105 protein-coding genes, 4 tRNA genes and 3 pseudogenes (1 of these 112 only partly in view) are annotated in these 113,712 nt (G+C 57.7%); 73 read left to right on the forward strand and 39 right to left on the reverse strand.

Annotated elements, in window-relative coordinates:
- Positions 1-68 precede the first annotated feature (68 nt).
- Positions 69-145, reverse strand: a tRNA-Met gene (locus tag ACZ6J2_RS14810).
- 206 nt (positions 146-351) lie between these two features.
- On the opposite strand from ACZ6J2_RS14810, the gene mltA reads away from it, so the two are divergent.
- A complete protein-coding gene (gene mltA, locus ACZ6J2_RS14815) occupies positions 352-1,449 on the forward strand; it encodes a murein transglycosylase A (RefSeq protein ID WP_023309035.1) in 1,098 nt (365 codons plus the stop codon).
- A gap of 75 nt (positions 1,450-1,524) precedes the next feature.
- Entirely contained in the window at positions 1,525-2,325 is an 801-nt protein-coding gene (tcdA, locus tag ACZ6J2_RS14820) for a tRNA cyclic N6-threonylcarbamoyladenosine(37) synthase TcdA (RefSeq protein ID WP_471726053.1), read from the forward strand.
- On the opposite strand, the gene csdE is transcribed toward tcdA, so the two are convergent.
- Complete coding sequence (csdE, locus tag ACZ6J2_RS14825) at positions 2,322-2,768, reverse strand: cysteine desulfurase sulfur acceptor subunit CsdE (RefSeq protein ID WP_023333259.1); 447 nt, start codon at positions 2,766-2,768, stop codon at positions 2,322-2,324. The two genes, tcdA and csdE, sit on opposite strands and share 4 nt — an antisense overlap.
- Positions 2,768-3,973, reverse strand: a complete 1,206-nt coding sequence (gene csdA / locus ACZ6J2_RS14830; protein WP_335245877.1) for a cysteine desulfurase CsdA — start codon at positions 3,971-3,973, stop codon at positions 2,768-2,770. Before csdA ends, csdE begins: the two co-directional genes overlap by 1 nt.
- A gap of 192 nt (positions 3,974-4,165) precedes the next feature.
- Here csdA and ACZ6J2_RS14835 point away from each other — a divergent pair, with 192 nt between their 5' ends.
- The 4 genes from ACZ6J2_RS14835 to rlmM all read left to right on the forward strand — a co-directional run bounded on the left by ACZ6J2_RS14835 (position 4,166) and on the right by rlmM (position 7,188).
- A complete protein-coding gene (locus tag ACZ6J2_RS14835) occupies positions 4,166-4,393 on the forward strand; it encodes a YgdI/YgdR family lipoprotein (protein ID WP_008499648.1) in 228 nt (75 codons plus the stop codon).
- Positions 4,394-4,742: 349 nt separating this feature from the next.
- Positions 4,743-5,660 (forward strand): glycine cleavage system transcriptional regulator GcvA, encoded by a 918-nt coding sequence (gene gcvA, locus ACZ6J2_RS14840; protein ID WP_023309032.1) that lies wholly within the window; start codon positions 4,743-4,745, stop codon positions 5,658-5,660.
- 39 nt (positions 5,661-5,699) lie between these two features.
- Entirely contained in the window at positions 5,700-6,095 is a 396-nt protein-coding gene (locus tag ACZ6J2_RS14845) for a DUF423 domain-containing protein (protein WP_023309031.1), read from the forward strand.
- The gene (gene rlmM / locus ACZ6J2_RS14850) at positions 6,088-7,188 is read left to right on the forward strand and encodes a 23S rRNA (cytidine(2498)-2'-O)-methyltransferase RlmM (RefSeq protein ID WP_023309030.1); all 1,101 of its coding nucleotides are present in this window, start codon (positions 6,088-6,090) and stop codon (positions 7,186-7,188) included. The genes ACZ6J2_RS14845 and rlmM overlap by 8 nt, the downstream gene beginning before the upstream one ends.
- 52 nt (positions 7,189-7,240) lie before the next feature.
- Here rlmM and xni read toward each other — a convergent pair whose 3' ends face one another.
- The 5 genes from xni to queF form a co-directional block, all read right to left on the reverse strand.
- Positions 7,241-7,996 carry a flap endonuclease Xni gene (xni, locus tag ACZ6J2_RS14855; RefSeq protein ID WP_047650242.1) on the reverse strand — a complete coding sequence of 252 codons (756 nt, stop codon included), beginning with the start codon at positions 7,994-7,996 and terminating at the stop codon, positions 7,241-7,243.
- A gap of 112 nt (positions 7,997-8,108) precedes the next feature.
- Positions 8,109-9,476, reverse strand: a complete 1,368-nt coding sequence (sdaB, locus tag ACZ6J2_RS14860; RefSeq protein ID WP_045355758.1) for an L-serine ammonia-lyase II — start codon at positions 9,474-9,476, stop codon at positions 8,109-8,111.
- A gap of 65 nt (positions 9,477-9,541) precedes the next feature.
- Positions 9,542-10,837, reverse strand: a complete 1,296-nt coding sequence (locus ACZ6J2_RS14865; RefSeq protein ID WP_024909280.1) for an HAAAP family serine/threonine permease — start codon at positions 10,835-10,837, stop codon at positions 9,542-9,544.
- Positions 10,838-11,351: 514 nt separating this feature from the next.
- The gene (ppnN, locus tag ACZ6J2_RS14870) at positions 11,352-12,716 is read right to left on the reverse strand and encodes a nucleotide 5'-monophosphate nucleosidase PpnN (protein WP_023309027.1); all 1,365 of its coding nucleotides are present in this window, start codon (positions 12,714-12,716) and stop codon (positions 11,352-11,354) included.
- 116 nt (positions 12,717-12,832) lie between these two features.
- Positions 12,833-13,675 (reverse strand): NADPH-dependent 7-cyano-7-deazaguanine reductase QueF, encoded by an 843-nt coding sequence (gene queF, locus ACZ6J2_RS14875; protein ID WP_039263341.1) that lies wholly within the window; start codon positions 13,673-13,675, stop codon positions 12,833-12,835.
- A 69-nt stretch (positions 13,676-13,744) separates the two neighbouring features.
- Here queF and syd point away from each other — a divergent pair, with 69 nt between their 5' ends.
- The 8 genes from syd (at position 13,745) to ACZ6J2_RS14915 (ending at position 22,098) form a co-directional block, all read left to right on the forward strand.
- Positions 13,745-14,290 carry a SecY-interacting protein gene (syd, locus tag ACZ6J2_RS14880; protein WP_325760584.1) on the forward strand — a complete coding sequence of 182 codons (546 nt, stop codon included), beginning with the start codon at positions 13,745-13,747 and terminating at the stop codon, positions 14,288-14,290.
- Positions 14,291-14,920: 630 nt separating this feature from the next.
- Positions 14,921-15,250, forward strand: a complete 330-nt coding sequence (locus ACZ6J2_RS14885; protein WP_471726054.1) for a YqcC family protein — start codon at positions 14,921-14,923, stop codon at positions 15,248-15,250.
- Positions 15,247-16,023 (forward strand): tRNA pseudouridine(65) synthase TruC, encoded by a 777-nt coding sequence (gene truC, locus ACZ6J2_RS14890; protein WP_471726055.1) that lies wholly within the window; start codon positions 15,247-15,249, stop codon positions 16,021-16,023. The genes ACZ6J2_RS14885 and truC overlap by 4 nt, the downstream gene beginning before the upstream one ends.
- Before the next feature lie 24 nt (positions 16,024-16,047).
- Positions 16,048-16,497, forward strand: coding sequence for a flavodoxin (locus tag ACZ6J2_RS14895; protein ID WP_471726056.1), 450 nt, complete (start codon positions 16,048-16,050; stop codon positions 16,495-16,497).
- Between the two features lie 335 nt (positions 16,498-16,832).
- Positions 16,833-18,188, forward strand: coding sequence for a galactarate/glucarate/glycerate transporter GudP (gene gudP, locus ACZ6J2_RS14900; protein WP_217071779.1), 1,356 nt, complete (start codon positions 16,833-16,835; stop codon positions 18,186-18,188).
- The gene (locus ACZ6J2_RS14905; RefSeq protein WP_471726165.1) at positions 18,188-19,528 is read left to right on the forward strand and encodes an enolase C-terminal domain-like protein; all 1,341 of its coding nucleotides are present in this window, start codon (positions 18,188-18,190) and stop codon (positions 19,526-19,528) included. Before gudP ends, ACZ6J2_RS14905 begins: the two co-directional genes overlap by 1 nt.
- A 15-nt stretch (positions 19,529-19,543) precedes the next feature.
- A complete protein-coding gene (gene gudD / locus ACZ6J2_RS14910) occupies positions 19,544-20,881 on the forward strand; it encodes a glucarate dehydratase (RefSeq protein ID WP_471726057.1) in 1,338 nt (445 codons plus the stop codon).
- A 77-nt stretch (positions 20,882-20,958) separates the two neighbouring features.
- Positions 20,959-22,098: a glycerate kinase gene (locus ACZ6J2_RS14915; RefSeq protein ID WP_471726059.1), complete on the forward strand. Its 1,140-nt coding sequence runs from the start codon at positions 20,959-20,961 to the stop codon at positions 22,096-22,098.
- Between the two features lie 95 nt (positions 22,099-22,193).
- Here ACZ6J2_RS14915 and barA read toward each other — a convergent pair.
- Positions 22,194-24,952: pseudogene (barA, locus tag ACZ6J2_RS14920) on the reverse strand (two-component sensor histidine kinase BarA).
- Positions 24,953-25,009: 57 nt separating this feature from the next.
- On the opposite strand from barA, the gene rlmD reads away from it, so the two are divergent.
- The 5 genes and pseudogenes from rlmD to eno all read left to right on the forward strand — a co-directional run bounded on the left by rlmD (position 25,010) and on the right by eno (position 32,691).
- The gene (rlmD, locus tag ACZ6J2_RS14925) at positions 25,010-26,308 is read left to right on the forward strand and encodes a 23S rRNA (uracil(1939)-C(5))-methyltransferase RlmD (protein WP_471726060.1); all 1,299 of its coding nucleotides are present in this window, start codon (positions 25,010-25,012) and stop codon (positions 26,306-26,308) included.
- A gap of 51 nt (positions 26,309-26,359) precedes the next feature.
- Positions 26,360-28,591 (forward strand): GTP diphosphokinase, encoded by a 2,232-nt coding sequence (relA, locus tag ACZ6J2_RS14930; protein WP_023309015.1) that lies wholly within the window; start codon positions 26,360-26,362, stop codon positions 28,589-28,591.
- A gap of 67 nt (positions 28,592-28,658) precedes the next feature.
- A complete protein-coding gene (gene mazG, locus ACZ6J2_RS14935) occupies positions 28,659-29,450 on the forward strand; it encodes a nucleoside triphosphate pyrophosphohydrolase (RefSeq protein WP_471726061.1) in 792 nt (263 codons plus the stop codon).
- 223 nt (positions 29,451-29,673) lie between these two features.
- On the forward strand, positions 29,674-31,311 hold the full coding sequence (gene pyrG / locus ACZ6J2_RS14940; protein WP_023309013.1) for a glutamine hydrolyzing CTP synthase: 1,638 nt from the start codon (positions 29,674-29,676) through the stop codon (positions 31,309-31,311).
- Positions 31,312-31,393: 82 nt separating this feature from the next.
- A pseudogene (eno, locus tag ACZ6J2_RS14945) lies at positions 31,394-32,691 on the forward strand (phosphopyruvate hydratase).
- Between the two features lie 52 nt (positions 32,692-32,743).
- Here eno and ACZ6J2_RS14950 read toward each other — a convergent pair.
- Together ACZ6J2_RS14950 and ACZ6J2_RS14955 are read right to left on the reverse strand one after the other, a co-directional pair.
- Positions 32,744-33,853 (reverse strand): SDR family oxidoreductase, encoded by a 1,110-nt coding sequence (locus ACZ6J2_RS14950; protein WP_471726062.1) that lies wholly within the window; start codon positions 33,851-33,853, stop codon positions 32,744-32,746.
- Positions 33,854-34,211: 358 nt separating this feature from the next.
- A complete protein-coding gene (locus ACZ6J2_RS14955; protein WP_471726063.1) occupies positions 34,212-35,036 on the reverse strand; it encodes a MurR/RpiR family transcriptional regulator in 825 nt (274 codons plus the stop codon).
- Between the two features lie 165 nt (positions 35,037-35,201).
- Here ACZ6J2_RS14955 and ACZ6J2_RS14960 point away from each other — a divergent pair, with 165 nt between their 5' ends.
- The 3 genes from ACZ6J2_RS14960 to queE are packed head-to-tail and all read left to right on the forward strand — an operon-like array spanning position 35,202 to position 38,194.
- Positions 35,202-36,761 (forward strand): PTS transporter subunit EIIC, encoded by a 1,560-nt coding sequence (locus ACZ6J2_RS14960; protein WP_471726064.1) that lies wholly within the window; start codon positions 35,202-35,204, stop codon positions 36,759-36,761.
- Entirely contained in the window at positions 36,761-37,468 is a 708-nt protein-coding gene (locus ACZ6J2_RS14965) for an N-acetylmannosamine-6-phosphate 2-epimerase (protein ID WP_471726065.1), read from the forward strand. The genes ACZ6J2_RS14960 and ACZ6J2_RS14965 overlap by 1 nt, the downstream gene beginning before the upstream one ends.
- A gap of 54 nt (positions 37,469-37,522) precedes the next feature.
- A complete protein-coding gene (gene queE / locus ACZ6J2_RS14970) occupies positions 37,523-38,194 on the forward strand; it encodes a 7-carboxy-7-deazaguanine synthase QueE (RefSeq protein WP_023333236.1) in 672 nt (223 codons plus the stop codon).
- A 28-nt stretch (positions 38,195-38,222) separates the two neighbouring features.
- Here queE and queD read toward each other — a convergent pair whose 3' ends face one another.
- Positions 38,223-38,585, reverse strand: coding sequence for a 6-carboxytetrahydropterin synthase QueD (gene queD / locus ACZ6J2_RS14975; protein WP_023309002.1), 363 nt, complete (start codon positions 38,583-38,585; stop codon positions 38,223-38,225).
- A 306-nt stretch (positions 38,586-38,891) separates the two neighbouring features.
- Here queD and cysJ point away from each other — a divergent pair, with 306 nt between their 5' ends.
- From cysJ to cysH, 3 genes are read left to right on the forward strand one after another with little or no spacing between them, the layout of a single operon-like run.
- Positions 38,892-40,697 carry an NADPH-dependent assimilatory sulfite reductase flavoprotein subunit gene (gene cysJ / locus ACZ6J2_RS14980; protein WP_471726066.1) on the forward strand — a complete coding sequence of 602 codons (1,806 nt, stop codon included), beginning with the start codon at positions 38,892-38,894 and terminating at the stop codon, positions 40,695-40,697.
- Positions 40,697-42,409: an assimilatory sulfite reductase (NADPH) hemoprotein subunit gene (gene cysI / locus ACZ6J2_RS14985; RefSeq protein ID WP_033146414.1), complete on the forward strand. Its 1,713-nt coding sequence runs from the start codon at positions 40,697-40,699 to the stop codon at positions 42,407-42,409. The genes cysJ and cysI overlap by 1 nt, the downstream gene beginning before the upstream one ends.
- 15 nt (positions 42,410-42,424) lie before the next feature.
- Positions 42,425-43,159: a phosphoadenosine phosphosulfate reductase gene (gene cysH, locus ACZ6J2_RS14990; protein ID WP_023308999.1), complete on the forward strand. Its 735-nt coding sequence runs from the start codon at positions 42,425-42,427 to the stop codon at positions 43,157-43,159.
- Positions 43,160-43,276: 117 nt separating this feature from the next.
- Here cysH and ACZ6J2_RS14995 read toward each other — a convergent pair whose 3' ends face one another.
- Positions 43,277-44,320 (reverse strand): aminopeptidase, encoded by a 1,044-nt coding sequence (locus tag ACZ6J2_RS14995; protein WP_167819053.1) that lies wholly within the window; start codon positions 44,318-44,320, stop codon positions 43,277-43,279.
- 237 nt (positions 44,321-44,557) lie between these two features.
- On the opposite strand from ACZ6J2_RS14995, the gene cysG reads away from it, so the two are divergent.
- The 13 genes from cysG (at position 44,558) to rpoS (ending at position 55,646) form a co-directional block, all read left to right on the forward strand.
- On the forward strand, positions 44,558-45,916 hold the full coding sequence (cysG, locus tag ACZ6J2_RS15000; RefSeq protein WP_059446891.1) for a siroheme synthase CysG: 1,359 nt from the start codon (positions 44,558-44,560) through the stop codon (positions 45,914-45,916).
- Positions 45,917-45,925: 9 nt separating this feature from the next.
- Positions 45,926-46,834 carry a sulfate adenylyltransferase subunit CysD gene (cysD, locus tag ACZ6J2_RS15005; RefSeq protein WP_010434549.1) on the forward strand — a complete coding sequence of 303 codons (909 nt, stop codon included), beginning with the start codon at positions 45,926-45,928 and terminating at the stop codon, positions 46,832-46,834.
- A gap of 9 nt (positions 46,835-46,843) precedes the next feature.
- On the forward strand, positions 46,844-48,268 hold the full coding sequence (gene cysN, locus ACZ6J2_RS15010; protein ID WP_023308996.1) for a sulfate adenylyltransferase subunit CysN: 1,425 nt from the start codon (positions 46,844-46,846) through the stop codon (positions 48,266-48,268).
- On the forward strand, positions 48,268-48,873 hold the full coding sequence (gene cysC, locus ACZ6J2_RS15015; RefSeq protein WP_032660281.1) for an adenylyl-sulfate kinase: 606 nt from the start codon (positions 48,268-48,270) through the stop codon (positions 48,871-48,873). The genes cysN and cysC overlap by 1 nt, the downstream gene beginning before the upstream one ends.
- Positions 48,874-48,931: 58 nt before the next feature.
- The gene (locus tag ACZ6J2_RS15020; protein ID WP_008499610.1) at positions 48,932-49,258 is read left to right on the forward strand and encodes a DUF3561 family protein; all 327 of its coding nucleotides are present in this window, start codon (positions 48,932-48,934) and stop codon (positions 49,256-49,258) included.
- Positions 49,259-49,424: 166 nt separating this feature from the next.
- The gene (ftsB, locus tag ACZ6J2_RS15025; protein WP_008499609.1) at positions 49,425-49,736 is read left to right on the forward strand and encodes a cell division protein FtsB; all 312 of its coding nucleotides are present in this window, start codon (positions 49,425-49,427) and stop codon (positions 49,734-49,736) included.
- Between the two features lie 19 nt (positions 49,737-49,755).
- On the forward strand, positions 49,756-50,466 hold the full coding sequence (ispD, locus tag ACZ6J2_RS15030) for a 2-C-methyl-D-erythritol 4-phosphate cytidylyltransferase (protein ID WP_039263357.1): 711 nt from the start codon (positions 49,756-49,758) through the stop codon (positions 50,464-50,466).
- Positions 50,466-50,945 (forward strand): 2-C-methyl-D-erythritol 2,4-cyclodiphosphate synthase, encoded by a 480-nt coding sequence (ispF, locus tag ACZ6J2_RS15035; protein ID WP_008499607.1) that lies wholly within the window; start codon positions 50,466-50,468, stop codon positions 50,943-50,945. Before ispD ends, ispF begins: the two co-directional genes overlap by 1 nt.
- Positions 50,942-51,991: a tRNA pseudouridine(13) synthase TruD gene (gene truD, locus ACZ6J2_RS15040; protein ID WP_471726067.1), complete on the forward strand. Its 1,050-nt coding sequence runs from the start codon at positions 50,942-50,944 to the stop codon at positions 51,989-51,991. The genes ispF and truD overlap by 4 nt, the downstream gene beginning before the upstream one ends.
- On the forward strand, positions 51,972-52,733 hold the full coding sequence (gene surE / locus ACZ6J2_RS15045; protein ID WP_023333225.1) for a 5'/3'-nucleotidase SurE: 762 nt from the start codon (positions 51,972-51,974) through the stop codon (positions 52,731-52,733). The genes truD and surE overlap by 20 nt, the downstream gene beginning before the upstream one ends.
- Positions 52,727-53,353, forward strand: coding sequence for a protein-L-isoaspartate(D-aspartate) O-methyltransferase (locus tag ACZ6J2_RS15050; protein ID WP_023333224.1), 627 nt, complete (start codon positions 52,727-52,729; stop codon positions 53,351-53,353). The genes surE and ACZ6J2_RS15050 overlap by 7 nt, the downstream gene beginning before the upstream one ends.
- Positions 53,354-53,469: 116 nt before the next feature.
- The gene (nlpD, locus tag ACZ6J2_RS15055; protein ID WP_126796371.1) at positions 53,470-54,594 is read left to right on the forward strand and encodes a murein hydrolase activator NlpD; all 1,125 of its coding nucleotides are present in this window, start codon (positions 53,470-53,472) and stop codon (positions 54,592-54,594) included.
- Between the two features lie 59 nt (positions 54,595-54,653).
- Positions 54,654-55,646: an RNA polymerase sigma factor RpoS gene (rpoS, locus tag ACZ6J2_RS15060; protein ID WP_008499600.1), complete on the forward strand. Its 993-nt coding sequence runs from the start codon at positions 54,654-54,656 to the stop codon at positions 55,644-55,646.
- A gap of 52 nt (positions 55,647-55,698) precedes the next feature.
- Here the strand turns inward: rpoS and ACZ6J2_RS15065 are convergent, their stop codons facing one another.
- Positions 55,699-56,076 carry a DUF4440 domain-containing protein gene (locus tag ACZ6J2_RS15065; RefSeq protein ID WP_047059979.1) on the reverse strand — a complete coding sequence of 126 codons (378 nt, stop codon included), beginning with the start codon at positions 56,074-56,076 and terminating at the stop codon, positions 55,699-55,701.
- Positions 56,073-57,275: an MFS transporter gene (locus ACZ6J2_RS15070; protein ID WP_471726068.1), complete on the reverse strand. Its 1,203-nt coding sequence runs from the start codon at positions 57,273-57,275 to the stop codon at positions 56,073-56,075. Before ACZ6J2_RS15070 ends, ACZ6J2_RS15065 begins: the two co-directional genes overlap by 4 nt.
- 108 nt (positions 57,276-57,383) lie before the next feature.
- Here ACZ6J2_RS15070 and ACZ6J2_RS15075 point away from each other — a divergent pair, with 108 nt between their 5' ends.
- Positions 57,384-58,271, forward strand: coding sequence for a LysR family transcriptional regulator (locus ACZ6J2_RS15075; protein WP_471726166.1), 888 nt, complete (start codon positions 57,384-57,386; stop codon positions 58,269-58,271).
- Here the strand turns inward: ACZ6J2_RS15075 and ACZ6J2_RS15080 are convergent.
- Positions 58,268-58,675 carry a MarR family winged helix-turn-helix transcriptional regulator gene (locus tag ACZ6J2_RS15080; RefSeq protein ID WP_126303043.1) on the reverse strand — a complete coding sequence of 136 codons (408 nt, stop codon included), beginning with the start codon at positions 58,673-58,675 and terminating at the stop codon, positions 58,268-58,270. The genes ACZ6J2_RS15075 and ACZ6J2_RS15080 overlap by 4 nt on opposite strands.
- Positions 58,676-58,847: 172 nt before the next feature.
- Between ACZ6J2_RS15080 and ACZ6J2_RS15085 the strand changes: the two genes are divergently transcribed.
- From ACZ6J2_RS15085 to ACZ6J2_RS15095, 3 genes are read left to right on the forward strand one after another with little or no spacing between them, the layout of a single operon-like run.
- Positions 58,848-59,450 carry a non-oxidative hydroxyarylic acid decarboxylases subunit B gene (locus ACZ6J2_RS15085; protein WP_023308983.1) on the forward strand — a complete coding sequence of 201 codons (603 nt, stop codon included), beginning with the start codon at positions 58,848-58,850 and terminating at the stop codon, positions 59,448-59,450.
- Positions 59,440-60,867, forward strand: coding sequence for a non-oxidative hydroxyarylic acid decarboxylases subunit C (locus ACZ6J2_RS15090; protein WP_023308982.1), 1,428 nt, complete (start codon positions 59,440-59,442; stop codon positions 60,865-60,867). Before ACZ6J2_RS15085 ends, ACZ6J2_RS15090 begins: the two co-directional genes overlap by 11 nt.
- Before the next feature lie 10 nt (positions 60,868-60,877).
- On the forward strand, positions 60,878-61,099 hold the full coding sequence (locus tag ACZ6J2_RS15095; protein ID WP_033146398.1) for a non-oxidative hydroxyarylic acid decarboxylases subunit D: 222 nt from the start codon (positions 60,878-60,880) through the stop codon (positions 61,097-61,099).
- 93 nt (positions 61,100-61,192) lie between these two features.
- On the opposite strand, the gene mutS is transcribed toward ACZ6J2_RS15095, so the two are convergent.
- Both mutS and ACZ6J2_RS15105 read right to left on the reverse strand, forming a co-directional pair.
- Positions 61,193-63,754, reverse strand: coding sequence for a DNA mismatch repair protein MutS (mutS, locus tag ACZ6J2_RS15100; RefSeq protein ID WP_471726070.1), 2,562 nt, complete (start codon positions 63,752-63,754; stop codon positions 61,193-61,195).
- Positions 63,755-63,867: 113 nt separating this feature from the next.
- The gene (locus ACZ6J2_RS15105) at positions 63,868-64,098 is read right to left on the reverse strand and encodes a SymE family type I addiction module toxin (RefSeq protein WP_023333217.1); all 231 of its coding nucleotides are present in this window, start codon (positions 64,096-64,098) and stop codon (positions 63,868-63,870) included.
- Between the two features lie 175 nt (positions 64,099-64,273).
- Between ACZ6J2_RS15105 and ACZ6J2_RS15110 the strand changes: the two genes are divergently transcribed.
- A complete protein-coding gene (locus tag ACZ6J2_RS15110; RefSeq protein ID WP_048979264.1) occupies positions 64,274-64,618 on the forward strand; it encodes a nitrous oxide-stimulated promoter family protein in 345 nt (114 codons plus the stop codon).
- A gap of 5 nt (positions 64,619-64,623) precedes the next feature.
- On the opposite strand, the gene ACZ6J2_RS15115 is transcribed toward ACZ6J2_RS15110, so the two are convergent.
- From ACZ6J2_RS15115 to hypA, 10 genes are all read right to left on the reverse strand, one after another.
- Complete coding sequence (locus tag ACZ6J2_RS15115; protein ID WP_471726071.1) at positions 64,624-65,844, reverse strand: MDR family MFS transporter; 1,221 nt, start codon at positions 65,842-65,844, stop codon at positions 64,624-64,626.
- Positions 65,845-65,860: 16 nt separating this feature from the next.
- Complete coding sequence (gene eitC / locus ACZ6J2_RS15120; RefSeq protein WP_471726072.1) at positions 65,861-66,622, reverse strand: siderophore ABC transporter ATP-binding protein EitC; 762 nt, start codon at positions 66,620-66,622, stop codon at positions 65,861-65,863.
- Positions 66,622-67,659: a FecCD family ABC transporter permease gene (locus ACZ6J2_RS15125; protein ID WP_471726073.1), complete on the reverse strand. Its 1,038-nt coding sequence runs from the start codon at positions 67,657-67,659 to the stop codon at positions 66,622-66,624. Before ACZ6J2_RS15125 ends, eitC begins: the two co-directional genes overlap by 1 nt.
- Positions 67,659-68,657: a siderophore ABC transporter substrate-binding protein EitA gene (eitA, locus tag ACZ6J2_RS15130; protein WP_471726074.1), complete on the reverse strand. Its 999-nt coding sequence runs from the start codon at positions 68,655-68,657 to the stop codon at positions 67,659-67,661. The genes ACZ6J2_RS15125 and eitA overlap by 1 nt, the downstream gene beginning before the upstream one ends.
- A gap of 153 nt (positions 68,658-68,810) precedes the next feature.
- Positions 68,811-70,883 (reverse strand): formate hydrogenlyase transcriptional activator FlhA, encoded by a 2,073-nt coding sequence (gene flhA / locus ACZ6J2_RS15135; RefSeq protein WP_471726075.1) that lies wholly within the window; start codon positions 70,881-70,883, stop codon positions 68,811-68,813.
- A gap of 56 nt (positions 70,884-70,939) precedes the next feature.
- Positions 70,940-71,950: a hydrogenase expression/formation protein HypE gene (gene hypE, locus ACZ6J2_RS15140; RefSeq protein WP_471726076.1), complete on the reverse strand. Its 1,011-nt coding sequence runs from the start codon at positions 71,948-71,950 to the stop codon at positions 70,940-70,942.
- Complete coding sequence (hypD, locus tag ACZ6J2_RS15145) at positions 71,947-73,068, reverse strand: hydrogenase formation protein HypD (RefSeq protein WP_471726077.1); 1,122 nt, start codon at positions 73,066-73,068, stop codon at positions 71,947-71,949. Before hypD ends, hypE begins: the two co-directional genes overlap by 4 nt.
- Positions 73,069-73,070: 2 nt before the next feature.
- On the reverse strand, positions 73,071-73,343 hold the full coding sequence (locus tag ACZ6J2_RS15150; protein WP_061097260.1) for a HypC/HybG/HupF family hydrogenase formation chaperone: 273 nt from the start codon (positions 73,341-73,343) through the stop codon (positions 73,071-73,073).
- The gene (hypB, locus tag ACZ6J2_RS15155) at positions 73,334-74,197 is read right to left on the reverse strand and encodes a hydrogenase nickel incorporation protein HypB (protein WP_471726079.1); all 864 of its coding nucleotides are present in this window, start codon (positions 74,195-74,197) and stop codon (positions 73,334-73,336) included. The genes ACZ6J2_RS15150 and hypB overlap by 10 nt, the downstream gene beginning before the upstream one ends.
- 3 nt (positions 74,198-74,200) lie before the next feature.
- Positions 74,201-74,551, reverse strand: a complete 351-nt coding sequence (gene hypA / locus ACZ6J2_RS15160; RefSeq protein ID WP_032660317.1) for a hydrogenase maturation nickel metallochaperone HypA — start codon at positions 74,549-74,551, stop codon at positions 74,201-74,203.
- A gap of 211 nt (positions 74,552-74,762) precedes the next feature.
- Between hypA and hycA the strand changes: the two genes are divergently transcribed.
- The 9 genes from hycA (at position 74,763) to hycI (ending at position 82,541) form a co-directional block, all read left to right on the forward strand.
- The gene (gene hycA, locus ACZ6J2_RS15165; protein WP_471726080.1) at positions 74,763-75,227 is read left to right on the forward strand and encodes a formate hydrogenlyase regulator HycA; all 465 of its coding nucleotides are present in this window, start codon (positions 74,763-74,765) and stop codon (positions 75,225-75,227) included.
- A 70-nt stretch (positions 75,228-75,297) separates the two neighbouring features.
- Entirely contained in the window at positions 75,298-75,906 is a 609-nt protein-coding gene (locus ACZ6J2_RS15170) for a 4Fe-4S dicluster domain-containing protein (RefSeq protein WP_023308971.1), read from the forward strand.
- Positions 75,903-77,717, forward strand: a complete 1,815-nt coding sequence (gene hycC, locus ACZ6J2_RS15175; RefSeq protein WP_471726081.1) for a formate hydrogenlyase subunit 3 — start codon at positions 75,903-75,905, stop codon at positions 77,715-77,717. Before ACZ6J2_RS15170 ends, hycC begins: the two co-directional genes overlap by 4 nt.
- A 1-nt stretch (position 77,718) precedes the next feature.
- On the forward strand, positions 77,719-78,642 hold the full coding sequence (locus ACZ6J2_RS15180) for a respiratory chain complex I subunit 1 family protein (protein ID WP_471726082.1): 924 nt from the start codon (positions 77,719-77,721) through the stop codon (positions 78,640-78,642).
- 15 nt (positions 78,643-78,657) lie between these two features.
- Positions 78,658-80,367 carry a hydrogenase large subunit gene (locus ACZ6J2_RS15185; protein ID WP_471726083.1) on the forward strand — a complete coding sequence of 570 codons (1,710 nt, stop codon included), beginning with the start codon at positions 78,658-78,660 and terminating at the stop codon, positions 80,365-80,367.
- 9 nt (positions 80,368-80,376) lie between these two features.
- Positions 80,377-80,919, forward strand: coding sequence for a formate hydrogenlyase complex iron-sulfur subunit (locus ACZ6J2_RS15190; RefSeq protein ID WP_471726084.1), 543 nt, complete (start codon positions 80,377-80,379; stop codon positions 80,917-80,919).
- Complete coding sequence (locus ACZ6J2_RS15195) at positions 80,919-81,686, forward strand: NADH-quinone oxidoreductase subunit B family protein (RefSeq protein WP_021241938.1); 768 nt, start codon at positions 80,919-80,921, stop codon at positions 81,684-81,686. The genes ACZ6J2_RS15190 and ACZ6J2_RS15195 overlap by 1 nt, the downstream gene beginning before the upstream one ends.
- A complete protein-coding gene (locus ACZ6J2_RS15200; protein ID WP_471726085.1) occupies positions 81,683-82,093 on the forward strand; it encodes a formate hydrogenlyase maturation HycH family protein in 411 nt (136 codons plus the stop codon). Before ACZ6J2_RS15195 ends, ACZ6J2_RS15200 begins: the two co-directional genes overlap by 4 nt.
- A complete protein-coding gene (hycI, locus tag ACZ6J2_RS15205; protein ID WP_471726086.1) occupies positions 82,086-82,541 on the forward strand; it encodes a hydrogenase maturation peptidase HycI in 456 nt (151 codons plus the stop codon). Before ACZ6J2_RS15200 ends, hycI begins: the two co-directional genes overlap by 8 nt.
- Before the next feature lie 58 nt (positions 82,542-82,599).
- Here hycI and ACZ6J2_RS15210 read toward each other — a convergent pair whose 3' ends face one another.
- Together ACZ6J2_RS15210 and ascF are read right to left on the reverse strand one after the other, a co-directional pair.
- Positions 82,600-84,024: a 6-phospho-beta-glucosidase gene (locus ACZ6J2_RS15210; RefSeq protein ID WP_471726087.1), complete on the reverse strand. Its 1,425-nt coding sequence runs from the start codon at positions 84,022-84,024 to the stop codon at positions 82,600-82,602.
- Between the two features lie 18 nt (positions 84,025-84,042).
- Entirely contained in the window at positions 84,043-85,494 is a 1,452-nt protein-coding gene (ascF, locus tag ACZ6J2_RS15215) for a PTS cellobiose/arbutin/salicin transporter subunit IIBC (protein ID WP_032660344.1), read from the reverse strand.
- A gap of 214 nt (positions 85,495-85,708) precedes the next feature.
- Between ascF and ACZ6J2_RS15220 the strand changes: the two genes are divergently transcribed.
- The 4 genes from ACZ6J2_RS15220 to ACZ6J2_RS15235 all read left to right on the forward strand — a co-directional run bounded on the left by ACZ6J2_RS15220 (position 85,709) and on the right by ACZ6J2_RS15235 (position 90,648).
- Positions 85,709-86,722, forward strand: a complete 1,014-nt coding sequence (locus ACZ6J2_RS15220; protein WP_471726088.1) for a LacI family DNA-binding transcriptional regulator — start codon at positions 85,709-85,711, stop codon at positions 86,720-86,722.
- Between the two features lie 134 nt (positions 86,723-86,856).
- The gene (hydN, locus tag ACZ6J2_RS15225; protein ID WP_008499565.1) at positions 86,857-87,402 is read left to right on the forward strand and encodes an electron transport protein HydN; all 546 of its coding nucleotides are present in this window, start codon (positions 86,857-86,859) and stop codon (positions 87,400-87,402) included.
- A gap of 5 nt (positions 87,403-87,407) precedes the next feature.
- The gene (hypF, locus tag ACZ6J2_RS15230) at positions 87,408-89,624 is read left to right on the forward strand and encodes a carbamoyltransferase HypF (RefSeq protein ID WP_471726090.1); all 2,217 of its coding nucleotides are present in this window, start codon (positions 87,408-87,410) and stop codon (positions 89,622-89,624) included.
- 1 nt (position 89,625) lies between these two features.
- Positions 89,626-90,648, forward strand: a complete 1,023-nt coding sequence (locus tag ACZ6J2_RS15235) for a HoxN/HupN/NixA family nickel/cobalt transporter (protein WP_029742064.1) — start codon at positions 89,626-89,628, stop codon at positions 90,646-90,648.
- Between the two features lie 450 nt (positions 90,649-91,098).
- Here the strand turns inward: ACZ6J2_RS15235 and norW are convergent, their stop codons facing one another.
- Together norW and norV are read right to left on the reverse strand one after the other, a co-directional pair.
- Positions 91,099-92,232, reverse strand: coding sequence for an NADH:flavorubredoxin reductase NorW (gene norW, locus ACZ6J2_RS15240; protein WP_471726091.1), 1,134 nt, complete (start codon positions 92,230-92,232; stop codon positions 91,099-91,101).
- Entirely contained in the window at positions 92,229-93,674 is a 1,446-nt protein-coding gene (norV, locus tag ACZ6J2_RS15245) for an anaerobic nitric oxide reductase flavorubredoxin (RefSeq protein ID WP_471726092.1), read from the reverse strand. Before norV ends, norW begins: the two co-directional genes overlap by 4 nt.
- Before the next feature lie 186 nt (positions 93,675-93,860).
- On the opposite strand from norV, the gene norR reads away from it, so the two are divergent.
- Positions 93,861-95,375 (forward strand): nitric oxide reductase transcriptional regulator NorR, encoded by a 1,515-nt coding sequence (gene norR / locus ACZ6J2_RS15250; RefSeq protein ID WP_471726093.1) that lies wholly within the window; start codon positions 93,861-93,863, stop codon positions 95,373-95,375.
- Here norR and gutQ read toward each other — a convergent pair.
- From gutQ to srlA, 7 genes are all read right to left on the reverse strand, one after another.
- Positions 95,372-96,337, reverse strand: coding sequence for an arabinose-5-phosphate isomerase GutQ (gene gutQ / locus ACZ6J2_RS15255; protein WP_058841091.1), 966 nt, complete (start codon positions 96,335-96,337; stop codon positions 95,372-95,374). The genes norR and gutQ overlap by 4 nt on opposite strands.
- Entirely contained in the window at positions 96,330-97,103 is a 774-nt protein-coding gene (gene srlR, locus ACZ6J2_RS15260; protein WP_032640855.1) for a glucitol operon DNA-binding transcriptional repressor SrlR, read from the reverse strand. Before srlR ends, gutQ begins: the two co-directional genes overlap by 8 nt.
- 63 nt (positions 97,104-97,166) lie before the next feature.
- Positions 97,167-97,526: a transcriptional regulator GutM gene (gutM, locus tag ACZ6J2_RS15265; protein WP_471726094.1), complete on the reverse strand. Its 360-nt coding sequence runs from the start codon at positions 97,524-97,526 to the stop codon at positions 97,167-97,169.
- Positions 97,527-97,594: 68 nt separating this feature from the next.
- Positions 97,595-98,374, reverse strand: coding sequence for a sorbitol-6-phosphate dehydrogenase (srlD, locus tag ACZ6J2_RS15270; protein ID WP_471726096.1), 780 nt, complete (start codon positions 98,372-98,374; stop codon positions 97,595-97,597).
- Between the two features lie 14 nt (positions 98,375-98,388).
- Entirely contained in the window at positions 98,389-98,751 is a 363-nt protein-coding gene (gene srlB, locus ACZ6J2_RS15275; RefSeq protein WP_024907705.1) for a PTS glucitol/sorbitol transporter subunit IIA, read from the reverse strand.
- Between the two features lie 12 nt (positions 98,752-98,763).
- Positions 98,764-99,723 carry a PTS glucitol/sorbitol transporter subunit IIB gene (srlE, locus tag ACZ6J2_RS15280; protein WP_029742072.1) on the reverse strand — a complete coding sequence of 320 codons (960 nt, stop codon included), beginning with the start codon at positions 99,721-99,723 and terminating at the stop codon, positions 98,764-98,766.
- The gene (srlA, locus tag ACZ6J2_RS15285) at positions 99,720-100,283 is read right to left on the reverse strand and encodes a PTS glucitol/sorbitol transporter subunit IIC (protein WP_023333189.1); all 564 of its coding nucleotides are present in this window, start codon (positions 100,281-100,283) and stop codon (positions 99,720-99,722) included. The genes srlE and srlA overlap by 4 nt, the downstream gene beginning before the upstream one ends.
- Positions 100,284-100,535: 252 nt before the next feature.
- Between srlA and mltB the strand changes: the two genes are divergently transcribed.
- From mltB to luxS, 16 genes and pseudogenes are all read left to right on the forward strand, one after another.
- Positions 100,536-101,636: a lytic murein transglycosylase B gene (gene mltB, locus ACZ6J2_RS15290; RefSeq protein WP_170864504.1), complete on the forward strand. Its 1,101-nt coding sequence runs from the start codon at positions 100,536-100,538 to the stop codon at positions 101,634-101,636.
- A 313-nt stretch (positions 101,637-101,949) separates the two neighbouring features.
- A complete protein-coding gene (locus ACZ6J2_RS15295; RefSeq protein ID WP_471726097.1) occupies positions 101,950-102,603 on the forward strand; it encodes a metal ABC transporter ATP-binding protein in 654 nt (217 codons plus the stop codon).
- Positions 102,600-103,460 (forward strand): metal ABC transporter permease, encoded by an 861-nt coding sequence (locus ACZ6J2_RS15300; RefSeq protein WP_471726098.1) that lies wholly within the window; start codon positions 102,600-102,602, stop codon positions 103,458-103,460. The genes ACZ6J2_RS15295 and ACZ6J2_RS15300 overlap by 4 nt, the downstream gene beginning before the upstream one ends.
- Positions 103,461-103,474: 14 nt before the next feature.
- Entirely contained in the window at positions 103,475-104,353 is an 879-nt protein-coding gene (locus ACZ6J2_RS15305; RefSeq protein ID WP_471726099.1) for a metal ABC transporter substrate-binding protein, read from the forward strand.
- Positions 104,354-104,482: 129 nt separating this feature from the next.
- Complete coding sequence (gene pncC / locus ACZ6J2_RS15310; RefSeq protein ID WP_023308944.1) at positions 104,483-104,980, forward strand: nicotinamide-nucleotide amidase; 498 nt, start codon at positions 104,483-104,485, stop codon at positions 104,978-104,980.
- An 89-nt stretch (positions 104,981-105,069) separates the two neighbouring features.
- Positions 105,070-106,128: a recombinase RecA gene (recA, locus tag ACZ6J2_RS15315; RefSeq protein WP_023308943.1), complete on the forward strand. Its 1,059-nt coding sequence runs from the start codon at positions 105,070-105,072 to the stop codon at positions 106,126-106,128.
- 68 nt (positions 106,129-106,196) lie between these two features.
- Entirely contained in the window at positions 106,197-106,697 is a 501-nt protein-coding gene (gene recX / locus ACZ6J2_RS15320; RefSeq protein ID WP_045404219.1) for a recombination regulator RecX, read from the forward strand.
- A 131-nt stretch (positions 106,698-106,828) separates the two neighbouring features.
- Entirely contained in the window at positions 106,829-109,456 is a 2,628-nt protein-coding gene (alaS, locus tag ACZ6J2_RS15325) for an alanine--tRNA ligase (protein WP_471726100.1), read from the forward strand.
- Between the two features lie 241 nt (positions 109,457-109,697).
- Positions 109,698-109,883, forward strand: a complete 186-nt coding sequence (gene csrA / locus ACZ6J2_RS15330) for a carbon storage regulator CsrA (RefSeq protein ID WP_000906486.1) — start codon at positions 109,698-109,700, stop codon at positions 109,881-109,883.
- A gap of 342 nt (positions 109,884-110,225) precedes the next feature.
- Positions 110,226-110,318: transfer RNA gene (locus ACZ6J2_RS15335), tRNA-Ser, on the forward strand.
- Between the two features lie 4 nt (positions 110,319-110,322).
- Positions 110,323-110,399, forward strand: a tRNA-Arg gene (locus tag ACZ6J2_RS15340).
- A gap of 64 nt (positions 110,400-110,463) precedes the next feature.
- A tRNA-Arg gene (locus ACZ6J2_RS15345) sits at positions 110,464-110,540 on the forward strand.
- Positions 110,541-110,665: 125 nt separating this feature from the next.
- Positions 110,666-111,232 carry a fructose-1-phosphate/6-phosphogluconate phosphatase gene (gene yqaB / locus ACZ6J2_RS15350; RefSeq protein ID WP_032648006.1) on the forward strand — a complete coding sequence of 189 codons (567 nt, stop codon included), beginning with the start codon at positions 110,666-110,668 and terminating at the stop codon, positions 111,230-111,232.
- A pseudogene (locus ACZ6J2_RS15355) lies at positions 111,229-111,656 on the forward strand (YqaA family protein). Before yqaB ends, ACZ6J2_RS15355 begins: the two are co-directional and overlap by 4 nt.
- Positions 111,657-111,739: 83 nt before the next feature.
- A complete protein-coding gene (gene gshA, locus ACZ6J2_RS15360) occupies positions 111,740-113,284 on the forward strand; it encodes a glutamate--cysteine ligase (protein ID WP_471726102.1) in 1,545 nt (514 codons plus the stop codon).
- 153 nt (positions 113,285-113,437) lie between these two features.
- On the forward strand, positions 113,438-113,712 hold the 5' portion of the coding sequence (gene luxS / locus ACZ6J2_RS15365; protein WP_008499539.1) for an S-ribosylhomocysteine lyase. It continues 241 nt past the right edge of the window; the window shows 275 of its 516 coding nt (coding positions 1-275); the start codon lies at positions 113,438-113,440; its stop codon lies beyond the right edge, outside the window.

Consider the following 113,712-nt stretch of genomic DNA (forward strand, 5'->3'; position numbering starts at 1 on the left):
GCTACCAGGCTGCTCCACCCCGCGTCCGTCTTTCTACAGTCGTAGAAGATACTTCATCAAATTTTAATTGGTTGCGGGGGCCGGATTTGAACCGACGACCTTCGGGTTATGAGCCCGACGAGCTACCAGGCTGCTCCACCCCGCGTCCGTGGATGCGCACTATACTCGGATAGGTTTGTGATGCAACCCCTTTTTCACATAAATCATGATTTTGTATGCAAATTGAACGACATGGCTCTGTTTGGACTATTTTTGCGCAAATTTGCCAAAGGGCATGCGATCGCATTTCATTAGCCCTGGCGGTTTGTTATCTTCATCACGCGGAAATGGGCAACTTAAAGACGAGATATAATGAAAGGACGTTGGGCGAAGTATCTGATGGCGGGCGCAATGGTAGCGATTCTTGCGGCCTGTTCTTCCAAACCGACCGATCGCGGTCAACAGTATAAAGACGGGAAGTTATCCCAGCCTTTCTCTTTAGTTAATCAGCCTGATGCCGTCGGCGCACCGATTAATGCCGGTGATTTCTCCGAGCAGGTCTACCAGATCCGCAACGCGTCGCCGCGTCTGTATGGCACCCAGAGTAGCGTGTATAACGCGGTCCAGGACTGGCTGAAAGCAGGCGGCGATACGCGCAACATGCGCCAGTTTGGTATCGACGCCTGGCAGATGGAAGGGGCCGATAACTACGGCAACGTCCAGTTTACCGGCTACTACACCCCGGTTATCCAGGCACGACACTCGCGTCAGGGCGAGTTCCAGTATCCTATCTACCGTATGCCGCCAAAACGCGGTCGTCTGCCGTCTCGCGCTGAGATCTACGCCGGTGCGCTGAGCGAAAACTACGTTCTGGCCTACAGCAACTCCCTGATGGATAACTTCATCATGGACGTTCAGGGCAGCGGCTACATTGATTTTGGCGACGGTTCGCCGCTTAACTTCTTCAGCTATTCCGGTAAAAACGGCCACGCCTATCGCAGTATCGGTAAGGTGCTGATCGACCGCGGTGAAGTGAAGAAAGAAGATATGTCGATGCAGGCGATCCGCGAGTGGGGCGAGAAACACAGCGAAGCCGAGGTGCGCGAGCTGCTGGAGCAGAACCCGTCGTTCGTCTTCTTCAAACCGCAAAACTTCGCGCCGGTGAAAGGGGCCAGCGCGGTTCCGCTGATTGGCCGCGCGTCGGTAGCATCGGATCGTTCGATTATTCCTGCAGGCACCACGCTGCTTGCTGAGGTCCCTCTGCTGGACAATAACGGCAAGTTCAACGGTCAGTATGAGCTGCGTCTGATGGTGGCGCTGGACGTCGGCGGGGCAATTAAAGGCCAGCACTTCGACATCTATCAGGGTATTGGCCCTGACGCAGGCCATCGCGCGGGCTGGTATAACCACTACGGACGCGTGTGGGTGCTGAAGGCGGCTCCGGGAGCTGGAAACGTATTCAGCGGCTGATTGTGGTATTCTGAGCACAATACGGATTACTGTTCAGGGTGAGGAAAACCTCACCCTTTTTACATCTGAGGTTTTATGTCTGTGGTAATCAGCGACGCCTGGCGCCAGCGTTTTGGCGGAACGGCACGTTTATATGGTGAAAAAGCCCTGCAGCTGTTTGCGGATGCGCACGTCTGCGTCGTGGGCATTGGTGGTGTGGGGTCGTGGGCGGCAGAAGCGCTGGCGAGAACCGGTATTGGCGCAATTACCCTGATTGACATGGATGACGTTTGCGTCACCAACACTAACCGTCAAATCCATGCGCTGCGTGATAGCGTCGGCCTGGCAAAATCCGAGGTGATGGCGGAACGTATTCGTCTCATCAACCCGGAGTGCCGCGTGACGGTGATCGACGACTTTGTGACGGCAGATAACGTCGCGGAGTACATGAGCAAAGGCTACAGCTATGTGATTGACGCCATCGACAGCGTGCGGCCAAAAGCGGCGCTGATCGCATACTGTCGTCGCTACAAGGTGCCGCTGGTCACGACGGGCGGTGCGGGCGGGCAAATCGATCCGACGCAGATCCAGGTGGCCGATCTGGCGAAAACGATCCAGGATCCGCTGGCGGCCAAGCTGCGCGAGCGCCTGAAGAGCGATTTTAACGTGGTGAAGAACAGCAAAGGCAAGCTCGGCGTCGACTGCGTGTTCTCGACGGAAGCGCTGGTCTACCCGCAGGCGGATGGTTCAGTCTGCGCGATGAAAAGCACGGCGGAAGGGCCAAAACGAATGGACTGCGCCTCAGGTTTTGGAGCGGCCACCATGGTGACCGCCTCCTTCGGCTTTGTGGCGGTGTCTCACGCCCTCAAGAAAATGATGGCGAAGGCGGAACGTTAGGCCTGAGCCTGACGCGCGGCATCCAGTACCGCGTCGCTCAGCGCGATCAACCCCTGACCGCGCGAGGCGCTGAGCTGCGCGCGCAGCCCAAGCTCATCAAATAACGCCAGCGGCGAATGCGCCAGCAATTCCGCCGCGCTTTTCCCTTCCACAGCGGTCAACAATACGGCCAGCAGGCCCCGTACAATGCGGCCTTCGCTGTCGCCGAAGAAGTGCAGCTTCTCGCCGGAGACGCTCACGCCCAGCCAGACGCGGTTTTCACAGCCTGCAATCTCTTTCGCCTGCGCTTTAAGATCGTCGGAAAGCGCAGGGAGCTGTTTACCCAGCAGGATCAGCTGACGATATTTATCTTCCCACTGCTGGAGCGGGGCGAAGGTCTGTTTTAAGGTCTCTTCTGTGATGACCGTGCCAAACGGATGTCCGGCTAAAGCAGCGCTAGTCATTAATCCACCAGTATTTCAAGGGCGCGGTCAACGGCGGCAACCAGCGCGTCGACATCGCTTTGGGTATTATACGGCGCAAACGAGGCGCGCAGCGTACCGTTAACGCCGAGCGCCGCCAGCAGCGGCTGGGCGCAGTGCTGTCCGGCACGCAGGGCAATGCCGTACCCGGCCAGTAGCGTCACCATGTCGCTATGGTGAACGCCCGCAAAATCAAAGGCGAGCAGGCTGGAGTCCTGCACGCGGAACGAGCGGAAGCCTGGGCGCTTTTTGAGTTCTTCCTCTGCCAGCGTCGCCAGCCCCCGGCTCCAGCTTTCAGCCTGGACAATGTCGGTTTCAGCCAGCCACTCCAGCGCCGCGCTTAAGCCAATCACCCCCGCCACGTTCGGCGTACCGGCTTCCAGACGATAGGGAACATCCTGAGTTTTGAAGCCATCGAACGACACTTCGGTAATCATTTTGCCGCCACCGAGCCACGGCGTCATTTTTGCCAGCAGTTCTGGCTTACCGTACAACGCTCCTATACCGGTTGGCCCGTAGAGCTTATGTCCCGAAAAGGCGTAAAAGTCGATATCAAGCGCCTGCACATCAGCGGGGAAGTGCACCACGCCCTGAGCGCCGTCGACCATCACCACCATACCGCTGGCATGGGCGATGCGAATGGCCTGAGCCAGATCCGGGCAGCCACCCGTGACGTTCGACATCTGTCCGAGCGCCAGAATGCGGCTGCGGGGCGTAATCAGCTCGGGAAGGCGGGCAACGTCGGGCAGAAGGTCTGCCCCCAGCGGGAGTTTCACCACGCGCGCACCCGTTTGCTCGGCCACCATTAGCCATGGCACCAGGTTGGCGTGATGTTCCGCTTCGCTGACGACGATCTCATCGCCCGGCTGAAGCAGCGGGCGCGCGTAGCACTGGGCCACCATATTGATGGCCTCGGTCGTGCCGCGCGTCCAGACGATGTTTTTCCCGCTTTCGGCATTGATCAGGTGCGCGACCTGATCGCGTGCGGCTTCGTAGCGCGCGGTTAATCGCTGCGCTTCGGCAAACTGGCTGCGATGCACGTTCCCGGCGCTCAGGCTGTAGAACTGCTGCGTGGCCTCAATCACCGCCTGTGGCTTAAGGGCGGTGGCGGCGCTATCCAGGTAAATACCGGCATCGGCCAGGGCCGGAAACTGTGCGCGGAACTGCGCAGGACTGAAAGCGTTCATGGGATTCCTCATTTCAATATAGCGATCGTCGCGCAATTTCAGCGGCAGGGCAAGGAGGTTGATATCTATCAGAATTGTCTGCTTATCCTTACGCCCTTAAAAAAGCAGGTTATGCTAAATAGTGTTAGGCGGATGTTTTAGCCTGTTATAAATCGAGGTTTGAATAGCATTAATTGCTAAAGGAGAATAATCATGAATAAGACAGCTGCAATCATTTCTGCCTGTGCGTTTACTTTTGCCCTGAGCGCCTGTTCCGGTAACAACTACGTGATGCACACCAACGATGGTCGTTCTATCGTTTCGGAAGGGAAACCGACTACCGATAATGATACCGGGATGATTTCGTACAAAGATGCTAACGGGAACAAGCAGCAGATCAACCGCACGGACGTTAAAGAGATGAAAGAGATCGAGCATTAACAGATCGCAGGCGAAAAAAAAGCACCGCAAATTGGCGGTGCTACATTAATCACTATGGACAGACAGGGTAAATGTACAGGAAGTGAAAAATTGGTAGCGTTGCTACCGTGGTCTGAATCGCAGACCAATTGCAAACACAACAACACAACATCACAACCGTAAGCCAAAAGCCCTTCAGAACACGCATTCCGAAAAAAGCTCTTCGTTCCGGCTCAGGAAGTGCCGCCACTATAGGTATTTGCTGGTAGTTCCTCAACGGACAAATTATAATGGCTCAGATAAAAAAAACTAATAGGTTAAACGTTGTTTCCTGTTTGTTAAAATCCGTTAACATCTAAGCCAGATAACCATGTCAAAGCGATTGCCACCCCTTAATGCATTACGTGTTTTTGATGCAGCAGCACGTCACCTGAGCTTCACCCGCGCAGCAGATGAGCTTTTTGTGACACAGGCCGCAGTAAGTCACCAAATCAAGTCTCTGGAGGATTTTCTGGGCCTTAAGCTGTTTCGTCGACGCAACCGTTCGTTGCTGTTGACCGAAGAGGGGCAGAGCTATTTTCAGGATATTAAAGAGATTTTTTCCCAGCTTACGGAAGCCACGCGTAAGCTGCAGGCTCGCAGTGCAAAAGGTGCCCTGACTGTCAGTTTATTGCCCAGTTTTGCCATTCATTGGCTGGTGCCCAGACTCTCAAGCTTTAACTCAGCTTATCCGGGGATCGACGTTCGAATCCAGGCGGTAGATCGCCAGGAGGACAAGCTGGCCGATGACGTGGATGTCGCCATTTTTTATGGTCGCGGTAACTGGCCGGGCTTGCGTGTTGAGAAATTATACGCAGAATATCTCCTGCCGGTCTGTTCTCCCCTGCTGTTAACAGGTGAAAAGGCGCTGAAGTCACCCGCTGACCTGGCTCAGCATACGCTTTTGCATGATGCCTCTCGCCGCGACTGGCAAACTTATACCCGTCAATTAGGTCTTACACATATAAACGTGCAGCAGGGACCCATCTTTAGCCACAGTGCGATGGTGTTACAGGCTGCCATTCACGGGCAGGGCGTGGCGTTGGCGAACAACGTTATGGCGCAGTCCGAAATTGAGGCAGGCCGCCTGGTTTGCCCTTTTAATGATGTACTGGTCAGCAAGAATGCGTTTTATCTGGTTTGTCATGACAGTCAGGCAGAACTGGGTAAAATAGCCGCCTTCCGGCAGTGGATACTGGCGAAAGCGGCAACCGAGCAAGAAAAATTCCGCTTCAGGTATGAGCAATAACGTTTGTGTGCCGGGCACGCATCAATTCAGGACTTAAACATGACCAGCCGATTCATGCTGATTTTTGCCGCGGTGAGTGGCTTTATTTTTGTTGCACTGGGCGCCTTTGGCGCACATGTATTAAGCAAGTCTTTGGGCGCAGTAGAGATGGGCTGGATCCAGACCGGCCTTGAATATCAGGCGTTCCACACGTTGGCGATTTTTGGGCTGGCGGTGGCGATGCAGCGTCGCATCAGTATCTGGTTTTACTGGAGCAGCGTGTTTATGGCGCTGGGTACCGTGTTGTTCAGCGGTAGCCTGTACTGCCTTGCGCTCTCACATCTGCGCCTGTGGGCGTTCGTTACACCTGTCGGCGGCTTCAGCTTCCTGGCGGGTTGGGTATTAATGTTTATCGGAGCTATCCGTCTGAAACGCAAGGGCGTTGTTCATGAATAAGGTTGTTTTATATTGTCGCCCGGGGTTTGAGAAAGAGTGCGCCGCGGAAATTACCGATAAAGCGGCGAAGCGCGAAGTCTTCGGCTTTGCCCGCGTAAAAGAGAACGCGGGCTATGTGGTATTTGAGTGCTATCAGCCTGAAGACGCCGACAAGCTGGCGCGCGAGCTGCCGTTCAGCTCGCTGATCTTCGCTCGCCAGATGTTTGTTGCGGGTGAGCTGCTGAAGGACCTTCCGCCGGAAGACCGCATCACGCCAATTGTCGGCATGCTGCAGGGCGTGGTGGAGAAGGGCGGCGATCTGCGCGTTGAAGTGGCGGATACCAACGAAAGTAAAGAGCTGATGAAGTTCTGCCGTAAGTTCACCGTGCCGCTGCGTGCGGCGCTGCGTGATGCGGGCGTGCTGACAAACTACGAAACGCCGAAGCGTCCGGTGGTGCATATCTTCTTTATCGCACCGGGCTGCTGCTATACAGGCTATTCGTACACCACCAACAACTCTCCCTTCTTTATGGGCATTCCGCGTTTGCGCTTCCCGTCCGATGCGCCAAGCCGTTCCACGCTCAAGCTGGAAGAGGCGTTCCACGTCTTTATCCCGGCGGATGAGTGGGATGAACGTCTGGCAAACGGCATGTACGCCGTCGACCTTGGCGCGTGCCCGGGCGGCTGGACCTATCAGCTGGTGAAACGCAATATGTGGGTATCGTCCGTTGATAACGGCCCAATGGCCCAAAGCCTGATGGACACCGGGCAGGTCACCTGGCTGCGTGAAGACGGTTTCCGCTATCGCCCGAACCGTAACAACATCTCGTGGATGGTGTGCGATATGGTTGAGAAGCCGGCAAAAGTGGCCGCGCTGATGGCCTCCTGGCTGGTGAATGGCTGGTGTCGTGAGACCATTTTCAACCTCAAGCTGCCGATGAAAAAGCGCTATGAGGAAGTGTCGCAGAATCTGGCCTACATTCAGGAGCAGATGGATGAACACGGAATTAACGTGGAGATCCAGGCGCGTCAGCTGTATCACGACCGTGAAGAGGTGACGGTGCATATTCGTCGCTGGTGGGCTGCGGTCGGCGGACGTCGCGACGAGCGATAGTCCGTGTTCTATTGCCCGGTGGCGCTACGCTTACCGGGCCTACAGAAAAGCGTTAACGCTCTAATCTCAACTGCTGTAAATTCCCATCCAGCTGTAAGTCCGTCTGTAGCGTTGCGATCTCCCGGCAGGTAAACGCCATCTCTTTATGCGCCTCCAGCTTCTTGCGCCACTTTTCCGGCACCTCATCCAGACGGGCGTAAATCCCTTCCAGACTCTGAAAATCGGTCAGCAGCTGCGCGGCGCTCTTCGGCCCAATACCGGCGACACCCGGAACTTTAGAACTGCTGATGCCTGCCAGCCCCCAGTAATCCGGCAGTTGCTCAGGCGAGACGCCGAACTCGCTGGCAATAAACGGCGCGTCCAGCCAGCGTTTTTGAAAATAGTCGCGAATGCGGATAGTCGGAGAGAGCAGCTGGCAGTAGCCTTTGTCAGTTGAAACGATAGTGGCCTGATGCCCGGCACTTGCCACCTTTACGGCCAGGGTGGCCGCGAGATCGTCGGCTTCATTTCCCTGTGCGCCCCAGCAGGGGACGCCCCGCTGTTCAAATGCAGCGCGCAGCATGGGCAACTCAGCGTGAAGATCGTCCGGCATCGGGGCGCGTCCGGCTTTGTAGTCAGGTAGACGCTGGTGTCGCCAGCCCGTGTTGCGGGCTTCGTCATCAAATACCGCGACCGCATGGGTGGGCTCACTGTGGCGGATAAGCTGTTCCAGCGCGTGCAGGCAGGTGTCTTTACAAGGCGTCCCCTGTACCGCATGGATACGGCGAATCAGGTTAAGAGCATCGACGATAAGTAAATGAACGGCCACAGATAATCTCCCTTCTATCTCATGGGTAAAGGGTAACACTGTCAGCAGCGTGAAACTATGAATGGTGGGGAAAACAGGAAGAAGCCTCGCAAAACGAGGCTTCCTGAGGGGCTTAATCGCAGGTCACGATCTTCATCGCCAGGCCGCCGCGAGAGGTTTCGCGGTATTTGGCGTTCATATCTTTACCGGTTTCGTACATGGTTTCGATAACCTTATCGAGACAGACGCGCGGCTCGCTGGTGCGGCGCAGCGCCATACGTGCCGCGTTCACCGCCTTCACGGAGGCAATCGCGTTACGTTCGATGCACGGTACCTGTACCTGTCCGGCAACCGGGTCACAGGTCAGTCCCAGGTTATGTTCCATGCCGATTTCCGCAGCAATGCACACCTGTGTCGGGCTTGCACCCAGCAGTTCGGCCAGGCCCGCCGCCGCCATGGAGCACGCCACGCCGACTTCACCCTGACAGCCCACTTCCGCACCGGAAATAGACGCGTTCATCTTATACAGCGAACCAATCGCACTGGCGACCAGCAGGTAGCGCGCCAGCGAGTTCGCGTTCACTTCACGAATAAACTTGTCGTAGTACGCCAGCACCGCCGGAACGATACCGCAGGCACCGTTAGTTGGCGCGGTGACCACGCGGCCCCCTGCGGCGTTCTCTTCGTTTACCGCCAGGGCGAACATGTTGATCCAGTCTACAACGGCCATCGGGTCCGTTGTCGTTTTGTCGGTGCTCACCAGCATACGGCGAAGTGCAGCAGCACGACGCGGTACGCGAAGCTTGCCCGGCAGAACGCCTTCGGTGGTGATCCCACGCTCGATACCGCCGCGCATCACTTCCCAGACGTTAGTGAAGTGCTGTTCGAGCTCTTCTTTACTGTGAAGTGCCAGCTCGTTTTTCATCATCAGGCCGGAGAGGGAAAGGCCCGTCTCCTGACAGTGACGCTGAAGATCCGCCGCCGTTTTGTACGGATACGGCACTTCGACAGAAGAGGTATTGGTTTGACCAAAGTGGTCTTCGTCGACGATAAAACCGCCGCCGATAGAGTAATACGTCTGGCTGTATACCGCTTTGTCGCCGGCCAGCGCGGTAATGCGCATGCCGTTTTCGTGCAGCGACAGGTTGTCCGCATGGAAATTCATGCAGTGGTCAACCGGGAATTCAACCTCATGCTCACCGTTCGCCAGCAGCAGGCGACCGTGGGTGTTCACATCCTGGATGAAGCCAGGGATCGCATCAATATCAACGGTATCCGGCAGGTTTCCCGCCAGGCCCATGATAATGGCGATATCGGTATGGTGGCCTTTCCCGGTCAGGGAAAGCGAGCCGTATACATCGACAACCACGCGGGTAACGTCATGCAAGATGCCGCGTGCAATCAAGTCATCCGTGAACTGCTTACCGGCTTTCATTGGTCCGACGGTGTGAGAGCTGGAAGGACCAATACCGATTTTGAAGATATCGAATACGCTAATCATGATGCGTCCATTGCTTTCAGTCAGAGAGGGAGGAGTGCGCCGTCCGAAGACGGCGCGGGTGATAATCAGAACATGGTGTACAGGGAGTAGAAGATCGCAGAGATTGCGATAAGACCCATGATAACTACAAACACGTTGCTCACATGACCGCTGTACTTGCGCATCGCAGGGACTTTCTGAATCGCGTACATCGGCATCAGGAACAGAATCATCGCGATGACCGGGCCGCCCAGGGTTTCAATCATGCCCAGGATGCTTGGGTTCAGCGTTGCTACCGCCCAGGTGGTGAGCAGCATGAACAGTGCAGTGATTTTGTTCAGCTTGTTGATCTCAATGCTCTTGCCTTTACCGCGCAGAGATTTAATCACCATACCGTTGAAGCCTTCACGCGCGCCGAGGTAGTGGCCCAGGAAGGATTTGGTGATGGCGATAATCGCGATGATAGGTGCCATCCACGCAATGACCGGTGCGTTAAAGTGGTTCGCCAGGTAAGACAGAATAGAGATGTTCTGCTCTTTCGCTGCCGCCAAATCCGCCGGGGAGAGGCTCAGTACGCAGCTGAAGACGAAGAACATAACGGTCAGTACCATCATGATGTGAGCGCGTGCCAGGATGCTGGAGCACTTCTTCTCTGCGCCATTACCGTACTCTTCACGTTTCGCCACAGCGAAAGAAGAGATGATTGGAGAGTGGTTGAAAGAGAACACCATTACCGGAATTGCCAGCCAGAGGGTCATCAGCAGGCCGTTACCGGTTGCCGATGCGCTGCTCAGGGACAGGGTTTCCAGCGCTGCACCGTTCCACTGTGGGATCAGGTAGCAAGCCAGTACCATCAGAGCAATAACGAACGGGAAGACCAGTACGCTCATTGCTTTCACAATCATCTGCTCACCGAAGCGAACGATGGTCATCATGCCCACGATCAGGATCAGAGACAGAATCGCACGCGGCGGCGGCGTCATGTGCAGCTGGTGCATCATGAAGCTTTCAACGGTGTTGGTGATCGCCACGCTGTAGACCAGCAGAATAGGGTAAATCGCGAAGAAGTAGAGCAGGGTAATCAGTTTACCTGCGCCAACGCCGAAATGCTCTTCAACAACTTCAGTGATGTCTTCGCCCGGGTTTTTACCGGACAGCACGAAGCGGGTCAGACCGCGGTGTGCGAAGAAGGTCATCGGGAAAGCAATGATAGCCATGATGATCAGCGGGATCAGACCGCCGACGCCTGCGTTGATAGGAAGGAACAGTACACCAGCGCCGATTGCTGTGCCGTAAAGGCCAAGCATCCACATGGTATCCGTTTTGCGCCAACCACTTCGGGATTCAATCGAAGCAACGGTGCTGGTTTGAGTGGTTTCCATCTGTATCTCCTGGAGGAAGCAAATTGTCAGGTTTTTAGTCAAATCCGATGAAAAAGTGCCTGACGGTAATATGAAATTCGTTCAGTGACGGTTTTTTAATAATTTTCGCCCGTAACTATTGGCGGGCGGAAAGATACATTCTAGTTATGAATCTATCAGTGATCCTGATCCCAAATGCAATAATCCACTTATGATGTGGGCATCTTTAGACCATTTATCTGTTAAAAAAACGTCAAAGAGAATTTACGGGCGCGAAGGCTACCACCAACGACATGTGAGCTGAAAGACTGGCCCGTGATATAGGTGTCTTTAGCTGTAAAGAAATGGGTTTTTAGTATTTTCTGGCAGGTAATTTGGATTAAGGCTGATAATTTACGGTTGAAAAAATAAGGTAATCGTTTGCGTTTGCGCATAGTTTGTAAAAGACATAAGTGATGCGTATGAATTACCTCGGTAATAAAAAAGCCGGGACGCGCAACAGGGCGACCCGGCTTTGATCAGATGCTGCTGAGCGTTATGTGCAGATTTCGTAGCAAGGAATATAGGCTGAGCCCGGAAGCTTCATGCGGTGCTGAGCGACAAAGCCCTGCAGCATGTCGTCCATGCGGCGCATCATCTCCGGGTCGCCGTGGATCTTGTACGGACCGTACTGTTCAATAGCGCGGATGCCCATCTCTTTCACGTTGCCCGCAACAATCCCGGAGAAGGCACGACGCAGATCGGCAGCCAGGACTTCCACCGGCTGGTCCGGATAGAGTTTCAGGTTCGCCATATTTTCGTGCGTTGGCTCGAACGGGATCTGCAGGTCCGGCGCGATGCGGATTGACCAGTTAAAGCTGTACGCATCGCCGGTATCGCGACGGTTTTCTTTTACCAGCGGCATCGCTTTTTTCATCTGGCGAGCCACCTCTGCGGCATCGTCAATGATGATGCGATAGTGACGACGCGCGGCTTCGCCCAGCGTATGCACGATAAACTCGTCCAGCACGCGGAAGTAGTCGGCGCTCTCCTTTGGACCGGTCAGGATCAGCGGCAGAACCTGATCTTTGTTGGCCGGGTTCATCAGAATACCCAGCAGATAGAGCAGCTCTTCCGCTGTCCCTACGCCGCCCGGGAAGATGATAATGCCGTGGGCGATACGGACAAACGCTTCAAGACGTTTCTCGATATCCGGCATGATAATCAGCTCGTTAACCAGCGGGTTAGGCGGCTCAGCGGCTATGATTGACGGCTCGGTCATGCCGATAAACCGCCCCTCTTTATAACGCTGCTGCGCGTGTCCCACTGCGGCACCTTTCATTGGCGCTTCCATCGCACCTGGGCCGCAGCCGGTACAAATATTCAGCTCGCGCAGGCCGAGCTGCGTTCCTACCCGACGGGCATAAAGGTATTCGGTTTCGTTAATGGAGTGACCGCCCCAGCAGACGACCATGTTCGGCGCTTCGCCAACGTGCAGGGCACGGGCGTTACGCAAAATGGAGAACACCAGGTTGGTGATATGGACCGAGCTTTCCAGGTCGAGATGCTGGAAACGGCCTGCGTTGTGGATCTGCCCGTTAACAAACAGGATGTCACGCAGCACGGCAAACAGGTTAGCCTGAAGTGAACGAATGATACGGCCGTCGACAAAGGCCTCTTCCGGCGGGTTGATGACTTCAAGCTTCACGCCACGCTCGCGGCGCAGCACGTTGATATCAAAGCTTTCGAAGCGGGACAGCAGTTCTTTACTGTTATCTGTCAGGCTTCCGGAGTTCAGTACGGCAAGTGAACAGTTACGAAACAGTTGATAAAGATCGCTGCTGGCCGTGCGCTTAAGCATGTCCACTTCCAGCTGCGACAACATATCCATTGAGCCAAGCGGGCTAATATGTGTAATCAAGTGAGCTCCTTACGGGACGATTATCGTCTTTCCCTGTTGATTACAATAGCCCTGGCGCGTGACGTTTCACAACCTAAAGCGCGGAAGATACCGCGCATATTGTGAAAATATTTATATTACTGACGCACCAGCCGTCCCGTTGCTGGCACGAAATCGGTATTGGTGCGCCACGGGTTGATGTCCAGACCGCCGCGGCGGGTGTAGCGCGCGTAAACGCTCAGTTTTTCTGGCTGGCAGAAACGCTGAATATCGCTAAAGATACGCTCCACGCACTGCTCGTGAAATTCGTTGTGATGGCGGAACGACACCAGGTAGCGCAGCAATTTCTCCCGGTCAATTTTCGGGCCGCGGTACTGGATCTGCACCGAGCCCCAGTCCGGCTGGTGGGTGATCAGGCAGTTGGATTTCAGCAGGTGGCTGACCAGCGTCTCTTCGACCACCTTTCCGCTCGCCGCGTTTTCGAGGTAATCGGCGCTGAATTCATAATTCTCCACCTCAATATCCTGATCGTCGATGCAGGTCCCGTTGAAGTGGGCGACTGGCTGCCCTTCCAGCTCGTGCAGGCGATACAGTGAAACGCTCACCTTTCCCTGCGCGCAGGCGCTTAAATCACGTTCCAGGGTGTGCTGAACGTCGTCCCAGCTGCTGAATTTTGTCTGGTTAAAGCTGTTGAGATAGAGCTTAAAGCTTTTGGACTCGACGAGATTAACGCTGGCGTAATCCAGCTCAACGTGGCCCACTGCCACCTGCGGCAGACCGCGCGCGTTGAGCCACGAGAGTTCGTACAGCGTCCAGATGTCACCGCCGACAAACGGCAAGGCATCCGCATGCAGGCCCAGAGGATCGCGGTTCAGGCTGCGCGGCACGCCCTGCAGCAGGCTTGCATCGTAGGTATCGCGGTAATCGGTCGATTTACCCAGCGTTAAGCCGGTTAACGCCTGATGATTTTCGTAAGACATGTTTCATAGCCACTTTACAGGTACACTTATGGCCTGAGTTTATCCTGTCTGACAAGAAGAGAGAAATCGGTGGACATCGAAACTGCAAATGCCCTCACTACCTTCACGGCCCGCTATTGCGACGCATGGCATGAAAAGGACCAGACTTGGCCGCAAAGTGCTGATTTGTATGGCGTACCTTCGCCGTGCATTATCTCTTCAGTCGACGATTACGTTATCTGGCAGCCAAAACCTTTCGACGGCGAGCAAAATGTAAATGCGGTTGAACGGGCAATGGACATTGTGGTACAACCAGCGGTTCACGCGTTTTATACCACGCAGTTCGCAGGGGATATGCCCGCACGCTTTGCTGATATCACGCTGACGCTGTTGCAGACCTGGAGCGAAGACGATCTGCAGCGTGTTCAGGAAAACCTGATTGGTCACCTGGTCACGCAAAAACGCCTGAAGCTTTCTCCGACGCTCTTTATTGCCACGCTGGACAGCGAACTGGACGTTATCTCCGTCTGTAACCTGTCAGGTGAAGTGGTTAAAGAGACTATCGGCACCCGCAATCGCGAGACTCTCGCCCCCTCTCTTGCGGATTTCCTCACCCGACTTGAGCCACTTCTGTAATCCATGATGCTATAGCGTGTGTGAGAGATCTCTTACAACGTTTGTGAGAGATCGCTGAAGATTCAGTATTACCTCATTTAATTCAGATTAATATTGCTCTGTTTTTCAATGAATTACTTGTTCATTGTATTGTTTTTAGGGATTTCTTACGGCTTACAACCCAGAAAGGGTGGGTTGTAAGACGAAGCGGAATAGCGGATTCTATTTCTGTCGACAGGATGCCGACACGAGAAACGAACATCAGGATGATGGCGTTTCTCACACAGGACTCGTCAGGATGGCGCTGCAGGAAGGCTTCAGGATGAAGCGAAGTGGATAGCGCAGGATGCGTAAGGGACACCTCCAGGAAGGAGAATGAGAGCCGGTCAGGATGGTCGGTGGGTCAGGAAGGCCAGGACGTTTCGGGATGAAACAAACACGTCAGGAAGATGTGTGCAGGATGCATCGGCTTACGGATGACCAGGCCTTCGGGCTTCAGGAAAAGTTGTCACGGATGAGCAGGGAGCACGAATTGTAGCTGGAATGCTGCGAAACGAACCGGGAGCACTGTTTTTACAGTGCTCCCTTTTTTTATTTCTGCCTTCCGCAATGCTATGCTGCGCGCCGTTCACTTTTTCAGTTGAGGTTACTATGACGCAACACGATAGCGTTCGTGCTCAGTTGCACGCCATCGAAGCCCTTTTGCGCCAACATCAGCTGTGGCAGGAGACCGCGCCGCAGCCAGAAGCGTTCGCGAGCACTCAGCCCTTCTGCCTGGATACGCTGGCCCCGTTTGAATGGCTGCAGTGGGTGTTAATTCCGCGCATGCACGCCCTGCTTGAGGGCGGTCACCCGCTTCCGCAGGCGTTTGCGGTCTCTCCCTACTATGAAATGGCGCTCGAGGCGACGCACCCTGCGCGCGACGTGTTGCTGGTCGAACTGGAAAAACTGGATGCCCTGTTTGCCGGTGAAGATGCATGACGCTTGAGATCCTCTATCAGGACGAGTGGCTGGTGGCGGTGAATAAACCGTCAGGCTGGCTGGTACACCGCAGCTGGCTCGATCGCGATGAGAAAGTGGTGGTGATGCAGACCGTTCGCGACCAGATTGGTCAGCATGTTTTTACCGCCCATCGTCTCGACAGGCCAACCTCCGGCGTGCTGCTGATGGGGCTTTCCAGCGAGGCGGGGCGTCTGCTGTCACAGCAGTTCGAACAGCATCAGATGCAAAAGCGCTACCACGCGATCGTGCGCGGCTGGCTGACGGAAGCCGCCACGCTGGACTATCCGCTGGTGGAGGAGCTGGACAAAATCGCCGATAAATTTGTCCGCGATGACAAAGGTCCGCAGCCCGCAGTAACGGATTATCGCGGCATAGCGACGACCGAAATGCCGGTTGCAACCAGCAAATTTCCGACCACACGCTACAGCCTGGTTGAGCTTCTGCCTAAAACCGGGCGTAAGCACCAGCTGCGACGCCATCTTGCGCACCTGCGCCATCCGATTATTGGCGACAGCAAACACGGTGATTTGCGCCAGAACCGCAGTGCGGCCGAACACTTTGGCTGCCATCGTCTGATGCTTCACGCCAGCGAGCTGAGCCTGACGCACCCGTTTACCGGCGAGCCGCTGACTATCCGTGCTGGGCTGGACGACGTCTGGATGCAGGCGCTGTCACAGTTTGGCTGGCTGGGACAACTCCCCGAAAATGAAAGGGTTGAGTTTGTATCGGGCAACGTTCAGGATGAACGGTAAATGCATTCATTATGGGAAAATATCATGGCTGAAGTAGGCATTTTTGTCGGCACAATGTACGGCAACTCGCTGCTGGTAGCGGAAGAGGCTGAGGCAATACTCGCCAGCCAGGGCCATAAAGCCACGGTCTATGAAGACCCGGAACTGGCAGACTGGGAAAAGTATAAAGATAAATACATTCTGGTGGTGACCTCCACCACCGGGCAGGGCGATCTGCCGGACAGCATCGTGCCGCTGTTTCAGGGCATTAAAGACCAGCTTGGCTATCAGCCAGACGTGCACTACGGCATCATTGCTCTGGGCGACAGCTCTTACGCCAACTTCTGCGGCGGCGGCAAGCAGTTCGATGCGCTCCTGCAGGAGCAGGGCGCCCAGCGCGTCGGCGAGATGCTGCTGATTGATGCCGGGGAGCATCCTGAACCCGAAAGCGAGTCGAACCCGTGGGTGGAGAACTGGGCCTCCCTTCTCAAATAACACTCTGCCCGGCGGCGCTTCGCTTGCGCGGGCCTACGGGGTTTCCAGGCCGGGTAAGGCATAGCCGCCACCCGGTGATACACCCCGCTCCAAACGCCAATTCCGTGAACCACCTTCCATTCCCCTGGGCTTATGCCATAAACAACCTCTCATGCACCCTTCAATACTGTGTTTTTGCACGGTGAGAGAACGGGCCACTCCTTCATATACTTTTCCGGTCACTATAAAACGGCGTCAGGCCGTACCAAAACGACAAAACACCAATCTCATTCTGATTACCCTACCGGTGCTGTACAGAATGAACCAGGCGAAAGCTATGTTTCAGGAGTGCAACAATGAGTACATTAAGCCACGCAGCGAGCAGCGCTGAAAAGCGCACCAACGCCCGCTACTGGATAGTGGTGATGCTGTTTATCGTCACGTCCTTTAACTATGGTGACCGCGCCACGCTGTCGATTGCCGGTTCTGAAATGGCAAAAGATATCGGCCTCGATCCGGTGGGCATGGGTTACGTTTTCTCCGCATTCTCATGGGCCTACGTCATCGGGCAAATTCCTGGCGGCTGGCTGCTGGACCGTTTTGGATCTAAACGCGTCTATTTCTGGTCCATCTTTATCTGGTCGATGTTTACCCTGCTGCAGGGTTTCGTCGATATCTTCAGCGGCTTCGGCATTATCGTGGCACTCTTTACGCTGCGCTTCCTGGTGGGCTTAGCGGAAGCACCTTCCTTCCCTGGGAACAGCCGCATTGTCGCTGCCTGGTTCCCGGCGCAGGAGAGGGGAACGGCGGTGGCGATTTTCAACTCCGCACAGTACTTCGCGACGGTCATCTTCGCGCCGATCATGGGCTGGCTGACGCATGAGGTGGGCTGGTCGCACGTCTTCTTCTTCATGGGCGGGCTTGGGATCGTCATCAGCTTCGTCTGGCTGAAAGTGATCCACGAACCCAACCAGCATCCAGGCGTGAACAAAAAAGAGCTGGAGTACATCGCGGAAGGCGGCGCGCTGATCAATATGGATCAGAAATCCGCAAAAGCAAAAGTCCCGTTCAGCCAGAAATGGGCGCAGATCAAGCAGCTCGTCGGCTCGCGCATGATGATCGGTATCTATCTGGGCCAGTACTGTATTAACGCCTTAACCTACTTCTTCATCACCTGGTTCCCGGTATACCTGGTGCAGGCACGCGGCATGTCGATTCTGAAAGCGGGATTTGTCGCGTCGGTTCCGGCAATCTGCGGCTTCGTCGGCGGCGTGCTCGGCGGAGTGATTTCCGACTGGCTGATGCGCCGCACCGGCTCGCTGAACATCGCGCGTAAAACCCCGATTGTGCTCGGCATGCTGCTCTCCATGACCATGGTGTTCTGTAACTACGTCAACGCCGAATGGATGATCATCGGCTTTATGGCGATGGCCTTCTTCGGCAAAGGCATTGGCGCGCTGGGCTGGGCGGTGATGGCGGATACGGCGCCGAAGGAGATCAGCGGCCTAAGCGGCGGCCTGTTCAACATGTTCGGCAACATCTCCGGGATTGTTACGCCTATCGCTATCGGCTACATCGTCGGCACCACCGGCTCTTTCAACGGTGCGCTAATCTACGTGGGTGTGCATGCGCTGGTGGCGGTACTGAGTTACCTGGTGCTGGTGGGGGATATCAAACGCGTCGAACTTAAACCTGTTGTGGAGCGTGGATGATGACAACGCAATCGAGCCCAATCGTTACGGAGATGAAGGTCATCCCGGTGGCCGGGCAGGACAGCATGCTGCTCAATATCGGCGGTGCGCATAGCGCCTGGTTTACCCGTAATATCGTCGTGTTGAAAGACAGCGCAGGGAATACCGGCGTGGGCGAGGCCCCGGGCGGAGAGGTGATCTACCAGACGCTGGTCGATGCCATTCCGCAGGTCGTGGGCCAGGAGGTCGCCCGTCTGAACAAGGTCGTTCAGCGGGTGCATAAGGGCAATCAGTCGGCGGATTTTGATACGTTCGGTAAAGGTGCCTGGACGTTTGAACTGCGCGTCAACGCGGTCGCCGCGCTGGAGGCCGCCCTGCTCGACTTGCTGGGTCAGGCGCTCAATGTACCGGTTTGCGAGCTGCTGGCGCCCGGCAAACAGCGCGATGCGGTCACCGTGCTGGGCTATCTGTTCTACGTTGGCGATCGCAATAAGACCGATCTCCCCTATCTGGCCCGATCCACGGGCGATCACGACTGGTATCGCCTGCGCCACCAGGAAGCGCTCTCCAGCGACGCGGTGGTGCGTCTGGCCGAGGCGGCGCAGGATCGCTACGGCTTTAAGGATTTCAAGCTGAAGGGCGGCGTGCTGCCCGGCGAGCAGGAGATTGAAACTGCCCGGGCGCTGAAAAAACGCTTTGCGGATGCGCGGATCACCGTCGATCCCAACGGCGCCTGGCTGCTGGATGAAGCGATTAGCCTGTGCAAGGGGCTGGGGGATGTCCTGACCTATGCGGAAGACCCCTGCGGCGCGGAGCAGGGCTTCTCGGGCCGTGAAGTCATGGCCGAGTTTCGTCGCGCCACCGGGCTGCCTGTCGCGACCAATATGATCGCCACCAACTGGCGTGAAATGGGTCATGCAGTGATGCTGAACGCAGTCGACATTCCGCTGGCGGACCCTCACTTCTGGACGCTTTCAGGCGCGGTTCGCGTGGCGCAGCTGTGCGATGACTGGGGGCTGACCTGGGGCTGTCACTCGAACAACCACTTTGATATTTCGCTGGCGATGTTTACCCACGTTGGCGCGGCGGCGCCGGGTAACCCGACCGCCATCGACACCCACTGGATTTGGCAGGAAGGGGAAGCCCGCCTGACGAAAAATCCGCTGGAAATCATCAACGGCAAGATTGCCGTACCGGATGCGCCGGGGCTGGGCGTGGAGATTGACTGGGATCAGATCCATAAAGCTCATGAGGCGTATAAAAAGCTACCGGGCGGTGCGCGTAACGACGCGGGCCCGATGCAGTACCTGATCCCCGGCTGGACATTTGACCGTAAGCGCCCTGTTTTTGGACGTCACTGATAAAAGGATTACACGATGAGTACTTTTTCTACCCCTGTAGTCACCGCCATGCAGATCGTTCCGGTTGCGGGCCATGACAGCATGCTGATGAACCTGAGCGGCGCGCATGCGCCATTCTTCACCCGCAATATTGTCATTATCAAAGACAATTCCGGGCATACGGGCGTGGGTGAAATTCCGGGCGGGGAGAAGATCCGCCAGACGCTGGAAGATGCCATTCCGCTGGTCGTGGGCAAAACGCTGGGTGAGTACAAAAATATCCTCAACACCGTGCGCAACACCTTTGCCGATCGCGATGCCGGAGGGCGCGGCCTGCAGACCTTCGACCTGCGCACCACCATTCACGTGGTGACCGGGATTGAATCCGCCATGCTGGATCTGCTGGGTCAGCATCTGGGCGTTAACGTTGCGTCGCTGTTGGGCGAGGGGCAGCAGCGCAGCGAAGTGGAAATGCTGGGCTATCTGTTCTTTGTCGGCGACCGCAGGCTGACGCCGTTGCCTTATCAGAGCCAGCCGGATGAACAATGCGACTGGTACCGACTTCGCCACGACGAGGCGATGACCCCGGATGCGGTGGTGCGCCTGGCGGAAGCCGCGTACGAAAAATATGGCTTTAATGATTTCAAACTGAAGGGCGGCGTGCTGGCCGGTGAGGAAGAGGCCGAAGCCGTCACCGCGCTGGCAAAACGTTTCCCGCAGGCGCGCGTGACGCTGGATCCGAACGGCGCGTGGTCGCTTGATGAAGCGATCAAAATTGGCAAGCAGCTGAAAGGCGTGCTGGCGTATGCGGAAGATCCGTGTGGGGCTGAGCAGGGCTTCTCGGGCCGTGAAGTTATGGCGGAATTCCGTCGCGCCACGGGGCTGCCGACCGCGACCAATATGATTGCCACCGACTGGCGTCAGATGGGGCACACCCTGTCATTGCAGTCCGTCGATATTCCGCTGGCTGACCCGCACTTCTGGACGATGCAGGGGTCGGTGCGCGTGGCGCAAATGTGTCACGAGTTTGGCCTGACCTGGGGCTCGCACTCTAATAACCACTTCGACGTGTCGCTGGCGATGTTCACGCACGTTGCCGCCGCCGCGCCGGGCACGATTACCGCTATCGACACGCACTGGATCTGGCAGGAAGGTAATCAGCGTCTGACTAAGCAGCCGTTTGAGATCAAAGGTGGCATGGTGCAGGTGCCTTCCACGCCGGGGCTGGGGGTTGAGCTGGATATGGACCAGGTCATGAAAGCCCATGAGCTGTATCAAAAACACGGTCTGGGCGCGCGCGACGACGCGATGGCGATGCAGTATCTGATCCCCGACTGGACATTCGACAATAAACGCCCGTGCATGGTACGATAAACGCATTGGGACCGCTCCCATTGGCGGTCTTTTACGTGTTGTATGCTTAACGTAACGACTATGCGTAAGGATGGCTTATGAAAATTGTTATCGCACCGGACTCGTATAAGGAAAGTTTGAGTGCGCTTGAGGTTGCGACAGCGATAGAACGTGGTTTTCGCGAGATCTTCCCCGAGGCGGTTTACGTCAAACTGCCGGTCGCGGACGGTGGCGAAGGGACGGTTGAGGCGATGATCGCGGCAACGCAGGGACGCATTGTGCATGTTCCGGTGACCGGCCCGCTGGGTGAGCGCGTGGAAGGATTTTATGGCTTATCCGGTGACGAGCAGAGTGCCTTTATTGAAATGGCGGCGGCAAGCGGCCTGGAGCTGGTCGTTCCTTCGCAGCGTAATCCCCTGAAAACCACCTCCTGGGGCACGGGCGAACTTATTCGTCACGCGCTGGATGCGGGCGTTAAGCATATCATTATTGGCATTGGCGGCAGCGCCACCAATGACGGCGGAGCAGGGATGGTGCAGGCGTTGGGGGCAAAGCTGCTGGACGAGAGCGGCCAGCCCCTTGGTCAGGGCGGGGGCGAGCTGGGAAAACTCGCGCGTATCGACCTGAGCGGGCTGGACAGACGTCTGGCGGAGTGCCGGATAGAGGTCGCCTGTGATGTGACGAATCCGCTCACCGGTAAGGATGGCGCGTCAGCCGTATTTGGCCCGCAAAAGGGGGCCACACCCGAGATGATCGTCACCCTGGACAACGCGCTGGCGCAGTATGCGAGAGTCATTGCCCGGGATCTGGATATCGACGTGCTAAACCTTGCTGGCGGCGGCGCGGCGGGGGGCATGGGGGCCGCGCTGTACGCTTTTTGCGGCGCGCAGCTGCGCCAGGGCATTGAGATCGTGACCGATGCGCTACACCTGGCCGACCAGGTGGCCGATGCGGATCTGGTGATCACGGGAGAAGGCCGCATCGACAGCCAGACGATCCACGGCAAAGTCCCGGTGGGCGTGGCGAAAGTGGCGAAACGCTTTAACAAACCCGTTATCGGCATTGCAGGAAGCCTGACGGCGGACGTTGGCGTGGTACACGATCACGGCATTGATGCGGTGTTTAGCGTGATCTACACCATCTGCTCGCTGGAAGATGCGCTGGAAAATGCCAGCGAGAACGTCAGGATGACCGCCAGGAATATCGCGGCGGTGCTGAAAGTGGGGCAGGGAATGTAGTTCTCCCTCTCCCTGTGGGAGAGGGGCGGGGTGAGGGCATCAGGCCACACCCGCAATTGTAGGCCCGGTAAGCGTAGCGCCACCGGGCTTTTATCTCAGTTCCCCAACACCTTCATCGCTTCGCGCGTTACGTTATCCATCTCATCCAGCAGCTCCAGGAACTCCGGTTCAAGCTCCGATTCCGGCGTGCCGGCACGCAGCTGCTGCTCCAGCAGCTGGCAGAGGTTTTTCAGCCGCGGCACGCCGCTGTACCCGCAGCTGCCGTGCAGCTTGTGGATTGCTTCCAGCAGATCTTCCGGGTTTTCACCCACCAGCTGCTCTTCCACCTTATTGCGATTTTCCGGCAGAAACGCGACCAGCATTTGCAGCATTTCGCGGGCCAGGTCGGGTTTACCTGCCGCCTGGCGCAGGGCAAGCTGCCAGTCAAAGGTCGCGTTCTGGTTAACGCTGATTTCAACCGGCTCGCTGGAAACCGTGTACGTCCCGCCAATATGACCCGGCTTATAGCGTAACAGCAGGTTGTGAAGTTTCTCTTCATCGATGGGCTTCGCCAGATAATCATTCATTCCGGCGCTCAGCAGCTTCTCTTTCTGTCCGGCCATCGCGTGCGCGGTGACCGCAATGACCGGAGTTTGCTGCTGATGCGGCAGCTGGTGGATCAGCTCGCAGGCCCGAATGCCATCCATGCCCGGCATCTGTATATCCATCAGGATTAAATCGAACTGCATCTGCTTCGCCTGTTCAACCGCCTGCGCGCCGCTGGTGCAGAGCTCAACGTGCTGAACCTGGTCTTCAAGCAACGCGCCAATCAGCTTCAGGTTGGCCGGATTATCATCCACCGCCATCACGCTCATCGGCAATTTTTGCTCATCGTTAATCAGCGGGAGAGCATGTTGGCTAAGACGGCAATACTCCGTGAGCGCGGGCAGCAGGCGGGTAGAGGTGAGCGGCTTCAGCAGACACGCGGCGGCTCCGTCGTTTTCAACTCCTCCGCATTAATCTGGGCGTGGCAGGGTAGCGCCAGCAGCAGATAGTCGGTCATTGAGGCGGCTTTCGCCAGCCGCTCCTGCTGCATGGTCAGTTCGCCGGTGAAGGTGACCGGAATCCCCATCAGCAGAATGTCGTAGTGCTCAACGGCAAGGGCCGAGAAGGTTGGGCTATAGACCACCTCCAGCGGCGTGGTGCTTAAAATATCGAGCGCACACTGCGCTGCCGCCGCGTTAGGTTCGACGTAGGCCAGACGCTTGCCTTTCAGACAGTCCGTTACCGGGCCATCGGTTAGCACGTTCGGGTTGAGGTCCAGATTAATGTGGAACCAGAAGGTTGAGCCGCGGTTCGGCTGGCTGTGGAAAGAGATATCGCCGCCCATCTCGTTCACCAGGCGCTGAGTGATCACCAGCCCCAGGCCGGTACCGCCATGACGGCGGGAGATACTGGCGTCCGCCTGACGGAACGCCTGGAACAGACGCGACTGATCCCGCTCAGGAATACCGATGCCGGTATCGCGGATCTGGACTTCAATCTGCACCTTATTGCTGCTGATGGAGCGTTTTTCTACCAGAATGTCGATGTTACCGCTTTCGGTGAATTTAATCGCATTCCCGACAAGGTTGGTAATGACCTGCTGCAGACGCAATGGATCGCCAATAACGTTATCCGGCACGTCGTTTTTAATATTGAGCGTCAGCTCAAGGCCTTTGTCGTGCGACGAGTGCGCGAGCAGCGTCACCACCTCATCGAGCGTACTGCGCAGCGGGAACGGAATGCTTTCCAGGATCAGCTTGCCCGCTTCCAGCTTGGAGAAGTCCAGCACGTCGTTGATAATCGCCAGCAGGTTGTTGGCCGAACGTTCAATGGTGTGCAGGTGATCGCGCTGAGTCGGGTTGAGCTCGCTTTTCAGCGTCAGGCGGGTAAAGCCGATCACGCCATTGAGCGGCGTACGCAGCTCGTGCGACATATTGGCCAGGAATTCCGACTTAATACGTGCCGCTTCCTGGGCGCGCTTTTTCGCCAGATCCAACTCAACGTTCTGGATCTCCATCTGCTCCAGCGTTTCGCGCAGGTCGGACGTGGCCTGGTCAACGTTGTGCTGCATCTCTTCGTGGTACGCCGCCAGCGACATGGCCATCGAGTTGATGCCGTTTTTCAGCATATCCAGCTCGCCCAGCATAAACCCTTCCACCCGGCTGTCGAGCTGTCCCCGGCGGATGCGGTCAACCGTATTAACCATGTTGCGGATGGGGCCCGTCACGTCGCGCATCAGGCGCCAGCCGAAGATCAGCGCAATGCCGATGCAGAACAGCATCATCACGCCAGAGATGAAAATTTCTTTGTACTGCTGTAGCCGGACCGACTTGAGATCCAGCTCCAGCGCCACGTATCCCAGCATATTGTTGCTGGATTTGGCGTCCGACTGCGCAGACTCATCGGGGGAATAGCTTTCCGATACGATCGGCGTGCGAAGGATCATGATATCGCCGCGCCGCAGTACGGTGAGGTGGCGCGGGAACGGCGTACCGTCCGGGATCTTCAGGGCCGCCGGATCGAGATGAAAATTCGAGGTGACAAACAGGCGGTTATGTTCGTCGTAAACGGAAATGGCGCGTACGATGTCCGAGTGGCGGCGGTGGAGTACGCTGATTAACTGACCAATGGATTCGCGGTTTTGCAGGTTCATGCCGTACTCGCTGGAAACGGCAAGCGGTTCGATAATGCTGGCGCCTGCATCCTCCAGCTGTCGCTGCAAATCGTTATAGCGGTGCACCACAAAGAAGATACTCAGCAGCAAACCGATGAGAACGGTGGGGGCGAGGATCAAAATCATCATGCGCGCGCGCAGGCTGTAGTTGGTCATGGCGTTCCGTTATGGGACAATTAAGATAATTATGTTTATGTGAGAAAAATCTCGGCGATGGCGCAATTCTACTCTGCAAAGCGACGCGTGACGACGCGTCAAATCATTACTGTTGAAGCCACGGACCTCGATCCGTTTGGTCAGGGAGTGGCACGTCACAACGGTAAGGCTCTGTTTATAACAGGTTTACTGCCAACAGAACGAGCAGAAATTACGCTGACGGAAGATAAACGCCAGTTCGCGCGCGGACAGGTTAAGCGTCGCCTCAACGATAGCCCGGAGCGCGTGAAGCCCCGCTGCCCACATTTTGGCGTTTGCGGGGGCTGCCAGCAACAGCATGCGAGCACAGAATTACAGCAAAAAAGCAAAAGCCGCGCGCTGGCGCGTCAGCTTAAACACGACGTTAACGAAATTCTCGCCGATGTGCCCTGGGGCTATCGTCGACGCGCGCGCCTGAGCCTCAGCTATCAGCCAAAAACGGCTCGGCTGGAGATGGGGTTTCGCAAGGCCGGTTCCAGCGACATCGTCGATGTGCAGCATTGCCCCATTTTGGTGCCCCATCTTGAGGCATTGCTTCCGGAGGTGCGCATTTGTCTCTCCGGGCTGGACGGCGTTCGCCACCTCGGGCATGTCGAACTGGTCATGGCAAACAATGGTCCGCTGATGGTCCTGCGCCATACCGCGCCGCTGTCGAAAAAAGATCGCGAAAAACTGGAACGCTTTTCGCATTCCCACGACCTGGCGCTTTTCCTTGCACCACAAAGCGAGATACTTGAGCAGGTTACCGGTGAGGCGCCCTGGTATGCGTCAAACGGGCTACGCTTAACGTTCAGCCCGCGGGATTTCATTCAGGTGAATGATGGCGTTAACCAACTGATGGTTGAGAAAGCGCTGACGTGGCTGGATGTTCAGAAAAGCGATCGGGTGCTCGACCTGTTCTGCGGAATGGGCAACTTCACGCTGCCGCTGGCGCGAAAAGCGGCCAGCGTCGTCGGCGTGGAAGGCGTTGAGGCGCTGGTGGCTAAAGGGCAGGAGAACGCGCTGCAGAACGGCTTGCAAAATGTGACATTCTTTCTTCAAAATCTTGAGGAAGATGTCACCCAACAGCCGTGGGCAAAACAGGGCTTTGATAAAATTTTGCTCGACCCGGCGCGTGCCGGTGCCCCGGGTGTGATGGCACATATTATTAAACTCGCGCCGAAGCGTGTGGTCTATGTTTCCTGTAACCCGGCAACGCTTGCCCGGGACAGCGAGGCATTAATCAGCGCGGGTTACCAGATTCAGCGTCTGGCAATGCTGGACATGTTCCCGCACACTGGACATCTGGAATCGATGGTGTTGTTCGAGCACATCTAATTTGTTTGGCTTGTCGACTTCGACAGGCCCAGGTCCCTAAAGGAGAGGACAATGGTTGCGGTAAGAAGTGCACATCTCAATAAAGCTGGGGAATTTGACCCACAAAAATGGATCGCAAGTCTGGGAATTTCCAGCCAGCAGTCGTGTGAACGCTTAACCGAAACCTGGGCCTATTGTCTGCGCACTACGCAGGGGCATCCGGATGCCGATCTTCTCCTGTGGCGCGGCGTGGAGATGGTGGAAATCTTATCCATGCTGAACATGGATATTGAAACGCTGCAGGCCGCGCTTCTCTTCCCCCTCGCGGATGCGGACGTGGTCAGCGAAGACGTGCTGCGCGACAGCGTCGGGAAATCCGTCGTCGCGCTGATCCACGGCGTGCGCGATATGGCGGCCATTCGCCAGCTGAAGGCCGCGCACACCGATTCCGTCTCCTCAGAACAGGTCGATAACGTTCGCCGGATGCTGCTGGCCATGGTGGATGATTTCCGCTGCGTGGTCATCAAGCTTGCCGAGCGGATTGCCCACCTGCGTGAGGTGAAGGATGCGCCGGAAGACGAGCGCGTGCTGGCGGCTAAAGAGTGTACAAATATCTACGCGCCGCTGGCGAACCGCTTAGGGATTGGTCAGCTGAAATGGGAGCTGGAAGATTACTGCTTCCGCTATCTGCACCCGGCGGAATATAAACGTATTGCCAAACTCCTGCACGAGCGCCGTATCGACCGCGAGCACTATATCGAGGAATTTGTCGGCGGCCTGCGGCAGGCGATGAAAGAAGAGAACGTGCGCGCCGAAGTCTACGGCCGGCCTAAGCATATCTACAGCATCTGGCGCAAAATGCAGAAGAAACACCTCGCCTTTGACGAGCTGTTTGACGTGCGCGCCGTGCGTATCGTGGCGGAGCGTCTGCAGGACTGCTACGCCGCGCTGGGGATAGTACACACTCACTTCCGTCATCTGCCCGATGAGTTCGATGACTATGTCGCCAACCCCAAACCGAACGGCTATCAGTCTATCCATACCGTTGTGCTTGGCCCTGGCGGCAAAACGGTCGAGATTCAGATCCGCACCAAACAGATGCACGAGGACGCCGAGCTGGGCGTAGCCGCGCACTGGAAATACAAAGAAGGCACGTCCGGTGGAGCGCGTTCTGGCCACGAAGACCGCATTGCCTGGCTGCGCAAGCTGATTGCGTGGCAGGAAGAGATGGCCGACTCCGGCGAGATGCTCGACGAAGTGCGCAGCCAGGTCTTTGACGATCGCGTGTACGTCTTTACCCCAAAAGGTGACGTTGTCGACCTGCCGGCGGGCTCTACGCCGCTCGATTTTGCCTACCACATCCACAGCGATGTGGGGCACCGCTGCATTGGGGCGAAAATTGGCGGACGTATCGTACCGTTCACCTATCAACTGCAGATGGGTGACCAGATTGAAATCATTACCCAGAAGCAGCCCAACCCGAGCCGTGACTGGCTTAACCCGAACCTGGGCTACGTCACCACCAGCCGAGGGCGCTCGAAAATTCACGCCTGGTTCCGTAAACAGGATCGTGACAAGAACATCCTTGCCGGCCGCCAGATCCTCGACGACGAGCTGGAGCATATCGGGATAAGCCTGAAAGAGGCGGAGAAATTCCTGCTGCCGCGCTACAACTTTAACGAGCTTGACGAGCTGTTAGCGGCCATTGGCGGCGGTGATATCCGTCTGAATCAGATGGTGAACTTCCTGCAGGCGCAGTTCAATAAGCCAAGCGCGGCAGAGCAGGACGCGGCGGCGCTGAAGCAGCTGCAGCAGAAAACCTACGCGCCGCAGCAGCGCAGCAAAGACAACGGCCGCGTGGTGGTTGAAGGCGTAGGTAACCTGATGCACCACATTGCCCGCTGCTGTCAGCCTATTCCGGGCGACGATATCGTCGGCTTTATCACCCAGGGACGCGGGATTTCGATTCACCGTTCCGACTGTGACCAGCTTGCCGAGCTGCAGTCGCATGCGCCGGAGCGCATCGTGGAAGCGGTTTGGGGTGAGAGCTATTCCGCCGGCTACTCGCTGGTGGTGCGCGTCACTGCCAACGACCGCAGCGGCCTGCTGCGCGACATCACGACCATTCTCGCCAACGAGAAGGTCAACGTCCTGGGCGTCGCCAGCCGCAGCGATACCCGCGAGCAGCTTGCCACCATCGATATGACCATCGAAATCTACAACCTGCAGGTGCTGGGCCGCGTGCTTGGCAAACTGAACCAGGTGCCGGATGTGATTGACGCGCGTCGTCTGCACGGCGGTTAAACACACTCTTCTGTAGGCCGGGTAAGGCTTTGCCGCCACCCGGCTTGTTTTTTTAATGGAAAACACTATGACTCAAATCGACCGCCTGCTCGGCATCATGAAACGCCTGCGCGACCCGGAAAACGGCTGCCCGTGGGACAAAGAGCAGACTTTCGCCACCATCGCGCCTTATACCCTCGAAGAAACCTACGAGGTGCTGGACGCCATTTCCCGCGAAGATTTTGACGACCTGCGCGGCGAGCTGGGCGACCTGCTGTTCCAGGTGGTGTTCTATGCTCAAATGGCGCAGGAAGAGGGGCGCTTTAACTTTGACGATATCTGCGCTGCCATCAGCGACAAGCTGGAGCGTCGTCATCCCCATATCTTCGGCGATGCCACCGCAGGGAACAGCGCCGAGGTGCTGGCCCGCTGGGAGCAGATCAAAAGCGCCGAGCGGGCGGAAAAATCCCAGCACTCGGCGCTGGATGATATTCCGCTGAGCCTGCCCGCGCTGATGCGCGCGCATAAAATCCAGAAACGCTGCTCCGCCGTGGGTTTTGACTGGACCTCCCTCGGCCCGGTGCTGGATAAAGTGCACGAAGAGATTGACGAAGTCATGCACGAAGCGCAGCAGGCGGTGGTGGATGAAGCAAAGCTTGAGGAAGAGATGGGCGACCTGCTGTTTGCAGCCGTCAACCTTTCTCGCCACCTGGGTGTAAAAGCGGAAACCGCCCTGCAAAAAGCTAACTTAAAATTCGAACGACGCTTTCGCGAAGTTGAGCGGATTGTCGCCTCGCGAGGCCTGGAAATGAGCGGAATTGACCTCGAGGCAATGGAAGAAGTCTGGCAGGAAGTAAAGCGCCAGGAATCTGATCTCTAACGAGATTTTGCGATCAAGCGCAATTTGTGTGATTTTTTAAATGACAAGCGCTTGATTTGCGTCAAAAACATTTACCCAAAAGGGGCTATTTTCTCACTCCTTATGTTTGTCATGGCCTGGAATGGAGACGGAGAATGAAAGTTTGTGGCGCTCGCCGTGTTCGGGTATACTACTTTCCCGTCCTGGTTATTCCATCGTTTCACCCTAACTTCTCAGGTTCAGCATGACAACGAACTATATTTTTGTGACCGGCGGGGTCGTATCCTCTCTGGGTAAAGGCATTGCCGCAGCCTCCCTCGCAGCCATTCTTGAAGCCCGTGGCCTCAATGTGACCATGATGAAACTGGATCCGTACATCAACGTCGATCCGGGCACCATGAGCCCAATCCAACACGGGGAAGTGTTCGTTACTGAAGACGGCGCTGAAACCGATCTGGATCTTGGCCACTACGAGCGTTTCATCCGCACCAAAATGACCCGTCGTAACAACTTCACGACTGGCCGCATCTACTCCGACGTTCTGCGTAAAGAGCGCCGTGGTGACTACCTGGGTGCAACCGTTCAGGTTATCCCGCACATCACTAACGCAATCAAAGAACGCATTGTTGCGGGTGGCGAAGGCCACGACGTGGTGCTGGTAGAAATCGGCGGTACCGTGGGTGATATCGAATCCCTGCCATTCCTGGAAGCGATTCGTCAGCTGGCGGTAGATATCGGCCGTGAGCACGCGCTGTTCATGCACCTGACTCTGGTGCCGTACATGGCCGCCGCTGGTGAAGTGAAAACCAAGCCGACTCAGCACTCTGTGAAAGAGCTGCTCTCTATTGGTATTCAGCCAGATATTCTGGTTTGCCGCTCCGATCGCGCGGTTCCGGCGAACGAACGTGCGAAAATTGCATTGTTCTGTAACGTGCCTGAAAAAGCCGTTATTTCAATGAAAGATGTCGATTCCATTTATAAAATCCCGGGCCTGTTGAAATCTCAGGGCCTGGACGATTATATTTGTAAACGATTCAGCTTGAACTGTCCGGAAGCGAACCTGTCTGAATGGGAACAGGTTATTTATGAAGAAGCCAACCCGGCAGGCGAAGTGACTATCGGTATGGTCGGCAAGTACATTGAACTGCCGGATGCCTATAAGTCAGTGATCGAAGCGCTGAAACACGGTGGTCTGAAGAACCGTGTTTCCGTGAACATCAAGCTGATTGATTCGCAGGATGTTGAAACGCGTGGCGTTGAAATCCTGAAAGATCTGGATGCTATCCTCATCCCTGGCGGCTTCGGCTACCGTGGTGTTGAAGGCAAGATCGCCACCGCGCGCTATGCGCGTGAAAACAATATTCCATACCTCGGCATCTGTCTGGGTATGCAGGTTGCGCTGATCGAATTTGCGCGCAACGTAGCGGGAATGGAAAACGCGAACTCTACGGAATTTGTGCCAGACTGTAAGTACCCTGTTGTGGCGCTTATCACTGAATGGCGTGACGAAGAAGGTAACGTCGAAGTCCGTACCGAGAAGAGCGATCTGGGTGGCACCATGCGTCTTGGCGCACAGGCCTGCCAGCTGTCTGACGATAGCGTGGTTCGCAAGCTGTACGGCGAGCCGGTGATCACCGAGCGCCATCGTCACCGCTATGAAGTCAACAACATGTTGTTGAAACCTATTGAAGCCGCGGGCCTGCGTGTTGCGGGCCGCTCCGGGGATGATCAGTTAGTCGAGATCATTGAAGTGCCAAACCATCCGTGGTTTGTCGCCTGCCAGTTCCACCCGGAATTTACTTCAACGCCACGTGACGGGCATCCGCTGTTTGCAGGCTTCGTGAAGGCCGCCAGCGATTACCAGAAGCGTCAGGCGAAGTAAAAAAAGTTAGAACGGCAACGCGTACCTTTGGTACGCGTTGTTTGTCTGGAGTTTTAGTTTAACTTGTACTGAGGAAAATCTAATGTCCAAAATCGTTAAAGTCATCGGTCGTGAAATCATCGACTCCCGTGGTAACCCGACCGTTGAAGCCGAAGTTCACCTGGAAGGTGGTTTCGTTGGTATGGCTGCTGCTCCATCAGGTGCTTCTACTGGTTCTCGCGAAGCGCTGGAACTGCGCGATGGCGACAAATCCCGCTTCCTGGGCAAAGGCGTACTGAAAGCGGTTGGCGCTGTAAACGGTCCTATTGCTCAGGCAATCCTTGGCAAAGACGCCAAAGACCAGGCTGGCATCGACAAGATCATGATCGATCTGGACGGTACTGAAAACAAATCTAACTTCGGTGCGAACGCAATCCTGGCAGTTTCCCTGGCGAACGCCAAAGCAGCTGCAGCTGCTAAAGGTATGCCACTGTTCGAGCACATCGCTGAACTGAACGGCACCCCAGGCAAATACTCCATGCCTGTACCAATGATGAACATCATCAACGGTGGTGAGCACGCAGACAACAACGTTGATATTCAGGAATTCATGATTCAGCCAGTCGGCGCGAAATCCCTGAAAGAAGCCGTACGTATGGGTTCTGAAGTGTTCCACAACCTGGCTAAAGTTCTGAAAGCTAAAGGTATGAACACTGCTGTTGGTGACGAAGGTGGCTATGCGCCAAACCTGGGTTCTAACGCAGAAGCACTGGCCGTTATCGCAGAAGCAGTTAAAGCTGCTGGCTACGAGCTGGGCAAAGACATCACCCTGGCGATGGACTGTGCAGCATCTGAATTCTACAAAGACGGTAAATACGTTCTGGCTGGCGAAGGCAACAAAGCGTTCACCTCCGAAGAGTTCACTCACTTCCTGGAAGACCTGACCAAACAGTACCCAATCGTGTCTATCGAAGACGGTCTGGACGAGTCTGACTGGGCTGGCTTCGCATACCAGACTAAAGTACTGGGCGACAAAATCCAGCTGTTGGTGACGACCTGTTCGTAACCAACACCAAGATCCTGAAAGAAGGTATCGAAAAAGGCATCGTTAACTCCATCCTGATCAAATTCAACCAGATCGGTTCTCTGACCGAAACTCTGGCTGCGATCAAAATGGCGAAAGACGCTGGCTACACCGCTGTTATCTCTCACCGTTCTGGCGAAACTGAAGACGCTACCATTGCCGACCTGGCTGTGGGTACCGCTGCAGGCCAGATCAAAACCGGTTCTATGAGCCGTTCTGACCGTGTTGCTAAATACAACCAGCTGATTCGTATCGAAGAAGCACTGGGCGAAAAAGCACCATACAACGGTCTGAAAGAGATCAAAGGCCAGGCATAATTGCTTAAGCCTTAAAATGAAAATGCCAGTCGAAAGACTGGCATTTTTTTTGCTATTTAAAATCGACCGCCATTTGCTCCGGAATGGTCAGCCCCTGGGTGGTTTGCACGCAGCGGGCGATATAATCCGTAAACCGGGGCGGCTTCGGCATCCCCATGCTCAGCAGCTTATCGTTGCTGAAGCGCACATTAAGCGTGGCAAACGCACCGTATAAACGCATGGCTTTCAGCATCAGACGTTCGTTGCACGGCCCAAAAATATGTTTCAGCTCACGGCGCATTCTGACCAGCGTTTCGTAGCTGACCTGCGCATATTTATCCCCGACGGGGGCTTTCTCCAGCGCCTGCGCCATTGCCTGATCGATATCCGCAAAGCGAACGCTGTTCTCTTCTCCCGCAGAAATGTGCACCACTTCTCCCGGACGAGCGTTGCTGTTGAGCAGCATTAACATCGCGTCGGCGCAATAATCCACCGGAACAACGTCGATCCTGTCTTCCATTGAGCACATAAACTTCTGCAGCATCAGGCCCATGCTAAAGACCCAGAAAATGCTGCTCGACGGCGTGCAGCCGTGACGGGTATGGCCGACGACGATGGACGGACGGGCGATGAGCAGCGGCAGGTTCGGACACTCCTGGCGCATCAGCTGTTCGATAGTTGACTTCGAAAACGTGTATTCCACCAGGTGTTCTGCATTCTCTCTGAACTCAGCGCTTTCGGCGACCAGTGAATCCTGCTCCGGCGTGCATGACATTGCGGTGCCGACGTGGAGGAAACGCTGCAGTCCTGTAACCTGCTCCATACGGCGCGCCAGCGCGAGCGTACCTTCAACGTTGACCTTCCAGATCAGCGGGTTATTACCAAATGAGGCGACGGCCGCACAGTTAACCACGTGCGTGACGCGATCCAGACGGGGATCGTTCAGGAAGGCATCCGGCTGGCTGAGGTCGCCAATCAGGATATTATCCACGCCCAGAGAGGCCAGTTTGTCCTCGGGAACGTTGAACTTGCGCATGTTCTCCAGCACGCGCTCCAGCCCGCTCTGCGGATCGCTGGCGCGCGCAAGCAAAAGGAGTTTTGCGGGTTGATCGCTGGTCAGGATTTTTTCAAGAACTGCACCGCCCAGAAATCCGGTCACGCCTGTAATCAATAACATCTTCATTAATACCGTCTCATTATGATTGATGAGGCGGATTGTAGGCGTGCAAAAGTAAACGGCATTTAAATAATAAAACGCCGAAATCAATGGCGTCTTAAGCTTATTTTAAGGAAAGGAAATCAGGTGGATATATTGGACAGTATCGCAAGGGTAAAAATTCACTCTATTAAAATTTAAATTTTAACTAATTGAATTTAAATGTTTTTATGGGGTCTGTGTGGAATGGTGAACGTAATTCAAAATGTAATAAATATAATAATTTGTTACACCAAACATTTATCGAATAAATGTTTTAAATACCACTTAACTCAAATCAGACAACATAAGTCGCAGGCCGATTTATTTAGCCTGCGAATTATTTTCAGAGCAAAAGGGGAAGCGTGGCGCTGGCTGTTTGCTGGCTAACGTCGCCGTAATGACCATCCAGCGCGATCATGGACGTGGTCAGCAGCTCGACCAGCAGCATGACTCCAACCTTAGCATTGAGCGCGCCCGCGCTAAGCGGCCCCTCTGGCTTGGCGGCCACCAGCTGCATGTCGCTCAGGGACGCCAGCGGGCTGCGGGGCGTATTGCTGAGAGCCAGTACCTTAACGCCACGTTTGCGGGCAAGCTTCACCACGTGGAGTAAATCCCGCGTTGAACCCGAGCTGGAGATAGCCACCACCAGGGTCTCTTTTGAAAGCGTTGACGCATTCATGGCCGCGCGGTGCATATCGCTAAACAGCTGTGCGGGTTTCCCCAGACGCAACAGCTTGTAATGCAGATACTCCCCGAGGATCGCGCTGGCCGCAACGCCATAAATCTGCACCGACTGCGCCTGATGCAGCGCCAGCGCGGCCTTTTCAAGCAGCGCGCGGTCGAGGAGCCTGGCGGTATCCTGCAAAGCCTGCACCGACTCATCCACGACGTTATCAATCTCATCCCCTGCCTGACGCGCGGGCTGGCCCTGCTGAATATCCAGCGCAAGCGCCATTTTAAATTCGTTATAGCCCTTGCAGCCCAGCGTCCGGCAAAGACGCGTGACGCTGGCCTCGCTGGTGTGGCTCTCGCGCGCCAGCTCGGTGATCGTCAGGTAGAGCACCCGGGCTGGATCGCTGATGACAAACTCACCGAGTTTTTGTTGTGTTGGGCTGTACCCGGAAGCCTCCTGGCGTAGCTTCAGCAGCAGGTTTTCATGGTCTGACATGCTCGATCCTTAATGCGTTTCTCTGCGACTAGTGTGGCGGAAAGCGGGGGAAAGATGCCAGTCATTTTGAAAAAGTATGATCGTCGTCCTGGTTTGTGATGATAATTTTCACTATTAAATATTTATGTGGTAAAAATTTTCATCGCTTAACGGGGAGATGAAAAAATGATGCAAATATTCAGTGGGGCTTCTTCAGGAGGATGGTTTGAAAAAGCGCAGCGCTTTGGCAAATCCTTTATGTTGCCGATTGCCGTGCTGCCCGCGGCGGGCCTGCTGCTGGGGATAGGCGGCGCATTATCGAATCCCAATACGCTGGCGGCTTATCCGTTTTTAGATGTGGGCTGGCTTCAGGCTATTTTCACCATCATGAGCAGCGCCGGTTCAATCGTGTTTGCAAACCTCTCGGTGCTGTTTGCGGTTGGGGTAGCCGTCGGGTTGGCAAAAAGCGATAAGGGCACGGCTGGGCTGGCGGCGCTACTCGCGTTTCTGGTGATGAATGCCACCATCAACGCGCTGCTGATCCTCACCGGCAAACTGGCGCATGAGAATCCGGGTGCAGTTGGGCAGGGCATGACGCTGGGGATCCAGACGCTGGAAACCGGCGTGTTTGGCGGCGTGGTGATTGGTCTGGTGACCTGCACGCTCCATCATCGGTTTAATAAAATTGCGCTTCCGCAGTTCCTCGGGTTCTTTGGTGGCTCGCGCTTTGTTCCCATCATCAGCTCGCTGGCGGCGATACTCGTCGGTGCGCTCATGACCGTGGTCTGGCCGCATTTCCAGAAACTGATTTTTGGTCTCGGCGGGCTGGTGGATGCCACCGGCTATCTGGGCACCCTGCTGTACGGCTTCATTTTACGCATGCTGGGCCCGTTTGGTTTGCACCACATCTTCTATCTGCCGTTCTGGACCACCGCGCTCGGCGGCAGCGAGATTGTCAACGGTCACCTCGTTGAGGGCACACAGCGGATCTTCTTCGCCCAGCTGGCCGACCCGAACACGCAGCATTTCTATGAGGGCACGTCCCGCTTCATGTCCGGGCGCTTTATTACGATGATGTTTGGCCTGCTCGGCGCGTGTCTGGCGATGTACCACACGGCAAAACCGGAGAACAAAAAGCGCGTTGCCGGGCTGCTGCTCTCTGCGGCGCTAACCTCGTTCCTGACCGGAATTACCGAGCCTATCGAGTTTTCCTTCCTGTTTATTGCGCCTGTGCTTTACGTCATTCATGCGCTGTTTGACGGGCTGGCGTTCATGCTTGCACATATGCTGCATATCACCATCGGGCAAACCTTCTCCGGTGGTTTTATTGACTTCGTGCTGTTCGGCATTTTGCAGGGAGAGGCCAAAACTAACTGGATGTTCGTTCCGCTGGTGGGCGTGCCGTGGTTCTTCCTTTACTACTTCACCTTCCGCTATCTGATTAACCGCTTTGATTTTGCCACACCGGGTCGGGAAAAGGAGGCGATGGTCAGTGAGGTGACCTTCTCGCAGAGCGAGCGCGCCGTTGCGGTGATCGCGGGATTAGGCGGAAAAGAGAATCTGGAAGAGGTGGACTGCTGCGCCACGCGTCTTCGCGTCACGGTGAAGGACGGCAGCAAAGTGAATGACGCGGCGCTGAAAGCCACCGGCGCGCGCGGCGTTATCGTGCGCGGTAACGGTGTTCAGATCATTTATGGCCCGCACGTCACGATTATCAAAAATGAAGTGGAAGAGATCTTATCGTAATGAAAACTGTACTGGATAACCTGAAGGGAAAACTGGTCGTCTCCTGTCAGGCGCTTGAGAATGAACCGCTGCACAGTCCGTTTATTATGTCGCGGATGGCGCTGGCGGCGGCGCAGGGCGGAGCCGCTGCCATTCGTGCCAACAGCGTGGTGGATATCGAGGCCATTAAGCAGCAGGTCTCTTTGCCTGTCATCGGCATCATCAAACGGGATTACCCGGACAGCGAGGTGTTCATCACCGCCACGATGAAAGAGGTGGATGAGCTCATGGCCGCCTCTCCGGAAATCATTGCGCTTGATGCGACGGCGCGGAAGCGTCCCGGTGGGGAATCACTGGAAACGCTGGTCACGCGCATTCGCTCACGCTATCCCGCGGTGCTGCTGATGGCGGATATTTCCTCCGTGGAGGAAGCCGTGACGGCGCAGGCGCTGGGCTTTGACTGCGTCGGCACCACGCTTTACGGCTATACGGCGGAAACGGCGGGTCATTCGCTTCCGGAAAATAACTGCGCGTTCCTGAAGGCCGTGCTGGCAGCCGTTACGGTTCCCGTGGTTGCCGAAGGCAACGTGGATACGCCTGAACGCGCGGCCAGATGTCTGGCGCTAGGCGCGCATACGGTCGTCGTCGGCGGCGCGATCACCCGTCCACAGCAAATTACCGAGCGTTTTATGGCGGCGATTGGCGCGCAAAGCACCGATGGAGCATGACCATCCGGCGGGGATCTGCGATACTTATCGTTTATCCCCTTTACTGAGATGACTATGCAGTACCCGATTAACGAGATGTTCCAGACCCTGCAAGGCGAGGGTTACTTTACCGGCGTTCCCGCTATTTTCATTCGTTTACAGGGATGCCCGGTTGGCTGTGCCTGGTGTGATACCAAACATACGTGGGATAAGCTCGCAGATCGGGAAGTGTCGCTGTTTAGCATTCTGGCGAAAACCAAAGAGAGCGATAAGTGGGGCGCGGGCAGTTCAGAAGATCTGCTGGCCATTATTGGTCGTCAGGGCTGGACGGCGCGCCACGTGGTGATCACCGGCGGTGAGCCCTGCATCCACGATCTGACGCCGCTGACCGAGCTGCTCGAAAAGAACGGCTACAGCTGCCAGATTGAAACCAGCGGCACCCATGAAGTGCGCTGTTCACACACCACCTGGGTGACGGTATCGCCAAAAGTGAATATGCGCGGCGGGTATGACGTGCTGTCTCAGGCGCTGGAACGCGCGGATGAGATTAAGCACCCGGTTGGGCGCGTGCGTGATATCGAAGCGCTGGATGAACTGCTGGCCACGCTGACGGATGAAAAGCAGCGCGTCATTGCGCTACAGCCGATCAGCCAGAAAGACGACGCGACGCGCCTGTGCATTGAAACCTGTATTGCGCGCAACTGGCGCCTGTCGATGCAGACGCACAAGTACCTGAATATTGCCTAAAAAAAAGCCCGGTTTAGCCGGGCTTTTTTTACTCCCCGCGATAGATACAGCCGGCGGTACAGGTCTCTTTGATCATCACCGCGCTCAGCAGCGGCACCAGCGGCTTCATCTGATCCCAAATCCATTTCGCCAGCACTTCGCTGGTCGGGTTTTCAAGGCCCGGGATATCATTCAGGTAGTAATGATCCAGACGATCGTAGGTCGGCTTAAACGCCGCCTTCAGCTCGGCAAAATCCATGATCCAACCGGTATGCGGATCAACTTCACCGGTGATCTCAAGACGCACCATGAACGAATGCCCGTGCAGACGGCCGCATTTATGCCCTTCAGGGACATGCGGAAGGTGGTGGGCGGCTTCGAAGGTGAAATCTTTAAACAGTGTGGTGGACATGATCGCTCTCAGTAATGCGGAAAAAACCGCCGCATAGTACCGGAAAGCACAATTTTTAGCATTAACTAAAACGGCTCTGAGGCCAGGCGTCTCGTTAACGGGCATTTTTTGTGGGTTTTATCGATAATTTTCAGTGGTTTAATTAATCGGTTTTATCGTTAAGTATGACAACTAAAACAGGTTAGTCCATTTGGTTATTTATTATTTCCATCCCTTCTTTAATTGTTATTATCCTCGCCGTTAACCTTATCTTCAGTTTGGATTTATTCGCTTAAAGTCCGCTTGGCTACTGGAACATAACGACGCATGACAACACAGGCCCCACCTTCAAATTTGCTTCCCCTGAACCCGGAGCAACTGGCGCGCCTTCAGGCTGCCACCTCTGATTTTTCTCCCACTCAGCTTGCCTGGGTCTCCGGTTATTTCTGGGGAATGCTCAATCAGCAGCCAGGCGCTGTGGCGGGTGCACCGGCAACGGCCGTTGAAATTCCGGCCATAACCCTGATTTCCGCCTCGCAGACGGGCAATGCGCGTCGCGTGGCCGAAGCGCTGCGTGACGACCTGCTGGCCGCTAAACTGAACGTGAACCTGGTCAACGCCGGGGATTATAAATTTAAGCAAATCGCGTCAGAAAAACTGCTGGTGGTGGTCGCCTCTACCCAGGGCGAAGGTGAGCCTGCTGAAGAAGCGGTGGCGCTGCATAAGTTCCTGTTCTCGAAAAAAGCGCCGAAGCTGGATGGCACGGCGTTTGCCGTATTTGGCCTTGGCGATACCTCGTATGAATTCTTCTGCCAGTCCGGTAAAGACTTCGACAGCAGGCTGGCGGAGCTGGGCGCGGAGCGCCTGCTGGACCGCGTTGACGCGGATGTCGAATATCAGACCGCCGCCGCCGAATGGCGTGCCCGCATCGTTGAGGTGCTGAAAGCGCGCGTGCCGAAAGAGACGTCGGCGCAGGCCGCGTTCACCGCGACGGGGGCCGTCAACGACATTCACACCAGCCCGTACACCAAAGAGGCGCCGCTGACGGCGAGCCTGTCGGTGAACCAGAAAATTACCGGACGCGACTCGGAAAAAGACGTGCGCCATATCGAAATCGATCTCGGCGACTCTGGCCTGCGCTATCAGCCGGGCGACGCGCTGGGTATCTGGTACCAGAACGATCCGGCGCTGGTGAAAGAGCTGGTTGAGCTGCTGTGGCTGAAGGGTGACGAGCCCGTCACCGTTGACGGCAAAACCCAGCCGCTTGCAGAGGCGCTGCAGTGGCATTTCGAACTGACGGTGAATACCCCGAATATCGTCGAAAATTATGCCACCTTAACGCGCAGCGAATCCCTGCTGCCGCTGGTGGGTGACAAAGCGAAGCTGCAGCATTACGCTGCGACGACGCCAATTGTCGATATGGTGCGTTTCTCTCCGGCTCAGCTGGATGCCGATGCGCTGATCGGCCTGCTGCGTCCGCTGACCCCGCGCCTGTACTCCATCGCCTCTTCGCAGGCCGAAGTGGAGAGTGAAGTGCATGTTACCGTAGGCGTGGTGCGCTATGACATCGAAGGCCTCGCCCGCGCGGGTGGGGCATCAAGCTTCCTGGCGGATCGCGTGGAAGAAGAGGGCGAAGTGCGCGTCTTTATCGAGCACAACGACAACTTCCGCCTGCCGGCGAACCCGGAAACCCCGGTCATCATGATTGGCCCAGGCACCGGCATTGCGCCGTTCCGCGCCTTCATGCAGCAGCGCGCGGCAGATGAAGCGCCGGGTAAAAACTGGCTGTTCTTCGGCAACCCGCACTTTACCGAAGATTTCCTCTACCAGGTTGAGTGGCAGCGCTATGTGAAAGAAGGCGTACTGACCCGCATCGATCTGGCCTGGTCCCGCGACCAGAAAGAAAAAGTATACGTACAAGACAAACTGCGCGAACAGGGCGCAGAGCTGTGGCGCTGGATCAATGACGGTGCCCACATTTATGTCTGCGGCGACGCCAATCGCATGGCGAAAGACGTTGAGCAGGCACTGCTGGAAGTGATTGCCGAATTCGGCGGTATGGATGCCGAAACGGCGGATGAATTTTTAAGTGAGCTGCGCGTTGAGCGCCGTTATCAGCGAGATGTCTACTAATGAGCGAAAAACATCCAGGGCCACTGGTGGTCGAAGGTAAACTGACAGACGCCGAGCGCATGAAGCTGGAAAGCAACTATCTGCGCGGCACCATTGCTGAAGATCTGAATGACGGTCTCACCGGCGGTTTCAAAGGCGACAATTTCCTGCTGATCCGCTTCCACGGCATGTACCAGCAGGACGATCGCGACATCCGCGCCGAGCGTGCCGAACAGAAGCTGGAGCCGCGTCATGCGATGCTGCTGCGCTGCCGTCTGCCGGGCGGGGTGATCACCACCAGGCAGTGGCAGGCCATCGACAAGTTTGCCGGTGAAAACACGATTTATGGCAGCATCCGCCTGACCAACCGTCAGACATTCCAGTTCCACGGCATTCTGAAGAAGAACGTCAAGCCGGTGCATCAGATGCTGCACTCGGTCGGGCTGGACGCGCTGGCGACCGCCAACGACATGAACCGTAACGTGCTCTGCACCTCGAACCCGTATGAGTCCCAGCTGCACGCCGAAGCCTATGAGTGGGCGAAGAAGATCTCTGAGCACCTGCTGCCGCGCACCCGCGCCTATGCGGAGATTTGGCTCGATCAGGAAAAAGTCGCGACCACGGACGAAGAACCGATCCTTGGCCAGACCTATCTGCCGCGTAAGTTTAAAACCACGGTCGTGATCCCACCTCAGAACGATATCGATCTGCACGCCAACGACATGAACTTCGTGGCGATTGCCGAAAACGGCAAGCTGATTGGCTTTAACCTGCTGGTGGGCGGCGGCCTGTCCATTGAGCACGGTAATAAGAAAACCTACGCCCGTACCGCGAGCGAGTTCGGCTTCCTGCCGCTGGAGCACACGCTGGCCGTGGCGGAAGCGGTAGTAACCACCCAACGCGACTGGGGCAACCGTACCGACCGTAAAAACGCGAAAACCAAATACACCCTGGAGCGCGTGGGCGTTGAGACGTTCAAAGAGGAAGTGGAGCGTCGCGCAGGCATCAAGTTTGAGCCGATCCGCCCTTACGAATTCACCGGTCGCGGCGATCGCATTGGCTGGGTGAAGGGTATCGATAATAAATGGCACCTGACGCTGTTTATTGAAAACGGCCGTATTCTGGATTATCCGGGCCGTCCGCTGAAAACCGGTCTGCTGGAAATTGCTAAGATCCATAAAGGCGAATTCCGCATTACCGCTAACCAGAATCTCATTATTGCCGGCGTGCCGGAGAGCCAGAAGGCGAAGATCGAGAAGCTGGCACGCGACCACGGGTTAATGGATGCGGTTAAGCCGCAGCGTGAAAACTCCATGGCCTGCGTGTCGTTCCCGACCTGTCCGCTGGCGATGGCCGAAGCGGAACGTTTCCTGCCGTCATTCACTGACAAAGTGGAGGCGATTCTGGAAAAACACGGTATTCCGGACGAGCATATTGTTATGCGCGTCACCGGCTGCCCGAACGGCTGCGGTCGCGCGATGCTGGCCGAACTGGGTCTGGTGGGGAAAGCGCCGGGGCGCTATAACCTGCACCTGGGCGGTAACCGTATCGGCACGCGCATTCCGCGTATGTTCCGCGAGAACATTACCGAGCCGGAAATCCTTGATTCCATCGACGAGCTTGTCGGGCGCTGGGCGAAAGAGCGCGAAGCGGGTGAAGGCTTCGGCGACTTTACGGTGCGTGCGGGCATCATTCGCCCGGTGCTCGATCCCGCAAGGGATTTCTGGGAGTAACCACGAGAGGTAACTATGTCCGTACTCGATCTAAACGCCCTTAATGACCTGCCAAAAGTCGAACGCATTCTGGCGCTGGCAGAAACCAATGCCCACCTTGAAAAGCTGGACGCCGAAGGGCGCGTGGCGTGGGCGCTGGAAAATCTGCCGGGAGACTATGTGCTCTCGTCGAGCTTTGGTATTCAGGCGGCGGTCAGCCTGCATCTGGTGAATCAGATCCGTCCGGACATTCCGGTGATCCTCACCGATACCGGCTACCTGTTTCCTGAAACCTACCAGTTTATTGACGAGCTGACGGACAAGCTCAAGCTGAACCTCAAAGTGTACCGCGCGACGGAAAGCGCGGCCTGGCAGGAGGCGCGCTACGGTAAGCTGTGGGAGCAGGGCGTTGAGGGCATTGAGAAATACAATGAGATCAACAAAGTCGAGCCGATGAACCGGGCGCTGAAAGAACTCAATGCGCAAACGTGGTTTGCGGGGCTGCGCCGCGAGCAGTCCGGCAGCCGTGCAACCTTACCGGTGCTGGCGGTCCAGCGCGGGGTATTTAAAGTGCTGCCGATTATCGACTGGGATAACCGTACGGTGTATCAGTATCTGCAAAAACACGGGCTGAAGTACCATCCGCTGTGGGACCAGGGCTATCTGTCAGTGGGCGATACCCACACCACGCGCAAATGGGAACCGGGAATGGCGGAAGAAGAGACGCGATTCTTTGGGCTGAAGCGCGAGTGCGGGCTGCACGAAGGATGATTCCTTATCCACCCCCTCACCCTAACCCTCTCCCCAAAGGGGAGAGGGGATTGCTCGGAGCCGTCTTTTCTCCCTCGCCCCTTTGGGGAGAAGGCAGGGGTGAGGGGAAAATAAGCACTAGGCTTTCCCCGCTTTCGCCAGCTCCTTCACCAGCGGTAGCATGACCTTAACCACATCACGACTGCGGTGTTCAATGCGCTGAGGCAGCGCGCTGTCAATGTGCTGCTGATTATCCAGCATCACGTTGTGCCAGCTTGTCCCGTCCGGGAAGGCTTTCGATTTAGCCCGCTGCTGATAGCCATCTTTCTTGCCCAATGCCCAGTTTGTCGCTTCCACGTACAGCACCGGGATGCCCGCCTTATCGAACACTTCCCCATCGTTGCAGCAGCCCGTTCCTCGCGGATAATCGGGGTTACCGCCGGGGTTGCTGGTGGCAAAAACGCCATGGCTGCGGGCAATCGCCAGCGCCCGGTCGCGCGTCAGTTTCCGCACGGGTCCCGGCGTACTCTGTCCGCTGTTGAAATAAAGCTTATCGCCGACGATCAGGTTATCGAGGTTGATCACCAGCAGCGTATTTTTCTTCTCCTCAGCGCTCATGCGTTTAAGGAGATTCTCAGCGCCGAGTTTGCCCTCTTCTTCACCGCTGGTAGCCACGAAACGAATGCCATACTGGGTTGGAATATCTTTCATCCGCTCGGCCAGTTCGAGCATCACGCCCAGGCCCGCCGCGTTGTCGTCCATGCCCTGCAGCGTCAGCCCGCCGAGGTTGTTATCCGTATCGGCATCGCTCATCGGGGCGTAGGTATCAAGGTGCGCCATGATAATAATCTGTTCAGCCGCGCGACCTTCATGCGCCGCGATAACCGTACTGCCGGTCACGTTATGCCAGTTTTTCGTTTTATTTCGTGAGGTATAGACGTAGCGGCTGTGAAACGACCGGATATCGCTCTGATATCCCATCCCGGCAAACTGCTGGCGAAGATAGTCCGCGGAGAGCATCTCCGCAGGGGAACCGGTCATGCGGCCTGGAAAGACGGTGGCAATATGCCGCGCCTGCATAGTGGCGATTTCACCATAAGGTTGGTTTTTTGCCTGGGCAGGAAGAATAAAGCAAACGCCGAGCGCCAGGGCAGCAATACGGTGGCGCGTTGCGGAAAACATAGTGAGTCCTTAAAAACAGAGCAAAATATTAACCCGCCTAGTATGAAACTGTGATCGCCCATACACAATTTGAATTGCTCTTAAATGCCCGATATTTCGCGTGTTAAGCACTTTTTGGTATTAGCTTTTTCACGGCGTTATTCCATTGAGTAACTACTCATTCCAATTCGTAATTTCATTCGGTCTAAGCCGCCCCCTATAGTCCCTTTATTCCTCGTTGTTAGTGAGTTGTTGCTTGTGGACTATCTGCCCTTATTTGCTGCGATAAAAGAGAAGCCGGTGCTGGTTGTTGGCACGGGTGAAATTGCCGATCGCAAAATCGCGTTTTTGCAGCGCGCAGGGGCGCAGGTGCGGGTAGTGGCAGAAGCGGATTTTGACGAATCACAAATCGATACCGTAGTGCTGGTGATTGCGGCGACCGAAGATCGCGACCTGAACCGGCGGATTTCCGACGCCGCTCAGGCCCGTTACCGCCTGGTGAACGTGGTGGACGACCAGCCGTTATGCTCGTTTATCTTCCCGTCGATCGTTGACCGTTCTCCGCTGCTGGTGGCGATCTCCTCCGGCGGTACCGCACCGGTGCTGGCGCGCGTGCTGCGTGAAAAAATCGAGGCGCTGCTGCCGACCAGCCTCGGGCGCATGGCGGAAAAAGCCAGCTTCTGGCGCAACCACCTTAAAACGCGCCTGACCAGCGTAACGGAACGCCGTCGCTTCTGGGAACGCGTGTTTCGCGGCCGCTTTGCCAGCCTGATGCATGCCGGTAATGAGACGGCGGCGCAGAAAATCCTCGAGGACGAACTGGATAACCCCGGCAGCACGGGCGGGGAGATCATTCTGGTGGGGGCAGGGCCGGGCGATGCCGGGCTTCTGACGCTGCGCGGCCTGCAGGTGCTGCAGGACGCTGACGTGGTGTTCTACGACCATCTGGTCACCGACGGCGTGCGCGAGCTGATCCGTCGCGACGCGGAGCAAATCTGCGTCGGCAAACGGGCTGGCGAGCACTCTGTGCCGCAGCACGACACCAACCAGATGCTCGTTGACGCCGCCAAAGCGGGTAAAACCGTGGTGCGCCTGAAAGGGGGCGATCCGTTTATCTTCGGTCGCGGCGGCGAAGAGCTGCAGGCGGCAGCCGAAGCGGGCGTTCCGTTCCAGGTGGTGCCCGGCATCACGGCGGCCTCTGCGGTAACGGCCTACGCCGGTATTCCGTTGACCCACCGCGATTACGCCCAGAGCGTGACCTTTGTGACCGGCCACTACAAGGCCGACAGCACGCCGTTCGACTGGTCGCATCTCGCCCAGAGCCGCCAGACGCTGGCGATCTACATGGGCACGATGAAGGCGGCGGATATCAGCGAACAGCTTATTCAGCACGGTCGCGAGGCGACGACGCCCGTTGCCGTCATTTCTCGCGGCACGCGCGTCGATCAGCACGTTGCGACGGGCACGCTGGAACATCTTGCAACCCTGGCGAAAGACGCCCCGATGCCCGCCCTGATCGTGGTGGGTGAAGTGGTGCAGCTGCACAGCACGCTCGCCTGGTTCCAACACACAACCGATACAGAAGGCTTTGGTTCTTCTGTCGTAAATTTGGCTTAAGGAACGGTTATGGACCAAAAACGTCTTACACACCTGCGGCAGCTCGAAGCGGAGAGTATCCATATCATCCGCGAAGTGGCCGCCGAGTTTTCTAACCCGGTGATGATGTACTCCATCGGTAAAGATTCCAGCGTCATGCTGCATCTGGCGCGTAAAGCGTTTTATCCGGGCACGCTGCCGTTCCCGCTGCTGCACGTGGATACCGGCTGGAAATTCCGCGAAATGTACGAGTTCCGCGACCGTACCGCGAAGGCTTACGGCTGCGAGCTGCTGGTGCATAAAAACCCGGAAGGGGTGGCGATGGGCATTAACCCATTCGTGCACGGCAGCGCCAAGCACACCGATATTATGAAAACCGAAGGGCTGAAGCAGGCGCTGAATAAATACGGTTTTGACGCGGCCTTCGGCGGTGCGCGCCGTGACGAGGAGAAATCCCGCGCCAAAGAGCGTATCTACTCCTTCCGCGACCGCTTCCACCGCTGGGATCCGAAAAACCAGCGTCCGGAGCTGTGGCACAACTACAACGGTCAGATCAACAAAGGCGAAAGCATTCGCGTCTTCCCGCTTTCCAACTGGACCGAGCTGGATATCTGGCAGTACATCTATCTGGAAAACATCGAGATCGTTCCGCTGTATCTGGCCGCCGAGCGCCCGGTGCTGGAGCGCGACGGCATGCTGATGATGATCGACGACGATCGCATCGACCTGCAGCCGGGCGAAGTGATCAAACAACAGATGGTGCGCTTCCGTACTCTCGGCTGCTGGCCGCTGACCGGCGCGGTGGAATCCAGCGCGCAGACGCTGCCGGAGATCATCGAAGAGATGCTGGTGTCCACCACCAGCGAGCGACAGGGGCGCGTGATTGACCGCGACCAGGCAGGCTCCATGGAGCTGAAGAAACGTCAGGGTTATTTCTAAGGAGCCGCCATGAACACCACTATTGCTCAACAAATTGCCAACGAAGGCGGCGTGGAAGCGTATCTGCACGCGCAACAACACAAAAGCCTGCTGCGTTTTCTGACCTGCGGCAGCGTGGATGACGGGAAAAGTACCCTGATTGGCCGCCTGCTGCACGATACGCGCCAGATTTACGAAGATCAGCTCTCTTCCCTGCATAACGACAGTAAACGTCACGGCACCCAGGGTGAAAAACTCGACCTGGCGCTGCTGGTGGACGGCCTGCAGGCGGAGCGCGAGCAGGGCATCACCATCGACGTGGCCTACCGCTACTTCTCTACCGAGAAGCGCAAATTTATTATCGCTGACACCCCGGGGCACGAGCAGTACACACGCAACATGGCGACCGGTGCCTCCACCTGCGACCTGGCGATCCTGCTGATGGACGCGCGTAAAGGCGTGCTGGATCAGACCCGTCGTCACAGCTTTATCTCGACGCTGCTGGGGATCAAACACCTGGTGGTGGCGGTCAACAAGATGGATCTGGTGAACTTCAGCGAAGAGAAGTTCGAGGAGATCCGCCAGAGCTACCTGACCTTTGCCGAACAGCTGCCGGGCAACCTGGATATTCGCTTTGTGCCGCTCTCGGCGCTGGAAGGGGATAACGTCGCCTCCCAGAGCGCGAACATGCCGTGGTACAGCGGTCCGACGCTGCTGGAAGTGCTGGAAACCGTTGAAATTCAGCGCGTGGTCGACACCCAGCCGATGCGCTTCCCGGTGCAGTACGTGAACCGTCCAAACCTCGATTTCCGCGGCTTCTCAGGTACCCTCGCATCAGGCTCCGTGAAGGTAGGTCAGCGCGTCAAGGTGCTGCCATCCGGCGTGGAATCGACTATCGCCCGCATCGTCACCTTCGACGGTGACCTGCAGGAAGCGGGCGCCGGTGAAGCCGTAACGCTGGTGCTGAAAGACGAAATTGATATCAGCCGGGGCGACCTGCTGGTCGACGCGCAGGAAACGCTGGCGGCAGTGCAGGGGGCTTCCGTGGACGTGGTCTGGATGGCCGAACAGCCGCTGACCGCTGGCCAGAGCTATGACATCAAAATTGCCGGCAAGAAAACCCGCGCCCGCGTGGACGGTATTCAGTTCCAGGTGGATATCAACAACCTGACCCAGCGTGACGTCACCGAGCTGCCGCTGAACGGCATCGGTCTGGTCGATCTGACCTTCGACGAACCGCTGGTGCTGGATCCGTATCAGCAGAACCCGGTCACGGGAGGTCTTATCTTTATCGACAGGCTGACCAACGTTACCGTCGGGGCCGGTATGGTTCGCGAACCGATTAAACAGGCTGCCGCGACGTCTGAATTCAGCGCCTTCGAGCTGGAACTGAACGCGCTGGTGCGTAAACACTTCCCGCACTGGGGCGCACGCGATCTGCTGGGAGGCAAGTAATGGCAGCCCATGATGAGAACGTCGTCTGGCATCCTCATCCGGTGACCGTCGCCCAGCGCGAACGGCTCCACGGTCACCGTGGGGTTGTGCTGTGGTTTACCGGGCTGTCCGGCTCGGGTAAATCGACGGTGGCGGGCGCGCTGGAAGAGGCGTTACATCAGCAGGGCGTAAGCACGTACCTGCTGGATGGCGACAACGTACGTCACGGCCTGTGCAGCGATTTAGGGTTTAGCGACGATGACCGCAAAGAGAACATCCGCCGGGTGGGCGAAGTCGCCAGCCTGATGGCGGATGCCGGGCTGGTGGTGCTGACCGCGTTTATCTCTCCGCACCGCGCCGAGCGCCAGATGGTGCGCGAACGCGTGGGCCAGGATCGCTTTATCGAGGTGTTTGTCGATACGCCGCTGGAGATTTGCGAAGCGCGCGACCCGAAAGGGCTGTACAAGAAAGCGCGTGCCGGAGAACTGCGCAACTTTACCGGCATTGACGCGGTATACGAAGCGCCTGAATCGCCTGAGATTCACCTGGAAGGTCAACAATTGGTAACAAATTTAGTAAGCCAATTATTAGACCTGCTCAGACGGGACGATATTATCAGATCCTGAGGCGGTATCGTTCGGGAGCTGTCTTCCCGAACGATGAGTCACGGTCACAGGATTAGCTATGCGCAACAGTGAACATTACATCACCACCACCGGGTCGGAGCCGCTAGCGACCGACGACGAAACGACCTGGTCATTTCCTGGGGCTATCATTGGCTTCGTCTCATGGCTGCTGGCGCTTGGCATTCCGTTTCTCATCTACGGCGGCAACACGCTGTTCTTCTTTCTCTACACCTGGCCTTTCTTTCTGGCGTTGATGCCCGTGGCGGTTGTTGTCGGCATTGCGCTGCACTCTCTGCTCAACGGTAAGCTCCTCTACAGCACCGTGGTCACGATTGTGACGGTGGTTCTGATGTTTGGTCTGTTATTTTTGTGGCTCATGGGCTAACGTCAGCCATAATTCAAACCGTAACCAACTGTGTAACGATATTGTGCAGGACGATTCTGCGGAAAAAATGTGGTACATTTGCCCGCGATGTTGCGGCATCTCTGTTACCCCGGCGTAGTGCTCTGGGGAAGTCTTGGGATGATGATGCCGTTTTTCAGGGGGCAGGATGGGTAAACTAACGCTGCTGTTGCTGGCTTTGCTAATCTGGCTGCAATATTCGCTGTGGTTCGGTAAAAACGGACTGCACGACTATAGCCGGGTGAGCGATGACGTCGCGGCTCAGCAGGCAACAAACGCCAAACTTAAGGCGCGAAACGATCAACTCTTTGCTGAAATTGATGACCTCAATGGCGGGCAAGAGGCGATTGAGGAACGCGCACGCAATGAACTCAGTATGACTAAGCCGGGCGAAACCTTTTATCGTCTGGTTCCGGATGCGTCTAAACGCAATCAGGGCTCAGCACAAAACAATCGATAATCAGGCCCAGGATTACGACATGGCAGTAACTTTTTCGGACGTATGCGCCGTGGTGCCGGCCGCAGGTTTTGGCCGGCGCATGCAGACAGAATGTCCCAAGCAGTACCTCTCTATTGGCGATAAAACGATCCTCGAGCACGCCGTGGCGGCGCTGCTGGCGCACCCGCGGGTGACGCGTGTGATCATCGCTATCAGCCCTGGCGATGCGCGCTTCGCGCAGCTGCCGCTGGCAAATCATCCACATATTACCGTCGTTGACGGTGGCGCCGAACGCGCCGATTCCGTGCTGGCGGGCATTCAGGCCGCCGGAAACGCGCCGTGGGTGCTGGTACATGACGCAGCGCGTCCGTGCCTGCATCAGGACGATCTTGCGCGCCTGCTGGCGCTGAGCGAAACAAGCAAGGTCGGTGGGATTCTGGCGGCGCCGGTGCGCGACACCATGAAGCGCGCCGAGCCGGGCAAACAGGCTATCGCCCACACCGTCGATCGCGTCGATTTATGGCACGCGCTGACGCCACAATTTTTCCCCCGCGAATTACTCCACGACTGCCTGACGCGAGCGCTTAAAGAAGGTGCGACCATCACGGACGAAGCCTCCGCGCTGGAGTATTGCGGTTTCCACCCTGAGCTTGTTGAAGGACGCGCTGATAATATTAAAGTGACGCGTCCGGAAGATTTACAGCTTGCGGAATTTTATCTTACCCGTTCGACCCATCAGGAGAAGGCATAATGCGAATTGGACACGGTTTTGATGTACACGCCTTTGGCGGAGAAGGCCCAATTATCATTGGCGGCGTGCGCATTCCCTATGAAAAAGGACTGCTGGCGCATTCTGATGGCGACGTGGCACTGCATGCGCTGACCGACGCGCTGTTGGGCGCTGCCGCGCTGGGCGATATCGGCAAGCTGTTCCCGGACACCGACCCGGCATTTAAAGGGGCGGACAGCCGCGAACTGCTGCGCGAAGCGTGGCGCCGCATTCAGGCGAAAGGCTACACCCTCGGCAACGTCGACGTGACGATTATTGCCCAGGCCCCGAAAATGCTGCCGCATATTCCGCAGATGCGCGTGTTTATTGCAGAAGATCTGGGCTGCCATATGGACGACGTGAACGTTAAAGCGACGACGACCGAGAAGCTGGGCTTTACCGGGCGTGGAGAAGGAATTGCCTGTGAAGCCGTGGCGCTGCTGGTTAAGGCGAGCAAATGACAGACTTCGACAACCTGACATACCTGCACGGTAAACCGCAGGGGAACGGGGTGCTGAAAGCCAGCCCGGAAGATTTCCTCGTGGTGGAGGATCTGGGCTTTGAGCCGGATGGCGAAGGCGAACATATCCTGGTGCGTATTCTGAAAAATGGCTGCAATACCCGCTTTGTGGCCGACGCGCTGGCAAAATTCCTCAAAATTCATGCCCGCGAAGTGAGCTTTGCCGGACAGAAAGATAAACACGCCGTCACGGAACAGTGGCTCTGCGCGCGCGTTCCCGGCAATACGATGCCTGATTTAAGCAAATTTGAGCTTGAAGGCTGTAAGGTACTGGAATTCGCCCGCCACAAGCGCAAACTGCGTCTGGGGGCGTTGAAGGGGAACGACTTTACGCTGGTTCTGCGTGAAGTGTCTCACCGCGAAGACGTTGAAAAACGTCTGAACGCTATCAGTGAACGCGGTGTACCGAACTACTTTGGCGCGCAGCGCTTTGGCATTGGCGGCAGCAACCTGCAGGGCGCGCTGCGCTGGGCGCAAAGCGATGCCCCGGTGCGCGACAGGAATAAACGCAGTTTTTGGTTGTCGGCGGCCCGCAGCGCGTTGTTTAATCAGATTGTGAGCGAAAGGCTGAAAAAACCGGACGCGAATCAAGTTGTTGTTGGCGATGCGCTACAATTAGCGGGACGCGGAAGCTGGTTTGTGGCAACGGCCGAAGAAATGGCCGATGTGCAGTCGCGCGTGGACGCAAAAGCGCTGATGATTACCGCCGCGCTGCCGGGTACGGGCGAGTGGGGAACGCAGGGCGACGCGCGGGCTGCCGAGCAGTTAGCCGTAGCGGATGCGCCAGAATTGCAATCCTTGCTGGTGCGGGAAAAAGTCGAGGCGGCACGCCGCGCGATGCTGCTCTATCCGCAGCAGTTAAGCTGGAACTGGTGGGATGACGTGACCGTCGAGTTACGCTTCTGGCTACCGGCAGGTAGCTTTGCCACCAGTGTTGTCAGGGAACTTATCAACACCTCGGGTGATTATGCGAATATTGCTGAGTAACGATGACGGGATCCACGCGCCAGGCATTCAGACCCTGGCGAAACACCTCCGCGAATTCGCGGACGTGCAGGTCGTGGCACCCGATCGTAACCGCAGTGGAGCGTCTAACTCTCTGACGCTGGAGTCGTCGCTTCGCACCTTTACCTTTGAAAATGGCGATATTGCCGTGCAGATGGGCACGCCAACCGACTGCGTTTTTTTGGGCGTGAACGCGCTGATGCGACCGCGTCCGGATATTGTCGTCTCCGGCATTAACGCCGGTCCTAACCTCGGCGATGACGTGATTTACTCCGGTACCGTGGCGGCCGCAATGGAAGGGCGCCATCTTGGGTTCCCGGCGCTGGCGGTCTCGTTAAACGGCCACACGCATTACGACACCGCCGCCGCGGTGACTTGTTCGATCCTGCGGGCGCTCGGCCGCGAGCCGTTGCGTACCGGACGCATCCTCAACATCAACGTGCCGGATCTTCCTCTCGATGAAATTAAAGGCATTCGCGTCACCCGTTGCGGGAGTCGACACCCTGCCGATCAGGTCATCCCGCAGCAGGATCCTCGCGGCAACACGCTTTACTGGATTGGCCCTCCCGGCGATAAGTGCGATGCGGGTCCGGATACCGACTTTGCCGCCGTGGAGGAAGGCTATGTTTCGGTTACCCCGCTGCACGTAGATTTAACCGCGTATAGCGCGCATGATGTGGTGTCGGGCTGGCTGGATCGCGCAGGAGTGAACGCGCAATGGTAAACAAACGTGTACAAACTCTTCTGGAACAACTCCGCGCGCAGGGGATCCGCGACGAGCACGTGCTTGAAGCGCTTGCTCAGGTTCCGCGTGAGAAATTTGTAGACGAGGCGTTTGAACACAAAGCGTGGGAAAACGTGGCGCTGCCCATCGGACAGGGCCAGACGATTTCGCAGCCTTACATGGTGGCGCGCATGACGGAGCTGCTGGAGCTGACGCCTGACTCCCGCGTGCTGGAGATTGGCACCGGGTCGGGGTATCAAACCGCGATCCTGGCGCATCTGGTTCATCATGTATGCTCCGTTGAGCGGATTAAAGGTTTACAGTGGCAGGCGCGTCGTCGCCTGAAACAACTTGATTTACACAATGTTTCGACACGACACGGTGATGGATGGCAGGGTTGGAAGGCGCGCGCGCCGTTTGACGCGATCATCGTGACGGCGGCCCCGCCTGAAATTCCTGCGGCCCTGTTGTCGCAGCTGGATGAGGGGGGCATTCTTGTTCTGCCCGTCGGGGACGAGCAGCAGCTTTTGAAGCGCGTTCGTCGGCGCGGCGGCGAGTTTATTATCGACACCGTGGAAGCCGTGCGCTTTGTGCCTCTGGTAAAGGGGGAGTTGGCCTGAGACTCGGAATTATCCAGGGTTATTAAGGCAAATTCAGCGTATGGTGTGGCGCGAAAGATTCGTGCCATCACGGTAAATTTTAAGTCACTGGTAGTTAACACATTCCTGGGGGATAAATGAGCGCGGGAAGCCCTAAATTCACCATCAGCCGTGTTGCGGCATTATCACTGGTTTCGCTCTGGCTGGCAGGCTGTACAAGTTCTAACAACGCGCCTGCGCCCGTCAGTTCTGTCGGCGGAAACAGCAGCTCGGGTAACACGTCCAGCGGAATGTTGATCACTCCTCCGCCTAAAATGGGTACCTCTACGGCGCAACAAAATCCGCCAATCCAGCCGGTTCAGCGTCCAATGACGCAGCCGACGCAGATTCAGCCAGTGGAACAGCCTGTTCAGACCCAAAATGGCCGCATAGTCTATAACCGTCAGTATGGGAACATTCCGAAAGGCAGCTATACCGGTGGCAGCACCTATACCGTGAAACGCGGGGATACGCTGTTCTACATTGCGTGGATCACCGGGAACGATTTCCGTGACCTCGCGCAGCGCAATAACGTCCAGGCCCCGTATGGTCTGGAAGTGGGGCAAACGCTCCAGGTTGGCAACGCGACGGGCACGCCGCTTACGCCTGGCAACACCGTTTCAGCGGCCGATGTGACGGCTCAAAATAACAGCGTTAAGCCTGCACAAAAATCCACCACGGTGGTTGCTTCACAACCTGTAATTACGTATTCTGAGGATTCAGGTGATCAGACTGCTAACAAAATGTTGCCGAATAATAAAGGGACTGCGACTGTTGTCACAGCACCGGTGACGGCACCTGTGGTTAGCTCTACTGAACCGACTGCCAGCAGTATGACCTCCAGTTCGCCAATCTCTGCATGGCGCTGGCCAACTGACGGCAAGGTTATCGAGAACTTCTCTTCCTCCGAAGGGGGAAATAAAGGGATCGATATCGCAGGGAGTAAAGGACAGGCTATCATCGCGACCGCAGACGGGCGCGTTGTGTATGCCGGTAACGCTCTGCGCGGTTACGGTAATCTTATTATCATCAAACATAACGATGATTACCTGAGTGCCTACGCCCATAACGACACAATGCTGGTCCGGGAACAACAAGAAGTTAAGGCGGGGCAAAAAATCGCTACCATGGGTAGCACCGGAACCAGTTCTACACGCTTGCATTTTGAAATTCGTTACAAGGGGAAATCCGTAAACCCGCTGCAGTATTTGCCGCAGCGATAATTTGACGGGGCATGCCAGCCAGGGTGTCTCGTTCAGGGATCACGGGTAGGAGCCACCTTATGAGTCAGAATACGCTGAAAGTTCATGATTTAAATGAAGACGCGGAATTTGATGAGAACGGAGTAGAGGCTTTTGACGAAAAAGCCTTAGTAGAAGAGGAACCCAGTGATAACGATTTGGCTGAAGAAGAGCTGTTATCGCAGGGCGCCACACAGCGTGTACTGGACGCGACTCAGCTTTACCTTGGGGAGATTGGTTACTCCCCACTGCTAACGGCCGAAGAAGAAGTCTATTTCGCACGTCGTGCTTTGCGTGGTGATGTCGCCTCGCGTCGTCGCATGATTGAAAGTAACCTGCGACTGGTCGTGAAAATTGCCCGCCGTTACGGCAATCGTGGTCTGGCTCTGCTGGATCTGATTGAAGAGGGCAACTTAGGTCTCATCCGCGCAGTTGAGAAGTTTGACCCGGAACGCGGGTTCCGTTTCTCAACCTACGCGACCTGGTGGATTCGTCAGACCATCGAACGGGCTATTATGAACCAGACCCGTACGATCCGCCTGCCGATTCACATCGTCAAAGAGTTGAACGTTTATCTGCGTACCGCACGCGAGTTGTCCCATAAACTGGACCACGAGCCAAGCGCAGAAGAGATTGCTGAGCAACTCGATAAACCGGTTGATGACGTAAGCCGTATGCTGCGTCTCAACGAGCGCATTACCTCCGTTGACACCCCGCTGGGTGGCGACTCCGAAAAAGCGCTGCTGGACATCCTGGCCGATGAAAAAGACAACGGTCCGGAAGACACCACGCAGGACGATGACATGAAGCAGAGCATCGTCAAATGGCTGTTCGAACTGAACGCCAAACAGCGTGAAGTGCTGGCACGTCGTTTCGGTTTACTGGGGTATGAAGCTGCGACACTGGAAGACGTCGGCCGCGAAATTGGCCTGACCCGTGAACGTGTTCGTCAGATTCAGGTTGAAGGTCTGCGCCGCCTGCGTGAAATCCTGCAGGGGCAAGGTCTGAATATCGAAGCGCTGTTCCGCGAATAAGCAACCTTTCGTCAAAAAAGGCCCGTCGTGAGACGGGCCTTTTTCTTTTGCGCTACGGCTTAGCCGTTTCGTGCAGCAGACGCCACACTATCCGATCGCCTTCCTGATTGAGCACCGCGGTTGACCAGCGCACGTTGACGGGCAGGTCCGGCCGGGTTTGCGTCTCCCGGTAGTGGAGCACCGCGCCACGATCCCAGCGCTGGATCGTGGATAATTCGTCAATGACGATCTTCAGTCCTGGACGGCTTCCGCGCTGATTTTCCAGAAAACTGGCAAGACCGATATAGTCGATCTGAACACCGCCCGGCGGGATCATCAGAAAATCTGGGCTGAAGCGGGCGAGCAGGGCGTCGGGATCACCTTCACCTTTGCCTAACCAGTCTTCAAGCGCAATGTGGAGGTCGATAATGTCGTGTTCGAAAGGCGTCATGAATTCTCCTGTCGCAGCTGGGTGAGCACCTGCGTATTGTTAAGACGAAAAACGTACGGTACAGGCAGCAGGGTCATGCCTGCGGCAAAAATAAACATCCCGTGCCAGGCGGCGAGTGGTGTCAGCCAGGCCTGCGCCAGGTTCAGCGCCTGCGCCAGCAGCAGGGCACCGGCAAAAAAGCTCAGCTGACGATTAAGATTCCACAGCGCGCTGGCATCCGGCATCTCTTCCCGGCGCGTCGTCAGAAAAGCGCTGCTTTGAGCCGTACTGCTGCACAGGCTTCCCCCCGCGCCCATTAAGGTAAACGCAACGGCAGGTAGCAGCGTAGCCGAACTGACGTTAATCAAAAGCAGAATACCCGTCGCCTGCAGCAGGCAGCCGATGACGATCAGCGGTCGGGGGCCGATGCGGTTAAAATAGCGTCCCGTTGCCGTGATGGCGATAAACGATGCCACGGACCACGGCAGCATGAGCATCCCCGTTGCGGCTGGGCTCATGTTCGCCACGTGCTGAAGATAAAACATGCCCGTGACGTTCACCCCAATAAACATGCCGGGTAAGCAGATATAGACAAGCATGGAAAAACGCAAGAGCGGGTCCGCGAGCAACGACAGGTTTAGCAGTCTGGCCGCTTTCATCGCGGGCATTTCGTGTTTAAGCCACAGGCAGGCCAAAACAAAGGTCACGACAGCGACCGGTAGCGTGGCGAAAAATATCCATCGCCAGCTGAGCGTCTGCACCAGCAGGCCTCCGATAGCAGGGGAGCTGGCCGGGGCAAGCAGCGCGACCAGCATCACCGCCGAGGAGAGTCGGGCCCGCTCGTGAGGCTTAAATTGTTGCCAGGTCAGCGCCTGTCCGACGGGGATCAGTAAGCCTCCTCCCACGCCCTGGAGTACTCGCCAGGCGATCAGACCTTCAAGCGTTGCAGACAGGCCCGCCGCTGCGGAGGCTGCGCTGAACAGAAAAAGCGAGAGCAGGATGACGCGCTTTGGCCCGATGCGGCGCGCGAGCACGCTGCTGAACGGGATCACCAGCGTCAGGCCGGCAATGTATCCGTTACTGACCCAGGCTAGGGCTGAAGGCGTGGTGTTAAAGGCGTGAGCCATTGCCGGGAACGCGACGCTGGCAATGAACATATTGATCAAATCAAGAAAAAAGCCCAGCAGATAAACAACGGCGACTTTGCTGCGATACGTCATGGTGGATCCTCCGGTGAGGTGGCGTATCGTATCGATCCGGGAAGCACGGATAAACCTGACAAAGCGCGATATACTGTCAAAAAAATTTTGACAGTAAAAGGCGTGATGATGATTAACCTGCAGCGGGCTCAGATGTTTGTCGCGGTGGCCGACACCGGCAGTTTCACTGCCGCAGCCGAGGCTATGGGGCTGACAAAAGCCGTGGTCAGTTTCAATATTCGCCAGCTTGAAGATGAGCTGGGCGTTACGCTGCTGCTGCGCTCGACCCGCCGCCTGACGTTAACCGAGGCGGGCGCGCTATTTCATCAGCGCAGCGTGGCGCTTCTGAAGGATGCGGAACGGCTGCAGGATGATGTCCGCGCGAATCATGCAGGGCTCACTGGCGAACTGCGGATCACGACTACGCCCGAGTATGGCTCACAGGTGGTGGTGCCGCTGCTGGCCAGGTTTAGCCAGCAGCACCCGGATCTTCGCGTGCGGCACGTTTCGTCGTCCCTGCACGCCGACCTTATCTCGGAGCGCTTTGACGTAGCTATCCGGCTGGGAACGCTTGCCGATTCGCGCAACCACGCCGCGCTGATTGCGCACTTCTCCATTCTCCCCGTCGCGGCGCCCGGGTGGCTAGTTAACTATCCGATCGAAACGCTTGCGCAGCTGGCCCACGCCGACTGGATTATTCACGAGCGCCTGGCCTCGCCGCTGCGCTGGCAGGTGAAGGATGCCAGCGGTGCGCCTGAAACGCTGGAGATAAAAAAAGCGCCGCGCCTGTTTGCCGACAGCGCGCAGGCTCTTATGGCCTTTGCACTTGCTGGCGGAGGTGTGGCGTTACTGCCGGAATGGCTGGCGCGCGATGCGCTTGATGCGGGAAAACTGGTCCCGGTTTTACCGGGATATACCTTTGCGCAGCAGGGCATATATGCGGTTTATCCTGATGCCCGGCATGTGTCAGCGAAGGTGCGCACGTTTATCGATTTTATGCACACCAGCGTGAATTAATCGTGCATCATCTTTTTGATGAGCGCAGAGAACTGCTCGCGCTCGGCCTTGTTAAGACGTCCTAAAAACGCCTCATCCACCTCGTTGCCAACCGGTTTACAGCCAGCAAGCAGGGCTTCACCTTCTGGCGTCAGAAAGACAAACCGGCGGCGCTTGTCGGCCGGATCGTGCTTGCGTTTCACCAGCCCGCGCGCCTCCATGCGGCTGAGCATCTCCGCCAGGGTTGCTTTCGTGCTGACCGCCACTTCGGTCAATGCCACCTGTTCAATACCCGGATGCTCGGCAATAGAGCGCATCACCGCATACTGTGGCTTGGTCAGTTCCGGTAAGGCATGTTGCCACTGCGCGGTATGCTGTTGAAAAAGCTGACGTAACAGGTGGAACGCCTCTTGTCTTAGTTCCATGAACACTCCGACGGAAAAAATCTCTCCCCTATGATAGCCGCTATTGCTCTCAATTTTAACGCGGCATCTTTTAGCCATTCGTGTGATCGTATGCGAACGATCTTGTCAGGTAAACGATCCTGGAGTAGCTTATTTATAATGTTCGTACACGAACAAAATATTGAGGTGATGAATGAGATTGATAGTGGGAATGACGGGGGCTACGGGCGCACCGCTGGGCGTGGCGCTGCTGCAGGCGCTGCGGGAAATGCCGGAGGTGGAGACGCATCTGGTGATGTCTAAGTGGGCAAAAACCACCATTGAGCTTGAAACGCCCTACACCGCGCAGGACGTTGCTGCCCTGGCTGACGTTGTCCACAGTCCGGCTGACCAGGCCGCCACCATCTCCTCCGGCTCGTTTCGCACCGACGGCATGATCGTCATTCCCTGCAGCATGAAAACGCTCGCGGGGATCCGCGCGGGCTACGCCGAGGGGCTGGTGGGACGCGCGGCTGACGTTGTGCTGAAAGAGGGGCGCAAGCTGGTGCTGGTTCCACGTGAAACGCCGCTCAGCACCATTCATCTTGAGAACATGCTCGCACTTTCCCGCATGGGCGTGGCGATGGTGCCGCCCATGCCTGCGTATTACAACCACCCGCAAACTGCCGATGACATTACCCAGCACATCGTGACCCGCGTGCTCGACCAGTTCGGTCTGGAGCATAAAAAGGCGCGCCGCTGGAACGGGCTGCGGGAGGCGAAACATTTTGCACAGGAGAATAAAGATGGCATTTGATGATTTGAGAAGCTTCCTCCAGGCGCTCGATGAGCAAGGGCAATTGCTGAAAATTGAGGAAGAGGTTAACGCCGAGCCCGATCTGGCGGCGGCAGCCAACGCGACCGGCCGCATTGGCGACGGCGCGCCCGCGCTGTGGTTCGACAACATTCGTGGCTTTACCGATGCCCGCGTGGTGATGAACACCATCGGCTCCTGGCAGAACCACGCCATTTCGATGGGGCTCCCTGCGAACACTCCGGTAAAAAAACAGATCGATGAGTTTATCCGCCGCTGGGATAAATTCCCCGTCACACCGGAGCGCCGCGCTAACCCGGCCTGGGCGCAGAATACGGTGGACGGAGAAGACATTAACCTGTTCGATATCCTGCCGCTGTTTCGCCTGAACGACGGTGACGGCGGTTTTTATCTCGATAAAGCGTGCGTTGTCTCGCGCGACCCGCTCGACCCGGACCACTTCGGCAAGCAGAATGTCGGGATCTACCGCATGGAAGTGAAGGGCAAGCGCAAGCTCGGCCTTCAGCCGGTTCCGATGCACGATATCGCTCTGCATCTGCATAAAGCGGAAGAGCGCGGTGAAGACCTGCCGATAGCGATTACGCTGGGCAACGACCCGATCATCACCCTGATGGGCGCCACGCCGCTGAAGTACGATCAGTCCGAGTATGAAATGGCCGGCGCGCTGCGTGAAAGCCCGTACCCGATTGCCACCGCGCCGCTGACCGGCTTCGATGTGCCCTGGGGTTCTGAAGTGATCCTGGAAGGGGTGATCGAGGGGCGCAAGCGTGAAATCGAAGGGCCTTTTGGCGAGTTTACCGGACACTATTCCGGTGGTCGTAACATGACGGTGGTTCGTATCGACAAAGTCTCTTACCGCACCAAACCGATTTTTGAGTCGCTCTATCTCGGCATGCCGTGGACCGAGATTGACTATCTGATGGGACCGGCTACCTGCGTGCCGCTCTACCAGCAGCTGAAAGCGGAATTCCCGGAAGTGCAGGCGGTGAACGCGATGTACACCCATGGTCTGCTGGCGATTATCTCCACCAAAAAACGCTACGGCGGTTTTGCCCGCGCGGTGGGTTTACGCGCCATGACCACGCCGCACGGCCTGGGCTACGTGAAGATGGTAATCATGGTGGACGAGGATGTCGATCCGTTCAACCTTCCGCAGGTGATGTGGGCGCTGTCGTCGAAAGTGAACCCGGCAGGAGATCTGGTGCAACTGCCGAACATGTCGGTCCTTGAACTCGATCCTGGTTCCAGCCCGGCGGGCATTACCGACAAACTGATTATCGATGCCACCACGCCTGTCGCGCCGGACACCCGGGGTCACTACAGCCAGCCGGTACAGGATCTGCCTGAAACCAAAGCCTGGGCTGAAAAACTGACCGCGATGCTGGCAGCACGTCAATAAGGAGGAAAAGATGATTTGTCCACGTTGTGCCGATGAGCATATTGAAGTGATGGCGACGTCGCCGGTAAAAGGGGTCTGGACCGTTTACCAGTGCCAGCATTGTTTGTATACCTGGCGTAATACTGAACCGCTGCGCCGTACCAGCCGCGAGCATTACCCGGAAGCGTTCCGCATGACGCAGAAGGATATTGACGAGGCGCCGCAGGTGCCGACGATCCCGCCGCTGCTGTAAAAAAAAGCCCGGTGGCGCAGCGCTTACCGGGCGTACAGGGTTTGTAGGTCGGGTAAGGCGAAGCCGCCACCCGACAAAACAGACCGCAGAAAACTAAACCAGACTCTTCAACCTGTAAATCCACTCCAGCGCCTGACGCGGCGTCAGCGAATCCGGGTCGAGGTTCTCCAGCGCTTCCACCGCAGGCGACGTCTCTTCCGCAGGCACCAGCAGCGACATCTGCGTACCATCAATCTGCGTCGCCGCCGCATTCGGTGACAGGCTTTCCAGCTCACGCAGTTTCTGACGCGCGCGCTTGATCACCTCTTTCGGTACGCCAGCCAGCGCCGCGACGGCCAGGCCATAGCTCTTACTCGCCGCGCCATCCTGCACCGTGTGCATGAAGGCAATGGTATCGCTGTGCTCCAGCGCATCCAGATGAACGTTCGCAACCCCTTCCATTTTCTCCGGCAGCTGCGTCAGTTCGAAATAATGGGTGGCAAAAAGCGTCATGGCCTTGATTTTATTCGCAAGGCTTTCCGCACAGGCCCATGCCAGCGACAGACCATCATAGGTTGACGTTCCGCGTCCGACTTCGTCCATTAGCACCAGGCTGTGCTCCGTTGCGTTATGCAGAATGTTTGCCGTTTCGGTCATCTCGACCATGAAGGTTGAGCGACCGCTCGCCAGATCGTCCGCTGCCCCAACGCGGGTAAAGATGCGGTCGATGGGGCCAATCTCCACGTTTTGCGCCGGGACGTAGCTGCCGATATACGCGAGCAGCGCAATCAGCGCCGTCTGACGCATATAGGTACTCTTACCGCCCATGTTTGGACCGGTAATGATCAACATTCTTCTCTGCGGTGACAGGCTCAGCGGGTTGGCGATGAACGGTTCGTTCAGCACCTGTTCTACCACCGGGTGACGGCCTTCGGTTATGCGAATGCCAGGCTTATCGGTAAAGGTCGGGCAGGTGTAGTTCAGCGTTTCAGCGCGTTCTGCCAGATTCACCAGCACGTCCAGCTCCGCCAGCGCGCTGGCGCTCTGCTGCAGGTCGCCCAGGTGCGGCATCAGCATGTCGAACAGCTCGTCATACAGTTGTTTTTCCAGGGCCAGCGCCTTGCCTTTCGAGGTGAGGACTTTGTCTTCGTACTCTTTCAGTTCAGGAATGATGTAGCGTTCGGCGTTTTTCAACGTCTGGCGACGCACGTAGTGAATCGGCGCCAGGTGGCTCTGCCCGCGGCTAATCTGAATGTAGTAACCGTGTACCGCGTTATATCCCACTTTCAGTGTGTCGAGCCCTAGACGCTCGCGCTCGCGGATTTCCAGCTTATCGAGGTAGTCCGTCGCACCGTCGGCCAGCGCGCGCCATTCGTCCAGCTCCTCGTTGTAGCCTGGGGCAATCACGCCGCCATCACGCACCAGAACCGGAGGCGCATCGATAATAGCGCGCTCCAGCAGTTCGCGAAGCTCGGTAAATTCGCCCATGGTTTCGCGGAGTTTCTGTACCGGCGCACTGCCAACGTCACTCAGCTGCGCACGCAGTTCCGGCAGCTGCTGGAAAGCATGACGCATCCGCGCGAGATCGCGTGGTCGTGCTGTTCGCAGTGCCAGACGCGCAAGGATACGCTCCAGATCGCCCACCTGGCGCAGAACCGGCTGCAGTTCGGTATAGCGATCCTGCAACGCGGCAATCGTCTGCTGACGGCAAACCAGCGTCTCGGTATTGCGGATCGGCATATGCAGCCAGCGTTTCAGCATGCGGCTGCCCATTGGCGTTACCGTACTGTCGAGGACCGACGCGAGCGTATTTTCTACGCCACCCGCCAGGTTCTGCGTGATCTCCAGGTTACGGCGCGTGGCGGCATCCATGATGATGCTGTCCTGTTGGCGCTCCATGGTGATAGAGCGGATATGCGGCAGGGCGGTGCGCTGGGTATCTTTCACGTACTGCAGGAGACAACCGGCCGCACACAGCCCGCGCGGTGCGTTTTCAACGCCAAAGCCAATCAGATCGCGGGTGCCAAACTGCAGATTCAGCTGCTGGCGCGCGGTATCAATTTCAAATTCCCACAGCGGACGACGACGCAACCCGCGACGACCTTCAATCAGCGCCATTTCGGCGAAATCTTCGGCATAGAGCAATTCTGCCGGGTTGGTGCGCTGCAGTTCGGCGGCCATCGTTTCACGGTCAGCCGGTTCACTCAGACGAAAACGTCCGGAGCTAATATCCAGCGTCGCGTAGCCAAAGCCTTTACCGTCCTGCCACAGCGCTGCCAGCAGGTTATCCTGGCGCTCCTGCAACAGGGCTTCATCACTGATGGTGCCAGGCGTAACGATGCGCACGACTTTGCGTTCCACCGGGCCTTTTGAGGTCGCCGGATCGCCGATCTGTTCGCAGATGGCAACGGACTCGCCCTGATTCACCAGCTTCGCCAGGTAGTTTTCTACCGCGTGGTGCGGGATACCTGCCATAGGAATGGGCTCGCCTGCCGATGCGCCACGTTTGGTCAGCGAGATGTCGAGCAGCTGCGATGCACGCTTAGCATCGTCATAAAACAGCTCGTAAAAATCGCCCATACGGTAAAACAGCAGGATTTCCGGATGCTGTGCTTTCAGCTTCAGATACTGCTGCATCATCGGCGTATGTGCGTCGAAATTGTCGATTGTGCTCATGGAGTTATGATGTCCATTTCTTTGAAAATAAACCGTTTTGATGGGCTCAATGGCCGTTTGTTCCTTCTATTGTCGCATGAAAAAAAGGTCCGGCGCAGAAAAATGTCGTGGCTTTACGAGGCATCTTCCGCCATTAATTCGATGACAATTTTTCCATGCTCCACGCCCACCCTGACTCGGGAATGGGTCGTAAACCCGGCCTTTTCAAGCCAGTCACCTTTTAAGCTCAGCGCCGCATGTACGCTGTAGCGCTTCGGTATTTTGGTATTGCGGTCTTCATGGCGCTTTCTAAAATATCCCACTTTCAAATGGCGATAGGGTTTGCCGATCGTGAGCTCTTGCATAGGGTCTCCAGACAACATGGACAAAGGTCATTTCTGATGCCTGTATAAAATACCAGTGATTGTTCGCCGGTGCAGGGCTAAAACTGGAATCAGCCTTCAGGAAACGAAATGCAACCGCTGAAATCCAGTGTTGAAAGGTGTATTATCGATGCACTTTATTATTCGGTAATCCGCTATGTCCGGTAAACGCATCTCACGAGAAAAAGAGACCATCGCGAAAATGATCGCGTTGTATGAAAAGCAGTGTCCACAGGCCTCTCAGGAGGAAGGGTATTATCAGGCGCTCAATGCGTATGCCGATAAGCGCCTGGATAAATGCGTTTTCGGTGAGGAAAAGCCGGCCTGCAAGCAGTGCCCCGTACACTGTTACCAGCCTGCCAGACGTGAAGAGATGAAGCAGGTTATGCGCTGGGCAGGCCCGCGTATGTTATGGCGTCATCCTATTCTTACCGTTCGCCATCTGATGGATGACCGCCGTCCCGTGCCGGAACTGCCGGAAAAGTACCGTCCGAAAAAGTGAGCGGTTCAGCGTCTCAGCGGGCGGCAAATCACCTTCAGGGCCAGCGCGCTGCAGAGCGGGAAGAGGGCCAGCAGCAGCCAGGGGTACATCGCCTGCGTTGAGGGCACCAGCGCGCGGTCCAGCAGGCTGCCAAACACCAGGTTTCCCGCCAGTACCGCTATGCCTCCGGCGGTGGCGAGTGCGCCGTAGTGCGCGCCAAGCGTGGATTCCTCCGCAAACCGGGGGATCAGATCTTTAGCCGATGGCACCAGCAGCATCTGTCCCAGCGTCAACAGCGTCACAAAACAGACGGAAGGCAGCAGGCGCAGCCAGCCCTCTGGTGGTGCCGTCGACGCAAACATTGCCACGCTCGCAAAGGCGGCGGAGAGCAGCAAAAATCCCACCGGCAAAATTCTCACCGCGCCCACACGACGGGCGAAGCGCGCCAGCGGCAGCTGTAAGGTGATGATCAGAACGGAGGCCAGCATAAAAAGCGGGCCGAGATCTTTCTCGTTACCGCCAGAACGCTGGATCTCCACCGGCAGCGCCAGATAAAGCTGGTTATAGCTTAACAGCCACGAGCTGTAGGCAATGATAAAGGCGACAAAGCGCGCCTGGCGGAACGTTGTCCACCAGGGCTGTATTTTCAGCGTCTGTGAACGGTGGCCAGCAGCAGGCAGGCAAAAGTAGAGCACCACTAGCGCAATGACAAAGACGCCTGCTCCCGCCAGCGCCACCTGACGAAAGCCGAGGCCGGTGAGCAGGGCGCCAGCAACCGGGCCCAGTACCGCGCCGAGCTCTCCGCAGACGGCAAAGAGCGCAAACCACTCCGCGCGGCTGCGTTTGCCTTTTGCCTCGCTGTGGGTGCCCGCTTTTGCCAGCAGTGCCTCAATTGAGGGAGAAAATAACGCGCCGCCAACGCCCGTCAGACACGCGCCCAGAATAATCGGCCACAGGGATTCCCCGAAGGCCAGCAGCAGATAGCCTGAAACACGAACAATACAGCCGCTGAGGATAATCACTTTCGCGCCAAACCGGTCCGATAGGGCACCGCCAACGATAAACATCCCCTGTTGCGAGAAGGTACGCAGGCCCAGGATCAGCCCGATCAGTCCGCCGGAGAGCAGCATGTCATCGCGCAGAAATATCGCCAGGAAGGGAACGACGGCGTAAAAGCCAATGTTGAAAACAAACTGGCTACCCAGTAAGACGGGCGGCCAGAGCGTGGCGGCAGGGCGAAGGGGCATCGTCGTTCACTCGCCCCTAAACGATAAAGTGGATGTGCTTTTTGCCATGGAACGGCGAGATCTCGATTTTGGTTTTGACCCGGAAGACATCCCACAACAAAGACTCGGATAAGATGTCCTGCGGTGTCCCCGTCGCCACAATTTGCCCTTTCTGCATAACAATCAGCGAGTCGCAGAACATCGAGGCGTGGTTGAGATCGTGGATAGCGACAATGCTGGTGACCGGTAATTCGCTGATCAACTGCATCAGCTGTATCTGATGATGAATGTCCAGGTGGTTGGTCGGTTCGTCCAGCAGGATTTCCGTTGGGGTCTGAGCCAGCGCGCGGGCAATATGTACCCGCTGGCGCTCTCCGCCGGAGAGGCTCAGCCAGCCCTGGTCGCTTTTATCCAGCATATCCACGCGCTGCAGTGCGGCGGTGACGGTTTCGTCATCGTGGTTGCTCCAGTTGGAAAAAGCGGAGTGGTGCGGAATACGCCCGAGTTTCACCACGTCCCGCACGCGCATGTTGGCGTCCGTCATGCCGTGCTGCTCCACGAAGGCGACCCGGCGCGCCAGCTGCTTTTTGGCGATGCGGGAGATGTCCTGCCCGTCCAGAGTGACGAGTCCAGCATCCGGGCGACGAAGCCCCGCGAGGATCCGTAAAAGAGACGATTTACCGCAGCCGTTAGGGCCAAGCAGCCCTACCGTTTCGCCCCGTGACACCTTCAGCGAGACGTCGTTAACGATGACCTTTTTGCCGACCTTCCAGGTAATATTTTCAGCGCAGATACTCATCACTTATTCCTTGAACGGTAGATAATCACGGCAAAGAAAGGCACGCCAACCAGCGCGGTGACCACGCCGACGGGCAGGCTTTGCGGCGCAATCAGCATGCGCGAGGCAATGTCTGCCAGCACCATCAGGATCGCCCCTGCCAGCGCGCTGGCAATCAGCAGCGTGCGGTGCAGCGGCCCGAACAGGAAACGCATCACGTGCGGCACCACCAGCCCGACAAAGCCGATTGAGCCCGCCATGCTGACAATCGTCGCGGTAATCAGCGCGGTAGTGGTAAAGAGCGTCAGGCGTACCCACGGGACGGCAATACCTAAAGAGGCGGCGGCGTCATCACCGAACGTGAAGGCATCCAGCGCCCGGGAATAGTAGAGGCAAACGGCTAATCCAGTCACCACCACCACCAGCGCCAGCTGGAATTCAGGCCAGCGAACGCCGCTGAAGCTGCCCAGCAGCCAGAACATCACGTCGCGCGCCTGCTGGGCGCTGGCGGAGGTGCTGATGGTGTAGGCAGTAATGGCGTTGAACAGCTGTGAGGCGGCAACGCCAGCCAGAATGGTACGTTCATTTCCCCCGCGCGCGCCGTTCGTCAGAAATGCGACAAACGCAAACGCGGCGAACGCCCCGGCAAACGCGCCCGCAGAGAGCGACACCGCACCGGTGCCAATCCCCAATACGACGACCGACACCGCCCCGGTTGAGGCACCTGCCGACACGCCGAGCACGTAAGGTTCCGCCAGGGCGTTCTTCAGCAGGCTCTGCAATACGGCACCGCAGATGGCCAGCCCCGCGCCGCAGCAGGCCGCCACCAGCGCGCGGCTCAGGCGAAAGTCCCAGATCACGCTCTCATAGATGCGGGTGAGCGGAACCTCGGTGAGCCCCATTTTATTGCTGATGGCGTAAAACACGTTAGCCAGGGGGATGGACAGCTCGCCGACGCTGACGCCGAGGGCGATGACTAGCAACAGCAGGACGACGGCAAGCAGAGCAGAGGTGGTCAGGAACAGGCCCTGTCGGGCCTGAAGTACGGCTGCCGTCATCAGTTCAGCCCCAGCTTTCTGAGCTGTTCGCCGACCTGCTCAGCCCCGTAAATCGTACGGATCGTCGGGTTCATCGCCTGGCCGTCCATCACCACAATATGGCCTTTCTTCACCGCGTCCAGCTGGCTGACGGCGGGATCGCTTTTCAGGAATTTGATTTTCTCTTCCGCGTTATCCAGCGCCCAGCGGTTACGATCCAGGCTGGAGACAACAATCACGTCCGGGTTCGCGGCGATAATGCTTTCCCAGCCTACGGTTGGCCATTCGGTCTCAGCGGTAATGGCGTTATGGCCGCCCAGCACGTTGGCAATAAAACCGGAGGCGCTATTTTTACCGCCGACGTAGGCGTCAGCAGAAGGGGACGAACTGGAGAACCAGAAGACAAACGAAAGGTCTTTTTTACTCTTGCCAAATTCCTTACGCAGGTCGGCCTCGCGTTTTTTGAAATCGGCAATGACGGCCTGGCCGCGCGCTTCAACGTTGAAAATCTTCGCGAAATCTTCAATCTCTTTATAAAGGTACGTCATATCCCACAGCGTCTGGCGGCTGCCGTACATATCGCCTGCTGCCTTTTTGGTGGCGCACATGCCTGGTGATAAATAGCTGTTCACGCCGACGGTGGCCAGATCTTCACGTTTTGCGACCTTACTTTCCGGCCCGAGCAGCAGAGGAAGCTGGGCTGGAACAAAATCGGGATTTTGCGAAAGGATGGATTCCAGCGTCGGGATTTCTACCGTCAGGGTTTTGATTTTTGCATTTTTTTCAGCCAGCTGCGGCAGCACTTTGGTCGGCCAGAAGGCGCTGGCCTTCACCTTATCTTCCAGGCCCAGCAGGAGCAAAATTTCGACGGTGTTCTGACCCAGGGCCACGACGCGTTCCGGCGCTTTGGTGAACGTCTCTTTATAGCCACAGTTTTCAATCGTCAGGGGATAGGTGGTTGCCAGAGCAGAACCGACCGACGCAATCGCCAGACCTAACGCGCAGATGACCTTTTTCATGAAACGCTACCCTTCATTAATATTATTGTTGTTGCAAATGAAACTCATTATTAAGGCGGAATTTTATACAGAGGAAACGATTTGGTGTCAATGAGGGACAATTGCGCAGGGGAACAAAAGGCGGTGTAAGAAAAACACCGCCGGAATGCGGACTTAAACCAGGCTCTCTTTATCAATCCCAAGCCGCTTCATGCGAGACAGCAGAGTGGTGCGTTTTAACCCCAGTCTCTGGGCCGCACCTTTTGGCCCGGAGACCACGCCGTTGGTCTCTTTCAGCACGCGCATAATGAGCTGATATTCATCTTCTCCCTCTTTTGCTGTTTCCGCGGCGGGCGCGGTCACGTCAGGAAGCGTAACCTCAGGCAGGGAGAGTTGCAGCACGCTACCGCGCGTCAGCAGCACCGCGCGTTCGATGACGTTTTCCAGCTCGCGCACGTTGCCGGGCCATTCCATCGATGAAAGGGTGCGCAACGTCTCGGCAGGAATACTGTCGATGTTTCGCCCCATCCGGCGCGCGATCTTCGCGGTAAAGGCTTTGACCAGCAGGGGGATATCTTCCGGGCGCTCGCGCAGCGGCGGCAGGAAGATCGGGAAGACGTTCAGACGATAGTAAAGATCGCTGCGAAACTCGCGGTCGGCGACCATTTTTTTCAGGTCACGGTTGGTGGCGGCAATCAGCCGCACGTCGGTCTGGATAAGCTTGTTGCTGCCCAGGCGCTCAAACTCCTGCTCCTGCAGGACGCGCAGCAGTTTCGGCTGTAGCTCCAGCGGCATATCGCCCACTTCGTCGAGGAACAGCGAGCTTTTGTCCGCCAGCTCAAAACGGCCCAGCCGCTGGCTGCTGGCCCCGGTGAATGCACCGCGCTCGTGGCCGAACAGATCGCTTTCCAGCAGTCCCGCAGGCATCGCGGCGCAATTCATCTTCACCATACGTCGGCTGTTGCGGTTGCTCAGGTTGTGAATGGCGCGGGCTATCAGCTCTTTGCCCGTGCCGGTTTCGCCCAGAATCAGCACTGTGCTGTCGCTTTGCGCCACCATCTCAACCTGCTTAAGCACGCTGTACATGGCGTCGCTGCGCCCGATGATTTCACCAAACTCGCTGTCCACGTTGTTGAGCTGTTCGGTCAGGGCCAGGTTCTCATCCACCAGCCGCTCTTTCAGGCGATGAATTTCCTGATAGGCGAGGGCGTTATCCAGCGCGATGGAAATACGCTCGGCAATCTGGCGCAGCAGCTTCAGATTGGCGGTGGTAAACACGCCCTCCTCGCACTGCGCCAGCTTCAGCACGCCCAGCATGGTGTTGCCGGACATCAGCGGCAGCAGGCACAGGGTCTGAATTTTATTGCCCCAGGTGTTAAACAGCATCCGCTCGTACGGCGCGACCGGGTCCTGCTCGTTCAGATTGAGCAGAAGGATCTCTTTACTTTTGAAGACCCGCTCGGAAAGGGTGCCCGCTTCGTCCACCTCGCTCTGCTCGTGCGCCGGGTTGGCTTCATCGAGATAATGCGTGGAGTAGATGTTCAGCTTGCCCTTGCGATGCCCGCGAAGTGCAATGCTGATGGCGTCGATTTTGAAATAGTGGTGGATCTCTTTCGAGACTTCGCTGACCAGCTCGTCCATGTCCAGGCGGGAGAGCACGGCGTTGGTGATGGCGACCAGAATGCGGAAGTTGTCGCGCTCGCGGCTCAGCAGGTCGTAATCGACGTTATTGGTGACGCGGCTTTGGATCTGCTCCGCGACGACGGCCACGATCTGGGTAAAGGTGTGCAGGCGCTCGTATTCCGCCTCGCTCCAGGGCTGGTCAGTCGTGCGGATAAACTCGCAGCCGCCAAAAATCTGGCCCTCAGCCGCCAGCGGCAGCATGCAGTAGTGCCCGAAAGGCTGATAGAGGTCGCTCTCCGCCAGCTTCGGCCACGCCTGGCGGAACTCCGCAAAGTTGCAGTGCAGCACTTCAGGCCGGGAGAGTATGCGGCGCACCGGGCCGTGCGCCAGATACGTTTCGTCTTCGTATTCAAACGTTTTGCCATTATCACGCGTCGAGTAGTAGCTCGCGCGCTGCGTTCCGCTATGCCAGAGCACAATCGCGGCGCTGTCCGCCAGCGCCGATTGCCTGACCAGCCGCGTCAGGGCATCGCTCAGCGCGCCGAGATCGGGCTGCTGTAAAAGTGTGCGCGTGATGTCAAACAGGCCCTGCTGTCCAAGATCGCTCATCGGTGTATACGGCATAGTGCTTTCCAGTAGAAACGAGCAAAAAAATCCATGCTGGCCGCTTGTGGCGCGGCCTAGCAAATACGGGGTAAGGGTTCCGCGTGCGGCAGATCCAGCGTGCGTTTTACGCCATAAAGCCCGGCCAGTCGCACCCCTTTGCGCTCAACCACTTCACCAATCATCGCAGCCTCTTTTCCTGACGGATGAGCCCGCAGCTGTTCAAGAACGGCTTCCGCGGCCGCGCGTTCAACGCCAATCACCAGTTTGCCTTCGTTGGCGAAGTTGAGCGGGTCAAGGCCCAGCAGTTCGCAAAGCCCGCGAACGGCAGGCTTAACGGGCAGGCTGCGCTCGGTGAGTTCAATCCCGTACCCGCAGCTTGCCGCAAATTCGTGGACCACGGCGTTCACGCCGCCTCGCGTCGCGTCCCGCAGGGCTTTCACGCCGGGCACGGCACGCAGCGTCTGGATCAGCGGGGTGAGCACCGCGCAGTCGCTGCGCAGTTCGCCATCCAGCCCCAGACCTTCGCGCAGGTTAAGGATGGTCGCCCCGTGGCAGCCCAGCGTTCCGGTCACGATCAGCACGTCGCCCTCGCTAAGCCGCTGCGCGCCCCAGTGAATATCGGCGGGGATCGCGCCCATGCCGGCGGTGTTGATAAACAGCTTGTCGGCCGCGCCGCGCTGCACCACTTTGGTATCGCCGGTGACGATAGCTATCCCCGCCTCGCGCGCGGTGTGCGCCATGCTGTTGACCACTGTCGTGAGCGTCTCCATCGGTAATCCCTCTTCGAGGATAAACCCGCAGGAGAGGTAGCGCGGAATAGCGCCGCTGACCGCCACGTCGTTGGCCGTGCCGCAGACGGCGAGCTTGCCGATATCACCACCGGGGAAGAACAGCGGGTCAATCACGTAGCTGTCGGTGGAGAACGCCAGCCTGTCGCCCTGCGCGGTGAGGGTGGCGAGGTCAATGCGCGCCTGGTCTTCCTGTTCGGCGAGCCAGGGGTTGTTGAAGGCTTCCATAAACAGCCGGTTAATCAGCTGCTGCATCGCCTGTCCGCCGCTGCCGTGCGCCATTTCAACCGTATTCATGCTTCACTCTCCTGGTTGCGATACTGATACCACGCGGCACACGCCCCTTCGGAGGAGACCATCAGCGCGCCAAACGCCGTTTGCGGGTTACAGGTATTGCCAAATAACCGGCATTGATGCGGTTTGCATTTACCGGTGAGCACGTCGCCGCAGCGGGCCCGGGGATCGTCGCAAACCTGCTGCGGCTGCGGGCGGAAATGCGCTTCGGCGTCGAACGCGCGATAGGCCAGCGTCAGGCGAACGCCGGATTCGGCAATCAGCCCCAGACCACGCCATTCGCTGTCGCCTTCGACGCTAAACACGTCGGCTATCGCCTGCTGTGCCCGTTCATTTCCCGCATCCGGCACCACGCGGCGGTACTGGTTTTCCACGGTACTCAGGGCCGCTATTTTCTGCTCAACCAGCATGGTGACACCTTGCAGTAGATCAAGTGGTTCGAAACCAGCGACCACTAACGGACGATTGTACTGTTCAGCGATAAAACCGTAGGCGTCTGTGCCAATTACCATGCTGACATGCCCCGGTGCCAGAAAGGCGTCAATGCCGTTTCCCGGCTCTTCCAGCAGGCTGCGCAGCGTGGGAATGAGCGTAATGTGCTGGCAGAAGAAGAAAAAATTCCCGACGCCGCGCGCTTTCGCCTGCTGCAGCGTGATGGCGGTGGCGGGCATGGTGGTTTCAAACCCCAGGCCAAAAAACACCACCTTGCGGGTGGGGTTGTCCTCTGCCAGCGTCAGGGCATCCATCGGCGAATAGACGATCCGGATGTCGGCCCCGCGCGCTTTCGCCCGCAGCAGCGAGCCGTTTTTGCCCGGCACGCGCATCGCGTCGCCAAAGGTGCAGAAAATGACGTCGGGCTGGCTGGCAATTTCAATACAGCTGTCGATGCGCCCCATCGGCAGTACGCACACCGGGCAGCCGGGGCCGTGGATAAACTCGATGTTCTCCGGCAGCAGCTGGTCGAGGCCAAATTTGAAGATGGCGTGTGTGTGTCCGCCGCACACCTCCATGATCCGCAGCGGTCTCTCTTTCGTGTAGTCCATCAGCGCCGCGCGCGTTTTCAGGTGCCCGATAAGCTGCAGCACCTGCTCCGGCGCGCGGTATTCATCAACGTAACGCATGGCTAACGCTCCTCGCCGTACAGCAGCGCGCCCACGTCAGGCTCCACGTCGAACATGTTTTGCAGGGCATCGAGCGTGTCGCGGGCTTCCGCTTCGTTAATCACGCTCATGGCAAACCCCACGTGGACGAGCACCCACTGGCCGAGACGCGAAGCGCCCGTTTCATCGGTGCTGCCCACCAGCGTCAGGTCGACGTCGCGCAGGATGCCGCAGACCTCCACTTTGGCCTGGTTCCCGTCAATCGAATGGATTTGTCCCGGTACGCCTATGCACATCGTTCACTCTCCAGCCAGTTCAGCCAGGCGTCCATGCCGTCGCCGCGCGTGGCGGATACCAGCAGGATTTCAATCTCCGGGTTCACTTCCCGGGCGCAGGACAGGCACTTATCCACGTCGAAGTTCAGGTACGGCAGCAGGTCGACTTTGTTCAGCAGCATGATGGACGCGGCGGCAAACATATGCGGGTACTTCAGCGGCTTGTCTTCGCCTTCGGTCACCGAAAGCACCGCGACTTTATGCCGTTCACCCAGGTCGAAGCTCGCCGGGCAGACCAGGTTGCCGACGTTTTCAATAAACAGAATGCCGTTATCCGCCAGCGGCAGGCGCGGGGCGGCGTCGGCAATCATCTGCGCATCCAGGTGGCAGCCTTTGCCGGTATTAACCTGAATCGCCGGGGTGCCGGTTTCGCGAATGCGCGCCGCGTCGTTAACGGTTTGCTGGTCGCCTTCGATCACCGCGCAGGAGACGCGCCCGTTCAGGCGTTTGAGCGTTTCCGTTAACAGCGTGGTTTTGCCGGAGCCGGGGCTGGAGACCAGGTTCAGCACCAGGTGTTTGCGGGCGGCAAAGCGCGCGCGGTTGCGGGCGGCGATCTGGTTATTTTTGTCCAGCACGTTGATTTCCACTTCCAGCATCTGGCGCTGGCTGATGCCCGGCGCGTGGGTACCCGCTTCGCCGTGGCCGTAGTGCAGATCGCCCACAGCGGAGCGTTGCGGGGCGAAGGTGATACCGGTTAAAGCCGCAGCAGGACGCGGGGCAGGGGAAAAGGGCGCGGAGCGAAACGCGGAATGGGGACGGTGTTCATCCCCTTCTATATACAGGTTGCCTTCGGCGCAACCGCAGGTGCTACACATACTTTACTCCTTCTCGATTTCGAGGCGTTGGATCTGCATGCCGTCGTCCGCCACGATGCGGAGACCGGTGCTCTGACACTGCGGACAGCGCTGAACCTTTGATGACAGCAGGGTGACGTACTGCTGGCACTGCTCGCACCAGCACTCCGCCTGCTGCTCTTCAATATGGAGTTCGCAGCCTTCCGCCAGCGTGCCGCGGCACACCAGCTCAAAGCAGAAATGCAGGGCGCTGGTCTCGACGCAGGAAAACGCCCCGACCTTCAGCCAGACGCCGGTGATGCGCTTCGCGTGGTTTTGCACTGCCTGCTGTTCGATAAGCTCCAGAGCCCGCTGGCAGAGGGTGATTTCGTGCATGACGCCTCCTCAATGAATTGCGCCATTGAATGCAATAACGGTGCCAGCTTGATTTTTGTTAAGGCGTGACGATGTCAACGCTGTCGAAATGACACGTCGACACCGCGGCGTTGACAGCGGTTTTGTAAGTAAATCTATTTAAAATCAGAAGGATAAAAACTGGCATGGAATCTGCTTAACAGCCGCTATCTCCATTAAACGGATACCTTCTATGACTATTTGGGAAATCAGCGAAAAAGCGGATTACATCGCGCAGCGTCATCAGCAGCTGCAGGACCAGTGGCACCTCTACTGCAACTCTCTGGTTCAGGGCATAACCCTCTCGAAAGCGCGTCTTCACCACGCGATGAGCTGCGCGGCGCAGGGCGACATGCGCTTCGTCCTGTTCGGCCATTTCATCATCAACGTTACCCTGGCGGATAACTTCAACAGCCACACCATTGAGTACCACCTCGAGACAAAAGACGGCGAAAAACAGTGTATTGCGAAGGCGCAGCTGATGGCCGACGGCATGGTGGACGGCCACGTCAGCAACCGCGATCGCCAGCAGGTGCTGGAGCACTATCTGGAAAAAATAGCGCCGGTCTATAACGGCCTGTACGCCGCCGTTGAGCACGATCTCCCGGTCAACCTGAAGCAGCTGATGGATGGAAATGCCTCAGCGAAGGTGGCCTGACTCCTGCGTGTCGAGAAGTGTCGACAAGACAGTTTTTCGTCAAAAATGACTATCACCAGAGGATAACCCGGTGAACCGTTTTGTAATTGCCGACTCGACGGTCTGTATTGGCTGTCGAACCTGTGAGGCGGCGTGCTCGGAAACGCATCGCCTGCATGGGCTGCAGTCCATGCCGCGCCTGCACGTCATGCGTAATGAAAAAGAGTCTGCCCCGCAGCTCTGCCATCACTGTGAAGACGCCCCCTGCGCGGGCGTCTGCCCTGTGAATGCCATCACCCGCGTTGATGGCGCTGTCCAGCTGAACGAAAGCCTGTGCGTAAGCTGCAAGCTGTGCGGCATTGCCTGCCCGTTCGGCGCGATTGAATTTTCCGGCAGCCGTCCGCTGCATATTCCGGCGAACGCCAACTCGCCAAAAGCCCCGCCCGCGCCCCCGGCGCCTGCACGCGTAAGCACGCTGCTGGACTGGGTGCCCGGCATCCGTGCCGTTGCGGTGAAATGCGACCTGTGCAGCTTCGATGAGCAGGGCCCGGCCTGCGTGCGCACCTGCCCGACTAAGGCGTTGATTCTGGTTAACATTCGCGACATCGCCCGTACCAGCAAGCGTAAACGCGAGCTGACCATCAACAGTGATTTTGGCGACCTTTCTCTGCTACAGGCGCTTAACGAGGGGGCGAAATGAACGCGGCGATGATGATTACCAGCGCGGTAGCCTGTTTTGCTGCCGCCGCTGTTCTGGCGCTGATCTTCTCATTCTATAAAACGCTCAGCGGCGCGATCGCCGGGCTCGGCGGGGCGGTTGCTAGCCTGATGACGCTAACGGCAGGCGGCGTTGTCCTGCTCGGCGGCCAGTCCGCAGAGGCCGTGATGCCGCTGATTCGCCACACGGTTGCGATCACGCCCCTGAACGCCATCTGGCTGGTGACGTTTGGCCTGTGCGGGCTGTTTATCAGCCTGTTCAATATCGACTGGCACCGCCATCCGCACGTCAGGGCTAACGGCCTGCTGGTTAACCTGCTGATGGCGGCGGCGGTCTGCACCGTTATTGCCAGCAACCTCGGTGCGCTGGTGGTGATGGCGGAAATCATGGCGCTGTGCGGCGTGTTCCTGACCGGCTGCAGCGCCTCCGGCAAGCTGTGGTTTGCGCTGGGACGCCTCGGGACGCTGCTGCTGGCGCTGGCCTGCTGGCTGGTGTGGCACCGCTTTGGCACGCTGGACTTCGCTGCGCTCAACGGCCATCCGCTGGGGAACGACGTCTGGCTGCTGGGCGTGCTCGGCTTTGGCCTGCTCGCTGGCATCATCCCGCTGCACGGCTGGGTGCCGCAGGCGCATGCGAATGCCTCCGCGCCCGCCGCCGCGCTGTTTTCTGCGGTGGTGATGAAAGTGGGGCTGTTCGGGATTCTGGCGATTACGCTGACCGGCGGACAGCCGCCGCTGTGGTGGGGCGTCGTGCTGCTGGTCGCCGGAATGATCACCGCGTTCGTCGGCGGCCTGTACGCGCTGATGGAGCACAATATCCAGCGCCTGCTGGCGTACCACACCCTTGAAAATATCGGCATCATCCTGCTCGGCATTGGCGCGGGCGTGACCGGGCTGGCGCTCAATCATCCGACGCTGATTGCCGCCGGGTTTATCGGCGGACTGTATCACCTCGTCAACCACAGCCTGTTTAAAAGCACCCTGTTCCTCGGCGCGGGCAGCGTCTGGTTCCGCACCGGTCATCGGGATATCGAAAAGCTGGGCGGGATTGGCAAAAAGATGCCCGTCATTTCGCTCGCCATGCTGGTCGGGCTGATGGCAATGGCCGCGCTGCCGCCGCTGAACGGCTTTGCCGGGGAGTGGGTGATCTATCAGTCCTTCTTCGCGCTTGGTCAGAGCGATCTCTTTATCGCGCGCCTGCTCGGCCCGCTGTTGGCGGTCGGGCTGGCGATTACCGGGGCGCTGGCGGTGATGTGCATGGCGAAAGTCTATGGCGTCACCTTCCTCGGCGCGCCGCGCACCCGCGAAGCTGAAAATGCCTGCTGCGCACCGATGTTGATGGGCGTGAGCGTAGTCGCGCTGGCGCTGTGCTGCATCGCGGGCGGCGTCGCCGCGCCGTGGCTGCTGCCGCTGCTGGGCAACGCCATTCCGCTGCCGCTGACCGTGGCGAATACCACCGTCTCTCAGCCCATGATCGCGCTGCTGCTGATTGGCGCACCGCTGCTGCCGTTCGTACTGATGCTGTTCTTCAAACGCGACCGGCTCGCCTCCCGCTCGCGCGGTGCGGCGTGGGCCTGCGGCTACGAACACGAACAGTCGATGGTCATCACCGCCCACGGTTTCGCCATGCCGGTGAAGGAGAACTTCGCCGCCGTGCTGAAGCTGCGCCACTGGCTGAACCCGGTGGGCTGGGTACCCGGCTGGCAGAGTGCCGCCGCACCCGCGCTGTTCCGCCGTCTGGCGGTCATCGAGCTGGCGGTGCTGGTGGTCATTGTGATTTCACGAGGAGCCTGACATGAGTCTGTTACTGGCAATTCTTCAGGCGCTGGTGCTGTTCGCCGCTGCGCCGCTGCTGTCGGGCATCACGCGCGTGGCGCGCGCCCGGATGCACAACCGTCGCGGGCCTGGGGTGCTTCAGGAATACCGCGATCTCTTCAAGCTGCTCTCCCGTCAGAGCGTCGCGCCGGATGCCGCAGGCTGGGTCTTCCGCCTGACGCCGTTTGTGATGGTGGGCGTGATGCTGACCATCGCCACCGCGCTGCCGGTGGTGACGGTGGCGTCGCCGCTGCCCGTGCTTGGCGATCTGATCACGCTGATTTACCTCTTCGCCATCGCCCGCTTCTTCTTTGCGATTGCGGGCCTGGACACCGGGAGCCCGTTTACCGGCATCGGTGCCAGCCGCGAGGCAATGCTCGGCGTGCTGGTGGAGCCGATCCTGCTGCTGGGGCTGTGGGTCGCCGCTCAGGTCGAGGGTTCTACCCACATCAGCTTTATCACCCACACCGTTTACCACTGGCCGGTGGCGCGCTCGATCCCACTGGTGCTGGCGCTGTGCGCCTGCGCGTTCGCGACGTTTATTGAGATGGGCAAACTGCCGTTCGACCTCGCGGAAGCCGAGCAGGAGCTGCAGGAAGGGCCGCTTACCGAGTACAGCGGCTATGGATTCGCGGTGCTGAAGTGGGGCATCAGCCTCAAACAGCTGGTGGTGCTGCAGATGTTTGTCGGCGTCTTCTTCCCGTGGGGGCAGATGACGCACTTCTCCGCAGGCGGTCTGGTGCTGGCCGTCGTGGTTGCCGCCCTCAAGCTGCTGGTCGGCGTGCTGGTGATTGCCCTGTTTGAAAACAGCATGGCGCGCCTGCGTTTTGTGGAAACGTCGCGCATCACCTGGGCCGGTTTTGGTTTTGCATTTTTAGCGTTCGTCTCCTTGCTGGTGGCGTGATTAAAGAGAGTATTTATGTCTGAAGAAAAGAAAGGTCAGCAGTATCTCGCCGCGTTGCATCAGGCTTTCCCCGGCGTGGTGCTGGAGGAGTCCTGGCAAACCAAAGACCAGGTAACCGTCACCATCAAGGTGAACTCTCTGCCGGAAGTGGTCGAGTTTCTGTACTACCAGCAGGGCGGCTGGCTGTCGGTACTGTTCGGCAACGACGAGCGTCAGCTGTGCGGCAATTACGCCGTGTACTACGTGATGTCGATGGAGCAGGGCGAAAAGTGCTGGCTCACCGTGCGCGTGGAAGTCGACCCGGCTAAGCCGGAATACCCGTCCGTCACGCCGCGCGTGCCCGCCGCCGTCTGGGGCGAGCGCGAAGTGCGCGACATGTACGGCCTGGTGCCGGTCGGCCTGCCGGACGAACGCCGCCTGGTGCTGCCGGACGACTGGCCGGACGAACTCTATCCGCTGCGCAAAGACAGCATGGACTACCGCCAGCGCCCGGCGCCGACCACCGACAGCGAAACCTACGAGTTTATCAACGAGCTGGGCAGCAAGAAGAACAACGTGGTGCCGATCGGCCCGCTGCACGTCACCTCAGACGAACCGGGCCACTTCCGTCTGTTTGTCGACGGCGAAAACATCATCGACGCCGACTACCGCCTGTTCTACGTCCACCGCGGCATGGAAAAGCTGGCGGAAACCCGCATGGGCTACAACGAGGTGACGTTCCTCTCTGACCGCGTGTGCGGTATCTGCGGCTTCGCCCACAGCACCGCCTACACCACCTCGGTGGAGAACGGCATGGGGATCGTGGTGCCGGAGCGCGCGCAGATGATCCGCGCCATTCTGCTGGAGGTGGAGCGTCTGCACTCGCACCTGCTGAACCTTGGCCTGGCCTGCCACTTCGTCGGCTTTGACTCCGGGTTTATGCAGTTCTTCCGCGTGCGTGAAGCGTCAATGAAGATGGCGGAGATCCTCACCGGGGCGCGTAAAACCTACGGCCTGAACCTGATCGGCGGGATCCGCCGCGACCTGCTGAAGGACGATATGATCCAGACCCGCCAGCTGGCGCAGCAGATGCGCCGCGACGTGCAGGAGCTGGTGGATATGCTGCTCAGCACGCCAAACATCGAGCAGCGCACCGTCGGCATCGGCCGCCTTGACCCGGAAATCGCCCGCGACTTCAGCAACGTCGGCCCGATGGTGCGCGCCAGCGGCCACGCCCGCGACACGCGTGCCGATCACCCGTTCGTCGGCTACGGCCTGCTGCCGATGACCGTGCACAGCGAGCAGGGCTGCGACGTCATCTCGCGCCTCAAGGTGCGCATCAACGAGGTGTTCACCGCCCTGAACATGATCGACTTCGGCCTCGATAACCTGCCCGGAGGTCCGCTGATGGTGGAAGGCTTCACCTACATTCCGAACCGCTTTGCCCTCGGCTTTGCCGAAGCGCCGCGCGGGGACGACATCCACTGGAGCATGACCGGCGACAACCAGAAGCTCTACCGCTGGCGCTGCCGCGCGGCCACCTACGCCAACTGGCCAACCCTGCGCTATATGCTGCGCGGCAACACGGTCTCCGATGCGCCGCTGATCATCGGCAGCCTCGACCCGTGCTACTCCTGCACCGACCGCATGACCGTTGTGGACGTGCGCAAGAAGAAAAGCCAGGTGGTGCCGTACAAAGAGCTTGAGCGCTACAGCATCGAGCGTAAAAACTCGCCGCTGAAATAAGGACTCGCCATGTTTACCTTTATCAAAAAAGCGATCAAAACCGGCACGCAGACCAGCAGCTATCCGCTGGAGCCGATGCCGGTGGATAAAAACTTTCGCGGCAAGCCGGAGCACAACCCGCAGCAGTGCATCGGCTGCGCGGCCTGCGTCAACGCCTGTCCGTCGAACGCCTTAACGGTTGAAACGGATCTCAAAACCGGCGAGCTGGCCTGGCAGTTTAACCTCGGGCGCTGCATCTTCTGCGGCCGCTGCGAGGAGGTCTGCCCGACGGTCGCCATTCGCCTGTCGCAGGAATTCGAGCTGGCGGTGTGGAAGAAAGAGGATTTTCTGCAGCAGTCGCGCTTTGACCTGTGCAGCTGCCGCGTCTGCAGGCGCCCGTTCGCCGTGCAAAAAGAGATCGACTACGCCATTGCGCTGCTGCAGCACAACGGCGACGCCCGCGCGGAGCATCACCGCGAAAGCTTTGAAACCTGTCCGGAGTGCAAGCGTCAGAAGTGCCTGCTGCCGTCCGACCGCATTGATATCACCCGCCATATGAGAGAGGCCAGCTGATGGAAAATTTACTCGGCCCGCGCGACGCTAACGGCATTCCGGTGCCGATGACGGTGGACGAATCCATCGCCAGCATGAAGGCGTCGCTGTTGAAAAAAATCAAACGCTCGGCCTACGTCTACCGCGTGGACTGCGGCGGCTGCAACGGCTGCGAGATTGAGATCTTCGCCACGCTGTCGCCGCTGTTTGACGCGGAGCGCTTCGGCATCAAGGTGGTGCCGTCCCCGCGTCATGCGGACATCCTGCTGTTTACCGGGGCCGTCACCCGCGCCATGCGATCCCCCGCGCTGCGCGCCTGGCAGTCCGCGCCGGATCCGAAAATCTGCATCTCCTACGGCGCCTGCGGCAACAGCGGCGGCATCTTCCACGACCTCTACTGCGTCTGGGGCGGTACCGACAAAATCGTGCCGGTGGACGTCTACATTCCGGGCTGCCCGCCGACCCCTGCCGCGACGCTGTACGGTTTTGCCATGGCGCTCGGGCTGCTGGAGCAAAAAATCCACGCGCGCGAGCCGGGTGAGCTGGACAACCAGCCGGCGGCCATTCTGCATCCGGACATGGTGCAGCCGCTGCGTGTGAAGGTTGACCGCACGGCGCGCAGGCTGGCGGGCTATCGCTATGGCCGCCAGATTGCTGACGATTATCTGCGCCTGCTGAGCCAGGGCGACCATCAGGTGGCGCGCTGGCTGGAGGCCGAGAACGATCCGCGCCTCAATGAGATCGTGGCGAACCTGAACAGCATCGTGGATGAGGCGCGTATCCGATGAGTGAAACGGTGGTGTTCAGCCAGCTGAGCCGTAAGTTTATTGATGAGAACGATGCCACGCCGGATGCGGCGCAGCAGGTGGTCTATTACAGCCTGGCAATTGGGCACCACCTCGGGGTGATTGACTGCCTGGAGGCGGCGCTGAGCTGCCCGTGGCCCGAGTACCTGGCGTGGACCGCCACGCTGGAGGAGGGCAGCACGGCGCGGCGCAAAATGGAGGGCGTGCCGAAGTACGGCGAGATCGTCATCGACGCCAACCACATTGCGATGCTCGCCAACGCCTTTGACGCGGCGCTCGCCAGGCAAACCCCCGAGCAGCAGGCGTGGAGCAAAACGCTGCTCGGCATGCTGCACGATATTCATCAGGAGAGCGCCATCTACCTGATGGTGAGGAGATTACGTGACTGACGTTTTACTGTGTGTCGGCAACAGCATGATGGGCGACGACGGCGCGGGCCCGCTGCTGGCAGAGATGTGCGCCGCGAATCCGCAGGGCAATTGGGTGGTGATTGACGGCGGCAGCGCGCCGGAAAACGACGTGGTCGCCATCCGCGAGCTGCGCCCGGAGAGGCTGTTAATCGTCGATGCCACCGATATGGGGCTTAACCCCGGCGAGATCCGCCTGATTGACCCGGACGACATCGCCGAGATGTTTATGATGACCACCCACAATATGCCGCTGAACTACCTGGTCGATCAGATTAAAGACGACGTGGGCGAGGTGCTGTTTTTGGGAATTCAGCCGGACATCGTTGGGTTTTATTACCCGATGACGCCGCCGGTGAAAGAGGCGGTGGAAGTGGTCTATTCACGGCTTGCTGGGTGGGTTGGGGACGGAGGTTTTTCTCAGCTCTGAGCAGTGCCAAACCCCTCTCCCTCTCCCTGTGGGAGAGGGCCGGGGTGAGGGCAACAGGCTACTCGAGATCCGCCCCGTTACTCGCAATCACCTTCTTATACCACCAGAACGATTTCTTGCGCTTGCGATCCAGCGTGCCGTTTCCGGCGTCGTCGCGGTCAACGTACACAAACCCGTAGCGCTTGCTCATCTCGCCCGTCGAGGCCGCCACCAGGTCGATGCAGCCCCAGGTGGTGTAGCCCATCAGCGGCACGCCGTCCTCAATCGCGTCGCCCATCGCGCGGATGTGCTCGCGCAGGTAGCTGATGCGGTAGTCGTCGTTGATCTCGCCGTTTTCATCAATGACGTCCTTCGCCCCGAGGCCGTTTTCCACCAGGAACAGCGGCTTCTGGTAGCGGTCGTACATCATGTTCATGGTGATGCGCAGGCCGAGCGGGTCGATGCCCCAGCCCCATTCGCTCACCTGAATATGCGGGTTACGCAGGGACTTCACGATGTTCGCCGCGCTGGTATTCCCCGCGTTCATATCCGCCGACGCGCAGCGCGAGGCGTAATAGCTGAACGAAACAAAGTCGACGGTGTTTTTCAGAAGTAGATCGTCGCCCGGATCTTTCACAATCACCACGCCTTTCTCGCGGAACACGCGGGCTGAGTAGGCCGGATAGCTGCCGCGCGCCTGCACGTCGATAAAGAACAGGTTCTCGCGGTCTTTCTCCAGCGCCATCCACACGTCTTCCGGCTTGCAGGAGTACGGATAGAAATTGCCGCCCGCCAGCATGCAGCCCACCTGGTTTTCCGGGTTCACCTCGTGGGCGATTTTGGTCGCCAGCGCGCTTGCCACCAGCTCGTGGTGTGCGGCCTGGTATTTCACCTGGTCTTCGTTTTCGCCTTCCTCAAACACCAGCCCCGCGCCGGAGAACGGGCTGTGCAGCATGATGTTGATTTCGTTGAAGGTCAGCCAGTATTTCACCAGCCCGTTAAATTCTTCAAAGCAGGTGCGGGCGTAGCGGGCAAAGAAATCGACCATCTTACGGTTGCGCCAGGAGCCGTATTCCGTCACCAGGTGCATCGGCACGTCAAAGTGGCAGAGCGTCACCAGCGGCTCGATGTTGTACTTTTTGCACTCCTCGAACACCGCGCGATAGAAGGCAATGCCCTCTTTGTTCGGCAGCGGTTCGTCGCCGTTCGGGTAGAGGCGGCTCCAGGCAATGGAGGTGCGGAACACCGTAAAGCCCATCTCCGCCATCAGGGCAATGTCTTCTTTATAGCGATGGTAAAAATCAATCGCTTCGTGGCTCGGGTAGAACTCGTCGTCACGCAGCGAAAAACGCTTTTCCTTACCGATCTTCACCGCCAGGCGATTCGCGCCGTGGGGGATCATATCGACCGTCGTCAGTCCTTTGCCGCCTTCACGGTAAGCACCTTCACTCTGGTTGGCGGCAAGCGCGCCGCCCCATAAAAATCCTTGTGGAAAAACAGACATTCTTACCTCGCTTTCAATTTATGCTTTTGCTGCGTTGTTCTGTACCGGTGCGGTCTGCAGGGCGCGCGCTTTTTCAGCCTCGTCTTCGACCGGGATATCCTCAAACCCTAAAAGCAGGGTCAGAACAAACGACAGCACCACTGCCAGCCCCATCACGCCGAACACCCAGACGATGGTCATCGGGTTGGCCGGGTCAAAGAACTGCACGCTGGTGAACAGCCCCGGTGCCGCCATCGAATGGCTGGCAAGGCCCGCCATGCCGGCGACTGCCCCGCAGATAAAACCGCTTATCAGGCTCGCAATCAGCGGACGTTTCAGACGCACCGCCACGCCGTACAGGGCCGGTTCAGAGATCCCCGCCATAATGGCGGAGGCCGCCGCCGCCAGCGCCGTCTGGCGCAGCTCCGGGTTTTTGGTTTTCCACGCCACTGCCAGCGACGAGCCGCCGAGCGACAGGTTGGCGCCGATCTCCGACGGCATCACCATCCCTTCCTTGCCCGTTTCGGCGATGGTCTGAATGATGGTCGGCGTAAACACGCGGTGCATCCCGGTCATCACCAGCAGCGGCCACAGCGCGCCCATGATGGCGACGGAGAGCCAGCCCAGATAGCCGTGAATGGTATAAACCAGCGCGGAGATGGCGCTACCGATCCAGATCCCCAGCGGGCCAATCAGCACGATGGCGAGCGGGGCGGCAATCAGCACGATCAGCATCGGCTTGAGGAAGTTTTTCGTCACCGCCGGGGTAATGCGATCCACCCAGCGTTCGATGTATGACAGGCACCAGGTCATCACCAGCGCCGGGATGACGGTGTAGGTGTATTTCACCGCCGTCACCGGAATAAAGGCGAACTCAACGTGCTCGCCCTGCGCGGCTTTCGCCATCAGCTCGATAAAGCTCGGGTGCACCAGCACGCCGGCGATGGCGATGGCCAGCGACATGTTGGTTTTGAATTTCACCGCCGCCGAGGCCGCCACCATCAGCGGCAGGAAGAAGAAGGCGCCGTCGCCGATGACGGTCAGAATTGTGAGCGTCGGCGCGCCTTTTGGCAGCACGCCGGTCATCTCGAGGATCATCGCCAGCAGCTTGACCATCGAGCCGCCGATGATCGCCGGGATCAGCGGGGACATGGTGCCGATCAGCGCGTCGAGGATCCCGGCGCCAATGCGGCGTAAGGTCATCTTCTGCGGACCTTCCGGCACTGCGGGCTGCAGGTCCGTGGGCAGCAGGCTCACCACTTCGCGGTACGCCTGTGAAACCGTGTTGCCAATAATGACCTGGCACTGGTTGTCGTTGCGTACCACGCCGAGCACGCCGCTGATGCTTTTCAGTCGCGCAGCGTCGGTCAGGCTTTCGTCTTTCAGTACGAAACGCAGACGCGTCATGCAGTGGGTGACGGCGACGATGTTCTCTTTACCGCCCAGCGCGCTGATAACGTCGTTCGCCAGCGCAGCGTAATTTTTGGCCATCGGATGTGATCCTGTTATTGTTGTGAGACATGTAGGAAACCGGTTCCACATAATCATCATGAGTTTCTGTGAATGAAACAAGATCGCTTTTTGACCATTTTTTCGTTTCGTGATGCAGATCGCAATGAGGTATCGAAAGCGTGATTTCACCGCTGCGACAATTTTTTTGCAGTGCAGTACACTGCGCTCCATCAGATTCAGACGGAATAACACTATGACCACGATGCTTGAAGTGGCGAAGCGGGCAGGCGTTTCGAAAGCCACGGTGTCCCGGGTGCTGTCGGGAAATGGCTACGTCAGCCAGGAGACCAAAGACCGGGTGTTTCAGGCCATTGAAGAGAGCGGCTATCGCCCGAATTTGCTGGCGCGAAACCTGGCAACCAAACGTACCCAGACGCTGGGGCTGGTGGTGACGAACACCCTCTATCACGGCGTCTACTTTAGCGAACTGCTGTTTCACGCCGCGCGCATGACGGAAGAAAAGGGGCGGCAGCTGATCCTCGCGGACGGCAAGCACAGCGCGGATGAAGAGCGCGAGGCGATCCAGTACCTGCTCGATATGCGCTGCGACGCGGTGATCATCTATCCGCGTTTCCTGAGCGTGGAAGAGATGGATGAGATCGTCGAGAAGTGCGAGCAACCCATTATGGTGCTCAACCGCCGCCTGCGGAAAAACAGCAGCCACTGCGTCTGGTCAGATCATAAAGCCTCCAGCCAGGAGGCGGTGTCGCAGCTGATTGCGAAAGGGCACCGGGAGATCGCGTTTATCACCGGCTCGCTGGATTCTCCCACCGGGGTTGAGCGTCTCTCCGGCTACAAGGACGCGCTGGCGCAGCAGGGTATTCCGCTGCGCGAGGGGCTGATTGCTCGAGGGAAGTGGAACCCCGCCAGCGGCGCGGCGGCGGTTGCCGAACTGCTTGCTCGCGGTGAACGGTTTACGGCGCTGGTGGCGAGTAATGACGACATGGCGATCGGCGCCATGAAGCAGCTCCACGACAGCGGCGTGGCCGCACCGGACGCGGTGTCGGTGATCGGTTTCGACGACGTGGCCATCGCGCCCTACATCGTGCCGTCGCTTTCCAGCGTGCGTATTCCGGTGACGGAGATGATCAAAGAGACCATCAGCCGCCTGATCTTCATGCTCGACGGCGGCGAGTTTAAATATCAGCAAACCTTCGCCGGCGAGCTTGTCCTGCGCGACTCCGTTATTGACGGCCCGCACCGCTGATGTCGACAGCTGTCATCGTCATAAGTGACGATGACAGCACCGCCGTGATGTTTAAAACCATATAAAATCAATAAGTTAATTTTTGGCACGGTTTATGAATATCTCCGGGCATAACTGTAATGCTGGAGAAGCAGATGAACCGTTTTATTATGGCCGATGCCAGTAAGTGTATTGGTTGCCGTACCTGTGAAGTGGCGTGCGTGGTTTCCCATCAGGCGGAGCAGGACTGTGCGTCGCTTACCCCTGACACCTTTTTGCCGCGTATCCACGTCATCAAAGGCGTGAATATTTCCACCGCCGCCATCTGTCGCCAGTGCGAAGACGCACCGTGCGCGAACGTCTGCCCGAACGGGGCGATTAAACGCGAGAAAGGCTTTGTGCACGTCATGCAGGAGCGCTGTATTGGCTGCAAAACCTGCGTGGTCGCCTGCCCGTACGGCGCGATGGAGGTGGTTGTTCGTCCGGTTGTACGCAACAGCGGCATGGGGCTGAGCGTACGTGCGGAGAAAGCCGAAGCCAATAAATGCGATCTTTGCTATCACCGCGAAGCCGGTCCGGCCTGCATGGAAGCCTGCCCGACGCATGCGCTTGTCTGCGTGGATCGCGACAAGCTTGAGCAGATGAGCGCCGAAAAGCGCCGTCGCGCGGCATTCGACACGTCGTCATCGCTGCTGTTCTGAACCCTATGTGCAGTAACGGCGTACAGCTGCGCGTGCGCGGCAAGGTGCAGGGCGTGGGGTTTCGTCCCTTCGTCTGGCAGCTGGCGCAGGCGCTTCAGTTGACCGGTGACGTCTGCAATGATGGAGAGGGCGTGCTGGTGCGCCTCGCGGGTAATGGGGGGGCCTTTACCGCGAGGCTGCATCAGGACTGCCCACCGCTGGCACGCATTGACCACGTTGAAACGCAGCCGTTTACCTGGGCGCAGGTGCCGGAGGACTTTACCATCCGCCACAGCGCGGGCGGGGCGATGGACACCCAGATTGTTCCCGACGCCGCGACCTGTCCGGCGTGCCTGGCTGAAATGCGCGACCCTGCCGAGCGCCGCTATCGCTATCCGTTCATCAACTGCACGCACTGCGGGCCGCGGTTTACCATTATCCGCGCGATGCCCTATGACCGTCCGGCCACGTCAATGGCCGCATTTCCCCTCTGTGTGCCGTGTGAGACGGAATACCGTAACCCGGCTGACAGACGTTTTCACGCCCAGCCGGTAGCCTGCCCGGACTGTGGGCCAGCGCTGGAATGGCGCGCGGGCAACATCACCGCAGCCCGTGAGGACGCGCTGAGCGCGGCGGTGGCGATGCTGAAAAGCGGCGGCATAGTCGCGGTTAAAGGGCTGGGTGGTTTTCATCTCGTCTGCGATGCGCATAATCCGCAGGCGGTCGCGACGCTCCGGGCACGCAAACAGCGACCGTCTAAGCCGCTGGCGGTGATGATCCCAAATGCGGACGGCGTGCCGGAGGCGATCCAGACGCTGTTACGCTCCTCTGCAGCGCCGATTGTGCTGACCCCAAAAGCCTCGCTTCCTGGGTTTCCCGAAGGGATTGCACCCGGGCTCGATTGTATTGGCATCATGCTTCCCGCTAACCCGCTGCAACACCTTCTGATGATGGACTGCCGGCGCCCGCTGGTGATGACTTCCGGCAACCTCAGCGGCAGACCGCCTGCCATGACCAACCAGCAGGCGCTGGATGAGCTCGGCGACATCGCGGACGGCTTCCTGCTGCACAACCGCGATATCCTGCAGCGGATGGACGATTCGGTGATGGATCGCGACGGCGGGATGCTTCGCCGCGCGCGCGGTTTTGCGCCCGATGCCGTCACCTTGCCAGCGGGTTTTGAGAATATCCCCGCCATGCTATGCACCGGCGCGGAGATGAAAAACACCTTCTGCCTGGTGCATGGCAGCCAGGCGGTGCTGAGCCAGCATTTTGGCGATCTCGGTGACGAGGGCGTCGAAGCGCAGTGGCGCGGCGCGCTCTCGCTGATGCAGAAAATTTACGCCTTTCAGCCGAAGCGCGTGGTGTGTGACGCCCATCCGGGCTATCACACACAACGATGGGCGCAGACGCAGGGGCTGCCGGTCGAAACCGTACTGCACCATCACGCCCATGCGGCGGCGTGCCTGGCGGAGAACGGCTGGCCGCTCGACGGCGGAGACGCGATTGCCCTGACGCTGGACGGGATCGGCATGGGCGAGAACGGCGCGCTGTGGGGTGGGGAGTGCCTGCGGGTGAGCTATCTCGCGTGCGAGCGTCTGGGCGGGCTGCCTGCCGTTGCGCTGCCGGGGGGCGATCTGGCGGCGCGGCAGCCGTGGCGCAATCTGCTCGCCCACTGCCTGGCGTTTGTCCCTGACTGGCAGCAGTACCCGGAAACGCGCGCGGTTCAGCGTGAAAACTGGCCGCTGCTGGCAACGGCGATCTGGCGCGGCATCAACGCGCCGCAGGCCTCGTCCTGTGGTCGCCTGTTTGATGCGGTCGCCTGCGCGCTGGGTATTGAAACCCAATCCTGGGAAGGTGAAGCGGCCTGCCGGCTGGAAGCGCTGGCCTCGCAGTGCGCGGGCGTCGACCATCCGGTGACATTGTCTGTCGACAACCTTGCGCTTTTCTGGCAGCAGTGGCTGGCCTGGCAGGCGGAGCCCTGCGAGCGCGCGTGGGCGTTTCACGACGCGCTGGCAAAAGGGCTGGCGGAACTCGCCGCGCTCCATGCCCGACGCCTGTCGCTGTCGACAATCTGTCTCAGCGGCGGCGTGCTGCACAACCGTCTGCTGCGCGCGCGCCTGCGTCATTATCTTTCTGACTTTACGCTTCTTTTTCCTTCGCGCCTGCCCGCAGGTGACGGAGCGATCTCCTTCGGGCAGGCGGCGATCGCCGCTGCACGGTCATGTTCACAAAGGACTTAAAATGTTACGACTCTTACGCAATGAACCTCGCGCCGCGCTTCTGCTGCTGGCTCTGGTAATGGCAAACCTGCTGGCCTGGGGATGGGCATGGCACGCTTTTAGCGGCAGCACGGCGCTGATGGCCGCCAGCCTGCTGGCGTGGTGCTACGGGCTGCGTCACGCGGTGGACGCTGACCACATCGCGGCCATTGACACCGTGACGCGTAAGATGATGCAGCAGGGCAAACGTCCGTCCGGCGTGGGGGCGTGGTTCTCGCTGGGGCACTCCACCATCGTGGTGCTGGCCTCCATTGCTATCGCCGCGACCGCGACGGCGTTTCAGAAAAACATGGAATGGTTCCACGAAACCGGCAGCCTGATTGGCACCGCGGTTTCCGCCACCTTCCTGCTGGCGATGGCGCTGGTGAACATGGTGATCCTGCGCGGCGTCTGGCGCAGTTTTCAGGCGCTGAAACAGGGCAGGCCCGTGCAGGGCGACATCACGCTCCCTGCCCAGGGCGGCGTCATGAACTGGCTGTTTGGCAAAACCTTCCGCCTGGTGAATAAAAGCTGGCAGATGTATCTGGTCGGTTTCCTGTTTGGCCTCGGCTTTGACACGGCCACCGAGATTGGCGTGCTGGGGATCTCTGCCGCCAGCGCATCAAGCGGGATGTCGGTGTGGTCAATCATGGTCTTCCCGGCGCTCTTCGCCAGCGGCATGGCGCTGGTGGATACCCTCGATAACCTGTTGATGGTCGGTGCCTACGGCTGGGCGTTCAACAAGCCGCAGCGCAAGCTCTACTACAACATGACTATCACCGGCACCTCCGTGGTGGTGGCGCTGTTTATCGGCGGGCTGGAAGCGCTGGGTCTGTTGATGGACAAATTTGCCCTCAGCGGCGGCGTGTGGGATCTGATTGGCGCAGTAAACGACAATCTGGGCAACGCCGGGTTTGTGGTGGTCGGGCTGTTTGTCGCCTGCTGGCTGATCTCCATGGTCAACTACCGCTGGCGCGGCTACGACGCGCTGGTGGTACGTTCCTGAACCGGCTCCTGCACGGCGCAACCTCCGCGACTTCCTCAATGGCTGGCGCATAGCGGCATACCGATCAAAAAGATGCTGAAAATGTAGAACTTTTGCGGAATAAATATATTCCGCATTCTTCGCCTGTGTGAAATAGCGATAAAGATAATTGAGTTATTTATAAAAATTCGCCATGATTTGCCTCCTGCTGATGATGTCTTTTCAGACTGAGTTGGCTGCCAATAATAAAACTGGATGATGTTTTTAATCTGTTTCAGATTAAAGTATTTACGAAAATAATAAATAAGGGATTGATGGCGATGATATATCTACTTTGCATTTATTTGATGAATAGAATGCGTAAGAAAAAGCCCCGGAATATCGGGGCGGTGAATAATAAAATTCAAAGGTTAACTCTGCGTAGACTCGTTGTTGGACGGGTAAACGAAGCGCCGCCCGGCAACGCGAGGGTTAGGAAGGTAACAGTTTCAGCAGAGCGAAAGCCTCCTTCATCCGGTCTTCGCTAACCACAAAAGCGCGAATCTGACCCTCGTTATCCGCGCCGCGCGCGACCATTCCCTGCGGTTCGAGGGTAATTTGCCAGTTCAGATCCTGACGCTGAGTTTCACCGGCAAGATGCAGCGGTAATTCCGACGTTTTGACTTTAATCAGCATGGCGGGTAATTTCAGCGGCGCGCTGCCGCCGAGCAGGTTTTTCGCCAGATACATCGCGCTTAATTGAATTGGCTGTAAAAAGGGCAGTACCTGACCGTTAATTTCAGCGCAGTCACCTAACGCGTAAATATCAGGTTGCGTGGTTTGCAGGTAGCTATTTACCTTCACGCCACGCTGTATTTCGGCGCCTGCGCGATGCGCCAGCGCGGTTTCCGGGCGCAGGCCCGTTGCCGCGATTACCACATCCACCTCAACGCTGCGGCTGCAGTCGAGCGTGGCACGAATGCCGCCTTCGGTTTTGCTCAGGCTTTGCAGCTGCGATTTCAACAGCAGATGCACCCCCATGTCGGTCAGGCGATGCTGTAAGCGACTGCTTACTTCTGCGGGCATCAGCGACGACAGAATGCTTGCCGCGTGGTCGATCAGAGTCACGGATTTACCCGCCCGGCAGAAATCCATCGCCAGCTCGGTGCCTATCAGCCCGCCGCCGACAATCATCAAGCGCTGCGCGTCGCGAAGCGCCGTTTCGCTGGCCTGATACTCCTGCTGGCTGTTGAGGGTGATCGTCAGCTCGCGGCCTTCAACCGGCGGCACAAACGCAGAGGCACCCGTGGCCAGCACCAGTTTGTCGTACTGCCAGGTTTTCTCTTTTGCTTTCACCACGTGGGCGGCAGCGTCGATGTCGGTGACCCAGGTATACGGGAACAGACGCAGGTTAAACTGTTCTGCGAACTCCCCCGCCGTCTGGCGGGTGAGGTCTTCGGCGCGCTGATTCTGGCTAATGACGTGGCTCAGATCGGGCTTGTTGTACTCGTCCATGCTGTCGGCGGCGATCACCGTCAGCGGCACGCTGGCGTCCTGCTTGCGGATATTTTTCACCAGCTGGCGGGCGGCAAAGCCCGAGCCGATGATGACGATACCGTTGCTCATTTTGCCTCCGTACCCAGTTCGTCAAAGACGTCTTTCCCGAGGGAACATTCCGGGCAGAGGAAGGTGTCCGGCACCTCACTCCACGGCGTACCCGGTGCGACATCCTGCAACGGCTCGCCCAGTTCCGGGTCGTAGATCCACTGGCAGACGCTGCACTGCATGCGCGGTCCGGGATCGGCGGCTGCCGCGGCGGCGCAGGCGCAGGTTTCCTGCTGTGCGGTCGGTTCGGCAGCTTGCGGAAGCGGTGCGAGCGCCCACTGGCGGGCAATATCGCGGCCGTGCTGGCGGCAGATCTCCAGGGCGTCGATATCCGGTCGCCATTTCGCCTTCAGGCTGAGGGACATTTCAAAGCCCGCATCCTGCAGGCGGGTAGACAGACGGTCTACCGCGCCGCCGCTCCAGCCGTGGGAGCCAAAGGCGCTGGCGCGCTTGTTGCGAAAACGCAGGCCGGTCATCTCTTCTACCAGACCGGCAATTTTCGGCATCATCACGTTGTTCATGGTGGAGGTGCCCACCAGCACGCCCTTAGAGCGGAAGACGTTGGTCAATACCTCGTTCTTATCGCTGCGCGCCACGTTGAAGATTTTCACCGCCACGTTGGGGTCCACTTCGTTGATGCCCTGGGCAATGGCGTCCGCCATCATGCGGGTGTTGTTGGACATGGTGTCGTAGAAAATAGTGATGCGGTCTTCCTGATAGTCCGCCGCCCACTTCAGGTAGAGCTCCACAATCTGGGTGGGATTTTCACGCCACACCACGCCGTGGGAGGTGGCAATCATATCCACCGGCAGGTTAAAGCCGAGGATCTCGGTGATTTTCGGCGTCACCAGGCGGCTGAACGGCGTCAGGATGTTGGCGTAGTAGCGCTGGCACTGCTCGAAGAGTTCGGTCTGGTCCACTTCGTCGTTGAACAGGCGCTCGTCGCAGTAATGCTGGCCGAAGGCGTCGTTGCTGAACAGTACCGCGTCGCCGGTCATGTAGGTCATCATGCTGTCCGGCCAGTGCAGCATCGGGGTTTCCACGAAGATCAGCTGCTTGCCGTTGCCGATATCCAGCGCGTCGCCGGTTTTCACGGTGTGGAAATTCCACTCCGGATGGTGGTGATGGCCGTTGATCGAGTCGATGGCGTTGGTGGTGCAGTAGATCGGCGTGTTCGGAATGTAAGACATCAGCTCGGTCAGCGCGCCGGCGTGGTCCTCTTCCGCGTGGTTGATGATGATGTAGTCGATGGCGTCCAGGTCGATTTCACTGCGCAGGTTCTGCACGAACTCGCGGCTGAACTTGTGATCGACGGTATCGATCAGCACGTTTTTTCCTTCGCGGATGAGATAGCTGTTGTAGCTGCTGCCGCGCAGCGTTTTGTATTCCGTCCCGTGGAAATCGCGCACTTCCCAGTCACGTTGACCCACCCAATGAATGTTATTTTTAACCAGAATAGACATAGCAACCTCTACGTAATACAGCATTTTCAAATAAGATGGTTTGCCTATATCAAGTTGCGTGCCAGCTTTTAAGTTATTGATTTTAATTAATTAATATTTTCATGATCCGTAATGGGTAGTCATTATGACTATCAAAAGCAGTGTCAATATGACAGCATGCATTGTCAAAATGACAGCGAGGTAAATATGAGCTTTTCCGTAGAAGTGCTGGCGAAGATCGCCATTGAGCTGCAGACCGGTATCGGCCATCAGGACCGCTTTCAGCGGCTGATCTCCACGCTGCGCCACGTGCTGGCGTGCGACGCCTCGGCGCTGCTGCGCTACGAGGGGCGGCAGTTTATTCCGCTGGCTATCGACGGGCTGGCGAATGACGTGCTTGGACGGCGTTTTACCCTTGAGGGCCATCCGCGTCTGGAGACTATCGCCCGTGCGGGTGACGTGGTGCGCTTCCCGGCGGACAGCGAGTTGCCCGACCCGTACGACGGGCTTATTCCCGGACAGGAGAGCCTGAAGGTTCACGCCTGTATCGGCCTGCCGCTGTTTGCCGGACAAAACCTGATTGGCGCACTGACCCTCGACGGCCTGTCGCCGGACCAGTTCGACACCTTTAGCGACGAAGAGCTGCGCCTGATTGCCGCCCTGGCCGCCGGGGCGCTGAACAATGCCCTGCTGATTGAACAGCTGGAGAGCCAGAACATTCTTCCCGGCAGCCCGGCGGCGTTTGAGCAGGTGACGCACACGGAGATGATCGGCCTTTCTCCGGGCATGGCGCAGCTCAAAAAAGAGATTGAGATTGTCGCCGCCTCAGATTTAAACGTGCTGATCTTCGGGGAAACCGGCACCGGCAAGGAGCTGGTGGCGAAGTCCATTCACGAAGCGTCGCCGCGCGCGGTGAACCCGCTGGTGTACCTCAACTGCGCCGCGCTGCCGGAAAGCGTGGCGGAAAGCGAGCTGTTTGGTCACGTTAAAGGGGCGTTTACCGGGGCCATCAGCAACCGCAGCGGCAAGTTCGAAATGGCTGATAACGGCACGCTGTTTCTGGACGAAATCGGCGAGCTCTCCCTGTCGCTGCAGGCCAAGCTGCTGCGCGTGCTGCAGTACGGCGACATCCAGCGCGTGGGGGATGACCGAAGCCACAGAGTGGACGTTCGCGTGCTGGCGGCAACGAACCGCGACCTGCGTGAAGCGGTGCTGGCAGGGCAGTTCCGCGCCGACCTGTTCCATCGCCTGAGCGTGTTCCCGCTTACCGTGCCGCCGCTGCGCGAGCGCGGGGACGACGTGGTGCTGCTGGCGGGCTTTTTCTGCGAGCAGTGCCGTCTCAGGATGGGGCTTTCCCGCGTGGTGCTGAGCCCGGGTGCGAGGTCGCATCTGCTGAGCTACGGCTGGCCGGGCAACGTGCGCGAGCTGGAGCACGCGATTCACCGCGCGGTGGTGCTGGCGCGGGGGACGCGTTCGGGTGACGAAGTTGTGATCCACGCGCGGCATTTTGCGCTGCAGGATGAAACCGCACCGGCTATTGCTCAGGCTGTACCCGAGATAGCGAATGAAAATCTGCGCGAAGCCACTGAGGCGTTTCAGCGTCAGATGATTACCCGCGCGCTGGAGCAGAATAACCGCAGCTGGGCGGCGTGCGCGCGGGCGCTGGAGATGGACGTCGCCAACCTGCACAGGCTGGCGAAGCGTCTGGGACTGAAGGGCTAGATAATCCCGGCCTGATAGAAATCCTGCAGGTTGATGGCGCCACACAGCCTGCCAGCGTCATCCACCACCGGTGCGGCGGTGATTTTGCGCTTCATCAGCACCTCTTTGGCTTCAATGGCGCGGCTCTCGGCGTTCAGCGTCAGCCCGCCTTTGGTCATGGCGTCCGACACTTTTGTTTCCAGCCTGCCGCCGCCCACCAGCCAGCGGCGCAGGTCGCCGTCGGTGAACACGCCCTTAACGCTCCCGCTGTCATCGCAGACCGCTACCAGCCCCAGACCGGTGCGGCTGAGCTCCAGCATCGCGTCCATGACGCTGGTATCGAGTTTGACCTGCGGAATGGCATCGTCGGTGCGCATCAGGTGGTGAACCTTGTTGAGCAGGCGTGCGCCGAGCGCGCCCGCCGGATGCGAACGGGCGAAATCTTCTTCGTTAAAGCCGCGCGCCTGCATCACCGCCATTGCCAGCGCGTCGCCCATCATCAGGGTGTTAACGGTGCTGGAGGTCGGAGCGAGGTGCATCGGACAGGCTTCACGCTCAACGGAAATATCCAGCGTCGCCTTGGCGGCCAGCGCCAGCGGCGAGCGTGATTTGCCGGTCATCGCCAGCAGGGCGACCGATTTTTCCTGCAGGCGCGGAATAATCAGGTCCAGCTCTTTGGCCGAACCGGAGTAGGAGATAAACAGCATCACGTCGCGGCTTTCAATCATCCCCAGATCGCCGTGCAGCGCCTCTGCCGGATGCACAAAAAACGCCGGGGTGCCGGTGCTCGCGAGCGTCGCGGCAATCTTTTTGCCGATATGGCCGGATTTACCGATGCCCGCCACGATCACTTTGCCTTCGCAGTGGATAATGGTGTTGGCGGCGCGGACAAAATCCTCGCCCAGACGTTCCGGCAGGCGGCTGGCTTCCTGCAGTTCCAGCATCAGCGTCTGGCGGCCCGTTTCTAACAGAAAATCACTCATCTCTCTCTCCGGTTACGATCACGTCGATTCCTTTCTCTTCCAGCGCTTTTTTGAACGCCGGGTCGATACCCGCGTCGGTAATCAGCTTATCAACGCTTTCAAGGCTACAGACAATGTTGGGGCTTTTGCGGCCAAACTTCGACGAGTCTGCCATCAAAATCACTTCCCGCGCGGCGTTGCACATGGCTTTACTGACGCTGAACACCTCGTTGAACGTCGTAACGCCCGCATTCAGGTCGATGCCGTCGGTGCCCATAAAGAGTTTATCAAAGCTGAAGTGGTCGAAGGCATTCTCCGCCAGCTGGCCGTGAAACGACGCCGATTTTTTGCGGAAGGTGCCGCCGGGCATCAGGATGGTCTGCTCGCTGTCGAACTCCGACAGGGCGTTGACGATGTGCAGGCTGTTGGTCATCACCGTGATGTTGTTAAAGCGGCTGAGCAGCGGGATCATCTGCAGGACGGTGCTGCCTGCATCCAGAATGATGGAATCGCCATCGTGGATAAATTTGACGGCGGCTTCGGCAATCAGCGCTTTCTGGTGGGTATTGATCAGCGTTTTGTGGTCGATAGGCGGGTCGGCTTCGTCTTTATTGAGCACCACGCCGCCGTAGGTTCGAATGACGGCGCCAGAGTTTTCGAGCAATACCAGGTCCTTGCGTATTGTCGTGCCGGTAGTGTCAAAGTAGTGGGCCAAATCCTCTACCGAGCATTTTCCCTGCTTTTGCAGATGCTCGAGAATGGCCGCCTGCCGCTGACGAGGTTTCATAGGCGCTTCGTTCCTTAGGTTGCGAAATGATAATTTCGCAAGTCTATAGCTTTCACAACGAAATTATCCATGTTTCAGATTAAGCGCTAATGATAGTGCATTCTGACAGAGTGGATCATGGGGAAAGATCACATCGGGCCGTAATTCCTGCAGCGAAATGCCGTTGATTGCCTGGATTTTCACCGGACGGGCGAAGACGGTCATGCCGCGCATGATCAGGGAATCGCAGACCTGGTCGTGCTCATCCAGCGCAACGGCGACGACCACGCGCGGTTTGAAGCGTCCGCCGGAACGCCCGACCCCGACGCGACCTTTCTGGCACAGCGCGTCAAACGCGCGGTTAAACTGGTGGATTTGCCAGCCGCCAAACGCCATCTGGCAAATCCAGGCGAGGGCGGCGAGGGTGATGAGTGCGGTGACCATATCGACTCCTTGTTTTGTTCCCTCTCCCGGTGGGAGAGGGTTAGGGTGAGGGGGAACAAACCGCTCGATCAGAACATGACCTGCCCACCGGTCACGTTGATCGACTGCCCGGTGCAGTACGAGGCTTTCGGGCTGGCGTAAAAAAGCAGCATGTTCAGCACGTCCTGATAATCGCACCCGCGCTTCAGCGGCACTTTATCGATGTAGTACTGCTCCACTTCCTCAGCCTTGATGCCGAGCTTGGTGGCATACTGCGGCAGCAGGGACTGGAACATCGGCGATTTCAGCAGGTTGCCCAGCATCAGCGAATGCACGGTAATGCCGTACTCGGCCAGATCCAGCGCCAGAGACTGCGTCAGGCCCACGCCGCCAAACTTCGCCGCGCTGTAGCCGGAGTTATGCTTGCTGCCCACTTTCCCCGATTTGGAGTTGATCTGAATGATGCGCCCCTGAATGCCGTCGCGGATCATCAGACGGGAAAACTCGCGGGCGCAGAGGAAATAGCCCACCAGATTCACCTGCAGCGAACGGTCAAAATCCCCCAGTTCGAAATCGCTGATAAAGGCCGCTTTCGCAATCCCCGCGCTGTAGACCAGCAGGTCGGTACGCCCAAAAATCTCGTCCACGCCGCGGGCCAGCGCCATCACGCTCTGCTCGCTGGTGGCGTCGGCACCAAAGCCGTACGCTATCCCTTCACCAAACTCGGTGTTGAGGGCGTCCGCCACGCGGGCGGCTTTTTCACTCTGAATGTCCACTACCGCCACGCGGTAACCCTCTGCGGCAAGCCCACGGCAGAGGAACTCGCCTAAGGTTTGTCCTCCACCAATGACAACGGCAACCTGACTCATGTGTTTCTCCTTAATTACGCAACAAATTTTAACGTGCAGCCTGGGGTGACGGCCTGCGGAACCGGACCATCAACGTGAACCGTGCCGGGATACTCCGCCTGCGGCTGGCCGTCGAAACGCAGGGTGATGTGGCCCAGCTCGCGCAGGTTTTGCTCGGCCACGTCGCCGACGGCGGTCACGGCATAGCGCGCCTCGCCCAGCTCCAGCTGGCTCCCGGCCTTCAGTTCGCCCTTCAGCTCGCCGTGACAGTGGATAAAGCAAAACTCTTCGATATCCGCCGGGGCGCCTTCGCGGAAGGTGATCAGCATCTGGTCGCTCAGCGCGTCCGCTGCGCTCTGGCCGATGCGGGTAATGGTGGTCTGGTAAATGACGGTCATCGCAGGAACCTCTTATTGATAAATAAAGCCAGAGACAAACCAGGCAATCAGCACCGTCGGTGCGCCCGTCAGGAAGCGGCTCACCAGCACGGACGGCACGCCCACGCGCACGGTGTCCTGCCGCGCTTCCGCCAGCGACAGCCCCACGGGGATGAAATCGCACGCCGCCTGGGCGTTAATGGCAAACAGGGCGGGCAGGGCGAGGTGCGGGGGAATGTTCCCCAGACCAATCTGCACGCCAATCAGCACGCCGATGACCTGGGCAATCACCGCGCCCGGGCCGAGGAACGGCGACAGCAGCGGGAAGGAGCAGATCAGCGCCAGCGTCACCAGCCCGAGCGGGTGGCTCGCGAGCGGGGCGAGGCCGTGGGCAATCCAGTCGCCCAGGCCGGACGCCATGATGATGCCGATCAGCGCCGAGACGAATGCCATAAACGGCAGTATGGTTTTCAGCACCGTGTCGATGGTGTCGCGCCCGGACTGGAACAGCACCGCCACGGCGGACCCCATGCCCATCCCGACCTTCGCCAGCAGGCCGTCGCTCTGCTCGGTGATCTTCTTGCTGGTGTCGTACTCGCGCGGGGCCGTTTTTTGCGGCGCGGCAGTGCCATTCACCAGCGTGATGTTGTCCTCCTTCACGCCTGAGACATAAATGTCCTCAAGGATGTACTGCGCCAGCGGGCCGGATTTTCCGGTGGAGTGAATATTCACCGTCGGAATACGGCGCTTCGGATAGATACCGCAGCGCAGCGTGCCGCCGCAGTCGATCACCGCCACGCCGATTTCCGCTTCCGGCGGCTCGCCTTCCTTGAAGCCGTCGACCGCTTCCCAGCCGGTCAGCTCGCGCAGTCTGTCGACGATTGCCGGTCGCGTGCCTGCGGTGATGTAGACGATCTTTTTGCCTTCGGTGGCGTCGAACTCCAGCGGGCCGCCCCAGCCGCCCGTGCCTTTCTCAATGCGGATCCGGTTCATGCTGTGGCTCCTGAAAGATGGACTTTCTGTTCAAGCTGGATGCCCATTTTTTTCTCAAAAATGGCGGTCGTGAGGTCGGTCACCCAGCCGCGGAAGAAGTTGGTGACCAGGCCAACCAGCAGGTAGCTCACCGCCAGCGGGCCGAGCGGCAGGCCAAGGGTGGTGAGGCCGCTGGCGATCCCGAGATAAACAAACAGTTCGCCGGGGTTAATGTGCGGGAACAGGCCGTTCATCGAATGGCAGCTGTAGGAGGCGGCGGCGTAGTAGCTCGGCTTGTACTTTTCCGGCATGAAGCGGCCGAGGCTTAAGGTCATCGGGTTGCAAAACACGAAGGTACCGATGAACGGCAGTACCAGGTAGCGGGACAGCGGATTCCCGGCACAGCGCTGGGCGAAGCGTTCGATGCGCTGCTGGCCGATAAAGTTGATCAGCGCGTTCATGATCACCAGCAGGCTGATCAGCAGAGGCAGGATCCCGGTCACCATGCCGGTGAACACTTCTCCGCCTTTCTGAAACAGCCCGATGAACCACTCGGCGCCGTGGGTGATGGTCTCTATCATTCTTTTCTCCTGTGGGGCTTTTTTGTTTTGTATTACTGTGGCTAATAATAATCACTTTGAAAGGTTTTAAAGTGTTAGTTGGATCTCACAATGAAAGAAAAATGGATTATTTTGAAAGTTAATTGATGGGGTGAATGATTTTCGGTGGAAAAAAGCGCGGATTTGCGTGGGAGAGGTGCGTACCGCTTCCTTGAGGTGTTGCGGATGCTTTACCATACTGGGTTCTTATCGAACCCGTTAAATGGATGTCTCATGTTCAAGCGTCGTTATGCAGCGCTGTTGCCTGCGCTTATCCTGCTGTCTGCCTGTAGCAGCAAACCTAAGACCGAAGCCGTTCAGCAAACGGCGGGCGCGCCTTCCGGGGGATTCCTGCTGGAGCCGCAGCACAATATGATGCAGATGGGAGGCGACTTCGCGAATAACCCGGCGGCCGAGCAGTTCATCGATAAAATGGTGAGCAAACACGGCTTTGACAGACAGCAGCTGCACGAAATTTTGTCTCAGGCCAAGCGTCTGGACTACGTGCTGCGCCTGATGGACAGGCAGGCACCAACCGCCCAGGTGCCGAGCGGGCCGAACGGCGCGTGGCTGCGCTATCGCAAACAGTTTATTACCCCGGACAACGTGCAAAACGGCGTGGTGTTCTGGAATCAGTATGAAGATGCGCTCAACCGCGCGTGGCAGGTGTACGGCGTACCGCCTGAAATCATCGTCGGGATTATCGGCGTGGAAACCCGCTGGGGCCGCGTGATGGGGAAAACCCGCATCCTCGACGCGCTGGCGACGCTCTCCTTTAACTACCCGCGCCGTGCGGAGTATTTCTCTTCCGAGCTGGAAACCTTCCTGCTGATGGCGCGCAGCGAGCAGGACGATCCGCTCGATCTGAAAGGGTCGTTTGCCGGCGCGATGGGCTACGGCCAGTTTATGCCGTCCTCCTATAAGCAATATGCCGTCGACTTTAACGGGGACGGTCATATCAACCTGTGGGATCCGGTAGATGCCATCGGCAGCGTGGCGAACTACTTCAAAGCGCACGGCTGGACGCCGGGCGGCCAGGTGGCGGTGCAGGCGAACGGTCAGGCGCCAGGGCTGGAAAACGGCTTCAAAACCAAATACAGCGTTGCGCAGCTGACGGCGGCAGGCTTAACACCGACCCAGCCGTTGGGCAATGTCGATCAGGTAAGTCTGTTGCGTCTGGATGTCGGGACGGGCTATCAGTACTGGTACGGCATGCCGAACTTCTACACCATCACCCGCTATAACCACAGCACTCACTATGCGATGGCCGTATGGCAGCTGGGGCTGGCGGTATCGCAGGCCCGCGTGCCGGCGGCGTCTCCGTTTAGTCAGTAAGTTGCTCAGACGGGTAGGCTGGGTAAGGTAACGCCGCCACCCGGCATGGCTGCACGCACGGTGCGGCCTGATGCCCTCACCCTGACCCTCTCCCACGGGAGAGGGAAATTCCGCAGAAACATTTCGCCACACTCCCTTTTCAAACCCGCCATTTACATCTTAACCGCCTTTTATTATTGTTATGTTATAACATTTATAGCGGTGTCAAAATGTCAACGTCCCTTTTTTCTCTGTCTGCTCTGGTTCGGCTTTTGCTGGCGCTGGTGCTTGTTGCCTTTATCGGGCTGGCCGTGCGCTGGGCGGTGGCATTGCCATGATTGTGATGAATGAACTGGTCGCGGGATATGAACGTCAGCCCGTTACGCGGCCCCTCTCGGGCACGATTGAGCGCGGCAGCATGACCGCCATTATCGGCGCTAACGGCTGCGGGAAGTCCACGCTGCTGAAAACGCTGGCGGGGTTTATTCCTCCCGTCAGCGGCGGCTTCCGCTGGCAGGGTAAGCGCCCGGTAATCGGCTGGCTGGCACAGCGTCACGCGCTGGAGGCGCAGTTTCCGATGACCGTACAGGACGTGGTAAGCATGGGCTGCTGGCCGGGCATTTCGCTTTTTTCCGGGTTTCGTCGCGAAACGCGGCTGCGCATTGCCGGCGCGCTTGAGCGCGTCGGGCTTGAGTCCATGGCGTTATCCACCATCGATGAACTCTCCGGCGGTCAGTTTCAGCGCATGCTTTTTGCCCGCGTCCTGGTGCAGCAGGCGCCGCTGGTGATGCTGGATGAACCCTTTACCGGAGTCGATGAAGCTACCTGCAACGTGCTGATGGATCTGATGCTGGAGATGTATATGCAGGGGCAAACGCTGCTCGCGGTACTGCACGACAGCGAGCGCGTGTCGCGCCATTTCCCGCAGACGTTACGGCTGGATGCTGACGTTCCCCAGTGGAAAACCGAGCGGGTGAGGGTGGCATGATCTGGCATCTCTTTTTTCAGCCGTTCATTGAGTACGGCTTTATGCGTCGCGCGCTGGTGGTATGCCTGGCGCTCTCGGTTAGCACCACCGCGCTCGGCGTGTTTCTTCAGCTGCGTCGGATGAGCCTGATGGGCGACGCCCTTTCTCACGCCATTTTGCCGGGTGTCGCCGTGGGGTATTTGCTCAGCGGTATGTCGCTGCTGGCGATGAGTATTGGCGGTTTTATCGCGGGAATTACCGTGGCGCTACTGGCCGGTCTGGTCAGTCGACGCACGCCGCTGAAAGAAGATGCCAGCTTTGCCGGGTTTTATCTCGGCTCGCTGGCGCTGGGCGTCACGCTGGTGTCGTTGCGCGGGTCGAATGTCGATCTGCTGCATCTGCTGTTTGGCTCCATCCTCGCCGTGGACAACGACGCCGCGCTGTTTGTTACGGGCGTTTGCATGTTCACCCTTATCATGCTGGCGCTGTTTTATCGCGGGCTGGTGACAGAAGCGTTTGATACCGCCTGGTTGCAGGTGAACGCCCGCTGGCTGCCTGGCCTGCTGCACGGACTGTTTCTGGCGCTGCTGGTGCTTAACCTGGTGGCCGGTTTTCAGGTGCTCGGCACGCTGATGGCCGTCGGGCTGATGATGCTTCCGGCCGTGGCAGCCCGCTGCTGGGTGCGCACGTTACCTGCCTTACTCCTAATGGCGGGTATCAGCGGTATCGTCTGCGCATGGCTGGGGCTGAGCCTCTCCTGGGCGATGAGCCTACCGGCCGGGCCGTCCATCGTGCTCACCGCCAGCGCGCTGTTCTTTATTTCCATTTTATTGGGTACGCGAAGCAGGCTCGCTGGCAGCCTGCGGGCGTATTTTTAACGCAAGGGGAAACGATGAAACGTACAGGATTTGTAGTGGCGCTCGCGCTGGGGATGATGTCGCACGGCGTGATGGCGAAAACGCTGAATGTGGTGGCCAGCTTTTCGATACTGGGGGATATTACGCAGGAGGTAGGCGGTGACCATGTGAACGTGACGACGCTGGTCGGGCCGGACGGCGATCCGCATACCTTCGAACCGTCGCCGAAAGACAGCGCGGCGCTGAGCAAGGCCGATGTGGTGGTGGTAAACGGCCTGGGGCTGGAGGGCTGGCTTGACCGTCTGGTGAAAGCCTCCGGGTTCAAAGGACAACTGGTCGTTGCCTCAACCGGGGTGAAAACCCACACGCTTGAGGAAGATGGAAAGACCGTGACCGATCCACACGCGTGGAACAGCGCGGCGAACGGGGCGCTGTATGCACAAAATATTCTGAACGGGCTGGTGAAAGCCGATCCGCAGGACAAAGCCGCGCTGGAAGCCTCTGGCAAAACGTATATCGCGCAGCTCAGCCAGCTGGATAACTGGGCCAAAACGCGTTTTAGCCAGATCCCGTCGGCGAAGCGTAAAGTGCTGACCAGCCATGACGCGTTCGGCTATTTCAGCCGCGCCTACGGCGTGACGTTTATGGCGCCGCAGGGGCTGTCGTCTGAGAGCGAAGCCAGCGCGGCGCAGGTCGCCGAGATTATCAATCAGATCAAAGCCGACGGCGTGAAAACCTGGTTCATGGAGAATCAGCTCGATCCGCGTCTGGTGAAACAGATTGCATCGGCGACGGGCGCACAGCCCGGGGGTGAGCTTTACCCTGAAGCGCTGTCGGCAAAAGGTGGGGTGGCTGACACCTACGTTAAGGCGTTTCGCCACAATGTGAACACCCTCGCTGACAGCATGAAATAACCTTTCCACCGCCGGTGCGTCCGTACCGGCTTTTTTCTGAAGCCCCCTCGTAAAACCTGAAGTGCATCCCCACATCTGACGAGAAAGTGCTATCTTGTGCAGCACGTTTTTCTGATGCCTGGAGCGAGAATGACTGACCATGAATTGATGCAGCTTAGCGAGATCGTTGGTCTTGCACTGAAGCAGCGTGGCGCGACAATCACCACCGCGGAATCCTGCACCGGCGGCTGGGTGGCGAAAGCGATTACCGATATTGCCGGCAGTTCCGCCTGGTTTGAACGCGGTTTTGTGACCTACAGTAACGAAGCTAAAGCTCAGATGATTGGCGTGCGCGAATCCACGCTTGAACAGCATGGCGCGGTCAGCGAACCGGTGGTAATCGAGATGGCCATTGGCGCGCTCAAAGAGGCGCGGGCAGATTACGCCATTTCCATTAGCGGCATTGCGGGCCCGGACGGCGGCAGCGACGTGAAGCCTGTCGGCACCGTCTGGTTTGGGTTCGCCACCTCCAAAGGGGAAGGGATCACCCGCCGGGAGTGCTTCAGCGGCGATCGCGAAAGCGTGCGTCGTCAGGCAACCGTTTATGCGTTAAAAACGCTCTGGCAACAATTTCTACAAAACACTTGATACTGTATGACCATACAGTATAATTGCACCAACAGAACAGAAATCCACGGTGAAGCACAGTCGCTTCTCCCGGCATGACAGGAGTAATAATGGCTATCGACGAAAACAAACAGAAAGCGTTGGCGGCAGCACTGGGCCAGATCGAAAAGCAATTCGGTAAAGGCTCCATCATGCGCCTGGGTGAAGACCGTTCCATGGATGTGGAAACCATCTCCACCGGTTCGCTTTCTCTGGATATCGCGCTGGGCGCTGGCGGTCTGCCTATGGGCCGTATCGTAGAAATCTACGGGCCAGAGTCCTCCGGTAAAACCACACTGACGCTGCAGGTGATCGCCGCGGCACAGCGCGAAGGTAAAACCTGTGCGTTTATCGATGCCGAGCACGCGCTGGACCCTGTTTATGCCCGCAAGCTGGGCGTGGATATCGACAACCTGCTGTGTTCTCAGCCGGACACCGGTGAGCAGGCGCTGGAAATTTGTGACGCGCTGGCGCGTTCTGGTGCCGTTGACGTTATCGTGGTCGACTCCGTTGCCGCACTGACGCCAAAAGCCGAAATCGAAGGTGAAATCGGTGACTCTCATATGGGCCTCGCGGCACGTATGATGAGCCAGGCGATGCGTAAGCTGGCGGGTAACCTGAAGCAGTCCAACACGCTGCTGATCTTCATCAACCAGATCCGTATGAAAATTGGTGTGATGTTCGGTAACCCGGAAACCACTACCGGTGGTAACGCACTGAAATTCTATGCCTCTGTCCGTCTGGATATCCGCCGTATCGGCGCGGTGAAAGAGGGAGAGAATGTGGTCGGTAGCGAAACCCGCGTGAAGGTTGTGAAGAACAAAATCGCCGCGCCGTTCAAACAGGCTGAGTTCCAGATCCTCTACGGCGAAGGGATCAACTTCCTCGGCGAGCTGGTTGACCTGGGCGTGAAAGAGAAGCTGATTGAAAAAGCGGGCGCATGGTACAGCTACAACGGTGACAAGATTGGTCAGGGTAAAGCGAACGCGATCTCCTGGCTGAAAGAGAACCCGGCTGCGGCGAAAGAGATTGAGAAGAAGGTGCGTGAGCTTCTGCTGAACAACCAGGACTCCAAACCTGATTTCGTGGTGGATGCCGCGGATGCTGAAGAAACTAACGAAGACTTTTAATTCTTTCGTTTAAAAATGAAGGGCTGCTGATGCGGCCCTTTTTGCATTTCTGAACCAGCAGGTTTTTTATGAGTGAACCGACAACACGTCGACCGGCGTATGCACGCTTACTGGACCGTGCGGTGCGCATCCTGGCCGTTCGTGACCACAGTGAACAGGAGCTGCGGCGCAAACTGTCGGCTCCGGTGATGAGTAAAAACGGGCCGGAAGAGATTGATGCCACCGCGGAAGATTATGACCGCGTGATTGCCTGGTGCTATGAGCATCATTATCTCGATGACGAGCGCTTTGCCTCACGGTTTCTCGCCAGCCGCGGCCGTAAAGGATATGGGCCCGCGCGCATCCGGCAGGAGCTGAACCAGAAAGGGGTGGCCCGGGAGTCCATCGAAAAAGCGATGCGCGAATGCGATACTGACTGGTGCGAGCTGGCCAGAGAACAGGCGATTCGTAAATACGGCGAACCGCTGCCGCGTGAATTTTCAGAAAAAGTCAAAATCCAGCGCTTTTTGCTCTACCGCGGCTTTCTGATGGAAGATATTCAGGATATCTGGCGTAATTTTGCCGATTGAACGCATGCGGGATTTTACTTCCCACTAAAGAAAACTTATCTTATTCCCACTTTTTCCAGTAGCTGGTCTGTCCAACGGTTTACCGATACAGGGTGGCTACGACATTTCGTTAGCTTGATTTCAGGATAATTATGAGCAAGAGCACCGCTGAGATCCGTCAGGCGTTTCTCGATTTTTTCCATAGTAAGGGACACCAGGTTGTTGCCAGCAGCTCCCTGGTACCGAACAACGATCCGACTCTGCTGTTTACCAACGCCGGGATGAACCAGTTCAAGGATGTGTTCCTTGGTCTCGACAAGCGTAATTATTCCCGCGCCACAACCTCACAGCGTTGCGTGCGTGCGGGCGGTAAACACAACGACCTGGAAAACGTCGGTTACACCGCGCGTCACCATACGTTCTTCGAAATGCTGGGTAACTTCAGCTTCGGCGACTACTTCAAACACGATGCTATTCAATATGCGTGGGAACTGCTGACCGGTGAAAACTGGTTCAACCTGCCGAAAGAGCGTCTGTGGGTTACCGTCTATGAAACCGATGACGAAGCCTACGAAATCTGGGAAAAAGAAGTCGGGATCCCGCGCGAGCGTATTATTCGCATCGGTGATAACAAAGGCGCGCCATATGCGTCTGACAACTTCTGGCAGATGGGTGATACCGGCCCTTGCGGTCCGTGCACCGAGATCTTCTACGATCACGGCGACCACATCTGGGGCGGCCCTCCAGGCAGCCCGGAAGAAGACGGCGATCGCTACATTGAGATCTGGAACATCGTCTTCATGCAGTTTAACCGTCAGGCCGACGGTACGATGGAGCCGCTGCCGAAGCCGTCCGTTGATACCGGTATGGGTCTGGAGCGTATTGCCGCGGTACTGCAGCACGTTAACTCCAACTATGAGATTGACCTGTTCAGCACCCTGATCAAAGCCGTTGCGGAAGTGACCGGCGCGACCGATCTGAACAACAAATCGCTGCGCGTTATCGCGGACCACATTCGTTCCTGCGCGTTCCTGATTGCCGACGGCGTTATCCCGTCGAATGAAAACCGTGGCTACGTGCTGCGTCGTATCATTCGTCGTGCCATCCGTCACGGCAACATGCTGGGCGCTAAGGACACCTTCTTCTATAAACTCGTTGGGCCACTGATTGGCGTGATGGGGTCAGCCGGTGACGAGCTGAAACGCCAGCAGGCGCAGGTAGAGCAGGTTCTGAAAACCGAAGAAGAGCAGTTTGCACGTACGCTGGAGCGCGGTCTGGCGCTGCTGGACGAAGAGCTGGCGAAACTTAAGGGCGACACGCTGGATGGCGAAACCGCTTTCCGCCTGTACGACACCTACGGCTTCCCGGTTGACCTGACGGCGGACGTTTGCCGCGAGCGTAACATCAAAGTTGACGAAGCGGGCTTCGAAGCCGCGATGGAAGAGCAGCGCCGTCGTGCGCGCGAGTCCAGCGGCTTCGGTGCAGACTACAACGCGATGATCCGCGTTGACAGCGCGTCTGAATTCAAAGGCTATGAGGCGCTGGAACTGACCGGCAAAGTGACCGCTCTGTTTGTTGACGGTAAAGCCGTAGACAGCATCAGCGCGGGCCAGGAGGCCGTAGTCATTCTGGACAAAACGCCGTTCTACGCCGAATCCGGCGGTCAGGTTGGCGATAAAGGCGAGCTGAAAGGCAATGGCTTTAGCTTCAGCGTGACCGACACCCAAAAATACGGTCAGGCAATTGGCCACCAGGGCAAACTGGTTTCCGGTTCTCTGAAAGTGGGCGAGGGCGTCCAGGCTAACGTTGATGAAGCTCGCCGCGCGCGCATTCGTCTGAACCACTCGGCAACCCACCTGATGCACGCTGCCTTGCGCGACGTACTCGGTACCCATGTTGCACAGAAAGGTTCTCTGGTTAACGACAAAGTGCTGCGTTTCGACTTCTCGCATTTTGAAGCGATGAAACCGTCTGAAATCCGCGCGGTGGAAGATCTGGTGAACGCGCAGATCCGTCGTAACCTGCCAATCGAGACCCACATCATGGAGCTCGAGGACGCGAAGAAAAAAGGTGCGATGGCGCTGTTTGGTGAGAAATATGACGACCGCGTTCGCGTGCTGAGCATGGGCGACTTCTCTACCGAGCTGTGCGGCGGTACGCACGCATCGCGCACCGGTGACATCGGCCTGTTCCGCATTGTTTCCGAGTCGGGTACGGCGGCAGGCGTGCGTCGTATTGAAGCGGTGACCGGTGAAGGTGCGATTGCGAGCCTGCATGCGCAGAGCGATCAGCTGCACGACATCGCGCAGCTGCTGAAAGGCGATAGCCAGAACCTGGGCGAGAAAGTGCGCGTTGCGCTGGATCGCACGCGTCAGCTGGAAAAAGAGCTGCAGCAGCTGAAAGAGCAGGCTGCGGCGCAGGAGAGTGCAAACCTCTCCAGCAAGGCTGTAGACATTAAGGGCGTCAAACTGCTGGTCAGCGATCTGGCGGGCGTTGAGCCTAAGATGCTGCGTACTATGGTCGACGATCTCAAGAACCAGCTTGGTTCTACCGTTATCGTGCTGGCGACAGTGGCAGAAGGTAAGGTTTCTCTGATTGCGGGCGTCTCTAAGGATGTGACCGACCGCGTAAAAGCAGGGGAACTGATTGGTATGGTCGCTCAGCAGGTGGGCGGCAAGGGTGGCGGTCGTCCGGACATGGCGCAAGCCGGCGGTACGGATGCGGCGGCACTTCCGCAAGCTTTGGCCAGCGTTGAAAGCTGGGTAAGCGCGAAACTGTAATAACTACAAAGCACAAGCAGACGCCATAGCGGTAACGTTATGGCGTCTTGTTCACTGTGCTATCGATAACGATAAAGTCAGGTTGAGTTTGTGTATATCGGCTAAACTTACGTTTAACAGAATGTGATGCCGTGACTGCTTACACTTTACGTGTTTGTCATCGCTTACTTTTTGGCGTTATATGATGGATAATGCCGGGATACAAGAGACCCGACTCTTTTAATCTTTCAAGGAGCAAAGAATGCTGATTCTGACTCGTCGAGTTGGTGAGACCCTCATGATTGGGGATGAGGTCACCGTGACAGTTTTAGGGGTAAAGGGTAACCAGGTACGTATTGGTGTTAACGCTCCTAAAGAAGTATCTGTCCACCGTGAAGAGATCTACCAGCGTATCCAGGCTGAAAAATCCCAGCAGTCCAGTTACTGATATTGTCGCGTCTCGCTGTCGGGCGAGACGCAACCCTCCTGTCATTTTTCCTGCTCAACGTTACCGTTTAATTTCAAACGCTCTCTTTTTAACCACTCTGTTACCCTAAACTCGCCCCTACGCCGCCATTTCTGCAAAGGTTTTCTGTGAAGATGCCTGCAAAATCCGCTTATAAAACACCCTCTTTGCGGCTTTTACATGCGAATTGCGTGTGATTTGTGCAAACGATAAAAGCTTTTGGAAAATTGTTTGACTTATAAGTCCCAGAAAGTAATATATGCGCCACGCAGCGACGAGAAGCTCTTAACGAGTAACTCTAAGCACTCGAAAGAGGCGTTGTGTGGTGAGGTGGCCGAGAGGCTGAAGGCGCTCCCCTGCTAAGGGAGTATGCGGTCAAAAGCTGCATCCGGGGTTCGAATCCCCGCCTCACCGCCATTTTGCATCCGTAGCTCAGCTGGATAGAGTACTCGGCTACGAACCGAGCGGTCGGAGGTTCGAATCCTCCCGGATGCACCATCTATTACTTCATATTGCTTTAGAAGTGATATGAATATCGAGCAGTACAGTAGTAAATCCCGATGCATCCGTAGCTCAGCTGGATAGAGTACTCGGCTACGAACCGAGCGGTCGGAGGTTCGAATCCTCCCGGATGCACCATCTCTTCTGTTATTCCCTTCGATGTTTATTTCTTAATCACTCTCGTAGTTATGACTTCTCAGTCAGCGACAAAAATCACCATTTACGATAAAGTAATGCTTTGTTAATCGTTTAGCGAGAGCACGATGTACGCACAGTATGACGGTTTGATCTTCGATATGGACGGCACTCTCCTGGATACCGAACCCACGCATCGTCAAGCCTGGACTGACGTCCTGGGCCGCTACGGCATGCGTTTCGATCTTCAGGCGATGATTGCCCTCAACGGATCCCCCACCTGGCGTATTGCGCAGGCCGTGATTGAACTGAATCAGGCCGATCTCGACCCGCATCTGCTCGCGCGCGAAAAAACCGATGCGGTAAAAGCCATGCTTCTAGATACCGTACGCCCTCTGCCGCTGATTGATGTGGTAAAAGAGTGGCACGGGCGCCGCCCGATGTCGGTAGGAACCGGGAGCGAAAGCGCGATTGCAGAAGCTTTGCTCAACCATCTTGGCCTGCGCCACTATTTTTCTGCCGTGGTCGCCGCCGATCATGTTAAACATCACAAGCCCGCACCGGACACCTTCCTGCTTTGCGCTGAGTTAATGGGCGTCCCGGCGGCAAAATGTGTCGTGTTTGAAGATGCCGATTTTGGTATCCAGGCCGCGCGTGATGCCGGAATGGATGCGGTGGATGTGCGCTTACTGTGAGTGACGCGCTGTCACTTGCTTCATTATTCGCCAGCAGTTTTTTAAGCGCCACGCTGTTACCGGGAAATTCGGAAGTGGTGCTGGTGGCGATGCTGTTGTCCGGCGTGAGTCAGCCCTGGCTGCTTGTATTAATAGCAACAATGGGTAATAGCCTTGGAGGGCTGACTAACGTTATTCTTGGGCGTTTCTTTCCGCTGCGCGAAAAATCGCGCTGGCAGGAAAAGGCAGTCGGCTGGCTAAAACGCTATGGCGCTGCCACGCTGTTATTAAGCTGGATGCCTGTAATAGGCGATTTACTGTGTCTGCTGGCGGGATGGATGCGCATCTCCTGGGGACCGGTGCTCTTTTTTTGTGCCTTGGCAAGGCGTTGCGCTATGTTCTCGTGGCGTGGGCAACACTACAGGGTATGACGTGGTGGCACTAATTGGTGGAATGAATACGCGACCTTCAATCGTCAACCATTACAATTATGCTGAGTAACATTACTTTGACAGGCGGGAGGTCAATTTGATCCCGGACGTATCTCAGGCGCTGGCCTGGCTGGAAAACCACCCTCAGGCATTGAAGGGTATTCAGCGTGGTCTTGAGCGTGAAACGCTGCGCGTTAACGCGGACGGTAGCTTAGCGACGACGGGTCATCCGAAGGCGTTAGGCTCGGCGCTGACACATAAATGGATCACAACCGATTTCGCTGAGGCACTGCTGGAGTTCATCACGCCAGTAGAGGGTGATATTGATCATATGCTGAAGATCATGCGCGATATCCATCGCTACACCGCGCGCAACATGGGCGACGAGCGTATGTGGCCCCTCAGCATGCCGTGCTATATCGAGCAGGGCCAGGAGATTGAGCTGGCGCAGTACGGCACGTCAAATATCGGCCGGCTGAAAACGCTCTATCGCGAAGGGCTGAAAAACCGCTACGGCGCGTTGATGCAGACGATCTCGGGCGTGCATTATAACTTCTCGCTGCCAATGGCGTTCTGGCAGGCGAAATGCGGTGAAACGGATAAAGATGCGATCTCTGAAGGCTACTTCCGCCTGATCCGCAACTATTACCGTTTCGGCTGGGTGATCCCGTATCTGTTTGGTGCCTCCCCGGCGATCTGTTCTTCGTTCCTGCAGGGGAAACCGACCACGCTGCCGTTCGAGAAGACCGAGTGCGGAATGTACTATCTCCCGTACGCCACCTCTCTGCGCCTGAGCGATCTCGGTTATACCAATAAATCGCAAAGCAATCTCGGTATTACGTTTAACGAATTGCACGAATATGTGGCAGGATTGAAGCGGGCGATCAAAACCCCGTCGGAAGAGTACGAGAAAATCGGCCTCGAAAAAGACGGCAAGCGCCTGCAAATCAACAGCAATGTGCTGCAGATTGAAAACGAACTGTATGCGCCTATTCGTCCTAAGCGCGTAACGCGCAGCGGTGAAACCCCGTCGGATGCGCTGCAGCGCGGCGGGATCGAATACATTGAAGTGCGTTCGCTGGATATCAACCCGTTCTCACCGATTGGCGTTGATGAGCAGCAGATTCGCTTCCTGGATCTGTTTATGGTCTGGTGCGTGCTGGCGGATGCGCCGGAAATGAGTTCAGACGAACTGCTCTGTACCCGTACAAACTGGAATCGCGTGATTCTGGAAGGGCGTAAGCCGGGCCTGACGTTGGGTATTGGCTGCGAAACGGCACAGTTCCCGCTGACCAAAGTCGGCAAAGATCTGTTCCGCGATCTGAAGCGTGTTGCCCGCACAATGGACAGCATTGACGGCGGCGACGCGTATCAACAGATCTGCGACCAGCTGGTGGAATGTTTTGATAATCCGGAACTGACGTTCTCAGCGCGTATTCTGCGTTCTATGATCGATCAGGGCATTGGCGGCACGGGGCGTTCACTCTCAGCGGAGTACCGTGAGATGCTGATGCAGGAGCCGTTAGAAGTGCTGAGCGAAGCGGATTTTGCCGCGGAACGCGATGCGTCCGTGGTGCGTCAGAAAGAGGTTGAAGCGGCGGATACCGAGTCGTTTGAGGCGTTTCTGGCGAAGCAGGCTTAAGCAGAAAAGAAAAAGGCCACATTGCTGTGGCCAAAATATACATCTCTGAATTCAGGGATGATGATAACAAATGCGCGTCTTTCATATACTCAGACGTGCATTCTGTAGAAGAGTTCAGTTTATTTTAAAAAAAATCACTATCGGAGGTGACGTATGCCGTTATTAGATAGCTTTACTGTCGACCATACCCGTATGGAAGCACCTGCAGTACGCGTGGCGAAGACCATGCACACCCCGCACGGCGACACGATCACCGTCTTCGATCTGCGTTTCTGCGTGCCAAATAAAGAAGTGATGCCAGAGAAAGGCATTCATACACTGGAACACCTGTTCGCCGGTTTCATGCGTGACCATCTGAACGGCAACGGCGTTGAGATCATCGACATCTCCCCTATGGGCTGCCGTACCGGTTTCTACATGAGCCTGAT

The sequence above is a fragment of the Enterobacter sp. E14S genome (genome assembly GCF_055666685.1).

Bases quoted from the DNA above. Each gene is read 5' to 3' on its own strand.
- mltA (WP_023309035.1), top strand. From the start codon at position 352: ATGAAAGGACGTTGGGCGAAGTATCTGATGGCGGGCGCAATGGTAGCG.
- tcdA (WP_471726053.1), top strand. From the start codon at position 1,525: ATGTCTGTGGTAATCAGCGACGCCTGGCGCCAGCGTTTTGGCGGAACG.
- csdE (WP_023333259.1), bottom strand. From the start codon at position 2,768: ATGACTAGCGCTGCTTTAGCCGGACATCCGTTTGGCACGGTCATCACA.
- csdA (WP_335245877.1), bottom strand. From the start codon at position 3,973: ATGAACGCTTTCAGTCCTGCGCAGTTCCGCGCACAGTTTCCGGCCCTG.
- ACZ6J2_RS14835 (WP_008499648.1), top strand. From the start codon at position 4,166: ATGAATAAGACAGCTGCAATCATTTCTGCCTGTGCGTTTACTTTTGCC.
- gcvA (WP_023309032.1), top strand. From the start codon at position 4,743: ATGTCAAAGCGATTGCCACCCCTTAATGCATTACGTGTTTTTGATGCA.
- ACZ6J2_RS14845 (WP_023309031.1), top strand. From the start codon at position 5,700: ATGACCAGCCGATTCATGCTGATTTTTGCCGCGGTGAGTGGCTTTATT.
- rlmM (WP_023309030.1), top strand. From the start codon at position 6,088: ATGAATAAGGTTGTTTTATATTGTCGCCCGGGGTTTGAGAAAGAGTGC.
- sdaB (WP_045355758.1), bottom strand. From the start codon at position 9,476: ATGATTAGCGTATTCGATATCTTCAAAATCGGTATTGGTCCTTCCAGC.
- ACZ6J2_RS14865 (WP_024909280.1), bottom strand. From the start codon at position 10,837: ATGGAAACCACTCAAACCAGCACCGTTGCTTCGATTGAATCCCGAAGT.
- queF (WP_039263341.1), bottom strand. From the start codon at position 13,675: ATGTCTTACGAAAATCATCAGGCGTTAACCGGCTTAACGCTGGGTAAA.
- ACZ6J2_RS14885 (WP_471726054.1), top strand. From the start codon at position 14,921: ATGACGCAACACGATAGCGTTCGTGCTCAGTTGCACGCCATCGAAGCC.
- truC (WP_471726055.1), top strand. From the start codon at position 15,247: ATGACGCTTGAGATCCTCTATCAGGACGAGTGGCTGGTGGCGGTGAAT.
- ACZ6J2_RS14895 (WP_471726056.1), top strand. From the start codon at position 16,048: ATGGCTGAAGTAGGCATTTTTGTCGGCACAATGTACGGCAACTCGCTG.
- gudP (WP_217071779.1), top strand. From the start codon at position 16,833: ATGAGTACATTAAGCCACGCAGCGAGCAGCGCTGAAAAGCGCACCAAC.
- ACZ6J2_RS14905 (WP_471726165.1), top strand. From the start codon at position 18,188: ATGACAACGCAATCGAGCCCAATCGTTACGGAGATGAAGGTCATCCCG.
- gudD (WP_471726057.1), top strand. From the start codon at position 19,544: ATGAGTACTTTTTCTACCCCTGTAGTCACCGCCATGCAGATCGTTCCG.
- ACZ6J2_RS14915 (WP_471726059.1), top strand. From the start codon at position 20,959: ATGAAAATTGTTATCGCACCGGACTCGTATAAGGAAAGTTTGAGTGCG.
- rlmD (WP_471726060.1), top strand. From the start codon at position 25,010: ATGGCGCAATTCTACTCTGCAAAGCGACGCGTGACGACGCGTCAAATC.
- relA (WP_023309015.1), top strand. From the start codon at position 26,360: ATGGTTGCGGTAAGAAGTGCACATCTCAATAAAGCTGGGGAATTTGAC.
- mazG (WP_471726061.1), top strand. From the start codon at position 28,659: ATGACTCAAATCGACCGCCTGCTCGGCATCATGAAACGCCTGCGCGAC.
- pyrG (WP_023309013.1), top strand. From the start codon at position 29,674: ATGACAACGAACTATATTTTTGTGACCGGCGGGGTCGTATCCTCTCTG.
- ACZ6J2_RS14950 (WP_471726062.1), bottom strand. From the start codon at position 33,853: ATGAAGATGTTATTGATTACAGGCGTGACCGGATTTCTGGGCGGTGCA.
- ACZ6J2_RS14955 (WP_471726063.1), bottom strand. From the start codon at position 35,036: ATGTCAGACCATGAAAACCTGCTGCTGAAGCTACGCCAGGAGGCTTCC.
- ACZ6J2_RS14960 (WP_471726064.1), top strand. From the start codon at position 35,202: ATGATGCAAATATTCAGTGGGGCTTCTTCAGGAGGATGGTTTGAAAAA.
- ACZ6J2_RS14965 (WP_471726065.1), top strand. From the start codon at position 36,761: ATGAAAACTGTACTGGATAACCTGAAGGGAAAACTGGTCGTCTCCTGT.
- queE (WP_023333236.1), top strand. From the start codon at position 37,523: ATGCAGTACCCGATTAACGAGATGTTCCAGACCCTGCAAGGCGAGGGT.
- queD (WP_023309002.1), bottom strand. From the start codon at position 38,585: ATGTCCACCACACTGTTTAAAGATTTCACCTTCGAAGCCGCCCACCAC.
- cysJ (WP_471726066.1), top strand. From the start codon at position 38,892: ATGACAACACAGGCCCCACCTTCAAATTTGCTTCCCCTGAACCCGGAG.
- cysI (WP_033146414.1), top strand. From the start codon at position 40,697: ATGAGCGAAAAACATCCAGGGCCACTGGTGGTCGAAGGTAAACTGACA.
- cysH (WP_023308999.1), top strand. From the start codon at position 42,425: ATGTCCGTACTCGATCTAAACGCCCTTAATGACCTGCCAAAAGTCGAA.
- ACZ6J2_RS14995 (WP_167819053.1), bottom strand. From the start codon at position 44,320: ATGTTTTCCGCAACGCGCCACCGTATTGCTGCCCTGGCGCTCGGCGTT.
- cysD (WP_010434549.1), top strand. From the start codon at position 45,926: ATGGACCAAAAACGTCTTACACACCTGCGGCAGCTCGAAGCGGAGAGT.
- cysN (WP_023308996.1), top strand. From the start codon at position 46,844: ATGAACACCACTATTGCTCAACAAATTGCCAACGAAGGCGGCGTGGAA.
- cysC (WP_032660281.1), top strand. From the start codon at position 48,268: ATGGCAGCCCATGATGAGAACGTCGTCTGGCATCCTCATCCGGTGACC.
- ACZ6J2_RS15020 (WP_008499610.1), top strand. From the start codon at position 48,932: ATGCGCAACAGTGAACATTACATCACCACCACCGGGTCGGAGCCGCTA.
- ftsB (WP_008499609.1), top strand. From the start codon at position 49,425: ATGGGTAAACTAACGCTGCTGTTGCTGGCTTTGCTAATCTGGCTGCAA.
- ispD (WP_039263357.1), top strand. From the start codon at position 49,756: ATGGCAGTAACTTTTTCGGACGTATGCGCCGTGGTGCCGGCCGCAGGT.
- ispF (WP_008499607.1), top strand. From the start codon at position 50,466: ATGCGAATTGGACACGGTTTTGATGTACACGCCTTTGGCGGAGAAGGC.
- truD (WP_471726067.1), top strand. From the start codon at position 50,942: ATGACAGACTTCGACAACCTGACATACCTGCACGGTAAACCGCAGGGG.
- surE (WP_023333225.1), top strand. From the start codon at position 51,972: ATGCGAATATTGCTGAGTAACGATGACGGGATCCACGCGCCAGGCATT.
- ACZ6J2_RS15050 (WP_023333224.1), top strand. From the start codon at position 52,727: ATGGTAAACAAACGTGTACAAACTCTTCTGGAACAACTCCGCGCGCAG.
- nlpD (WP_126796371.1), top strand. From the start codon at position 53,470: ATGAGCGCGGGAAGCCCTAAATTCACCATCAGCCGTGTTGCGGCATTA.
- rpoS (WP_008499600.1), top strand. From the start codon at position 54,654: ATGAGTCAGAATACGCTGAAAGTTCATGATTTAAATGAAGACGCGGAA.
- ACZ6J2_RS15065 (WP_047059979.1), bottom strand. From the start codon at position 56,076: ATGACGCCTTTCGAACACGACATTATCGACCTCCACATTGCGCTTGAA.
- ACZ6J2_RS15070 (WP_471726068.1), bottom strand. From the start codon at position 57,275: ATGACGTATCGCAGCAAAGTCGCCGTTGTTTATCTGCTGGGCTTTTTT.
- ACZ6J2_RS15075 (WP_471726166.1), top strand. From the start codon at position 57,384: ATGATTAACCTGCAGCGGGCTCAGATGTTTGTCGCGGTGGCCGACACC.
- ACZ6J2_RS15080 (WP_126303043.1), bottom strand. From the start codon at position 58,675: ATGGAACTAAGACAAGAGGCGTTCCACCTGTTACGTCAGCTTTTTCAA.
- ACZ6J2_RS15085 (WP_023308983.1), top strand. From the start codon at position 58,848: ATGAGATTGATAGTGGGAATGACGGGGGCTACGGGCGCACCGCTGGGC.
- ACZ6J2_RS15090 (WP_023308982.1), top strand. From the start codon at position 59,440: ATGGCATTTGATGATTTGAGAAGCTTCCTCCAGGCGCTCGATGAGCAA.
- ACZ6J2_RS15095 (WP_033146398.1), top strand. From the start codon at position 60,878: ATGATTTGTCCACGTTGTGCCGATGAGCATATTGAAGTGATGGCGACG.
- mutS (WP_471726070.1), bottom strand. From the start codon at position 63,754: ATGAGCACAATCGACAATTTCGACGCACATACGCCGATGATGCAGCAG.
- ACZ6J2_RS15105 (WP_023333217.1), bottom strand. From the start codon at position 64,098: ATGCAAGAGCTCACGATCGGCAAACCCTATCGCCATTTGAAAGTGGGA.
- ACZ6J2_RS15110 (WP_048979264.1), top strand. From the start codon at position 64,274: ATGTCCGGTAAACGCATCTCACGAGAAAAAGAGACCATCGCGAAAATG.
- ACZ6J2_RS15115 (WP_471726071.1), bottom strand. From the start codon at position 65,844: ATGCCCCTTCGCCCTGCCGCCACGCTCTGGCCGCCCGTCTTACTGGGT.
- eitC (WP_471726072.1), bottom strand. From the start codon at position 66,622: ATGAGTATCTGCGCTGAAAATATTACCTGGAAGGTCGGCAAAAAGGTC.
- ACZ6J2_RS15125 (WP_471726073.1), bottom strand. From the start codon at position 67,659: ATGACGGCAGCCGTACTTCAGGCCCGACAGGGCCTGTTCCTGACCACC.
- eitA (WP_471726074.1), bottom strand. From the start codon at position 68,657: ATGAAAAAGGTCATCTGCGCGTTAGGTCTGGCGATTGCGTCGGTCGGT.
- flhA (WP_471726075.1), bottom strand. From the start codon at position 70,883: ATGCCGTATACACCGATGAGCGATCTTGGACAGCAGGGCCTGTTTGAC.
- hypE (WP_471726076.1), bottom strand. From the start codon at position 71,950: ATGAATACGGTTGAAATGGCGCACGGCAGCGGCGGACAGGCGATGCAG.
- hypD (WP_471726077.1), bottom strand. From the start codon at position 73,068: ATGCGTTACGTTGATGAATACCGCGCGCCGGAGCAGGTGCTGCAGCTT.
- ACZ6J2_RS15150 (WP_061097260.1), bottom strand. From the start codon at position 73,343: ATGTGCATAGGCGTACCGGGACAAATCCATTCGATTGACGGGAACCAG.
- hypB (WP_471726079.1), bottom strand. From the start codon at position 74,197: ATGTGTAGCACCTGCGGTTGCGCCGAAGGCAACCTGTATATAGAAGGG.
- hypA (WP_032660317.1), bottom strand. From the start codon at position 74,551: ATGCACGAAATCACCCTCTGCCAGCGGGCTCTGGAGCTTATCGAACAG.
- hycA (WP_471726080.1), top strand. From the start codon at position 74,763: ATGACTATTTGGGAAATCAGCGAAAAAGCGGATTACATCGCGCAGCGT.
- hycC (WP_471726081.1), top strand. From the start codon at position 75,903: ATGAACGCGGCGATGATGATTACCAGCGCGGTAGCCTGTTTTGCTGCC.
- ACZ6J2_RS15180 (WP_471726082.1), top strand. From the start codon at position 77,719: ATGAGTCTGTTACTGGCAATTCTTCAGGCGCTGGTGCTGTTCGCCGCT.
- ACZ6J2_RS15185 (WP_471726083.1), top strand. From the start codon at position 78,658: ATGTCTGAAGAAAAGAAAGGTCAGCAGTATCTCGCCGCGTTGCATCAG.
- ACZ6J2_RS15190 (WP_471726084.1), top strand. From the start codon at position 80,377: ATGTTTACCTTTATCAAAAAAGCGATCAAAACCGGCACGCAGACCAGC.
- ACZ6J2_RS15195 (WP_021241938.1), top strand. From the start codon at position 80,919: ATGGAAAATTTACTCGGCCCGCGCGACGCTAACGGCATTCCGGTGCCG.
- ACZ6J2_RS15200 (WP_471726085.1), top strand. From the start codon at position 81,683: ATGAGTGAAACGGTGGTGTTCAGCCAGCTGAGCCGTAAGTTTATTGAT.
- ACZ6J2_RS15210 (WP_471726087.1), bottom strand. From the start codon at position 84,024: ATGTCTGTTTTTCCACAAGGATTTTTATGGGGCGGCGCGCTTGCCGCC.
- ascF (WP_032660344.1), bottom strand. From the start codon at position 85,494: ATGGCCAAAAATTACGCTGCGCTGGCGAACGACGTTATCAGCGCGCTG.
- ACZ6J2_RS15220 (WP_471726088.1), top strand. From the start codon at position 85,709: ATGACCACGATGCTTGAAGTGGCGAAGCGGGCAGGCGTTTCGAAAGCC.
- hydN (WP_008499565.1), top strand. From the start codon at position 86,857: ATGAACCGTTTTATTATGGCCGATGCCAGTAAGTGTATTGGTTGCCGT.
- hypF (WP_471726090.1), top strand. From the start codon at position 87,408: ATGTGCAGTAACGGCGTACAGCTGCGCGTGCGCGGCAAGGTGCAGGGC.
- ACZ6J2_RS15235 (WP_029742064.1), top strand. From the start codon at position 89,626: ATGTTACGACTCTTACGCAATGAACCTCGCGCCGCGCTTCTGCTGCTG.
- norW (WP_471726091.1), bottom strand. From the start codon at position 92,232: ATGAGCAACGGTATCGTCATCATCGGCTCGGGCTTTGCCGCCCGCCAG.
- norV (WP_471726092.1), bottom strand. From the start codon at position 93,674: ATGTCTATTCTGGTTAAAAATAACATTCATTGGGTGGGTCAACGTGAC.
- norR (WP_471726093.1), top strand. From the start codon at position 93,861: ATGAGCTTTTCCGTAGAAGTGCTGGCGAAGATCGCCATTGAGCTGCAG.
- gutQ (WP_058841091.1), bottom strand. From the start codon at position 96,337: ATGAGTGATTTTCTGTTAGAAACGGGCCGCCAGACGCTGATGCTGGAA.
- srlR (WP_032640855.1), bottom strand. From the start codon at position 97,103: ATGAAACCTCGTCAGCGGCAGGCGGCCATTCTCGAGCATCTGCAAAAG.
- gutM (WP_471726094.1), bottom strand. From the start codon at position 97,526: ATGGTCACCGCACTCATCACCCTCGCCGCCCTCGCCTGGATTTGCCAG.
- srlD (WP_471726096.1), bottom strand. From the start codon at position 98,374: ATGAGTCAGGTTGCCGTTGTCATTGGTGGAGGACAAACCTTAGGCGAG.
- srlB (WP_024907705.1), bottom strand. From the start codon at position 98,751: ATGACCGTCATTTACCAGACCACCATTACCCGCATCGGCCAGAGCGCA.
- srlE (WP_029742072.1), bottom strand. From the start codon at position 99,723: ATGAACCGGATCCGCATTGAGAAAGGCACGGGCGGCTGGGGCGGCCCG.
- srlA (WP_023333189.1), bottom strand. From the start codon at position 100,283: ATGATAGAGACCATCACCCACGGCGCCGAGTGGTTCATCGGGCTGTTT.
- mltB (WP_170864504.1), top strand. From the start codon at position 100,536: ATGTTCAAGCGTCGTTATGCAGCGCTGTTGCCTGCGCTTATCCTGCTG.
- ACZ6J2_RS15295 (WP_471726097.1), top strand. From the start codon at position 101,950: ATGATTGTGATGAATGAACTGGTCGCGGGATATGAACGTCAGCCCGTT.
- ACZ6J2_RS15300 (WP_471726098.1), top strand. From the start codon at position 102,600: ATGATCTGGCATCTCTTTTTTCAGCCGTTCATTGAGTACGGCTTTATG.
- ACZ6J2_RS15305 (WP_471726099.1), top strand. From the start codon at position 103,475: ATGAAACGTACAGGATTTGTAGTGGCGCTCGCGCTGGGGATGATGTCG.
- pncC (WP_023308944.1), top strand. From the start codon at position 104,483: ATGACTGACCATGAATTGATGCAGCTTAGCGAGATCGTTGGTCTTGCA.
- recA (WP_023308943.1), top strand. From the start codon at position 105,070: ATGGCTATCGACGAAAACAAACAGAAAGCGTTGGCGGCAGCACTGGGC.
- recX (WP_045404219.1), top strand. From the start codon at position 106,197: ATGAGTGAACCGACAACACGTCGACCGGCGTATGCACGCTTACTGGAC.
- alaS (WP_471726100.1), top strand. From the start codon at position 106,829: ATGAGCAAGAGCACCGCTGAGATCCGTCAGGCGTTTCTCGATTTTTTC.
- csrA (WP_000906486.1), top strand. From the start codon at position 109,698: ATGCTGATTCTGACTCGTCGAGTTGGTGAGACCCTCATGATTGGGGAT.
- yqaB (WP_032648006.1), top strand. From the start codon at position 110,666: ATGTACGCACAGTATGACGGTTTGATCTTCGATATGGACGGCACTCTC.